We start from the raw sequence: 83291 nt of genomic DNA on the forward strand, positions 1-83291 counted from the left end.
CGCCCCGGCCGACGGGGGCGCGCCGTATGTCGCCCTCGGCGACTCGGGTGCGGCCACCACCGGCGCGCTCGCGCTCGATCTCGGCGCGCCGCCGCAATGCCTGCGCTCCACCGCGAACACGCCGAAGCTGGTGGCCGCGGATCTCGGTATGCGCCTTGATGATCGGACCTGCAGCTCGGCCAAGATCCCGCACCTGACCACGTCGCAGGGCGCCGGTATCGCGCCGCAGTTCGAGGGTCTGGGGCCGAATACCGAACTGGTGACCGTGCATATCGGCGCGAACGACGCCGAGATGACCAGGTACATTCTGACCTGTCATCTGGCGGGGGTGAGGCCCTGCGCCGATCCGGCGTGGGACGGCTCCATCGACGCCATCGCCGCATCGTATTCGGCCGCGCTGCATCGGATTTCGGCACTCGCGCCGAATGCGAGGATCTATGTCGACGGCTGGCCGGCCTATGTGCGCGCGGGTGGCTGCGCCGATCTGGTCGGGCTGCGCCCCGCCGACGCGCTCGTCATCCAGGCCGCCTTCGATTGGCTCAACGCGGTCGTCGCCCGGGAAGCCGCGGCGGCGGGCGCGATCTATATAGACACCCGCCCGGAGTCCATCGGTCACGATATGTGCGCCCCGGCGGGCGCGCGCTGGTTCGAACCGCTGTTGGCGACCCAAACCCTGCTGCCGTATCACCCCACCCTGGAGGGGATGCGAGGTATCGCCGACATCATCGTGCGCGCGATCCGCACGCAGCGGGGTTGAGCGGGGGGATCAGTAGACCGGGCCGGTGTACTTCTCGCCCGGTCCCGCGCCCGGTGCGTCCGGATGCGCCGAGGATTCCCGGAACGCGCGCTGCAGCGATTGCAATCCGTCGCGGATCGGTCCGGCGTGCGGTCCGAGGTACTCGACCGACGCGGTGACCAGACCGGCGAGCGCGGTGATCACCCGGCGGGCCTCGTCCAGATCCAGGTGCGGGCTGGCGGACGGATCGTCCTCGCCCAGGCCCAGCTTCTCGGCGGCCGAACTCATCAGCATGACGGCCGCGCGGCTGATAACCTCGACCGCCGGGATCTCGGCCAGCTCGCGCACGACCTCACCGTCGATGAGAGTCGACTCCTGTTCGTGTACTGACGCCTCGCTCATGCCCTAGATCTTGGCACCGACCGGGTTGCCGCTGGTCGAGGGGGCGGCCGATTCGGTTCTGCGGCGCGGGGCTGTTAGACTCTCCTGCGACGACCGCCCCGGTCCGATTCATGTTGTCAATCTTCATGTATTCGGCCAGGGCATCAAGTGGAGCCCGACTCCCACCGTCAGCCGGTCTTCGAACCAGGCGAACGGTTCCGGTCGCCCATTCTTCACCGGATGGGTATCTGTGTGGGTTCGCCCAGTACAGGTGCGATGCGAGTTGTTTGCGTCGTAGATCGGTCGACTCGGGCCCCGTGTTGGAGAAATACCAACCCGGGGCTTTCGTGTTGAAATTGGGGTTGCAGTTATTGCTTGCGGTCGTTGACGAACCGCTTGACCTAGGAGGCCCCATCAGCACTGAGACTCGCATCAACGATCGCATCCGCGTACCCGAGGTCCGCCTCATCGGACCGGGTGGTGAGCAGGTCGGGATCGTGCGTGTTGAAGATGCACTACGCGTCGCCATGGAGGCCGACCTCGACCTGGTCGAGGTCGCACCGGACGCGCGTCCGCCGGTATGCAAGATCATGGACTACGGCAAGTTCAAGTACGAGACCGCGCAGAAGGCGCGTGAATCTCGGAAGAACCAGGTCCAGACCGTGATCAAGGAGCAGAAGCTCCGCCCGAAGATCGACGACCACGACTACGAGACCAAGAAGCGCAACGTTGTTCGCTTCCTCGAAGCCGGTTCAAAGGTCAAGGTCACGATCATGTTCCGTGGTCGTGAGCAGTCTCGGCCGGAACTCGGTTTCCGGCTGCTGCAGCGGCTGGCCTCCGACGTCGCCGATCTCGGTTTCGTCGAAACTTCGGCCAAGCAGGACGGCCGGAACATGACCATGGTCCTCGCCCCGCACAAGGGCGCGAAGACGCGGGTGAAGGCGCAGAACGAAGCCAGCTCGACACCGCAGCGCAGTACCGCGCCCGCGGCTCCGGCCGAGGCGCCGGCCGCCGAGGCTGAACAAGCTCCGGCTGCCACCCCGCAGCAGTAATAACGACAAGCAACCGGAAGCGCGTTTCGCCGCGCCTCCGGCACGAGACAGATTGAGGAATCCATGCCGAAGATGAAGAAGCACAGCGGCGCCTCGAAGCGATTCAAGGTGTCCGGTGCGGGCAAGCTGCTGCGTCAGCAGGCGAACCGTCGCCACCTGCTCGAGCACAAGCCGTCCACCCGGACTCGTCGTCTGGACGGCACGGAGGTCGTCGCGAAGGCGGACGTCGCTCGCGTCAAGAAGCTGCTCGGTCTCTGACCGCGTAAGCACCTCGCGTTCTCGAACGCCAACTCCCCGACCCACTTCGGGTGCGACCGCAGCGCCCGCCGAATCGATCAAGGACTGACAAGTGGCACGCGTCAAAAGGGCTGTCAACGCTCAGAAGAAGCGCCGTTCCGTACTCGAGGCCTCCAAGGGCTACCGCGGCCAGCGCTCGCGCCTGTACCGCAAGGCCAAGGAGCAGCAGCTCCACTCGCTGACCTACGCCTACCGGGACCGCAAGGCTCGCAAGGGTGACTTCCGCAAGCTGTGGATCGCTCGTATCAACGCCGCCGCGCGTCTGAACGACATCACCTACAACCGCTTCGTCCAGGGCCTCAAGCTCGCGGGCGTCGAGGTGGACCGCAAGATCCTGGCCGAGCTGGCCGTCTCCGACGCCGATGCCTTCGCCGGCCTCGTGGCCGTCGCCAAGGCCGCCCTGCCGGCCGACGTCAACGCCCCGGCCGCCTGAGCTCCGGCTGCGTGACAACACAGCACAATTCGGAACGACCCGTGGAAGCGCTCTCCGAGCGCAATCCACGGGTCGTTTCCGCTGTCAAGCTGCATCGCGCGCCGGTGCGGCGCAAAAGTGGACTGTTCCTGGCCGAGGGCGCGAACTCGGTCGCATCGGCGCTGGACACCGGACGCGTGGAAGAGCTGTTCTTCTCGCTGGAGGCCGCCAAGCGGGAGAATGAACTGGTCGCCGGCGCCGCCGCCATGGGCGTGCGCACCACACTGGTGAGCGCGCGCGCCGCGGAAGCCTTGGGGGAGACCGTGACTCCGCCCGGCCTGGTCGCGGTCTGCCGTCAGGTCGATGTGCCGCTGAGCGAGGTGCTCACCGCCACACCGAGCCTGCTCGCCGTCCCGGTCGGCATGTCCGATCCCGGCAACGCGGGCACGCTGATCCGGGTCGCCGACGCGGTGGGCGCCAATGGTGTGGTGCTGGCCGGTGATTCGGTGGACCCGCACAATGGCAAATGCGTCCGCGCAAGCGCCGGAAGCGTTTTCCACCTGCCCATCGCCCGCGAACGCGACACCGAGACGGTGCTCTCCGCACTGGAGAACGCGGGCATCGCCCTGTTGGCCACCACCGCCAAGGGCGAGGTCGACCTCGACGACGCCGATGCGATCCTGCGCGGCCCCGTCGCCTGGCTCTTCGGCAATGAGGCGCACGGTCTGGACCGCGCCGTCGCCGAACGCGCCACCCACCGTGTCCGAATCCCCATCCACGGTCGCGCCGAAAGCCTGAATCTGGCTGCGGCGGCATCGATCTGCCTGTACGCCAGCGCCCGGGTGCAGCACGCCGCGCGCTGACTCGGCGCTGTCACACCCCCGCGTCATGACGGCGCACCCTCCCCGTGCGGGTGTGCCGTTCGCGTACGGGTATGCGGGTCAATCGGAGTGGATAGCGCGCCCGCGACCGGGTCGGCCCGCCGGGATTCGGTGTGCTGGGATGCTGCCCTTACTCTTACCCGGTGACATCGCCCAGCACTCTGCGGTCCGGTGCGCTCTCCCTGGCATCCAGTGTGGTGATCGGGGTGGCGTCGGCGGGGCCCGCGTACAGCATTACCGCCACCCTCGGTCTGGTGGTCGCCGCCGTCGGCCTGCAATCACCGATCATCGTGCTGCTGGCCTTCGTGCCGATGCTGCTCGTGGCCATCGGGTATCGGGATCTCAATGCGGTGGAACCGGATCCGGGCACCACCTTCGTCTGGGCGACGCGCGCGTTCGGACCGTTCACCGGGTGGATGTCGGGCTGGGCGATCGTGGTGTCGGATCTGCTGGTGATGGCGAGTCTGGCGCAGATCAGTGCGCAGTACACCTTCCATCTGTTCGGTGCGCACGGGATCGGGTCGGATGCGACCAATGTGTGGGTGCTGTTGCTGGGCATTGTCTATCTGGTCGTCATGACCATGATCGCGGTGTACGGGATCGATGTGTCCGCGCGGCTGCAATCCTGGCTGCTGGCGGTCGAATTCGGCATGCTGGTGGTCTTCTCGGTCGTCGCGCTGACCCGCGTGGTCATCGGGAACGCGCCGGAAGGCGCACATCTGCCGGAATGGTCGTGGTTGAACCCCTTCGAGATCGGATCCTTCTCGGACTTCATCACCGCCATGCTGCTCATGGTCTTCATCTACTGGGGCTGGGATTCGGCGGTCGCGGTGAATCAGGAGACCGTCGATCCGCGGCATACCCCCGGCCGCGCGGCGGTGCTCTCGACCATCACCCTCGTGGCGCTGTATCTGCTGGTGACGGTGGCGGGACAGGCTTTCGTCGGGGCGGGCACCGAGGGGCTCGGGCTGGCCAATCCCGATCATGTGGACGATGTGCTGGGTGCGCTCGGCAATGCCGTCTTCGGGGCCGGACCGCTCGGCACCGTGCTGGTGCATCTGCTCTTCCTGATGGTGCTCACCTCGGCGGCGGCCTCCACCCAGACCACGATTCTGCCGACCGCGCGCGCCACCTATTCGATGGCGCTGCATCATGCGCTGCCCGCGGCGTTCGGGCGGATCCATCCGCGTTTCCGGACCCCGGTGTTCTCCACCATCGTGTTCGGCGCGGTGTCGGTGGTGCTGTACGTGGGGCTGAACTTCGCCTCGGGCGGACGGCTCATCGCCGAGGCGGTGACGGCGATCGGCATCTCCATCGGCCTGTATTACGGGCTCACCGGGCTCAGCTGCGCCTGGCTGTATCGCGATCAATTCGCTTCCAGCCCAAGGACTCTGATCATGAAGGGGGTGCTGCCCGCGCTCGGCGGTTTCGCACTGCTGTTCGCGGCGGCGTGGACGGCGGTGACGTCCTGGTTCGGCGCGATCTTCGTGCTGGGGGTGGGCACGTTGCTGATCGGTATTCCGATCTATCTGGTGCTGGCGCGCCGAATGCCGCCGTTCTTCCGCGGTGAGGTGCTGGCGCGGCGACTGCCCGCGCCGACCGAGCGGATTATCGAGGCCGACGCGCCGGAGACGGATGCGCCGGCGCGCGGCTGAACGGGCTCACAAGTCGGGATTGATACAGGTGAGAATCTCCGTGGCCCAGGGAGTTTCGACGGCGTCTGGGCCGACCACCTGCATGGCGGCCATATCGGTGAGCAACATGCCGGTGGCGATGAAGGCCCCGGCTTCGCTCGCCGACGCGCCGGTCAGATCGCGCACCAGTTGGTAGACCTCGCCGAAGCGGGCGCGCATGACCGGGCCGATCGCGGGATCACCGCTGGCCGAGAAGCCGTGCAGCAGTACGCGCGGTAGATCGCGTTCGGTGAGCAGTACCCTGTACGCCGCCCCGAGATCCTCGAGTGCCTCCTCGACGGTGGCGTCGGCGGGGATCTGTTCGGCGGCGGTGCGGAAGAGGTCCTCGATGCGATCGCAGACCAGGCGCAGGGCGGCCAGGAACAGTTGCTGTTTGGTGCCGAAGAGCCGGATCACATACGGCTGCGAGACACCGGCGCGGCGTGCGATCTCATCGGTTTTGGTTGCGGCATAACCGGATTCGGCGAAGGCGGTGACGGCGGCCGCGAGTACCTGCTCGCCGCGCTCGCTCGCGGTCATGCGTGTCCTGGTCATGGCGGTCTGCCTCCTCGATCTCGGACTTCCGGCGTCTTATTGACATGTTATCAGTCAATGCATACTCTCTGGTTATCAGTCGATAACAACTAGGGACCGGACATGACTGAAGTACTCGATAGCCCCGCATCACAGCCGGTTTCCGGCCCGCGCACGCCCCCGCTGTGGGCCGTGCTGGTCGCCGTCGGCATCCCCATGTTCATGGTCACGCTCGACAATCTCGTCGTGACCAATGCGCTGCCGGTCATTCGCACCGAGCTCAACGCCTCGCTCAGCGATCTGCAGTGGTTCATCAACGCCTACACGCTGTCCTTCGCCTCCCTGCTGCTCACCGCCTCCGCGCTGGGCGATCGGCTGGGGCGGCGGCGACTGTTCCTGATCGGCATCGCGGTCTTCACCGCCGCCTCGGCGGCCTGCGCCATGGCCACCGAGCCGTGGATGCTGATCCTGTTCCGGGCGATTCAGGGCTTCGGCGGGGCCGCGGTCATGCCGCTCTCGCTCACCCTGCTCTCGGCTCATGTGCCGGCGAAGATGCGCAGTGCCGCCATCGGGATCTGGGGCGGTATCACCGGGCTCGGCGTGGCGCTCGGCCCGGTGGTCGGCGGCGCGGTGGTGGACGGACTGAGCTGGCAGTGGATCTTCTGGCTCAATGTCCCCATCGGTATTCTCGCGCTCCCGTTCGTGGCTCGCGTGCTGAGTGAATCCTTCGGCGGCGCACGACGTTTGGATGTGCTCGGCCTGCTGCTGTCGGCCGGTGGCGTGCTCGCGGTGGTGTGGGGCGTCATCCACGGCGCGGACGACGGCTGGACCTCGGCCCCCGTGCTGACCGGAATGCTCGGCGGCGCCGCGCTGCTGGCCGGATTCATCGTCTGGGAACTGCGCGTCGCCGAACCCATGCTGCCGCTGCGGCTGTTCCGTTCCCGGGGCTTCAGCGCCATCAATACCGTGAACTTCGCCTTCTCGCTCGGCGTCTTCGGCTCGATCTTCCTGCTGTCGCAGTACTTCCAGGTGGTGCAGGGCTATACGCCGCTGGAGTCGGGTATTCGCACCATGCCGTGGACCATGGCCCCGATGGTGGTGGCCCCGCTCGCCGGTCTGATCGTAGACAAGGTCGGCCCGCGGGTCCTGGTGGTCATCGGTCAGATCTTCCTGGCCTCGGCGCTGGGCTGGATGGCCCTGATCGCCGATGTCGGCACCTCGTACGGATCGTTCGTGCTGCCGTTCATCCTCGGCGGCGTCGGCATGGGCCTGACTTTCGCCCCGGCCTCGACCGTGGTCATGGCCAGCGCCTCGGCCGAGGATCAGGGGATGGCCTCGGGCACCAGCAGCACCGTCCGCGAGGTCGGCGTCGCCATGGGCGTTGCGGTTCTGGCCTCGGTCTTCGCCTCGCACGGCGGTTACGGCACCCCGCAGACCTACGTTGACGGCCTGGCCCCGGCGGTGGCGGTCGGCGCGGCCATCGTGGCGGTGGGGGCGCTCATCGCGACCCTGATCCCCGCCCGCAAGGTGATCGCGGCCGAAACCGCCAGCCGCACCGCCGAATTCGCGCACTGATCGCCCGGCTGTATCGCCGTACGCCATCCCGATTCACCCCCGCCGATCCGTTATCGGCGGGGGTGAACTGGTTCCGGCACCCGATGCCGCGACGGTGCTGATCGAAAGCCGCCGCGTTTCACCGCCGCCGACTACGGCCTCGGCCGCCACCGTGTGGTACGCCCGGCAGCCACCCTCAGCGATCTCGCCGCGCGCGGGCGCGCTCGACCTCGTTGATGTGCTGCTCGGTCCAATTGCGCAGGGCGGCAATGGGTTCGGCGAGACTGTGGCCCAGTTCGGTGAGTTCGTATTCGACCCGCGGGGGAATGGTGGGGTGCACCGTGCGGGTGAGGAAGCCGTCGGTCTCCAGGCTGCGCAGGGTTTGGGTGAGCATTTTCTGGGAGACGCCGCCGATGCGGCGGGACAGGTCCGTGTAGCGCATGGTGCCGTCCTGGCGGAGGGCATCGATGATCAGCACCGTCCATTTGCCCGCGATGTGGTCGAGGACCTGGCGGGTGGGGCATTTGGCGGAATAGACGTCGGCGGGTAGGCCGGAGGATTCGACGAGCGGTGTCACCTGAAGGAGAGTAGCGCACTAATTAGTGCCTACTTCCCGAATGAGCGTCACTCTCCAATAGTTAGTGCCATGAACACGATCTCAGTCGCCCAGGCCATTCGCACCCGCCGCACCGTTCGTCACTACCGCCCGGATCCGGTGGCCGCCGCCGATCTCGACACCCTCCTGGAACTCGCCATGGAGGCTCCGACCAGCTGGAATCTGCAGGACCGCAGCATTGTGGCGATCACCGATCAGGCGGGTCGGGACGGTCTGGCCTGGGCCACCGGTGGGCAGCCGCAACCGCAGGAGGCTCCGGTCATGCTGGTCTTCATCGCGGAAACCCAAGCGTGGCAGGAGGATCGGGCCGATGTCTACGAGTCGGCCCGGAGCAACAACGCCTGGAGCGAGGAGTTCATCACCGGGTTCGCCGCCGCCTCGCAGGAATTCCAGCGCGGCCTGGCCGAACGCGGGCTGCTGCGCGAATACGCGGTGAAGGACGCCATGATCGCCGCGAGCTTCACCATGCTGGCCGCCACCGAACTCGGTTTGGCCACCTCGCCCATGAACGGCTGGGATGAGGACAGGGTGAAGAAGGTCATCGGCATCGAGAATCGACCGGACCTGTGCATCGCCCTGCTCATGTCCATCGGCTATGCCGCCGAGGAGCGCAGGCACCCCGGTCGCCGGAGCGTGGAGCGCACGGTATTCCGCGAGACCTACCCCGCCGCATGACCCTCGAAGGTGGCGCGCACCACGCCGACGCGGTGCGCGCTGCCTGCGGGAAAACCACGTGAACCGGGCTGAGTACAAGGCTTACGATTCGACCAGCAAGAATGGGGGAGGCAATCCGCCCGACCCGTACCAGCCAGGGGAGAGACGAAGCATCGTGGCCGACGATATCGACCGTGCCGAGCAGTCCGCGGCACTGACCGAGGAATCCCTCGCAGCCGCCGCCGAAGCCGCTGAGAAGGCCTTCGCCGCTGCCGCCGATCTGGACGCCCTGGCGAGCGCGAAAACCGAGTACATGGGCGGTAAGTCGCCGATCGCGCTCGCGCAGCGCTCCCTGGGCACGCTGCCCAAGCAGGACAAGGCCGAGGCGGGCAAGCGCGTGAACGTCGCGCGTCAGCGCGTCACCGCCGCCTTCGAGGCGCGCAATGCCGTGCTGCTCGCCGAGCGCGATGCCGCGGTGCTGGTGGCCGAGGCCATCGACGTGACCCTGCCCGCGCGCCGGACCGCGGTCGGTGCGCGCCATCCCATCAACGCGCTGTCCGAGCGGGTCGGCGATGTGTTCGTCGCCATGGGCTGGGAGATCGCCGAGGGTCCCGAGGTCGAGACCGAGCATTTCAATTTCGACGCCCTGAACTTCCTGCCGGATCATCCGGCGCGCACCATGCAGGACACCTTCCATATCGCACCGGAGGGTTCGCGGCAGGTGCTGCGCACGCACACCTCACCGGTTCAGGTGCGCTCCATGCTCTCCCGTGAGCTGCCCATCTATGTGGTGTGCCCGGGTCGCACCTTCCGCACCGATGAGCTCGATGCCACGCACACCCCGGTGTTCTCGCAGGTGGAGGGTCTGGCCATCGACAAGGGCCTGACCATGGCGCACCTGAAGGGCACCCTGGATCATTTCGCGCGGGCGCTGTTCGGTCCGAACACCACCACGCGGATGCGGCCCAGCTTCTTCCCCTTCACCGAGCCCTCGGCCGAGGTCGATGTCTGGTTCGAGGACAAGAAGGGCGGGCCGGGCTGGGTCGAGTGGGGCGGCTGCGGCATGGTCAATCCGAAGGTGTTGATCGCCAGCGGCATCGACCCCGAGGTGTACAGCGGTTTCGCCTTCGGCATGGGTCTGGAGCGGACTTTGCAGTTCCGCAATGGCCTGCCCGATATGCGCGACATCGTCGAGGGTGACGTGCGTTTCACGCTGCCCTTCGGCATCCAAGCCTGATCCGACCCCCGCTGGGCCCCATTCACTAATCGAGGAAGCGAAACGTCAAGTGCGAGTAGCGCAGTCCTGGCTGACGGAAATCCTGCAGCGCACCACCCCCGGGTGGTCGGTGACGCCGGAGGAGCTCGACGCGGGGTTCGTCCGGGTCGGCCTGGAGGTCGAGGAGGTCGATCGGCTCCAGCGGGTGACCGGTGATATCGAGCATCCCCTCGTCGTCGGCCGGGTCGCCGAGATCACCGAGCTGACCGAGTTCAAGAAGCCGATCCGCTTCTGCAAGGTCGACATCGGTCAGCCCGAACTGCAGGAGATCGTCTGCGGCGCACGGAATTTCGCCGTCGGCGATCTCGTGGTCGTGGTGCTGCCCGGTGGTGAGCTGCCCGGCGGTTTCAAGATCGCTTCGCGAAAGACGTACGGGCACACCTCCAATGGCATGATCTGCTCGGTCGCCGAACTCGCGATCGGCAAGGACCACAATGGGATCCTGGTGCTCGAGCCCGGCACCGCCGAACCCGGCGCGGATGCCAATGAGCTGCTCGGACTCGACGATACGGTCATCGAACTGGCCATCACCCCGGACCGCGGCTACGCCTTCTCCGTGCGCGGTCTGGCGCGGGAACTCGCCTGCGGCTTCGACCTGGAGTACCAGGATCCCGCCGTGCGCCTGCTGCCCGACTCCGACGTCGAGGCGTGGCCGGTGCGCCTGGAACCCGAATCCCTGTGCACGCGTTTCGCGGTGCGCCGGGTCACCGGGGTCGATCCGAAGGCCGTGAGCCCGTGGTGGTTGCAGCGCCGACTGCTGCTCTCGGGTGTGCGGCCCATCTCCCCGGCCGTGGACGTCACCAACTACGTGATGCTCGAGCTCGGTCAGCCGCTGCACGCGTTCGACGCCGCCGAGGTGTCGGGCGGCCTGGTGGTGCGGCGCGCGCATAAGGGCGAGACGCTGCGCACCCTCGACGAGGTGGAGCGCACCCTCGACGCGGAAGACGTGGTGATCGCCGATGATTCGGGCGTCATCTCGCTCGCGGGCATCATGGGCGGCGCGAGCACCGAGGTCGGCGAGGAATCCACCGACATCATTCTCGAGGCCGCCACCTGGAATCCGATCGCCGTGGCCCGCACCGCGCGTCGGCACAAGCTGGGCTCGGAGGCGAGCCGTCGCTTCGAGCGCGTTGTCGATCCCGAGCTGAACCTGGCCGCGCTGGATCGTGCCGCCACGCTGCTGGCCGAAATCGCCGGTGGCACAGTCGAATCCGTTCTCACCGATGTGCGCGTCCCGGTTCCGGCCGTCGCGCCCATCGCCATGGATATCGATCTGGCCGATCGCATCGCGGGAGTCCACTACGCGCCGGGCGCTTCCACCCGTCGTCTGCAGCAGGTCGGCTGCCTGGTCGAGGTCGGCGTCAGCGAGGCCGGACACGGTCAGCTGGTGGTCACCCCGCCGACCTGGCGACCCGACCTGACCCAGCCCGCCGATCTGGTCGAGGAGGTGCTGCGCCTGGAGGGTCTGGACAAGATCCCGTCGGTGCTGCCCACCGCTCCGGCCGGTCGCGGCCTGACCGCCGAGCAGAAGCGCCGCCGCGCGATCAGCAAGGCGCTGGCCTTCGAGGGCTGTGTCGAGGTGCCGACGCCGGTTTTCATGGCCCGCGACGTCTTCGACGTCTGGGGTCTGGACGCGGATGATCCGCGCCGCAACACCATGCGCGTGCTGAACCCGCTCGACGCGGACCGCCCGGAACTGGCCTCGACGCTGCTGCCCGGTCTGCTGGAAGTGGCCGCGCGCAATATCTCTCGCGGTGAACGCGATCTCGCCATCTACGGCATCGCCCAGGTGGTGCGCCGCACCGAGCAGACCGGTCCGGTCGGCCCGCTGCCGGTGGATCGCCGCCCGACCGAGGACGAGATCAACGTCCTGCTGCGTTCGCTGCCCGACCAGCCGGTGCACGTGGCCGCCGTGCTGACCGGTAAGCGCGAACCGCGTGGACCGCACGGACCGGGCCGCCCGGTCGAGGCCGCCGATGCCTTCGCCCTGGTCGACGTGGTCGCCGAGACCACCGGCCTGGTCATCGAGCGGCGTGCGACGGCGTACCTGCCGTGGCATCCGGGCCGCTGTGCCGAACTGCTGGTGGACGGCACCGTAGTCGGTCACGCCGGTGAACTGCACCCCGCCGTGCTGGAGCGCTCGGGCCTGCCCCCGCGCACCTGCGCCGTGGTCATCGACCTGGACGCCCTGCCCCTGCGCGAAAACCGTCCCGCCCCAGTGGTTTCCGCCTTCCCGGCGGTTCTACAGGATGTCTCGGTGAGCGTGGACAAGGCCGTTCCGGCGGCTTCGGTGGAGTCCGCATTGCGCACCGGCGCGGGCGAACTCCTCGAAAAGATCTCCCTTTTCGATGTCTACGAAGGCGCGCAGGCCGGTGAGGGCCGCAAATCCCTCACCTACGCATTGCGCTTCCGCGCCACCGATCGCACTCTTACCGAGGACGAGGCCAGCGCGGCCCGCGACTCGGCGGTGGCGGCTGCGGCGAATGCGGTTGGCGCGGTGTTGCGCGGATAGCGTGACTTGACATTCACCGCGAGAGGGTTGAGCGCCGCGTCCACGGCGCACCACCCGGATGGGCAACCCAGCCCGACTGATCAGTCGGATCAGGCACAGGACCCCGGCGACTGCGGCAGCGGCTGATACGAACCATGCCCAGTTGTTCGGGGTTTCCTGCTTCCTCAGCGAGTGTCTCCCCCTTCTCATCACCTCCTCCCCGCCGGGGCAGCGAGGATCAGGCCAAGTCGCCCCCTCGGGATGAAGTGCCATCACCATACTGGCGGGCAGGATTGCTGCGGGTTGCTTTGGCGGGGCGGGTTTTTCAATACCTTGCGGTCGGGTAAGAAGGGTGTATGCGGCATCCGGCGGAGACGATTCTCAATGTGCTGACCTATGTTCCGGGGGATCGGCGGATCTACGCGACACCCGAACAATTCGGGGTGGGGTTCGAGGATCTGTCGCTGCGGGCCGCCGATGGCGAGACCATTAACGCGTGGTTTGTGCGGGCCGTGGGTAAGCCGTTGGGGCACATACTGTTCGCGCACGGCAACGGCGGGAATATCGGGGATCGTTCGCCGGTGCTGGCATTGCTGGCGTCCGCCGGATTCGATGTGCTGATCTTCGACTATCGGGGGTACGGGAGCAGTACCGGGCGGCCCAGTGAGCGGGGGACCTACCTGGATGCGCGAGCGGCGCGGGAGGCGTTGCTCGCGCAATCCGACATCGATCCGAAACGTATTGTGTACCTTGGGAAATCGCTCGGCGGGGGCGTGATGCTGGAGCTGGCGAATGCCTTTCCGCCCGCCGCGCTGATTCTGATGTCGACGTTCACCGGACTGCGGGATGCGGCGAAGGCGGTATATCCGTTTCTGCCGAAGATGTTCGTGCCCAACGCCTATCCGAGTGTGCGGCGGATTCGGGGGCTGACGTGTCCGGTGCTGATCATGCACGGGGATGCCGATGAACTACTGCCGGTGCGAATGGGGCGCGAATTGTTCGCGGCGGCTCCGGAGCCCAAAGAATTGGTGATCTATCCGGGCGGTGCGCATAACGACATCGTGTTGAAACCGGGGTGGGCGAATACCGTGGCGGACTGGGTGGCGAAGGTATTGCCTGCTGCGCGTTAGGGATTACTTGCGTGCGATATTGAGCAGGAATTCGGCATTGCTGCCGGTCTTGCGCAGGCCGTCCAACATCAGGTCCACCGCGCGCTGATCATCGAGTTCGGACAGGGTGCGACGGAGTTTGCCCACCGCGGCGTGTTCGGCGGGGGTGTGCAGCAGATCGTCGCGGCGGGTGCTGGAGCGGGCGATATCGACGGCCGGGAAGATGTGCCGGCTCGCCAGATTCCGATCGAGTTTGAGTTCGGCATTGCCGGTGCCCTTGTACTCCTCGAAGATGATCGTATCGGCGAGCGAACCGGTCTCGACCAGGGCGGTGGCGATAATGGTGAGCGATCCGCCGTCCTCGACATTGCGGGCCGAGCCCAGGAACTTCTTGGGCGGCAGCAGTGCGGCGGCATCCATACCGCCGGACATGGTGCGCCCGGAGGAGGGTCCGGAAGTGTTGTAGGCGCGGGCGAGCCGGGTGAGCGAATCGAGTAGCACCACCACATCGCGTCCCTCCTCGACCAGGCGCTGTGCGCGTTCGATGGCCAGTTCCGCGAGCGCGGTCTGTTCGGCGGGGGAGTGGTCGAAGGTGGCGGCGATGACCTCACCGGGGACACCGCGGGTGAATTCGGTGACCTCCTCCGGGCGCTCGCCGATCAGCACCGACATGAGGTGCGCCTCCGGATGATTGGCGGCTATCCCGTGTGCGATCGCTTGCAGCACAGAGGTTTTGCCTGCCTTGGGCGGTGCGACGATGAGTGCGCGCTGCCCCTTGCCGATCGGCATGATCAGGTCGGTGACCCGGGTGGTGAGCTTGTTCGCCGTGGTCTCGAGCCGCAGCCGTTCGTCGGGATGGATGGGGGTGAGATCGGCGAAACGCGGGCGCTTGTTGGCCACGCCTGCCGGTCGTCCGTTCACCGAATCGACTCGAATGAGCGGAGCGAGCCTGCCGCCCTTGGCATTCGGCTGCGCCAGCCCGGCGATGTCATCACCGCGGCGCAGTCCGTGTTCGCGAATCAGGTTGTTCGGGACGTGGATGTCACCGGGGCCGGGCAGATATCCGCGGTGGCGGAGTACCGCCGTATGGCCGGTGATATCGAGGATTCCCGTTGCGGGAGAAAGTGTTTCGATGACCTCGAGGCCGAGGTCGGGATTGATGGTGGTCATGAGGGTTCTCCTGAAGAAGATATGGTGAACCGAGTTCGGCTATACGACAGCGCAGGAGCTGGATCGACAGCCGTCAGGCTGGATTCGAACTCGGGAGGGAAGAAATCCGGAGGGAGGGACTTACATCGACCTGCATCCTCGGGATTGCGACGTCACCACCGTACGCCCCGTTCGAAATCCGCGCAAGAGCGGGGTTGGAACAGGACCCGTGACCGGGGTCGATGCTCAGGCGGGCAGACCGGTGATGATCGGCAGCAGGTAGGCGCGCGCGAATTCCCGGAGCTGTGCGTCGGTCCGGAGCTCGAGCGCGGCGTGCGGCAGCAGAATCAGCGAATGCACTATGCGGCAGACGATTTCGGCACGTTCAGTGAGATCGCTTGCGGGAGAAAGTAGTTCGCGTTCGACGGCGCGGTCCAGGGCGTGCGCGGTGGCGGCCACCGCCATGGTGAAGATATCCGCACCGTCCACGCTGAGTTTCATGACGACACGTTCGGGCTCGAGCATCAGCATGCGTTCGGCGACCGGGTGTGCGCGCCAGCGGTTCAGCACCGTCACGAACATATCGGTGATGAGGTCCTCGATATTCCCGTGCCGTTCGGGAATGAGCGCCAGTTCGGCCAGGACCAGGGCCACCTCGCGGCTGAAGACCGCGGTCACCAGATTGTCGCGCGAGCCGATCCGGCGGTAGACGGTCACCCGGTCCACGCCCGCCTCGCGCGCGACGTCCTCGATGGTCGTCTTCTTCACCCCGACCCGCTGGAATTGGAGCAGTGCGGCGTCGAGAATCCGGGTGTTGTCATCGGCCGTGGCACGGCTGGACTGGGGTTTCGACGCGGTGGGCACGGTTCAACGCTAGCAAATCGGGGCGATGGTGCAACATTTGACTAAATTTTGTTGCGTGCAACATTGCCATGGAATTTGTTGCACTGTACCTTCGGATCATGGTTGAGCAGGACGGCGCGACGACGCGCCAGTACCGCGGGCAGGCGCACGCCATCGCCGCCCGTGACGTGCACTTCGACTTCGAATCCGTTCCGCTGCACTACATTCCGGGCGAGGTGCTGGCCACCCACATCGTGAATGTCATGCATCTGGTGCTGCCCGAGGGTGAGCGGGCGATGGCGCGGGCGCTCGCCGAGGCCCTGCCGTATATCGACGATGACCGGCTGCGTGAGGAGGTCACCGGCTTCGTCGGCCAGGAATCCACCCATGCCGGCAGCCACGAGGGCGCGCGGAATCATCTGCGCGCCCTCGGCCTGGATGTCGACTCGTATGTGCGGGCCATCGCCTGGCTGGTGGATCGCGTACTGGGTGACCACGGACTGACCGGGCGGGCTCGCGAGGAGTGGCTCAAGGAGCGGCTCGGTCTGTTCGCCGGGATGGAGCACTACACCGCGGTGCTCGGCGAGTGGCTGCTGGAAGCCGAGGTGCTCGAATCCAAGGGTATGCACCCGACCATGCTCGATCTGGTGCGCTGGCATGGGGCCGAGGAGGTCGAGCATCGCAGTGTCGTCTACGACGCGTACATGCACGTCGACGGCGGATACGCTCGCAAGGCCCGCACCGCGCTACTGGCCGCCGCCACCCTGCTCCCGCTGTTCATCGTCTCGACGGGCTACCTGTACCGCAAGGATCCGAGCCCCGACAAAGGCCGCTTCTGGGGCCTGCAATTCATCAATGCCACGCGACGCGGCGTAATCCCCAGCTGGACAGTCTTTTTCAAGGAGATCCCGCGCTACCTCCGCCCCGGCTTCCACCCCTCACAGCTCGGCCCGATGGATACGGCCCTGCGCTACCTCGCCCATTCCCCCGCCGCCCGATCGGCCGACGCATGACCACCGCGAAGCGGGAGTCCGCTCGCCCCGTCGTTCCCGTGCCCTCCGGGCATGCGGCAGTTCTGTCTTCCGGCCGGGCCTTCCCCCCGTCATCCGGGCGGGCCGCCCTTCTTTCATCCTCACGGACCGGCCCCTCGTCATCCCGGTGTGCCGTCGGCCGGGATCCACACACCCCAGCGCCGCTCCTGCGACTGCTCGGCGGCGTGATGGACGCGTACCTGAAAGTATTCGTCAGCGGACCCGCAGCGGCGGTCTTGTCGCGGCCTAACCCCTTGCGGCACAGCGGATTCGACATCGACATGGTGATCGAGAAGCGGGTTCGCGAGGCCGCCGATGTGGTCGGCCTGTCGCTGCGGCGGGCGGGCGGCGGGACGCTGCCGAGCTGGCGGCCGGGTGCGCACGTGGATGTGTTCCTGCCCTCGGGTCTACAGCGGCAGTACTCGCTGTGCGGCGATCCGGCGGATCGGGAGCGGTATCGGATCGCGGTGCGGCGGATTCCGGGCGGCAGCGGCTCGGCGGAGCTGCATGACGCGCTGGAGGTCGGTGATCGACTGCGAATTCGCGGTCCGCGCAATGCCTTCACGCTGGTGGACGCGCCGTCCTATCTGTTCCTGGCCGGTGGTATCGGCATTACGCCCATCCTGCCCATGGTGCGTGCGGCGGGTGCGCGCGGCCAACTCGTGTACACCGGGCGGTCACGGGCGAGTATGCCCTTCCTCGAGGAGATCGGCGCGGCGGGAATCGGGTCTGCGAGAATACTTCCCGACGATGAGTGCGGAGTGCCGGAGGTGGCGGGCATTCTCGCCGCGGCCGAACCCGGTGCGGCCGTGTACGTCTGCGGTCCGCCGCCCATGCTCGCCGCCGCACAGCGGTGTGCGTTCGAGGTGAATCCCACCGGATCACTGCATACGGAGCGGTTCTCGGCGCGACCGGTGGTGGACGGGCGGGAATTCGATCTCACCCTGGCGCGCACCGGAACCACCGTGCGAGTCGGCGCTCAGGAAACCGCGTTGGCGGCGGTCCGCCGCGTCCTGCCCGATGTCTCCTACTCCTGCCGGCAGGGCTTCTGCGGCTCCTGCGAGGTCGGCGTCCTCTCCGGGGCGGTCGATCATCGTGATCGCCGGCTCACCGAATCCGCACGGGCGCAACGCATATCGCTCTGCGTCTCGCGCGCGGCGGGCGATCAGCTCGTGCTCGACCTGTGATCTCGAAGGGAATACAGCGGTCATGACCTCAGTGGTCGAACACACGCCCATCGCCATTGTCGGCGCGGGTTTCGGCGGTATCGGCTTGGCGATCAAGTTGCGGGAGGCCGGATTCGAGGATCTGGTCATTCTGGAGCGCGCGGATGATCTGGGCGGGACCTGGCGGGCCAATACCTATCCGGGCGCGGCCTGCGATGTGCCCTCGCACCTGTACAGCTTCTCGTTCGCGCCGAATCCGCACTGGTCCAGAACCTATGGGCGGCAGCCGGAGATTCTCGAGTATCTGCGCGGGGTGGCCGTCGAGCACGATGTGCTGCGGTACATGCGCTTCGGCGTCGAGCTGTTGGACGCGCGCTGGGATGAGCCGGAATCGCGCTGGCGGATCGAGACGAGCGACGGTCCGCTCACCGCGGACTTCCTCATCTCCGCGACCGGTGTCTTCGCCGAGGCGAAGTATCCGGAGTTGCCGGGCCTGGATACCTTCCAGGGCAAGACATTCCACTCCCTGCACTGGGATCATGAGCACGACCTGACCGGGGAGCGGGTCGCGGTCATCGGAACCGGTGCGTCGGCGGTGCAGTTCGTTCCGGAGATCCAGCCGGTGGTGGACAGGCTACTGCTGTTCCAGCGGTCCGCGCCGTGGATCGTCCCGCGCCTGGACCGCTCGACTTCGGGTCTGGAGCGCTTCGTCCTGGACCGTATTCCGCTGGTGCAACGCGTCATTCGCGGTGGCTTCTACTCCGCGATCGAGGGCTTCGGTCTCATCTCGCTGGTGGATCAGCGCTTCCGGCATCCTTACGAGGCGCTCGCGCGCTGGCAACTGGCGCGCCAGGTGCGCGATCCGGCGTTGCGGGCGAAGCTGCTACCCGACTACGTCATCGGCTGTAAGCGCGCCATCTTCTCCGATGCCTATCTGCCCGCCCTGGAGCAGCCGAACGCCGAGGTGATCACCGAGGCCATCGCGGAGGTGCGGCCGCATTCGATCGTGCTGCGCGATGGCAGCGAGCATGCGGTCGACACCATTATCTTCGGCACCGGATTCAGCTCCATCCCAACGGCTTACGGGCGCTTCATCGGCTCCGATGGCCGCAGCCTCGCCGAGTTGTACGACCGGCAGCCGCAGAGCTATCTCGGGGTGGCGGTCGCCGGATTCCCGAATTTCTTCTGCACCCTCGGCCCCTTCGGCGCGGCCGGGAACCAGTCGGCTATCTTCATGATCGAATCGCAGATCGCCTATATCGTCGACGCGCTGACCATGTTGCGCCGCAACCGAGCTCGCCGAGTCCAGGTGCGCCCGCGCGCGCAGCAGGCCTTCCTCGCCGAGATGGCATATCGCAGCACCACCACCGTCTGGCTCACCGGGGGCTGCCGGAGCTACTACACCACCGCCGACGGACGCAACGCCGGGCTCTATCCGAACTGGAGTTTCGAATATCGCCGTCGCACAGCGAGATTCGACAGCGAGAACTACGAGGTGACGCGATGATGACGCGACTGCTGGGCCTGCTTTCCCCCGCGCGATCCGGGCACCGGGTGGCCGGGCAGACCGTGCTCATCACCGGGGCCGGGCAGGGGATCGGCCATGAGCTGGCGGTGCTGCTGCACGAGCGTGGCGCGCAGGTGGTGCTGGTCGATATCGACGGCCATGCCGTGGCGGCCATCGCGCATCGTCTCGGTGACCGCGCCCTGGCGGTCACGGCCGATGTCACCGATCGAGAAGCCATGCGCCAGGCCGTGATTCGCACCGTCGCACACTTCGGCACCTTGGATGTGGTGGTGGCGAACGCCGGGGTGGTGCCGCGCCCGGCGACGCTGCGCATCATGGACGGCGCCGATTTCGACCGCGTCATCGATATCAATCTCACCGGGGTGTTCAATACCGTGCGACCCGCGCTCGACCAGATCGTCACCGCGCGCGGGCATGTCGTGGTGATCTCCTCGTGCGCGGCGTTCGCGCCGGGTATGGCGGGTGCGCCGTACATGATCAGCAAGGCGGGTGTCGAGCAGCTCGGACGCGCGCTGCGGGTGGAGTTGGCGCCCTTCGGCGCGACCGCGGGCATCGCCTACTTCGGCATCGTGGACACCGATATGACCCGCGCGACGCTGGACCGTGATGAGCTCGGCCGCGATCTGGACGACCTGCTGCCCTGGCCGCTCAATGTGCGGATCACCGCGACCCGCGCCGCCGAGGTGATCGCCGATGGCATCGAGCGCCGTGCGGCGCGCACCATCGCGCCGCTGGGCTGGGAACCGTACGCGCTGCTCCGCGGACTCGTGAATGTGCTGCTCGATAGGGCCTTGGCCGCCGACCCGCGGGTACACGACCTGGTCCGTCGCGCCGAGCAGCGCCGGGTGCGCACCGAGTAGTCCACCGCGGATGGCGAATTCGGACTTACCGTTCGAACCCGCAGGTAAACGGTATTTCGGGCATGTCGCCCGCGCCGCTGCGTAGCCTGGTTCCCATGAGCGATGCCAAGGATCTCGGATCGGAATTGGCGGGGCTGCCGGACGCCGAATTGGCGGCCGTGGTGGTGGCGGCCACCGAGGGGCGGGCGGGGCTGGCCGCATTGCACGCGGTGGCCGAATCGGTGGCGGCCACCGTCGGTCATGCGCCTACTGTGATCGATGTGACTCCGGACACGCAGGACGAGGCGTTCGCACCGCCGCCCGCTGTCCCGGACACATTCGAGCAGGTCGGGGGCGGTCCGGAGGTGGCCGGAGGGCCGGTACCTCCGGCGGGTATCCCGGCCGCGCCGGGCATCGGCGGGTATACCGGCTCCGGCGTCCCTACTTTCGAGTCAGTTCGCGATAAGGTCGAGCAGCGCTACGGCACCGCACAGGGGATGGGCGAGCTCGATCGGCAGACACCCGTGGGTCGTAGCGTCGAGGAACAGTGGGACGCGCGGGGGAAAGCCGCGCGGGAGCGCTTGGAACAGATTCGAAAATCGATGCACGGCAACGATTCCGACTGAACTCGGCGGTCCCTTCTTGATGATGGGTGGAACCCGATGACCGAGCCGCGCGAAATCGCCGAACGGCTGCTCGACCTGCAAGTGGACTTCGTACTCGCCGAGGTGACCGGCGATCGCTTCGCCGAGGTGATCGGCCGCGATGTGGAGGCGGTGATCGGCGTCGCCGACACCATCATCTTCCGAGATGTGGTCGAGATCGATCAGGCCAAGGAAACCGTCGCCACTGTGATCAACCTGATCGGCGGCAGCCCGGTGCTGGGTGAAATGGTCGGCACGCTGGCCAATTCGCTGTACACCGATATCGCCAGCAATAACGACTACACCCTCGGTGACGTGGTGGAGCGTGAGCCGGTGGAGCAGTTGCTGGAGAAGATCTTCGGCCTGCATCAGGCGCAGGAGCGTCTGCTGGAGCGGCTCACCGAGAGCCCGCTCATCGCCACCGTCGCCGCGAAGTTCGTCGACAAGCTGATCGACGATTTCATGGAGAGCAATCGCCAGATGGCGAACAAAATCCCGGGCGTGGGCTCGCTGGTCTCGTTCGGCACCTCCGCCGCCAAACAGGCCCGCAAGGCCGCTGAGAAGGCCACCGGCGACGGTACCTTCCTCGGCGAAATGGCCGGAAAGGGAGCGCAATTCGCGCTCAAGCGGACCAATAACGCGATTCGCGAGATGCTGCGGGACGCGCCCGTGCACGATGCCGCCATGGAGTTCTGGGATCTGCACGCCGGGGAGCCGGTGAGCGGATTGCGCGAATACCTCTCGCAGCAGGATCTGCACGATCTGGCGCTGATCATCTACCGCATCGCGCTCACCACCCGGGAGAAGGAGTACTTCGGGGTCCTGGTCGATCAGGGCGTCGAGGTGTTCTTCGAGAAGTACGGCGATCACACGCTCGCCGCGCTGCTGCCCGAACTCGGACTCTCCGGCGAGGACATCGGCAAGGAGATTCTGCGCTACGGTCCGGCCGTGGTCGCAGCCGCCAAGCGTAATGGGTTGCTGGCCAAGCTGATTCGCGAGCGGCTGGAACCGTTCTTCCTCTCCGACGAGGTCATCGCCGTACTGGCGGAGGCCACCGCATAACAGTTCGGCGGCCGGGTCCGCCCGGCCGCCACCGACACTGGAGGCGCCATGAAACTACCGATCACCGGTGAGCGTCTCACGATGTTGTCGCCCGGTCCCTACGTAATCGTCTTGGGCGCGGGCGTTTTCGAGATCCACATCGAGGGCGAGCTGGTGGTGCACCGCGCCATCGGCTCACCCTCGCACCGCCTGGCGGGCGAACCGCGGCCGGAGGACCTCTCCGCCGCGGTGGACGGTGTGATCGTCTCCGCCACAGTCGAATCCACGGGCGAACTACGCATCGACCTGGACTCGGGCCATCGCATAGTCGTCGAACCCGACCAATATTTCGAAGCCTGGCATGTCACCGATCCGGGCCGCTACCTCGTGGCCTGTATGCCCGGCGGCGAATTGGCCGTCTGGTCCCAGGACGCCTGAGCCGCTTGTCGCACGGCGGCTCCTCGATCAGTTCGGGGAAAGCCATCAGAGCCATGGGCAACAGCAGCACTGCGAACAACACTCCACGCGTATGAGCGATCTAGATGCTCACAGGGCGACAACCGCGGATGGGCACTGCGTCACGCCGCGGTCTCAACTAGCCGAGGAGCGGGTTACGCCTACTACGGCTGTACTCGTTCGACCTTCGTGGTCAGCCACTGCCGGGGGTCGCAGTCGGCGATCAATGCCGCGGAATCGATCAGGGATTTCACTCGCCACAGCAGTATTCCGTGCCCGACGTCCGTTACCGCCATGGCAGGACCGAAGTCCACGCTCTCCCGCCCGCGGTGATCCGGTCCAGAGCACGAGGTGCCACCGCTCGGGGGCTCAGACTTCGGGGTGGCGGGACAGGACGGCCATCGGGAATTTGCGGGGGCTCAGGGCGCGGTAGGTGTCGAAGTTGGGGTAGGCGGCTGCCAGTGTGCGCCAGTGCTTTTCATATTCCTCGTCGTCGGTGACGATGCGGACGTCGACCGGCCAGGTGTCGGGGCCGACCTGGACTCGGGCGGTGGGCTGGGCGGCGAGGTTGTGCCACCAGTTGGGGGTGCCCGGATGGCCGCCGTTGGAGCCGCAGACCAGGATGTCGTCGCCGTCGCGGACGAGCATGAGCATGACGGGGCGGGGTTCGCCGGATTTGCGGCCGGTCACGATGAGTTGGAAGACGGGCTTGCCCTGGAGCTTGTTGCCGCGGGTGCCGCCGGAGCTGGCGTAGACGCGGCTGTTGCGGCGTGCGAAGGCGCGGGCGGCGAAGCCCAGGTAGATGCTGGAGTAGTGGTTGAAGCGGCCGCTCAGGGTGAGTTTGCCGGTGCCGGAGGTCTTGCCTGCCATCTGTTTTCCCATGCTCTGCCCGTTGCGTCGCGGCTCACGTTACATGGTGTCCAGTGAGTGGCCGAGGTGTGGCTCGATCAGTTCACGCAGGGGATGCTCCCGCCGATGGTGGTGGTGACCGGTTTGCCGTTGTCGGGGGTGTCGGAGGTGCTGGTGGCGGCCGACGATTTCGAGGGGGTGGTCGTGGTGGTGGTGGAGGAGGTCGATGCGGCGGCGGGGTCGAGGGTTTCGGGGATCTCGAAATCGGCGCCCAGGACCAGCTTTATCTGGCCGGGGGACAGGGTTGTCGACGCGGCGGGGGTGACGCTGCCGCCGAGCATATCGGCCAGGGACTGTGCGTCGGTGTCGGCGCCCGCGCCGTAGTACAGCACGGTCGAGGTGCCGTCGGAGGAGGTCGCATTGCCGATGGTGCCCTGGGTGAAGCCCTTGTCGCCCAGGGACTTCGACACTTTGGCGGCCATGCCGGGCGTGCCGGTGGCATTCATCACGTCCACGGTCGAGGTGGGTGTGGCGCGCGGGGTGGTGGCCACGGTGGGCTGCTGCACCCCGAACGCGCCGCGCACCTCTTTCTTGATCGCGGCCGGATCGATGATGTTCACGTCCTGACCGTCCACGGTGTCGTAGCGCAGCACCGGCAGCGTCCGGAACTCCACCGCGGGCGAATCCGCGCGCCCGAGCGTGGTGATGAAATCGGTGAGGCTCCAGCCGTCCGAGAGCACCACGTCGCGGTGCGCCACATCCATCAGCGCCTTCATCTTGCCGATATTGGTGATGGTCCCGGAATCCTTGAGCTGCTTGGACACCGAGGTCAGGAACGCCTGCTGCCGATGGGTGCGGTCGAGGTCGCCGTTCTCCAACCCGTGCCGCTGGCGCACGAAGGACAGCGCGTTGGCGGCGTCGAGATGCTGTGGCCCGGCGGGGAATACGGCCCCGGAGAAGTAGCTGTCGTCCACCGCGTGATTGAGGCAGACATCGACCCCGCCGAGCGCGTCGGCCAGATGATAGAACCCGACCAGCGAGACCTCGGCGAAGCGATTGATCGGCACCCCGGTCAGCGATTTGACCGCCTGCACGATCGAGGCGCGCCCGGCCTCGCGGCCCTGGCGCTCGAGCTCGTTCTTATCGGTCATGCCCTGCGCCTTGAGCTTCTCCTCGGCGTAGAACTTCTTGAGGCCGTACGCCTCTTTGATCTTGATGTGGTCATAGCCGGGGATCCCGCTGGCCTGCACGTAGTCGTCCCGCGGAATCGAGAACGCGACGATCTTCTTCAGATCCTTCGGAATATGCACCAGGATCAGCGAATTGGCGTTGTACCCGCCCTCGGAGCCGTCGCCGGCGTGCAGCTGATCGAGAATATCCTTGGGCAGATCATTGCCGTTGAGGTCCTTGCGGGTGTCCAGACCGATGAGCAGGATATTGACGTCCCCGCCGAGCGAGGCCCGGTCCTCATCGGAGATGACCCCGGTCTTGGTGAACCCGTTGTCCAGGCTGGTCTCCCCGTACCAGGCGACCCCGGTGACCCCGATGACGCTTACGGCGAACAGCGACATCAGCCCGCGGCCGAAATAGCGCATCCGATGGCTCTCCCCGGAGCGGCGATGCGAAGTCGGCCCGGCACGCCGGGTACGGCGCGGCTCGGGCGTAGGCGTCTGCGCGGCTCCGTGCGTCCCGCCGGAGCGGTATACGGGCAGCTGCTCGGTGTCGTCGTCGTACATGGCCCTGTCGAGTCTGCCGGAGCCCTCCCGACTTGTCACAACGTGCGGGCTCCGGTCTCAGCCGGGTCTCAGTTTTCGACGATGGCGACGGCGTCGATCTCGACCAGCATTTCCGCGCGCGGCAGGCCGGTGAAGACGGTCGTGCGACTCGGCAGCACACCGCCGACGGTGTACTTGGTCACGAACTCGCCGTAGGCGTCGTTCATGATCGGGAAGTCCTCACGCTTGGTCAGATAGACGCGCAGCATCACCACATCGTCGAAGCTCGCGCCGCTGGCCTCGACAATGGCCTTGACGTTCTCCAGCGTGCGGGTGGTCTGCGCGGCCACATCGCCCGGGTACAGGTACTCGTTGGTGACGGGGTCGACCGGACCCTGTCCGGAGACCTGGACGAACGGGCCCTTGCGCACACCCTGGGAGAAGGTGTGCGCGGGGGCGGGGGCCTTATCGGTGCGGACGGCGATCTTCTCGGTCATGAACGGCCTTTCATTTCTCGGGGGTGGGACTCCAGCCCAGTTCGGTGGAGACGGCATCGGCGGCGGCGCGCACCCGCGGCAGCATGGCGAGCACCTGATCGTGGTCGAGCAGCATGTCCGGCACCGACATGGACAGTGCGGCCACGACCGCGCCGGTGCCATCGCGAATCGGGACGGCCACGCAGTTGATGAAGCTCTCGTGTTCCTCGTGGTCCTCGGCATAGCCTTGGGCGGCAACGAGTTCCAGCTCCGCCAGGTACTGCTCGGGAGTGCGGATGGTGCGGTTGGTGAACGCCTTGTATTCGATGCCCTCGGCCACCCTGCGCCATTGTTCGTGCGGCAGTGCGGAAACCAGCACCTTGCCCACGGCCGTGCAGTGCAGGGCGGCGGGACGGCCTATGCGCGAATACATTCGGACGCTGTGCGTGGCATCGAGTTTGTCGATGTACACCGCCTCACCCGATTCATAGGTGGCCAGGTGCACGGTCTGACCCGTCGCGGCATTGAGCGCGGCGAGGTGCGGTCGTGCGGCGGTGCGCACATCACGCCCCTCCAGGGAGCGATTGGCGAGCTCGAAGAGCTTGGAGCCCAGTCGATATCGATGCTCGGCGTCATGGGTGACGAAGCGTTCGCCCTCCATGGTCTGCAACAGCCGCAGCACGGTGGATTTGTGCACCCCGAGCTGGGTGGCCAACTGGTCCAGGGATTTCGGCTCCTCACCGAGCTGGGTGAGGATGGTGAGGGCGCGCAGCAGGCTCTGGCTCATGAGCCGACATTCTCGGGGATGGACCGCACCGGGCTGTAATTCAATTCCGCCCATTCGGAAACGCTGGCGGCGGAGCGGGATTCGAGGATGTGCAGCGGCGGCAGTTCGGCGACGTCACCGGTGCCGGTGAGCGCGGCGGCGGCGCACAGGTGGCCGAAGCGCAGCAGCTGTTCATGCGGACGGTCCTGGAGCAGGGCGGCGAGATAGCCGCCCGCGAAGGCATCGCCCGCGCCGATCCGCTCGGTGACGGTCAGGCGCAGCGCCGGCACCTCGAGCCGTTCCGAGCCGATATATCCGGTGACAGAATGCTTGTCGTTCTTCACGATCAGATGTTCCGGTTCGGGGAAGAGCGCGCGCAGCTGCGCGGCATGGCCGACGCCGAAGACCTCGAGGGCCTCGTCCGCGCCGAGGAAGACCACATCGCTGCGCCGGATATGGCGGGCCAGTATTTCCGCGGCGGGTTCCGCGCGCCGCTCCCACAGGGCAGGCCGGAAATTCAGGTCGAAGCTGATCAACCGCCGCCCGCGCGGCCGCGCCAGCAATGCCTCGGTGAACGCGGTCGCCGAGGGTGAGAGCGCCGGGGTGATACCGGTGAAATGCACAAGATCGGCGGTGTCCAGGAGTCTTGCCGCGATATCGAGATCGCGCGGACCGAGTGCGCTGGCGGCGGAACCGGTGCGGTAGTACAGCATTCGACTCGCCCCGGCGGGTAGATCATCCGGTCGGGCGGAGCCGCCACCACGTTCCTTGACGTACATACCGGTCGGCCGTGCGGGATCAATGGTGACGGCGGAGGTGTCCACCCCGCGCTCGGCCAGATGCCGCACCAGATAGCGGCCGAAGCCGTCATCGCCGACCCGGGAGATCCAGGCGGTCGGCACCCCGAGCTGTGCGAGCACGGTGGCCACATTGGCCTCGGCGCCACCGGCCCCGCGTTCGAAGGTGGGGGAATCCTCCAGCGGGCCGGGCCGCGCGATGAGTACGGCGAGGCCCTCACCGATGGTGACCGCGCGTCGGGTCGCCTGGATCACACCAATCTCCTTCGAGTGGTTGCGGCTTTCGGCCATGGCATGCAGAATAACCACGGCAAACACAATACGCAACAAGCGTTGCAGATTATGCAATGTCCTTCGGCTATAGTCCGGCCGGATGGAATTCGGAAGGAGCGTCGTGGCCCTCGACAACGATGTCGTCGCAGCACTGCATGACCGGAAGCTGGGAGCGGAGCACAAATCGCTGCCGCCTACCGCCTGGGGACTGACGGTGCGCGAGTATCTGGCCACCGCACCGCATCTGGACCACTTGCAGACCCCGGTGCTGACCGTGGATCGCGCGGCCGTGGATTCGAATCTCGCCGTCATGGCGGAATGGGCCGCCGCGCAGGGGGTTCGGCTCGCACCGCACGGGAAGACCACCATGTCGCCGCAGCTGTGGGGTGAGCAGTCGGCGGCCGGATCGTGGGGGATCACCCTCGCCACGGGATGGCAGGCGCAGGTGGGCCGCTCCTTCGGATTGGACCGCATCATGCTGGCCAACGCCCTGGTCGACCCGGCCGGATTGGCGTGGGCGGCAGATGAACTGGTACGCGACCCCGATTTCGAGCTGTACAGCTGGGCCGACGGCGTCGGCACCGTCCGGGAGATGGAGCGGCACCTGGCGTTCGCACCCGCCGGGGTGCGACTCTCGGTCCTGGTGGAACTCGGTGGGCCGCACGGCCGCACCGGGGCGCGCACGCTGACCGAGGCGCATGAGATCGCCGAGGCAATCCACGCCTCGGATCGGCTGATCCTGGCCGGTGTCGGCGGTTACGAAGGCGCGCTGGCGCACGACCGCACCCCGGAAGGTCTTGCCGCCGTCCGGCATTACCTCGACGAGATGGGCGTCCTGCACCAGGAACTGGCCGCGCAGGGCCGCTACGAAGGTCGTGCGATCATCACCGCCGGTGGCAGCGCCTATCCCGATCTGGTGGTGGAGCGCTTGGCCGGACTGGCCGATGAGCAAGGCGCACACGGTGTTCCGACCACGGTGCTACTGCGCTCGGGCGCGTATGTGATTCACGATGACGGTTTCTACTCCGGCATTTCCCCGCTCACCGCGGGCGGTGCGTCGTTGACCGGCGATGCCCGCCCACTGCGTTCGGCCATGCACGGCTGGGCGCGCTGCGTCTCCCGGCCCGAGCCCGGCCTGGCGCTGCTCGACGCGGGTAAACGGGATCTGCCATTCGATGAGGGGCTGCCGGTCCCGCAACTCGTTGCGGGACCGGCGGTGAAACCGCTGCCCGAGGGCGCGACCGTCACCAAACTCAATGATCAGCACGCCTTCCTGCGCTGGACCGGCGGCGATGCCGAATCGGTTCCGGTGGGCGCGGTGGTGCGACTGGGGCTTTCACATCCCTGCACGGCCTTCGACAAATGGCGGCTGATTCCGGTGATCGATGACGCGGGGGCCGAACGGCCGCGCATCGTCGACTTCCTGCACACCTTCTTCTGAGCGGACTGGCATGGCCGACTTACTGATTCGCGATATCGACATCGTCGACGGCACCGGTGCGGACCGATTCCGGGGCGATGTGCTGGTGGACGGCGGACGGATCGCGGAGATCGCCGCACCCGGCACGCTGACCGAGGCCGATCGGATTATCGACGAGGGTGAGAGCCTCACGCTGGCACCGGGTTTCATCGATATGCACGCGCATTCGGATCTGCATCTGCTCACCGAACCGGGGCATTTCCCCAAGCTGAGCCAGGGCATCACCACCGAGGTCATCGGTCAGGACGGGCTGTCCTACGCGCCCATCGACGAGGCCGCGCTCGCGGTGGTGCGCCGCCAGATCGCGGGCTGGAACGGCAATCCCGGCGACCTCGACTTCTCCTGGCGGACGGTCGCGGAGTATCTGGACCGTCTCGATTCCTCGGGTATCACGCCCAATGCCGCGTACCTGGTGCCGCAGGGCACGCTGCGCCTGATGGTGGTCGGCAGTGACAAGCGCGGTGCCACACCGGCCGAAATCGACCGTATGCGAACACTTCTCGCGCAGGGTCTGGCCGAAGGCGCGGTCGGCATGTCCAGTGGGCTCACCTATACGCCCGGAATGTACGCGGATACCTCCGAACTCGCCGCACTGTGCGAGGTGGTCGCCGACCACGGCGGTTTCTACGCACCGCACACCCGCTCCTACGGTGCGGGCGCGCTCGAGGCATACGCCGAGATGATCGAGCTGTCCCGCCGCACCGGCTGCGCCCTGCACCTGACGCACGCCACCATGAACTTCGGCGTGAACCGCGGCCGCGCACCGGAATTCCTCGCCCTGGTCGACGCGGCGCTGGCCGATGGCTGCGATATCAGCCTCGACACCTACCCGTATCTGCCCGGCAGCACCACGCTGTCGGCGCTGCTGCCCAGTTGGGCCATGTCCGGTGGACCCGATGCCGCGCTCGCGCGCATCGCGGATCTGCCGACCCGGCTGCGCATCGTGGCCGATGTCAATGAGAACGGTTCGGACGGCTGCCACGGCGTCACCGTCGAATGGGAGACCATTCAGATCAGCGGCGTCGCCAACCGCGACCTGGACCGCTATGTCGGCCGGACCGTCTCCGAGATCGCCGCCGATCGCGATATGCCGCCGGTCGAGGTGTTCTTCGATCTGCTGACCCGAGATCAGTTGGCCACCACCATTCTTCAGCACGTCGGCCATGAGGAGAACGTGCGCGCCATCATGCGGCATTCCAGGCATATGGGCGGCAGTGATGCCCTGCTGGTGGGGGAGCGACCGCATCCGCGCGCCTGGGGCACCTTCCCGCGCTACCTCGGCCACTACTCGCGCGAACTCGGCGTACTCGGCCTCGAGGAGTGTGTGCACCACCTCACCGGCCGTCCCGCACAACGACTTCGGCAGCGCGACCGCGGCCTGATCCGCGCGGGCTATGCCGCCGATCTCGTGCTCTTCGATCCGGCCACGGTGGCCGATACCGCCACCTTCGAGCACCCCAAACAGCAGGCGCGCGGTATCCCGTACGTCCTGGTCAATGGCGAATTCGCCATTGACGCGGGCAAACCCACGGGTGTCCGCGCCGGTCGCGCCCTGCGCATGAATTCCGTTCGGAAGGAGACCCGTTGACCTCCGCCATGGATGTCATTCGCGCCGATCGCGTGCTCACCGTGGTGCGCGCCCCCGAGATTCCCGATCCGGCCGCGCTGGCACGGGCCCTGGCCGGATCCGGAATCCGGGCCGTGGAGCTGACTTTCACCACACCCGGGGTGTTGGACGCGCTGCGCAAGGCCTCCGACTCCGGGTACGGGGTGATGGGCGCGGGCACCGTGCTCACCGGTGATCAGGCCGCCGCCGCCATCGACAACGGCGCACGATTCCTGGTCACGCCCGGCATTCGCGAGGGGGTCGCCGAAGTGGCGATCCGGCGCGGAATTCCGGTCGTCATGGGCGCTTTGACGCCGACCGAGGTCATGCGCGCCCTGGATCTGGGCGCGGCCGCGGTCAAGATCTTCCCCGCCCGCGTCTTCGGGCCGGGCTACTTCAAGGACCTGCGGGGCCCGTTCCCCGAGGCGCGGCTGATCCCCTCCGGCGGGGTCAACGCGGGCAATGCCGCCGACTTCCTCGCCCAGGGCGCGGTAGCGGTCACCGCCGGAACCGATGTCGTGTCTCCCGCCGATGTCGCGGCGGGCCGCTGGGCCGAAATCGCCGCGCGCGCGGCATCATTCGTTCGATCTCTGAACTGAGAGGTACACCATGGGCGCCACAGTCGACTGGCTGCGCACCACCACACCAGGACTGCTGGTGCTCTGCGGACTCGCCATCGCGGTCCTGCTGTTCACGATCATTCGCGTCAAACTGGAGCCGTTCATCGCACTGCTGCTGGTGAGCTTGGGCCTGGCCCTGGCGGCCGGGCTGCCGGTGTCCAAGATCGTGGGCACACCGCTCAAAGCCGGTGAGTCACTGCTGGAGACGGGCTTCGGCGGCATCCTCGGGCATATCGCGGTCATCATCGGCCTCGGCACCGTGCTCGGCGCGATTCTGGAACGATCCGGGGGCGCGGATGTGCTCACCGATCGACTGCTGAAGATCTTCGGCGATAAGGGCGCGCCGGTCGCCATGGGCCTGCTCGGCCTGATCTTCGGCATTCCGCTGTTCTTCGATATCGGCATCTTCGTGCTCGCGCCGCTGGTCTACGTGGCGGCCAAGCGCGGTGGCGGATCGCTGGTGCGGTACGTGCTGCCGATGGTCGCCGGTCTGTCCATGACGCACGCGTTCCTGCCGCCGCACCCAGGACCGGTCGCGCTCGGCGGGCTCATGGGAGTGAGCCTGGGCTGGCTGATACTGGTCGGATTCATCTGCGGCGTACCGGGTTTCATTGTCGCGGGCATTGTGTGGGGCAGCTGGATCGGTAAGCGTGTCCTGGTCGAGGTACCCGAGGAATTCCTCGTCGCCGAGGCGAACAAGGAAGCGGACAAGGTCACCGCGGGCAAGAGCGACGGTCCCGGCGCCACCACCGCTGCGGCCGTGCAGCGGCCGCCGTCGGTCGCGCTCATCGGCGGCATTATCGCCATCCCGCTGATCCTGATTCTCGGCGCGACCTTCGGCAGCCAACTGCTGATCGCCAATTCACAGCCCCTGGAGGTGCTGACCTTCCTCGGCACGCCCGCCGTGGCTTTGCTCATCGCCGTATTGATCGCGTTCTACGTGCTCGGCATCCGCCGCGGTTCGACCGTGCAGGAGCTCGGCACGCTGACCTCCGAATCGCTGCGCCCGGTGGGCATGCTGCTGCTGGTCGTCGGTGCGGGCGCGTTCTTCGGAAAGGTCATCTCCGCCACCGGAATCGGTTCCGCACTGGCCGAAACCATGTCCGCCGCAGGGCTTCCCGTCATCGTGCTGGCGTACATCATCAGCTGTGGGCTGCGGATCGCGCAGGGTTCGGCGACGGTCGCCATCGTCACCACGGGCGGCATTGTCGCGCCGCTGGTGGTCGATCACGGGTACTCGCAGTTCTCGCTGGCGCTCATCGCCATGGCCATCGCGGCGGGCTCGATCATTCTGAGCCACGTCAATGACGGCGGATTCTGGATCATCTCGAAGTACTTCAATATGACGGTCAAGCAGACGCTGCAGACCTGGACGGTGCTGGAGACGATTCTCTCGGTGGTCGGTTTCGCGGTCGCCGCGGTGCTGTTCGCCCTGGTCGCCTAGCCTTCCGACCCTTGTGGACAAGGGGCCCGCCGGACCCCGCTGTGAATGAGCTTGCACTGTCGTGCATAATCATCACATGGCGGATACCTCTGGTGGGCCCCTCGTGCGGGTCGCGGTCGCTGGTGCGAGTGGGTACGCGGGCGGTGAAGTCCTGCGTCTGCTGCTGGGGCATCCAGCCTATCGAAGCGGGCGTCTCGAGATCGGGGCGCTGACCGCCGGATCCAATGCCGGAAGCCCGCTGGGCGAACTTCAGCCGCATCTGCTGCCCCTGGCCGACCGGGTGCTCGGACCGACCACCGTGGACGAGCTCGCCGGGCATGACGTGGTGTTCCTGGGCCTGCCGCACGGACAGTCCGCGGCCATTGCCAAGGCGCTGCCCGAATCGACCGTCATCATCGACTGCGGAGCCGACTTCCGGCTCACCGACGGCGCGGCCTGGGAGAAGTACTACGGCACGCCCCACGCGGGCAGCTGGCCGTACGGCCTGCCCGAACTGCCGGGTCAGCGGGACCTGCTGCGCGGGGCGACCCGGATCGCGGTGCCCGGCTGCTATCCGACCGTCTCGAGCCTCGCGCTGGCACCGGCCATCGCCGCGGGGATTATCGAACCGACGGTGAATGTGGTTGCCGTGAGCGGCACCTCGGGCGCGGGCCGCAAACTCGATGTGGGCCTGCTGGGCTCAGAAGTGATGGGCTCGCTGCGCGCGTACAGCATCGCGGGCGCGCACCGGCACACCCCCGAGATCGCGCAGAACCTGAAAGCCGCCGGCGGAGTGGACGTCGCGGTGTCCTTCACCCCCGTGCTGGCTCCGCTGCCGCGCGGCATTCTGGCCACCTGCACGGCCCCGACGCGGGTGGATGCCGCCGCTGCCCGCGCCGTCTACGAAAAAGCCTATGCCGATGAGCCCTTCGTGCACCTGCTGCCCGAAGGCGTACTGCCGCAGACCGGTTCGGTGCTGGGCTCCAATGCGGTCACCCTTCAGGTGGCCGTGGACGCCGACGCCGGATTGCTGATTGTGATCGGCGCGATCGACAACCTTGCCAAAGGCACCGCCGGAGCGGCGGTGCAATCCATGAATCTGGCTCTCGGATTGGACGAGACCGCAGGACTTTCCACCGTAGGAGTGGCACCGTGACGACGAATATCGACGGCAAGCTGGTTCGGACCCAGGGTGTCACCGCACCCCTGGGCTTCCGCGCGGCCGGCATCACCGCGGGGATCAAGGCCAGTGGAAAGCCGGATCTGGCACTGGTTTTCAGTGAGGGGCCGGAGTATTCGGCGGCCGGTGTCTTCACCCGCAACAAGGTCAAGGCCGCGCCGGTGCTGTGGTCGCAGCAGGTGCTGAAGACCGGGCGACTGCGCGCGGTCATCCTCAATTCCGGTGGGGCCAATGCCTGTACGGGTCCGGGCGGATTCCAGGACACGCACGCCACCGCCGAGGAGCTCGCCAAGGCGCTGAGCAACTGGGGCACCGAGACCGGGGCGGGTGAGATCGCGGTCTGCTCAACGGGTTTGATCGGCGACCGGCTGCCCATGGACAAGCTGCTGCCCGCCGTCACCGAGATCGTGCATGAGATGGGCGGCGGGCTCTCGGGCGGGGCCGAGGCCGCGCGGGCCATTATGACCACCGATACGGTGCCGAAAGAGGTTGCGTACCACCACCGGGACAAGTGGAACGTCGGCGGAATGGGCAAGGGTGCGGGCATGCTCGCACCGTCGCTGGCCACCATGCTGATCGTGCTCACCACCGATGCCGTGGCCACCCCGGCGCAGTTGGACGAGGCGCTGCGCAAGGCCACCCGGCTCACCTTCGATCGCCTGGATGTGGACGGTTCCTGCTCCACCAATGACACCGTGCTGCTGCTCGCCAATGGCGCGAGCGGGGTCGCGCCCAGTCAGGGCGAGCTCGACGCCGCCGTCTTCGCGGTCTGCGACGATCTGTCCGAACAGCTCATGGGCGATGCCGAGGGCGTCACCAAGCGGGTGCACATCACCGTGCGCGGGGCGGTCAGCGCGGACGAAGCCCTGATCGGCGCGCGGGCCTTGGCGCGGGACAGCCTGGTCAAGACCGCGTTCTTCGGTTCGGATCCGAACTGGGGGCGGGTGCTCGCCGCAATCGGTATCGCGCCGATCGAGCTGGAGCAGGACCGGGTTTCGGTGTCCTTCAACGGGCATCCGGTGTGCGTGAACGGAATGGGCGCGCCCGGCGCGCGCGAGGTCGATCTCTCCGGTGCGGATATCCAGGTGCTGGTCGATCTCGGCCTGGGCGACGGGGAGGCGACCATTCGCACCACCGATCTCTCGCACGGATACGTCGAAGAGAATTCGGCCTACAGCTCATGAGCTCGGCGCGGGAACAGCTTTCGGCCCTGGACAAGGCGCATGTGCTCGCCGACGCGCTGCCGTGGCTGCAGAAGTTCCGGGACAAGATCGTCGTGGTCAAATACGGCGGCAATGCCATGATCGACGAGGAGCTCAAGCGGGCGTTCGCCGCCGATATGGCATTCCTGCGCACCGTCGGGGTGCATCCGGTGGTGGTGCACGGCGGCGGCCCGCAGATCAGCGCCATGCTGAAAAGGCTCGGTCTGCAAGGGGAATTCCGCGGCGGCTTCCGGGTCACCACCCCCGAGGTGATGGACGTGGTGCGCATGGTGCTGTTCGGGCAGGTCGGCCGCGAGCTGGTCGGACTGATCAATGCGCACGGGCCGTACGCGGTCGGCATCTCCGGTGAGGACGCGCGGCTGTTCACCGCCACCCGGCGCACCGTGACCGTGGACGGCGCGGCCACCGATATCGGCCTGGTCGGCGACGTCACCCAGGTGAATCCCGAGGCGGTGCTGGATCTCATTGCGGCGGGGCGCATTCCGGTGGTCTCCACCATCGCCCCCGACTCGGACGGCGTGGTGCACAACATCAATGCCGATACCGCCGCGGCCGCGCTGGCCCAGGGCATCGGCGCGGAGAAACTCGTCATCCTCACCGATGTCGAAGGTCTGTACACGAATTGGCCGGATCGGTCCTCGCTGACCACGCGCATCGACGGCGATGAACTGGCCAAGTTGCTGCCGAGCCTGGATGCGGGCATGGTCCCCAAGATGGAAGCCTGCCTGCGCGCCGTCGAAGGCGGCGTGCCCACCGCGCACGTGATCGACGGGCGGGTACCGCATTCGGTGCTATTGGAGCTGTTCACCGGCGAGGGCATCGGCACCATGGTGACCCCCGCCGAGAGTTCGAACGGAGTGGAGTCATGAGCACAGCCGACCTGCAGCAACGGTGGAACTCCGCGCTGATGAACAATTACGGCACCCCCAAGGTGGCGCTGGTGCGCGGTGCGGGCGCGGTCGTCTACGACGCCGACGGCAAGCGCTATCTCGACTTCCTCGGCGGTATCGCGGTCAACAGCCTCGGGCACGCGCATCCGGCGATTCTGGCGGCGGTCACCCAGCAGCTGGGCACGCTCGGACACGTCTCCAATCTGTATGCGAGCGAACCGGTGATCGAATTGGCCGAGCGGCTGCTCGCGCACTTCGGGGACGGGCACGGCCGGGCGTTCTTCTGCAACTCCGGGACCGAGGCCAACGAGGCCGCGTTCAAGATGGCGCGGTTGACGGGTAAGACCAAGATCGTCGCGTGTGAAGAGGCGTTCCACGGGCGGACCATGGGCGCGCTGGCTTTGACGGGGCAGCGGTCCAAGCGCACGCCGTTCGAGCCCATGCCCGCGGGCGTCGTCCATGTGCCCTACGGTGATTCGGCCGCGCTGGCCGCCGCCGTCGATGACGACACCGCCGCGGTATTCCTCGAACCCATGATGGGGGAGAGCGGTGTGGTGGTGCCGCCCGCCGACTATCTGGCCCAGGCCCGCGCCATCACCAAAGAGCATGGCGCACTGTTGATTCTGGACGAGGTGCAGACCGGGATCGGGCGCACCGGAGCGTTCTACGCGCATCAGGCGGCGGGGATCGTGCCCGATGTGATCACCCTGGCCAAGGGGCTCGGCGGTGGACTGCCCATCGGCGCGGTGCTCGCGCAGGGGGCGGCCGCGGAGCTGTTGCAGCCGGGTATGCACGGCACCACCTTCGGCGGTAATCCCGTCTGTGCCGCAGCGGCTTTGGCGGTGCTGCGCACCATCGACGAGGAGGGGCTGCTCGCCCACGTCGAGACGGTCGGCAAGATCATCACCGACGGTATCGACGCGCTGGATCATCCCCTGGTCGACCATGTGCGGGGTGCGGGTCTGCTCATCGGCATCCAACTCACGGCCGATGTCTCCGCGCAGGTCGAAGCCGCCGCCCGGGAGACCGGTTATCTGGTGAATCCCGCCAAGCCCAATGTGATCCGGCTGGCTCCGCCGCTGGTGCTCACCGAAACCCAGGCCGACAATTTCCTGTCCGACCTGCCCGGCATTCTCGATGCCGCACAGGCCGGGGCCGAGAAGGAGCACACCAAGTGACCGTTCGACACTTCCTGCGCGATGATGATGTGAGCCCCGCCGAACAGGCCGAAATCCTGTCCATCGCAGCGGATCTCAAGAAGGCACCGCTGTCGCTGCGGCCGCTGGACGGGCCACGCGGGGTGGCGGTCATGTTCGAGAAGAACTCGACCCGCACCCGCTTCTCCTTCGAAATGGGCATCGCCCAGCTCGGCGGCCATGCCGTCGTGGTCGACGGGCGGGACACCCAGCTGGGTCGCGAGGAGACCCTCGCCGATACCGGGCGCGTGCTCTCGCGCTATGTGGACGCCATTGTCTGGCGCACCTTCGGCCAGCAACGTCTGGACGAAATGGCCGGGGCCGCAACCGTTCCCGTGGTTAACGCGCTCTCCAACGAATTCCATCCCTGTCAGGTCCTGGCCGACCTGCAGACCCTGCGGGAGCGCAAGGGCGATCTGACCGGTCGCACCCTCGCCTACCTCGGCGACGGTGCGAACAATATGTCGCACTCGCTGCTGCTGGGCGGGGTGACGGCGGGCCTGAACGTAACCATCGCCGCCCCCGCGGGTTTCGAGCCGCTGGGCTGGATCGTGGATCTGGCCCACAAGCGCGCCGCCGAAACCGGCGCCAAGATCACCCTCACCGATGATCCGCAGGCCGCGGCCGAAGGCGCGGACGCCCTGGTGACCGACACCTGGATGTCCATGGGCCAGGAGGGTGACGGTCGCGACCGCGTCGCCCCCTTCCGTCCCTTCCAGGTCAACGCGGACCTGCTCGCCCGCGCGGCGTCGGATGTGACCGTCCTGCACTGCCTTCCGGCCCACCGCGGTGAGGAGGTCACCGACGAGGTCATCGACGGCCCGCACAGCGCGGTCTGGGACGAGGCCGAGAACCGTCTGCACGCCCAGAAGGCGCTGCTGGTCTGGCTGCTGCGCCAACACGACCGGGGTGCGGCGTGACCAGCGGCGACCGCCGCACTCCCGCAACGGTTTCCGGGAAATCGGGTGCGGCCATAGCCCGCACCCGGGCCGGTCGCCAAGCCAGAATCGTGGCCATCCTCTCCCAGCACGAGGTTCGCAGCCAATCCGAATTGGCCGCCCTGCTCTCCGGTGAGGGCATCGACACCACCCAGGCCACCCTCTCGCGCGACCTCGATGAACTCGGTGCGGTGAAACTCCGCGCCGCCGACGGCGGCGCCGGAGTCTACGTGGTCCCCGAAGACGGCAGCCCCGTCCGAGGGGTCACCGGCGGTACCGAACGCCTCTCGAAACTCCTGGGCGACCTCCTGGTCTCCACCGACGCCAGCGGCAACATAGCGGTCCTGCGCACCCCACCCGGCGCCGCCCACTTCCTCGCCAGCGCCCTCGACCGCGCCGCCCTCCCCGAAATAGTCGGCACCATAGCCGGCGACGACACCATCGCCGTCATAGCCCGCGAACCCGTCACCGGCGCCGAGTTGGCCGCCAAAATAGAACACCTCGCCTGATCGCGCGATGGGCTCGGCCCACCCGATGGGGGGCTGGATCCGACGAGCCGATATCGGCCGTGTTTGTGCGGGCGTCGGTGTGTCGGGGTGCGAAGTTCCAGGGACGGGATTGGTTGCTGGATGGATGACGAATCCGGCGGCATCGAGATCCAGTCGCCTGTCGGTGTGGACGACGACCAGCCGTGGAATGCGCCACGGCGCGAGTAGATCCGCCGCCCAATCGGCGGTCGGTCGATACTCGGCCCCGGCTCGGGACGCGGCGTCGATGGTTGCTTCGACCTGTCGCAGACCGGATTCCAGTCCGTACCACCCGGTCGTCGGAAGCGGTCGCAGCGGTTGCCGAGCGCACAGGTCGAACACCTCGGCCGGATCGGTGACCTGCCACCCGGCGGGCGTGCGCACGGTCGGCCCGGCGCGGTCGGTGTCGGCGAGGATCTGGGAGACCCTCGCCCGCGTGGCATGGATCGCGTCCGCGATCTCGGTCTGGCGCATCGCACCGGGGTTCTCGAGCAGGCACCCGAGAACGGCGGCCGGAACCCGGGCCATCGCGAATATGATTCCCCACCCCCAGTTATGAATGGGATTGCATCATCGTGCATAATCATTTGTAGGACGCCGGGGGAACCGACCTACACGTATCTAATCGAGGAGCACACGGACTATGACCAAGCGCGTCGTACTCGCCTACTCCGGCGGGCTGGACACATCGGTCGCGATCAGCTGGATCGCCAAGGAGACCGGGGCCGAGGTGGTCGCGGTGGCGATCGACCTGGGTCAGGGCGGCGAGGACATGAACGATGTGCGCCAGCGCGCGCTCGACTGCGGTGCGGTCGAGTCGATCGTGGTGGATGCGCGCGATGAGTTCGCCAATGAGTACTGCCTGCCGACCATTCAGTCCAACGCGCTGTACATGGGCCGCTACCCGCTGGTCTCCGCGATCTCCCGGCCGCTGATCGTCAAGCATCTGGTCGAGGCCGCCGAATACCATGGCGCGGATACGGTTTCGCACGGCTGCACCGGCAAGGGCAACGATCAGGTGCGGTTCGAGGTCGGCATCGGCGCGCTCGCCCCCGATCTGAAGGTCATCGCCCCGGTCCGCGACTACGCCTGGACCCGCGAGAAGGCCATCGAGTTCGCGGCCGAGAACAAGCTGCCGATCAACGTCTCCAAGAAGTCCCCTTTCTCCATCGACCAGAACCTGTGGGGCCGCGCGGTCGAGACCGGCTTCCTCGAGGACCTCTGGAACGCCCCGACCAAGGACGTCTACGACTACACCGTCGACCCGACCGTCAACTTCGAGGCCCCCGACGAGCTCATCGTCACCTTCGACAAGGGCATCCCGGTCGCCATCGACGGCCGCCCGGTCAGCATGCTCGAGGCCATCACCGAGCTGAACAAGCGCGCGGGCCGTCAGGGCGTGGGCCGCCTCGATATGGTCGAGGACCGGCTCGTCGGCATCAAGAGCCGCGAGATCTACGAGGCCCCGGGCGCGATCGCCCTCATCACCGCGCACCAGGAGATGGAAGCGGTCACCATCGAGCGCGAGCTGGGCCGCTACAAGCGGCAGGTCGAGCAGCGCTGGGGCGAGCTGGTCTACGACGGCCTGTGGTTCTCCCCGCTCAAGCGCGCGCTGGACGCCTTCGTGCGGGACACCCAGCAGCACGTCTCCGGCGATGTCCGGATGGTGCTGCACGGCGGCAGCGTGGTCGTGAACGGCCGTCGCTCGGACGAATCGCTGTACGACTTCAACCTGGCCACCTACGACGCGGGCGACACCTTCGACCAGTCCCTCGCGAAGGGCTTCGTGCAGATCCACGGCCTGTCGTCCAAGGTCGCGGCGCGTCGGGATCTCAGCAAGAAGTAGTAGCCTGCGACCGGGACTCGACCGGCCCGAGGAGGCGCCCATGCGAACCGATGACGACAGCTGGGACATCACCGAGAGTGTGGGCGCGACCGCCATCGGCGTCGCCGCTATGCGGGCCTACGAGACCCGGCGCGCGGACGCGCTTTTCAGCGACCCGTATGCCGAGAAGCTGGTCGAGGCGGTCGGCTCGGAGAACTGGACCGCCATGCTGCGCGGTACCCGCGAGGATCTGCGCGAGCAGGGCGGCTCCTTCATCCAGGGCGTGATGGGCTACTTCCTGATCGCGCGCACCCTCTACTTCGACAAGTACTTCGCCGATGCGATGGACGTGGGCGTGCGCCAGTTCGTCATCCTGGCCTCGGGCCTGGATGCCCGCGCCTATCGCATGCAATGGCCTTCCGGCAGTGTGGTTTTCGAACTCGATCAGCCGAAAGTGCTGGAGTTCAAGGCGAAAGCGCTCGCGCAGGACACCCCGGCCGCCGATCGTCGCGAGGTGCCGATCGACCTGCGTCAGGACTGGCCGAAAGCCCTGCTGGACAAGGGTTTCGATCCAGCCGAGCCGACCGCCTGGCTCGCCGAGGGCCTGCTCCGCTACCTCCCCGGCGACGCCCAGGACCGACTGCTCGACCATGTCGCCGAACTCAGCGCCCCCGGCAGTCGGATGGCGCTGAATATCGGCCCCGGCGAACGCGCGCTCTCCGACGATTTCCGCAAGCGTCGCGCGGAAGCGCTGGCCAAGAACGGAATCCGCGTCGACCTGGAGCAGCTCTGGTATCCGTGGGAGGGTCGCACCGACCCGCGCACCTGGTTCGCCATGCGCGGCTGGCTGGTTCGCGAGGGCGATCCGGTCGCCCTGCTGCAAGACCGCGGCCGTACCGTTCTCGGGGCGGCACTGCCCGATATGAGCACACACATTCTGATGACCGCGATACGACCGCGAGGAGACGACACGCTATGACCGAGGGCGGCAGCACGAACGAGGGCGCGCTGTGGGGCGGACGATTCGCCTCCGGCCCGGCCGCGGCGATGGCCGCGCTGAGCAAGTCGACCCACTTCGACTGGGTGCTCGCGCCCTACGACATCCGCGCCTCGAAAGCCCATGCGCGCGTGCTGCACAAGGCCGGACTGCTTTCGGCGAGTGATCTCGAGGCCATGCTCACCGGACTCGATCAGCTCGCCGCCGATGTGGCCTCGGGCGCATACGGTCCCGCCGATTCCGACGAGGACGTGCACGGTGCGCTCGAACGCGGTCTGATCGAGCGCGTCGGCACCGAACTCGGCGGTCGCCTGCGCGCCGGTCGTTCCCGTAATGACCAGGTGGCCACCCTGTTCCGGATGTGGCTGCGCGATGGTGTGCGCCGCGTCGCCGCGGGTGTGCTGGATGTGGTCGATGCCCTCGTCGCCCAGGCCGCGGCGCATCCCGATGCCGTCATGCCCGGCAAAACGCATTTGCAGGCCGCGCAGCCGGTGCTGCTCGCGCATCATCTGCTCGCCCACGCGCATCCGCTGCTGCGCGATATCGACCGCCTGCGCGATTGGGACAGGCGCGCCGCCATTTCCCCGTACGGTTCGGGAGCACTCGCGGGTTCCTCGCTGGGCCTGGATCCGGAGGCGATTGCCGCCGACCTGAATTTCGATGCGGCGGCGGCCAATTCGATCGACGCCACCTCCTCGCGCGATTTCGCCGCCGAGGCGGCGTTCGTGCTGGCCATGACCGCGGTCGACCTCTCCCGCATGGCGGAGGAGGTGATCATCTGGAGCACACCGGAATTCGGTTACATCACCCTGGCCGATGCCTGGTCCACCGGCTCCTCGATCATGCCGCAGAAGAAGAACCCGGACGTCTCGGAACTGACGCGCGGCAAGGCCGGTCGCCTGATCGGCAACCTCACCGGCCTGCTCGCCACCCTCAAGGCGCAGCCCCTGGCGTACAACCGCGACCTGCAAGAGGACAAGGAACCGGTCTTCGATTCGGTGGCCCAGCTCGAGCTGCTGCTCCCGGCCATCGCGGGCCTGGTCTCCACTCTGACCTTCCACACCGACCGTATGGCCGAGCTGGCCCCGGCCGGCTTCACGCTCGCTACCGATATCGCCGAATGGCTTGTCCGCCAGGGTGTTCCGTTCCGTGTCGCACACGAGGCGGCCGGCGGCTGCGTGCGCGCCGCCGAGGCCCGCGGCGTCGGCCTGGACGAACTCACCGATGCCGAATTCGCCGCCGTCGACCCGGCCTTGACCCCGCAGGTCCGCGAGGTCCTCACCGTCGCAGGCTCCATCGCCTCCCGCAACGCCCGGGGCGGCACCGCCGGCGTCCAGGTCGCCAAACAGCTCGAAGAGGTCCGCTCGACCGCCGCCGAACAGCGCACCTGGCTGGCTTGAGTAACGCAGACCCGGTGGCCGTCGCGACATGCGACGGTCACCGGGTCGAATCGTGTTATCCGCGACGGTAATTCATATGTTTTGTGGCGGGCACCGAGACGCGGCCGGGATTGCGTACGCCCGGTAGCGGTTGCTGCTTCTTACCCTTGCCGCGGCGTTCACGGCGGGACAGCTGCTGGTCGACCGGGGCTGAATCTTGCGACCGGGGTTCGGCATTCGAGGGCTTGGCAGGCATGAGTCCTCCCGAGGGGATGCGTGACCGACTCACCGGAAGCGGTGGGTCAGTACGGGTATATGTCGCAGTGCGACGGAATTCGGCGTTCAGTGCCGGACGGCGCGCGCGGGCACGCGGAGACTGGAGCTCACGGGTGCGTGGCGCGAAGCGCTCAGAAGTGCGGTGGCATCCACATGCGGACCAGGTTAACCAGACGGCGGCGCATTGTGCATCCCCTTTTCCCGGAGTGTGCTTCCGGTGCGGACCGCCCGGCCCGTTACGCTCCGGCCATGACCTTGCTGCTGCTCGGATTGGCCATTGCCTGCGAAGTGAGCGCCACGGTGTCGCTGAAGATCTCCGACGGGTTCAGCAAGCTGGTTCCGTCGATCATCGTGGTGCTCGGATACGGGGCGGCGTTCTGGTTCCTGTCGCAGGCGCTCAAACGCGGGATGGCGATCGGAGTCGCCTACGGCATCTGGTCCGCGGTGGGCGTGGTGGCGGTCTCGGTGATCGGGGCGCTGTTCCTGGACCAGAAGTTGACCCTGGTGCAGGTGGGCGGGATCGGGCTGGTGATCGCGGGGGTGCTGGCGCTGGAACTGGGTGGGGCGCACTGAGACTGCGCCGCGACCGCGGGGTGGCGACCCGGTCGAGGCCGCCATCTGGAGCTCAATCCTCCACGCGCAGTACGTATCCCGCTTCGGCGAGGGCGTCGATCACTTCGTCGCGATGCACGGGGCCGCGCGTTTCCAGGGTGAGCATGACCTCGACTTCGTCGATGGCGAGCCACGCGCCGGTGCGGGAATGGACCACGTCCAGGACGCTCGCACCACTGCGGCCGAGTTCGGCGAGCAGGCTGCCGAGGCTGCCCGGACGGTCGGAAATGGTCACCCGGGCGGCAAGGTAGCGGCCCGCCGCGCTCAGACCGTGGCCGATGACGCGGGTCAACAGCAGCGGATCGATATTGCCGCCGGAGAGTATGGCGCACACCGGACCTCGCAGGTCCAGCTCGGCGAGCTCACACGCCATGAGCGCGGCCACCGCCGCCGCCCCGGCCGGTTCGACAATCAGTTTGGCGCGTTCCATACAGAGCAGCAGCGCCTTGGACAGGGCGTCCTCATCCACGGTGACAATGCTCGGCGCGCATTCGATGATGTGCCCGAACGGCACCTCGCCCGGCAGTCCGACGGCGATACCGTCGGCCATGGTCGTCATCTGTTCCAGCCGAATGGGTTTACCCGCCTCGATCGACACCGGCCAGGCCGCCGCGCCCTGCGCCTGCACCCCGATCACCCGCACCTGCGGGGCCAATTGCCTTAGCGCACCGGCGATTCCGGCCAGTAGCCCGCCACCGCCTGTGGGCACGATAACGGTGCCGACATCGGGCAACTGCTCCAGGATCTCGAGCGCGATCGTGCCCTGCCCGGCCACGATATCGGGATGGTCGAACGGATGCACCAGCGTTGCCCCGGTCTGCTCCGCGAATTCCCTTGCGGCGGCGAGAGATTCATCGATGGTATCGCCGACCTGATGGACCGTCGCGCCATATGCTCTGGTGGCCACCAACTTCGGCAGCGCCGCGCCCACCGGCATGAACACCGTCGACTCGATACCGAGCGAGGTCGCCGACCACGCCACGCCCTGGGCGTGATTGCCCGCGCTCGCCGCCACCACACCGCGACGCCGTTCGGCCTCGGGCAGATTCGCGATCCGGTTGTACGCGCCGCGCGGCTTGAACGATCCGGTGCGCTGCAGGTTCTCGCATTTGAGCCACACCCCATGTCCGGTGCGTTCGGCCAGTACCCGCGAGGCCACCACCGGGGTCCGGCGAATCACCGGTGCCAGCAGGGTCGCCGCCGCATCTATCCGCGCGATCAGGTCCATGGCGGCCATGCTGCCAGCTGACAGCGGAACTGTCGCGTATCGCTCGGGCCGGCACCGGGAATCGCGCCGCCACGCGTGTGGACCGCGCGTGGTTCGAAAGCCCGGTCCCTGGCCACCGCGCGCGCTATCTTTCTGACGAATCGCGCTGACCTGGGCCGATGCGATCAGAGCGGTGACCAATCCGAGGCGTGAGCAATCAGCGCCGTGAGCGATCAGAGCAGTGAGCAACCAGAGCAGCGAGCGATCAGAGCAGTGAGCAACCAGAGCAGTGGCAGAGGAAACCCGTGTCCAAAGCAGGGCAGCTGCTCGCGACCGCCGCCATCGCCTCCGCGATGAGCCTCACGCCCTGGGCGGCACCCCGACCGCCGCGGCCGCCATCTCCAGCTGCGCGGGCGGCGACTTCCGCTGGACCGCCGCCGACGGCGCGATCACCATGCGGCCCGCCCTGCTGACCTTCACCTCGGTCGGCCGCCTCTGGGACTGCACCGGCCCGGCGAATATCTCCGGCGGCACCTTCACCGGCGTCCACATCGCCTGGTCCGACTGCATGCACCCCGCCGACGGCCCGCTCACGGTCACCATCACCTGGGATAACGGCGAAGTCAGCACCCTGTGGGGCCCGTGGCCGGTCGGCATGTCCCAGCCCACCATCGGCCCCCATGGACGTCATCGACGGCTACGGCAAGGGCAGCCGCGTCCGGGTGGTCGCCACCTACGAAATGACGGAACCCGAGATGGTGATGGGCTGTGTGAACGGCACGGGCGTGAAGACCGGCCCCGGAAAGCTCTCCGCCACCTTGATGTAGGAACACCCGGGGGGCCGCCCGACTTTTCACGGTTGTGACACAGCCGACCGAGAAAGTGAACACGGGAAACATAGCGTGGCGCTATGCCTCCACGCCGACGCTCCGCCCTGCTGGCCACGCTGGTGGTCGACCAACCGGGTCGGCCGCAGATCATTCTCGGTGAATTGCGCCGGGTCATCCTCGATGGCGCGGCCCCGCCCGGCACTGTGATTCCGCTGCGCGAGATCGCGGAACTCTTCGGCGTCAGCCATATTCCGGTCCGCGAGGCGCTCAAAACCCTCATCGGCGAGAACCTGGTCACCCATGAACAGCACGCCGGATACACCGTCGCACAGTTGACCGCCGCCGAACTCCGCGAAATGTACGTGGTGCGACAGACTTTGGAGGAGGCCGCGCTTGCCCTGGCCGCCGTCAACGCCCGCGCCGACGACCGCGCCGCCCTGATCGCCGCGAACACCCTGCTGGAGAAGGCGATTCACGAGGACGATTCGGTGGCTTACCACCGGCATTCGCGCACCTTCCATCTCGCGCTGACCCGGCCCTCGCGCATGTTCCGGCTGGTGCACATGCTGGAGGCCGCCTGGAATGTCACCGAACCCGTCCAGCCCATGGTCCATGTGTCCCAGGGGGACCGGCAACGCCTGCACGGCGATCACAACCTGATGCTGGATGCCTTCCTGAATCGCGATATCGATCGTCTGCTCGCTATCGCGCGGCGACACCACGATCGGCTGGAGCAGGTGATCTCCACGCTGCCAGCCGATATCGGCCTGCTGATGCCCCAGGAAGATATATCGATCCCGCAATGAGCGGGCAATAGAGGTGCAACGGAAGGGCAATAGCCCGTTCCTACTTTGGTCCGACCATTGCTCTCCGGATCGGATGCACCATGACCGATATCGTCACCCCCGCCACCCCGGCGGACTCACCGCCCGTGACGGCCCCAGTCTACGACCCCGCCCTCACCAATGACGACCTGGCCCCCCTGCGCGAACAACGCTGGGGCTCTTACCATATCTTCGCCTTCTGGATGTCGGACGTGCACAGCGTCGGCGGCTATGTCACCGCCGGGAGCCTCTTCGCACTCGGCCTGGCCGGCTGGCAGGTGCTCGCGGCCCTGCTCATCGGCATCACCATCGTGTACTTCCTGTGTAATCTGGTCGCCGCGCCCAGCCAGCGCGCGGGCGTCCCGTATCCGGTCATGTGCCGCAGCGCCTTCGGTGTGCGCGGGGCGAATATCCCGGCGATCATTCGCGGTCTGATAGCGGTCGCCTGGTACGGCATCCAAACGTATCTGGCCTCGGCGGCGCTGATAGTCGTCGCGGTGAAGCTCTTTCCGAGCCTGGCCCCGTACGCGGTGGCCGAGGACTACGGGTTCCTCGGCCTGTCCCTGCTGGGCTGGGGCGCGTACCTGGTGCTGTGGGTGGTGCAGGCCGCGGTGTTCTGGCAGGGCATGGAGTCCATTCGCCGGTTCATCGACTTCTGCGGTCCCGCGGTGTATGTCGTGATGTTCATCCTCTGCGGCTACCTGATCTACAAGGCGGGATGGGGCTCGATCGACCTGCAACTGGGCTCGGTGAAATACCACGGCTGGGATGCCCTGCCGGTGATCCTGGGCGCGATCGCGCTGGTGGTGTCGTACTTCTGCGGCCCGATGCTGAACTTCGGCGACTTCTCCCGCTACGCGAAATCGATGCGGGCGGTCAAGCGCGGCAATCTGCTCGGCCTGCCGGTCAACTTCCTGGCGTTCTCGCTGCTGGTCGTCATCACCGCCTCGCTGACGATTCCGGTGTACGGCGAGCTCATCACCGATCCGGTGGAGACGGTCTCGCGGATCGACTCGACCTTCGCGATCGTGTTGGGCGCGTTGACCTTCACCATTGCCACGGTCGGCATCAATATCGTCGCCAACTTCATCTCCCCGGCCTTCGATTTCTCCCATGTGAGCCCGCAGAAGATCAGCTGGCGGATGGGCGGCATGATCGCGGCGGTCGGCTCCATCATCATCACGCCCTGGAACCTCTACAACAATCCCGATGTCATCCACTACACCCTCGAGGTGCTGGGCGCGTTCATCGGCCCGCTGTTCGGCGTGCTGATCGCCGACTACTACCTGATTCGCGACCGCACCATCAACGTCGACGATCTGTTCACCCTGTCGCCGACCGGAAGCTACTGGTACAGAAAGGGTTTCAACCCGGTCGCGGTGATCGCCACCATTGTCGGCGCGGCCGCGGCGGTCTTCCCGGTGCTGGCCAAGGATGTCACCGGCATGTACACCGCCGCCCAGTACAGCTGGTTCATCGGCTGCGGCCTGGCCCTGGTCATCTACTACGCCCTGGCCAAACGCTCCCGCTTCGCCATGAAGGTCTGACGAAAACCCGTGCGCCCCAGCGATGGTCATCCACCGCTGGGGGATCGGGCTCAGCAGTGGTTGCGCTCGGCGATATCGAGGACCTGAGCCAGCCAGGGGGTGTATCCGGCGGGGACCGCGGACATGGCGGTGCGCAGCTCTTCGATGCTCACCCACATGGTTTCCGCGACCTCGGCCGGATTCGGCTCGGGCACTTCGTCTTCCACCCGGCCCAGCACCACGTGATCGAATTCGTACTCGACGCGACCGGTGGCCGGATCGACGGCCTGGTAGCTGAAGGTGCCGGCCTCGGCCAGCTCGACGGACAGGCCCATCTCCTCGCGCAGCCGTGTGGCCGCGGCGTCCAGGACCGACTGGCCGGGCGCGGGATGTCCGCAGCAGGTGTTCGTCCACAGCAGCGGGAAGCGCGTTTTGACGCCCGCGCGCTGCTGCAGCAGCACCTGCCCGCTGTCGTCGAAGAGCAGTACCGAGAAGGCCCGGTGCAGCTGTCCGGGCGCGGTGTGGGCCGCCGCCACCGGCAGCGATCCGGTCGCGCGACCGTGCTCGTCCACCAGCTCGACGAGCAGGGTTTCGCGATCGGCGGCCGCCGAGGCGTCGGGAGTGTCGAGAGTGCCGGTCACCGGCCCACCTTATCGGCGGCGATCATCAGGTATTGGAAGCTGCCCTCCCCGTAGGAGGTCAGGAAGGGCTCTTCCACGCCGGTGGCCAGCTCGGAGTGGGTGCGCAGCTCCCAGTACGGAATGGTGTCCGGGGTCAGGTCGGTGACCGAGACCGGGACCAGATTATTCGCGGCCATAGCCTTGAAGTATTCGCTGCGCGGATGGATATTGCAGCCGTAGCGCGCGTCGATCCAGCTCACCGAGGCCGAGCGGGCGCCGAACACGTCATTGGAACAGCCGGTGATGCAGACATAGCGCCCGCCGGGCTTCAGCAGCCGGGAGAACTCGGCGAAGAGTTCGTAGAGATCCACGTACATGGTGGTCTCATTGGTCCAGATGCCGCGCATGACGCCGGATTCGAATCCGGTGTCGAGCATGTTCTCGAAGTGGAACCGCACCTTGTCGGCGGCACCGCGATCACGGGCCTGATCATTGGCCAATCCGGCCTGGTATTCGGAGATGGTGACGCCGTCCATCCGGCAGCCGAAGCGCTGATTGGCCATGAAACTGGTGCCGCCGCGCCCGGAGCCGCCGTCCATCAGCCGGTCGTCCGGGCCGATATCGCCGAGATGGTCGAGCAGCAGATCGGCCTGCGCGGTCTCGAGCCGGTGCAATTCCTTCACCAGGCGCTCCTGGCGGGTGTCCTCCGGACCTTCCAGAACCGACAGATCGGGCGCGCCGATGCCGTAGTGATGGTGGTAGAGCCCGTCCACCTCTCCGAGCACGGTATTGACGCGGGCGTCATTGGGATTGTTGTTCCAGTACGCGGCGACCGATTTCTGATACTCGGTGCGCAGGACGTCGGTCTCGGGGTGCAGCGCGGTCATGGCAGCTCGTCCTCTCGCTTGGTGAGTGCAGATGAAGAGTCGAAAAACCTTGGAGCTCAGGGTGTTTCGCTATAGCGGCGGCTGTCGGCGTGCCAGGCGCGATTTCCGCCCATCCAGGCCCAGAGCCCGCCGAGGAAGCGGCGCAGTTAGGGGGAGCCGGTGGCGGCGAGCGCACCCGCCTCGGCCTCGAACCGGTGCACCGGTTCGTCGTGCACTTCGGCGGTGCGTTGCACGGCATCGGCGCGGGAGCACTTCTCCTCGGCCGCCAGCACCGTGGGGAGATTGAATTCCCTTCCGCCGGAGAGGTCTTCACGAGCCATCGAGTAGAGATCGTTCACCATCTGACTGGCCAGCGCCGCGGTGGTGACCACCCGCCGCACCCGCGGATCGGTGTACTCCGCGGCGGGCAGTTCGTAGCCGCCGACCGTGTCCACGGGCGCCATGCACGGCAGGAAGCTGTGCGGTTGGCGATTGAGCAGGTACTCCCACACCGGGGGCATGCGCCCCGCCCCCGCCAGCCCGCCTCCGCGCCGAGTGCGATGAACCAGCCCGCGATCTCGGTGCGCAACCGGGCGACCTGGGTAGGGGAGGCGAACTGTGACAGGTGTTCGAAGGAGGTCCGGAAGGCCCGCAGAATCGGATCGCTCTGCATGGCGGCCTCCACCCGGACCCGGTACCGGATCGGCAGGTGCACCGGATCCATTGCCGCGGCGGCCAGTTCGAGCCGGGGCCCCAGCTCCGCCTCGGCGCTGGAGTGTGAGTCGTCCGGGGCGATATCGCCGGCGTCCTCCTCGCAGTAGTAGTCGTCCACCGACCATTCCGAGACGGCGCATTTGGCCGCGGCCAGCAGCCGGTCCGCATCATCGCAGTCCGGATGCGCGAGCATGATCAACCGCCCGAAAGCCGCCTTGCGGAGTTCATCCAGGCGGCCTTCGTAGAGTCCGATCTCCTTGGCCCAGGCCAGGATTCCAACATTCACCGCCTCGCCGAGTTCCGCATTGTCGCGCACCGGCGGCGGACAGTACAGCGGCGGAATCGCTCGCCCGCGCGCCGGTTCGCGCCGCTCGAAGGGTGCGCCGAAACCGGCGTGCGGATGCGAAAGGTGATGTGCGGCGGTCGAAGGCGAGTCACCGGTCGGCGGCGCCGCATGCGCCTTCGGGGCCGGGGTGGCGTTCCCGGTCGGCGTCTGCTCCACCCGATGCGGTCGCCGCGACGGCGGGGGCGTGCGCCACACCCCGCGCGGTGCGGGGCGAGGCGGCGTCGGCGTCGGCGTCGCCAGGGTGTCGGGCGTGGGCAGATTCACCAGTAGGCTCGCGGACCCCAACCCCATGGGACCGAGTAGCCGTTTGGGCGACAGATGCGTCTCGGCCGCATCGGATTCGCCTAATCGTGGATCATCCAGTGCGCCTTGGCTTTCCGGTGTCTCCGGGAATACCGGCCGGGACGGCGCGTTCGGATCGAAGGATTTCAGCAGGGCGGCGACGGCCGCCGCCACCTCGTGGGTGGCGGGCGGCGCGGCGGCGCGGGACAGCACCGACATGGCCTGCTCCGATCAGTCGGACTGACGGGCGACCAGCACATTGTCGAGAATGCCGAGCGCGTCGGGGACCAGGACGGCGGCCGAGTAATAGCAGCTCACGAGGTACGAGATGATCGACTGATCGTCGATCCCCTTGAACCGCACATTCAGGCTGGGCTCGTACTCGTCCGGAATGCCGGTCTGGTGCAGGCCGATGACGCCCTGATCCTTCTCGCCGGTGCGCATGGCCATGATCGAGGTGGTCTGGGTATCGCTCACCGGGATCTTGCCGCACGGGAAGATCGGCACCCCGCGCCAGGCCGGCACGCGATGGCCGTCCACCTCCACCGGATCCGGGTAGAGGCCGCGCCTGGTGCATTCGCGGCCGAACGCGGCGATCGCCTTCGGATGTGCCAGAAAGAGTTTGGTGCCGCGCCGCATGCTGAGCAGCTCGTCCATATCGTCCGGGGTCGGCGGGCCGGACTCGGTGTAGATGCGCTGCTTGAGATCGCAGTTGTGCAGCAGCCCGAAGTCGGGATTGTTCACCAGGTCGTATTCGCGCCGCTCGTACATGGCCTCGATGGTCAGGCGCAGCTGCTGTTCGATCTGATCCATCGGATCGTTGAACAGATCGGCGACGCGGGTGTGCACCCGCAGCACGCTCTGTCCCAGGCTGAGCTCGTATTCGCGCGGTTGATCGTCGTAGTCGACGAAGGTGCCGTCGAGCAGGGGCTCACCGGAGTGACCGGAGGCGACCACGATCTCGGCCTCGCCGTATTTGTTCTGCGGGGCGGCGGCCTGGCTCGCCACCGCCTCCAAATGCCGTGCCAGCGCGGGGATCTGGTCATTGAGCTGCTCGAGCGCCTGCCGGGTGAGCACCAGCATGGTGGTGGGGGTGACGGTCTTGATGGTGACCGGCCAGATGGCATCGGGATCGACCAGGGTCTCGTCACCGTAGAAGTCGCCGCCCGCGAGCATGCCGAGCTTGGTGGTCTCACCGTATTGGCCGGTGCCCATCTTGCTGAGCTTGCCGTGCACGATGAGCAGCACCTGATCCATCGGGTTGCCGAATTCGGCAACCACGGTGCCCGGGGCCAGATCTCGCTGTTCGAAGCGCTGCGAGACGGTGGAGAGCACCTCTTCGTCGTCGAAGCCGCGCAGCTGCGGCAGCTCCTGGAGTTCGAGGGGGATGACCCGGGCGTGCGGGCCATTGATGATGAACTCCACCTCGCCATTGCCGACGGTGTGGGTCAGACGCCGGTTGACGCGGTACACACCGCCCTTGACCTGGGTCCACGGCAGGCTGCGGGTCAGCCACCGGGAGCTGATGCCCTGCATCTGAGGTTCGGATTTGGTGGTGTGCGCCAGCTGGCTGGCGGCGGCGGTACTGAGGGTCTTGCGCTGGTGGTTGTCGGTCTGGAGGGGCAATTCAATGGTCATGCTGCGGTCCTGACCTCGAAGGGCCACCGCGTGGGCAAGCGGTGGAGTCCACGGCGATAGAGCAGACCCGACCCGGGCCTGCGAAAACTAGCCACTTGAATGAAATGACAAGCGCGACAGTGTGTTCCAGCGATACCGATGGTAGGTCGACGAATCACGTAAGCGCAGCGGAATGCATAAACATGATGTCTGGTGTATTGCTATCGCCGGGGTGTCGCGATTTCGCGGCCTCGCAATCGTGCGTTCGCGGGCGTTTCAGCCGGGTCTTCGACCAGCGTGCTGACCGGCCGGCACCGGCGATGATCTCGGCATTCGCAGCTTCACAAAAATAGCTGAACCGACCGGGCTGTTCGTAGAATTCGCCGCGCCCGGGGGTGTGCTCGCATGGTGCTGGTCACAGCGCCCACGCGATAGGGTGGCTCTATGGCAAGCTCATCTGGACGCGTTGGGGCGGATGACGCAGGTCACGAGCAGATTATGTCTGGGAGCGAAGCCGTGAAATTCAATACGAAGTCCGTTGTGGGGCCGATGCAGCGCCTGATGGCGACCGCCCAGAACGGACTCGAGGTGATCCGGTTCGGGGGACTGGTTCACGAGATCGAATCCTCGCCGTACGAGATCGCCGAGCGGAAGCGCATGTATCGGCTGCGGCACTACTTCCCGGACGCGGAGGGAACCGACCGTCCGGTAGTGGTATTGGTGCCGCCCATCATGGTCACCGCCGAGATCTGGGATGTGAATGCCGCCGACGGGGCGGTCGGCATTCTGCACGCCGCCGGAATCGACTGCTGGGTGGTCGATTTCGGCTCACCCACCACCGAGGAGGGCGGCTGGGACCGCGATCTCGCCGACCATGTGCTGGCGGTCAGCAGCGCCATCGACACGGTCAACGAATTGACCGGCCGCGGTGTGCATCTCATGGGCTATTCGCAGGGCGGCATGTTCGCATATCAGACTGCGGCCTACCGGCTCGGCAGCGGTGTGGAGTCGATCGTCACCTTCGGCAGTCCGGTGGACGCGGTCGCGGGCATCCCGTTCGGCATTCCCTACGGCGTCGCCTCGGGTGCGGCGGAGTTCCTGGCCGACCATGTGCTGAACCGGCTGCCCATCACCGATTCCATGGTGCGCCTGGGCTTCCAGGCCCTGGACCCGGTCAAGACCGCCAAGGCGCGGATCGACTTCCTGCGCCAGCTGCACGATCGCGAGGCCCTGCTGCCCAAGGAGCGCCAGCGCCGCTTCCTCGAGGCGGACGGCTGGCTCGGCTATCCCGGGCCCGCGCTCACCGATCTGCTCCGGCAGTTCATCAAGCACAATCGAATGATGCTGGGCGGCTTCGTCATTCGTGACCAGCCGATTTCGCTGGCCGATCTCAAATGCCCGATCCTGGCCTTCGTCGGCGAGGTCGACGATATCGGCCAGCCCGCCGCCGTCCGCGGTATCGTGCGCGCCGCGCCCAATGCCGAGGTGTACGAAGCCAGCGTGGTGGCAGGGCATTTCGGGCTCGTCTCGGGTTCCACCGCCACCAAGCACACCTGGCCGGTGGTGCGCGACTGGGTGAACTGGCTGAGCAAGCGCGGCGAACTGCCCCCGCAGATCGTGCCCATGAGCCAGGAGGTCGCCCGCAAGGGACCCAGCACCGGACTCACCCGCGCCATGCACGCGGTCGGCAGCCTCGCCGAGGCGGGCGCGGGCCTGAGCAAGACCATCGAAGGGGTCGCCGGTCAAACCCTGCGCGGCACAGTCGAATTGACCGGTGAGGCGGCGCGCGCCCTGCCGCGCCTGACCCGCCTGGGCATGATCCAGCCGCATACCCGAATCTCGCTGGGCCGCTTGCTCTCCGAACAGGCGCGGCGCGGACCGGACCGGGAGGCTTTCCTTTTCGAGGATCGCGTGCACACGCATTTCGCGGTGAATCAGCGCATCGACAATGTGGTGCGCGGACTCATCTCGGTCGGCGTGCGGCCCGCCACCCGGGTCGGCGTGGTCATGGAGACCCGGCCCAGCGCCATGGTCGCCATCGCCGCGCTGTCGCGGCTCGGCGCCGTCGCGGTATTGCTCGCGCCCCGCAGCGAATTGACCAAGGTCGTCGCGCTGACCGGAACCAAACTGCTGATCACCGATCCGGAGAACCTGCCGGACGCGGCCGCCACCGGCACCCGCGTTCTGGTGCTCGGCGGCGGTGAGGCCCGCGGCCTGGACGTCCCCGCCGGATGCGATGTCACCGATCTGGAGAAGATCGATCCCGCCGCGGTCACGCTGCCCGGCTGGTATCAGCCCAATCCGGGCCTCGCCCGGGAACTGGCGTTCATTCTGGTGACCGGCACCGGCGACCGCTTCGATATCAAGTACGTCACCAATCACCGCTGGGCGCTGTCCGCCTTCGGCACCGCCTCGGCCGCGGACCTCGGTCGCCGCGATACCGTGTACTGCCTTGCGCCACTGCATCATTCCTCCGGTCTGCTGGTCAGCCTGGGCGGCGCGGTGGCCGGTGGCAGCCGGATCGCGCTGGCCCGTTCGCTCGATCCGGCGCAGTTCGCGGCCGAGGTGCACCGGTACGGCGTCACCGTGGTCACCTACACCTGGACCATGCTGCGCGACATTCTCGACGCCGACACCTTCCCCAGCGGTCATCCGCATCCGATCCGGTTGTTCATCGGCTCGGGTATGCCCGCGGGTCTGTGGCGGCGCACCCAGGAGCGTTTCGCCCCCGCCCGGGTGCTGGAGTTCTACGCCTCCATCGAGGGAGATGTGGTGCTGGCCAATGTCTCCGGCGCGAAGATCGGCTCCAAGGGCCGCCCGGTGCCGGGCACGGCCAAGGTCGAACTCATCGCCTACGACCCGCTGACCGATGAGATCCAGGTGGAGGATTCGGGTTTCGCGCGCCGCTGCGCCGAGAACGAGGTCGGACTACTCATCGGCACCGCCTCGGACACCGTGGACGTCTCCGCGGGCGGTCTGCGCGGGGTGTTCACCCCCGGCGATGCGTGGATGCCGACGGAGAACCTCTTCCGCCGCGACAGCGATGGCGACTACTGGCTGATGGACCGCCGCGACACCGTGATCCACACTCCGCGCGGGCCGGTCTACACCCAGCCGATCATCGATCTGCTCAACGACATCACCGCGGTGGATATGGAGGTCGCCTACGGTCTGCCCGCCGGTGATCGCACCCTCGCGGTGGCGGCGGTCAGCATTCGCGCGGGACTGCGGTTGTCGCCGAAGGATGTCACCGAGGCGCTGCGCGATCTGGCTCCCGATCAGCGGCCCGATCTGGTCTACGTGGTGGACGAGATTCCGCGCAGCTCCACCTTCCGGCCCTCCACCCGAGCGGTGCAGGCGGCGGGCCGTCCCGCGCCGGGCGATCGAACCTGGTGGTACAACCGGGAATCGGAGTCCTACGAGAACCTCACCGAGGAACTCGCCGAGCGGCTCTTCGCCTGAGCGGCGTTCGGACAGTACGCCCACGACGATCGGCCGGGTCGGGGGTCCGGCCGATCACCGCTGTATCGACGAGTCTAGAGATCGCCGGTCCGGGCCCGCATCCCCGAAATTCTTGGGCTCGGCGGCCGTTGACATTTTTCGCGCGGCGGTAGCATCGGGAAGGTGAATCCCCTTGCCGCACGTGTGATGTCCACTGTTGCCGGTCAACTCGGCAATCCGCACGGCCTGTTGGGCAAGGGCACCGCGCTCATGCTCAATCGGGTCAATCGATTCCTGATCGACGAGGCGGTGGCCGCGGTCGCGCCGACGGCGGGGGAGACGGTCGCCGATATCGGATTCGGCGGCGGTGTGGGCCTGTCGCTGCTGCTCGACCGGGTCGGCCCCACCGGCACCGTGCACGGTGTCGAGATCTCACCGGATATGCTGCACCGCGCCAAGACCACCTTCGCGACCGCCATCGGCGCGGGCCGATTGCAGGTGCTGGCGGGCTCACTCACCGAACTGCCGTTCGCCAGGGCCGGCCTGGACGCGGCGATCACGGTCAACACCATCTACTTCGTGCCCGAATTGGACCGCGTCTGTGCGGAATTCGCCCGCGTGCTCAGCCCGCAGGGCCGGGTCGCGGTCGGCATCGGCGATCCGGACGGCATGGCCAAGATGCCCTTCACCCAATTCGGCTTCCGGCTGCGCCCCGTCGCCGAGGTCATCGCCGCCCTGGAATCGGCCGGTCTGGTGGTGGAGGATCACGTTGTCGACCACAAGCCCATCCCCGGCCACATCCTCGTGGCCCGCCCCAAGAACTGATTCGTTCCGCCGAGCCGAGATACCTGCACCGTGGCTATTTCGTCCACGGGCCGGTGTCAGCAGCCGACCAGGTTCCCCGAACGCGGACCGCGGCGGCCACTCCGGCGCGCCTCGATCGCGGCCTCGCTGAAGGCACTGATGCGCGCGTTCTCCCGCGACTCCCGCCAGATGAGCCGGCCTTGCAACCGCGGTGCGTCCCCGATCGGGAAGTAGGTGATGCGCGGGTGGGCGCGATAGCAGGAACCCTCGTCACCCACCACGAACGCACCCTCGCCGCCGCCGACGAGACTGATGGCCTCCTGCAGGGCGGTCTTGCCGTGCCGGATCATCCGGCCCTCGGGCGTGCGTTCGCCCTGGCACTCCTGCGTTTCCGCCGGACCGCGGTCTGAACGCCGATCGGCCGGTCGCCGCGAAGGTGACCGGCCGATCGGTATTGTCGTGCGTGCCGGTCAGACGGTGAAGGCGGTGATGGCTTCGACGACGCGGTTCAGCTGCTGTTCGGTGAGACCGGGCCAGAGCGGAAGGCGGACAATGGTTCCGGAGAACTCCGCGCTGCGCACGCAGGGGGTGGGGGTGCGGCCCAGTTTCAGGCCCGCCGGGCTGGAGTCCAGCGGGATGTAATGGAACGGGGCCGAAATGCCCTGTGCGCCAAGGTACCTGATCAGGTCGTCACGACGGTCCTCGGTGGGGACGCGCAGGAAGTACAGGTGCGCGGTGTGCTCGCGATCCTCGGGGACCGTCATGAGCTGAACGTCGTTGCGGGCGGCCCACTCCGGGAGCGCGGCCGCGTAGTGATTCCACACCCGATGCCGATTGGCCTGAATGGTGTCGAACTCCGCGAGCTGGGCGTCCAGGACGGCGGCGTTCAATTCGCTCGGCAGATAGCTCGAGCCGATGTCCTGCCAGGAGTACTTGTCCACCGCGCCGCGCAGGAAGCGCGCCCGGTCGGTGCCCTTCTCGCGCACGATCTCCGCACGCGCCATGAGGATCTCATCGGTGAGCAGCAGCGCGCCGCCCTCACCGCAGTGCACGTTCTTGGTGTCGTGGAAGCTCAGCGCACCGACCGTGCCGATGGTGCCCAGCGGCTGTCCGCGCCAGGTGCCGCCGAGACCGTGAGCGGTGTCCTCGATGAGCGCCAGCCCGTGCGCGTCCGCGATCTGCCGCAGCCGTTCCATATCCGCGCCGACGCCGCCGTAGTGGATGATCACCACCGCCTTGGTGCGCGGGGTCACCGCGGCGGCCACCGATTCGGGATCGATATTGCCGGTGGCCAGGTCGATATCGGCGAAAACCACTGTGGCGCCGCGCAATGCCATGGCGGTCGCGGTCGAGGTGAAGGCGAAGCTCGGCACGATCACTTCGTCATCGGGCCCGAGTTCCAGCAGCAGCCCGGCCATTTCGAGCGCATGCGTGCACGAGGTGGTCAGCAGCGCGTACGGCGCGGCGGTGATATCGCGCAGTTTGGCGGTGGCCGCCGCGGTGAACGGGCCGTCGCCGTGGCTGTGATCCGACGACAGCACGGCTTCCACATTCGCCAGCTCACCCTTGGCACGGAACGGACGGCTGAAGATGATGCGATCAGTGCTCACCCGGGTCGATCCCCCTCGCTCCTGCGTTGCTGTACTGGAAATCCTGGTCCGCGTCGGGCGAATGCCGTTGCACCGGTCGCGGTGTCGGCGAATCTACCGTCAAATACAGCGGTTTGCCCACGAGTACGTGCAAGGCCACACCGAGGTACTCGGCGATCAAGCCGAGCGAGAACAGCACCGCGCCCGAACACAGCAGCAGTACCGTCATGAGCGAGGCCCAGCCTTCGGGATCGGTGCCGCTGTTGGTGAGCGCGTGATAGACCACCCACGTCGCCATCCCCACGCCCGCCAGCGCGAGCGTCACCCCGAGCATGCTCACCAGGCGCAGACCGCGAGTTCCGCTGCACAGCACCATCTTCCAGAACAGCGAGAACAGTCGCCGGTAGTTGTACCCGGACTCCTCGCGCCCTTCCGCCCGCAACTGCACCGGCACCTGCGCCACATCGCTCACCACCCAGGTGAGCGCCACATCCAGATACACGCCATTGGAGGCGACCTGCGCCAGCTGCCGCGCGATATCGCCGCGAATCAGCCGATAGCTCTCGAACCGGGTCGAATCCGGGAACGCGAAAATCGTTGCCAGCACGATCTTCGCGCCGCGCGAGGTGATATTGCGCAGGAAGCCGTGCGGGCGGGTGTTGACCGGTTTGGAGTAGACCAGATCGGCGCGCCGGGCCATGGCCGCGTCCAGGAAGTCGGCGATGAACGCCGGATCGTGCTGCCCGTCCTCATCCATGGTGACGGTCCAGTCGCCGGTGGCGGCGGCCATACCGGCGATGGTGGCGGCGTCCTGACCGTAATTGCGGCTCATCCACACCACCCGCACCTGCGGATAGGTCTGCTCCAACTCCTGGAGCACCACATCCGAGCGATCCGGTCCGTGATCATGCACGAGCACGATCTCGTTCACCGTGAACTCCGCGCCCGCGGGTGTGCGCACCGGTCCGCTGAGCTTGTCCAACTCGGCGACGAGCGCGGCGATGGTGTCCTGTCCGCGATAGACGGGGACCACGACGGAGACGGCGTGCACCCGCGTCGGTCCGTTCGGACCGGAGGTGACGCTCGGAGCGGTCTGCGACCGGAGCGGGCGAGACGGAATCGGCATCAGCTGGATCGACTTTCGATGACGGTGCGTGCCGGAACTCCACGGCGAATGACAGAGCCCGAACCGCGCTGAACTCTAACACGGTGCAGGTGGCGGCTTCCGGGGTGCGACATCATCACCGCATCATTCTTGCCGTACAGCTTGCTGCCGCTGAGCGCGACGCCCTGTAGGGTCTGGAACTCGTGGTGGAAAGTGCATTTTCGACGGTGGCGGAGACCGCCGGAACCGGGCCATCGGACAGCTCGGACAAGCGCGAGGTGTACCGCTGGGGAGTCGTCACCGCGATCGGTGTGACCCTCGGCTATGTCGCGGTCCTGCTGGCCAATGCCCGCCACTTCTATACCGACGACAGTGAATCGCAGTACACCGGGCTATGGGTGTTCTTCGGGCGCGCCTTTCGCGACGGCCAATTCCCGTTCCTGATTCCGCAGCAGTGGATGTCGGGCAATTACACCAATGAGGAAGCGGGACTGTTCAACCCGCCGCAGCTGCTGATCGATCTGATCGCGCCCTCGGTGCCGAATCTCGCGGTGTACGCCACCATCGTCAAACTCGTCTTCGCGATCATCGCCGGGCTCGGGGTGTACCGCGTCTGCCTGGCCTACGGCGGTCGCGCGCAGTGGGCGGCGGTCGCGGGTGTGGCCTTCCCGTTCACCGGCTTCTTCCTGTTCTTCGACGAGGCCAGCTGGTTCACCGCCATGAGCGGTACCGCCTGGATGATCCACGCCTGGGCCTCCTCGGTGCGCTATGCCCGCGGTAGGGGTGGCCCGATCCCGGTCTTCGTGTACCTGTACCTGGCCATCTCGGTGCAGTACGTATTCCCGGCGGTCGAGGCCGCCATCATGCTGGTCGCGGTCGCGGTGGGCGAACTGGTGTGGCGCGGGCGCGCCGCCTGGGCCCCGCTGACCCGGCTGACCGCGGCCGCCGCCTGTGCGGGCGCGGCGGGGCTGATCACCTTCCTGCCGAGCATGCTCTCGGCCAAGGTGAGCTGGCGCGGCACCTCGCAGATCAATAACGACCAGTTCCTCACGGTGCCGTGGTCGGAATCGCTGAACGCCAGCCTGCCCAGCACGCTGCCCGCCTTCAATTCCTGGTGGGGGTATGTCCAGCCGCTGCCCATGGTCTATATCGCCTGGTTCCTGATTCCGGCGCTGGCGTTCATCGACTGGCGCGCGGCCAAGGCGTATTGGAAGGAGCTCACCTCGATCGCGATCTTCGCGATGGTGATGCTCATGTGGACCGCCGGGCCCGGCACCATCGGACCGCTGCGCTGGCCCGCGCGCGTGCTGCCCATGCTGGCACTCGGACTGCTGGTGCTGGTGTGCGTACTGCTCGGCCGCTTCGGCACGGTGCGCGATTGGCGCGATCGCGGGATCGCGGCGGGCGTACTGATCCTGCTGCTGTGGGTGCGCACCTTCTCCGCCGATCCGCACCGGGTGCTCTGGCATGTGCTCTCCGCGGTGGTGGTGGGGCTGCTGGTGGCTGGTGTGGTGTGGCTGGGCCGCACCCGGGGCACCGCGGCGGCGGTCGCGCTGACCATCCTCGCCATGTTCCCGATCACCTATTTCCAGGTGCGCAGTGTGCAGCCGACGCCCATGTCCTGGAATCTGCCCGCCAACCGCGAGGAGGCCAAGGCGGCGTTCCCGAAGTTCACCGGCGGCACCACCCTTCAGCTCGGTGATCGCGGCCTGCTGCAACCGGCGGACAAGAGTCTGGACGGTGCGTACGGCTCGCTGGTGTGGGGCAACTACGCCAAGGATCTCGAACTCGACTACGTGAACGGGTATACGCCCAACGGGCACTTCTACTTCGGCGAGATGCTCTGCATGCGCTGGGACGGCAGCACCTGCCCGGACGCGTACCGGCGCATGTTCACCCCCGAGCCGACCACCGGGCGCGTACTCGCCGATCTCATGCTGATCGACCGAATCGTCTTGCAGAAGGCCATGTTCCCCGATGCCGGGACCCAGCCGGCCCCGGACGGCTGGCACTTCGTCGACGTGCCCGGACATCAGAAGTACATCTGGGTGCTCGAGCGCGACAACGGGCCGATCTCCACGGTCAACGGCCGCATCGGCGATGCGACGAATGTCGAGGCCACCTCGCTCTCGGAATCGGGCACCAGCAGTGTGGTGCGGGTGTCGTCGGAGAACGGCGGTCGCATCACCTTCGCCCGCCTGGGCTGGCCCGGCTATCGCGTCACCCTGAACGGGAAGACCATCCCATTCACCACCGTCGCGAAATCCTTTGTCGCCGTGGATATTCCGGCGGGCACCAGGAACGCTGAACTCGATGTCACCTGGCGTCCGCCGGGCTGGAAGATCGGCATCGGCTCCGCCGCGGCGGGGGTCCTCGGTATCGGTGTCCTGCAATGGCTCTACCTGCGCACCCGCCGCCGCGGTGACGAGGGCGGCGAGGGCGGCGACGACGTCACCCCCGTGCCTCCCGACCCGAAACGCGAACTGGTGGAATCGGTTTCGTGACCGCCGAGCAGTCAATGACCCCGCGCGACCCGGCGGCCGCGCAAGCGGTTGCCGCCGTCGCGGATTCGGCAGCGCCGCAACCCGAGACGCCGGGTCCGCTGCTTCGACTGGTGCGGCGGCAGGGGATCGCCTTCGCACTGGTCGGCGGTTTCAACACGCTGCTGGGCATGGTCCTGACCATCGTCTGGCTGACCGTCCTGAACGGCATGGTCTCCGAGGATGTGGCCGCCGCCCTGTCGGTGGCCCTGGCCTACACGGTGAGCGTGTTCATCGCCTTCGGTCTGCACCGCACCCTGGTCTTCCGGGTCCGCGGTCACCTGCTCCGCGACTTCGTGGCCTTCGTCGGCGTCAACTCGGTGGGCATGGTCCTGAATATGGTCCTGCTGCAATTCGCCGTCTCCGTCCTGCATGCCCCCGCCCGACCCGCCGCGGTCGTCGTCATGGGTGTGGTGGCCGTGGCCAGCTTCTTCGGCCACCGCCACATCTCCTTCCGCCGAACCGATTCCCACCCCGCTCCGGCGGACCGGTAGGTTGTCGACCATGTCGGAGGAAACCCTGGACCCCACCCTGCTGAGCCTGCTCGCCTGCCCGCAGGACAAGGGCCCGCTGCAACTGGTCCGCACCGAGACCGGCGACCCGGTCCTCTACAACCCCCGCCTCCGCATCGCCTACCCGATCGACAACGGCATCCCGGTCCTGCTGGCCGACGAGGCCCGCCCGGTGACGGACGAGGAGAACACCGCCTTCCTCACCCAGGTCTGAGGCCCGCCGCCGCGCGGCGGCATCGGTGGTTCGACCGCATCACGGCCGCGAGGTCAGTCGATATCGCCGGTGAGGTAGCGCTGGATATTCGGGCCGACGGCCCGCGCGAGTTCCTCGATGGGCATGGAGGCGATCGGTTCCAGGCGCAGCAGTTTGCGGGTCACCAGCAGCCCGGCCAATTGCGAGGCGGCCAGGACCGAGCGTTTCGTGCCGGTGCCCGGGGGTGAATCCACGCGGGTGCGAACGTCTTTCAGCACCACCTCGAGCAGGAAGGTGCGGGCCAGCGCCGGGTCGTGCGTGGTGAGCAGGCCGCGGAACGCGGCGACCACCGGGACGCCCACCGGGGAATCCCATACCGTGAGGACCGCTCGAATGATGGTCTCGCCCAGCTCTTCCAGTGGAGCGGCGGCGAGCTGCGCCAGCACCGTCTCCGGATCGATGGGGAGTTCCAGTGCGGCGGTGAACAACTCCTGTTTGGTGCCGAAATAGTGGTGCACCAGTGCGGGATCCACGCTCGCGGCGGTGGCGATGGAGCGAATCGAGGCGCGGTCGAAGCCGACCTCGGCGAAGCGCTCGCGGGCCGCGTCCAGGATCGCCTCGCGGGTGCCGGAGCGGCCGGGTCGCCGACCGCTCCGGGCATTGCCCTCGACACTCACGCGGTACGCCGCCGTAGCGTCGCCGCACCCAATCCCAGCGCGACACAGGCGAATCCGGCCACCACCGCCAGATCCCGCCACATCAGCCCGGTGACCCCGGTGTGCGTGGACACCTGTTGCAACGCGTCCACCGCATAGCTGAGCGGGAGCACATTGCTGATGGCCTCCAGCCAGCCGGGCAGCTGGCCGCGCGGAATCAGCAGGCCGCAGAGGAAGAATTGGGGGAGCACGATCACGGGCATGAACTGTACGGCCTGGAACTCGGTGCGGGCGAAGGCGCTGGCCAGCAGGCCCAGCGCCACCCCGAGCGTCGCGTCGACCACGGCGATCAACACCACCAGCAGTGGACTGCCCGCGGCGTTCAGGCCGAGCAGCCAGAACGCCACCACGCACGCGATCACCGCCTGTGCCGCCGCCGCGAGGGAGAACGCGGTGCCGTATCCGCCGAGCAGATCCAGCTTCGACAGCGGGGTGGTCATGAGCCGTTCGAGGGTGCCCGAAACCCGTTCACGCTGCATGGCGATGGCGGTGATCAGGAACATGACCACGAAGGGCAGCACCCCGAGCATGGTGATGCCGACCCGGTCGAAGAGCCGGGGCTGACCGGGGAAGGCCGGATAGTTCTCGTAGACGAAGTACAGCAGCGTCATGAGCAGTGCGGGCACCAGCAGGATCATGGCGACGGTGCGGTGGTCCGCGCGCAATTGGCGCAGAATTCGCACTGTGGTGGCGGCATAGCAGCGCAGCGGCTTCGGCCCGGCCGGGCGTGCGAGGGTGGTGGTCACGACTTCTCTCCCATTCGGATGAGTGCCAGGAAGGCGTTCTCGAGGCTGGATTCGCCGGTGTCGGCGCGCAATTCGGCGGGGCTGAGCTGAGCGAGCAGCTGCCCCTCGCGCATGAGCAGCAGCTGATCGCAGTGCTCGGCCTCATCCATGACGTGGCTGGAGACGATCAGGGTGCGGCCCTGTTTCGCCAGTGCGTGGAATTGCTCCCAAAGATCCGCGCGCAGTACGGGATCCAGGCCCACGGTGGGCTCGTCCAGCACCAGCAGTTCCGGATCGGCGACCAGGGCGCAGGCCAGTGAGACCCGGGTGCGCTGACCACCGGAGAGCTGATTGCCGCGATTCCCGGCGTGCCCGCTCAAGCCGACCGCGGCGATGGCGGATTCGACATCCCCGGCCGAACAGCCGTACAGCGCACCGAAATACGAGACATTGTCGGTGACGGTCAGATCGTCGTAGATGCTCGGCGCCTGGGTCACATACCCGACTCGGCGTCGCAACGCGGGCGAGCCGGCCGCGTCGCCGAGGACCCGCACACTGCCCGCGGCAATGATCTGCGTCCCCACCATGGTGCGCATGAGCGTGGTCTTCCCGCAGCCGGACGGCCCGAGGAGTCCGGTAATGCTGCCTTTCGGCACGGTCAGCGAAATATCTTGCAGGACTTGACGTCCGCCGCGATCCACCCGAAGGTGTTCGATCGCTATGGCGGGCGATGGGCTCGGTGCCGTCACTGATCACCCTCAATTCATCGAGTGTTGAATTCACTACGTGATGAATTGTGCGCCCGAGCCGGCCCATCGCGCAAGACCCCGCCGCGCTCCCCCCAAAGAAAGCGTGTCGCCGCAGGTCGCGGCGAACGCGTGAAGAGGGTTCGGCGGTCGTCAGTGTCCGGAGTGCTGGTGTGCGGGCGGCGGCCCCGCCTGCTGACCGGGCTCGACCACCACGAATTGCCCCATCATTCCCAGGTCCTCATGCCACAGCAGATGGCAGTGGAACATGTACGGCGTATTCGGATCGGCGGGTCCGTCGAAGCGCAGCGCCAGCGTCACCGTCCCGTTCGGAGGTAGGAAGACGGTGTCCTTGGCCCCGCGCAGCGCGGGCGGCGGTGCGTGACCATCCACCTCGACGATCGCGAACTGCACATCGTGCACGTGGAAGTTGTGCGGCATCCCGTCGGCATTGCGCACGGTCCAGGTTTCGGTGCTTCCGCGCGTGACGGTGGCGTCGATCCGGTCCATCGCCATCGACCGATTGTTGATCTGACCGAAGGTCAGCGTGAAGTCCCGCTGGCGCACCGAATCGGTCACCGTGGGCAGTGCCGCCGCGGGCAGTACGGCGGGCAGCGCGGGGGAGGGCCGAAGCGTCTGTGCCGCACGCAATTCCAGCACATCGAAGCGATCATCACCGCCGCTGAACCGCTGCCCGAAGAAGTCCAGGCCCACATCGACCCGATCGCTGCGCAGGGTCACCCGCTCGCCCGGCTGGAAGCGCACCACGATCTCGGCGCGCTCACCGGGCGAAAGCTGAATATTTCCCAGGGTTTCCGGGCGCGCCGGCGCGCCGCCGTCGGTGCCGATCAGGGTGAAGTCGCGATGATCGGAGAATCCGAAATTGTAGATCCTGGCCGTGGAGGCATTGAGCAGTCGCAACCGCACCAGTTCGTCCCCGACGTTCTGGTAGGGCGCGAGCACCCCGTTCACCATGGTGCGGTCCCCGAGCACGCCGATATCGGCGAACAGCCCACGGCCGGTGTCGAATTGCGCGCCCTTGAACTTCACGTCCTGCACTATGACCGGCACATCGTCGATACCGTAGGTGTGCGGCAGGTCCCGGTTCGGCCCGGTCTCGTCATCGAGAATGAACATGCCCGCCAAGCCCCGTCGCACGTGAGATTCGGTGGCCCCGTGCGGATGCGGGTGATACCAGAGCGTCGCCGCCGCCTGATCGATCTTCCATTGCGGTGTCCAGGTATCGCCGGGCCGCACCATCTGATGCGGTCCGCCGTCCATGGCGGCGGGCAGGTGCATGCCGTGCCAATGCACCGTCGAGGCATCGGTCAGCCCGTTGTTCACCCGCACCCGCACCTGCTCACCCCGTCGCGCGCGCAGTGTGGGGCCGAGGTAGTCATCGTTGAACCCCCAGGTGTCGGTGACCTGACCCGGCCGGAATTCCTTTGTGCCCGAGCGCATATCGAGCTGGAACACCCGCGTGCCGTCCGCCTCGACCGTCGAGTCGGCCAGCGGTGGGACGCTCAACTCCTGCCGGAACTCGACCCTGCCCACCGTCGAGACGTCGGCCGCGGCGTAGATCCAGGTCATCCCGCCGCCGACCAGCAGCGCCACCGCCAGGAATACCCCACCGAGAATCAAGAGAATTCGCCGCACCCGCGACCTGCGAACCGCCATGGGTCGACGGTAGGAAATCCGGGTGCCCGCGCGCATCGGGTAGCGCACCCATCTCGCACCCGAACCGACCCCGAGACCAACCCCGAGAAATGTCGATATACCGGCTGGTCGGAATGGTGAATGCCGCTTCGACCCTCTACGCTCTCCCGCGTGACCAGCGACTATCCCAGCGCCACCGAGGATGCCGCCGAGGGTGGCCAGGTACGCGCCTCCACCCTGGAGCTCTTCTTCGACCTCGTCTTCGTCTTCACCATCACCCAGTTGACGCACGCCTTCACCCATCACCCCGGCTGGGAGGCGCTCGCGCAGGTGGCGCTCATGTTCGGCGTCATCTGGTGGATGTACGCCGGATATGTCTGGCTCACCAATGAAGTCGCGCCGAACAGCTCCAACCGGCGCACCTGGCTGCTGGTCGGCATGTTCGGATTCTTCGTGCTGGCCCTGGCCATACCCGGCGCCTTCGGCGGATCGGGGCTGGCCTTCGGCCTGGCCTACATCCTGATCGTCGCGGTGCACGCGGCCATGTTCGCCACCTCCGGCGCGGAGGGCTCCTCGGCGATTCTGCGCATCGCGCCGTTCAACACGCTCTCGGCGGGACTGGTGCTGGCGGGCGGCATTATTCACGGCTGGCCGCGATACCTGCTGTGGGCCTTGGCCTTCGGCGTGCAGATCGCCTCGCCGTACATCATCCACGGCGGTGGTTTCGTGGTGCGGGTCAGCCATTTCGTGGAGCGGCACGGACTGGTGATCATTGTCGCGCTGGGCGAATCCGTGGTGGCCATCGGCACCGGCCTCGCCGGACGGGACATCACCGTTCCGCTGGTCGCCACCGTCGCGCTCGGCCTCACCCTGGTCTACGTGCTGTGGTGGGCGTTCTTCGGCATCGATGACGAACGCGGTGAACACGTGCTGGAATCACTGCCCAGCGCCGACCGCACCCGCGCGGCGGTCACGGCCTACGACTACGCCTTCTACGCACTGCTGGTCGGCATCATTCTCGCCGCGGCGGGCATCAGCATGACCATCGCGCACGGTAACGAACCCGCGAGCACCGCCGCGGCACTGGCACTCTCCGGCGGAGTGGCACTGTATTTCCTGGGGCAGTTCCTCTTCCGATGGGTGCTCGCACTGGCGCGGCCCTGGCTGCGGCTGATCGCCGCGGCGGCGGTGTTCGCGACCGCGCCCATCGGGGTGGTCTGGGTGGCGTGGGGGCAGCTCGCGATTCTGGTGCTGGTCGGGTATGGGTTTGTCATCTTCGACGACATCCTCGCCGTTCGGGACGGGCAGGGCGGCAAGTACCTCGCCCGCACTCATATCGACACCGCCCGGCACCTGCGCCGTCCGCGCGATTAGACCGGGATGACCAAACGCTGACGAATCCGCGCCACGCCGTGTCCGAGCGGGCCGGTGCGAGTTCGTGCGGCCACAATCGACGGCATGACGCGCACACACAGCGACCGGTCGATCGGAAGGGCCTGATATGCGGGTATTGCTCACCGGCGCGGCCGGGTTCATCGGCTCGCACATCCACCGCGCGCTCGCCGCCGCCGGGCACGAGGTGATCGCCGTCGACCTCATGCTGCCCGCCGCACACGGTGTCGACGCCACCCCGCCGCCGGGGGTGCGGCGCCTCGACGTCCGCGATCCCGAGGCCCTCGACGCGGTACTGCGCGGTATCGACGCCGTCTGTCATCAGGCCGCCGTGGTCGGCGCGGGCGTCAGCGCCCAGGACGCCCCGGCCTACGCCGCCCACAACGACCTCGGCACCGCGGTCCTGCTCGCCGCCATGGACCGCGCGCACTGCCGCCACCTGGTGCTCGCGTCGTCGATGGTCGTCTACGGCGAGGGCCGATACCGTGATACCCCAATCGATTTCATTCCCGGCCCGCGCTCGCGCGCGGACCTGGACAGCGGTCTGTTCGACCACCGCGCTCCCACCGGCGAACCCCTCGACTGGACCCCGATCGACGAATCCGCCGCCCTGCGCCCCCGCAGCCTCTACGCGGCAAGCAAAGTGGCGCAGGAGCATTACGCCCTGGCCTGGGCCACCGCGACCGCCTCCACCGTGACCGCGCTGCGCTACCACAATGTCTACGGCGACGATATGCCGAGGGACACACCGTATTCCGGGGTCGCCGCCATCTTCCGCTCCGCCCTGGAAGCAGGCGAATCCCCCCGCGTCTTCGAAGACGGCCGCCAGGCAAGGGATTTCGTCCACGTCCGCGATATCGCCGCCGCCAATGTAGCCGCCCTCACCCACCCCCTGGCCCCCTTCACCCCCCTGAACATCGCCTCCGGCCACCCCGTCACCATCGGCGAGGTGGCCACCATCCTCGCCACCGCCGCCCACGGCAAACCCCCGGTCGTCACCGGCGACTACCGCTCCGGCGACGTCCGCCACATAGTCGCCAGCCCCGAAAAAGCCCACCGCACCCTGGGTTTCACCGCCACCATCACCCCCCAGCAGGGCCTGGCGGAATTCGCCCACGCCCCACTCCGCGCCGCCGCCGGGGTCGGTGCCCCCACCTGGCGCTGACCCCGACAGGAGTTCCCGTCCTGGGATAGGAGCCGTCGCTTTCGGAGGCAATCCCGTCCCGGGACAGGAACCCCCCGTCCCGGAGGGAACCCTCCCGTCCCGGGACAGCAACCCTCCCGTCCCGGGACAGGAATCCTCCCGTCCCGGAGGGAACCCGCCCGTCGTCCCGGCGTGGTTTTGTCCGGGATCCACACCCGCGGCAGCGCGACTACTTCGCGTCCGCCAGCAGCGGCAACCGAACCTGGAATCGCGCCCCGTGCTCCCGGTTCTCCGCGCTGATATCCCCGTGATGCGCCTCGACCAATCCTGCCGCGATAGCCAATCCCATTCCACTGCTGCTACCGAGATCATCCGCGGACGGTGAGCGGGCCGAGGTCCCGCGATAGGCGACCTCGAAAATGCGCGGCAGATCGGTCGGCGCGATCCCGGGTCCGGTGTCCTCCACCCGCGCCCAGGCATACCCGCCGTCGACCCCGGTGGAGATATCGATCCGCCCGCCCGGCGGGGTATGCGCGATGGCATTGGCGACCAGATTGGTCAGCACCCGGCTGAGTGCGTGATCACTGCCCGCCACCAGGATTCGATGCTCCGGCTGCCGCGCGGTGAGGGTCACCCCGGCGCGCCGCGCGGTCGGCTGGTTGGCCGCGAGCACCTCGTCGATGAGTTCGCGCAGATCCACCGGTTCCAGCGTCAGTCGCAAAGCCCCGGAGTTGATCTTCGACATCTCGAACAGGTCGTCCACCATGGTCGAGAGCCGATTCGTCTCCCGCACAATCTGATTCGCGTACCGCTCCACATCCGCGGTCTGCGCGACCACCCCGTCGGCCAGCGCCTCACCCATGGCGCGGATCCCGGCCAGGGGAGTGCGCAGATCATGGCTGACCCATGCCACCAGTTCCCGCCGCGACTTCTCCGCCGCCCGTTCCTGTTCCAGCATCTCGCGCTCCCACACCGTGGTTCGCGCCTGCGCCCGCCCGAGCAGAATCGCCGCGGGCACCGTCACCGCGGTCACCACACCCAGCACCACGGCGAATTTCTCGAACTCGTCGGTGAACATGAGCCCGCTCACCGCAACCACACCGCAGAGGGTCGCGACGGTCGGAATCAATACCAGCACGGCCATACTCGTGGTCATGGCGCGATTGCGCAGACAGCGCATGAGCAGTGCGCCCAGCACCACCACCGGCAGGGATGCGGCCAGCGCGTAACCGATCAGGCCCGGCAGATCAGTCGGCACGGCCATCCTCCTCGGAATCGCTACGGCCCCAGGCGTATCCGCGACCCCACACCGTATCGATGCGATGCGCCGCACCGAGTTTGGCGCGCAATCGCTTGATATGCACGGTCACGGTGGATTGATCACCGAAGCTCCACCCCCACACCTGCGCCAGCAGTTCATCGCGACTGAACACCCGCCGCTGGTTCGACAGCAGGAACACCAGCAGATCGAACTCCCGCGCGGTCAGATCCACCGGCGCGCCGTCCACCGTCACCACGCGCGCGGCCCGCCGTACCTCCACACTCCCGCTGCGCAACACCTGATCCCCGGTGACGGCCGGATTCGCGCGCCGCAACACCGAGGCCACCCGCAGGGCCAACTCCCGCGGACTGAACGGCTTGGTGAGGTAATCATCGGCCCCCGCCTGCAATCCGATCACCCGATCATCCTCATCCCCGAGCGCGGTGAGCAGAATGATCGGCGTCCCCGGATTCGGCCCCGACCGCACCGCCCGCGTCAATTCGATCCCATCCGGCTGCGGCATCATGACATCCAGCACGGCCAGATCAATATCATTGCGCGCCAGCACCTCGGCGGTGGCGGGCCCATCGGCGGTCTCGATCACCTCGAGCCCATCGCGCTCCAGATATCGCCGAACCACCTCGCGGACAACAGGATCGTCATCGGCCACCAGAATGCGCATACGTATCACCAATTCGTCAGAATGACATGAACAAGCACGAACGCCCCCACCGCCTGTACGGCCAGCCACACCCGCGTATGGCGTGCGGGCAGCAACGCGGCAGCGGCCAGCACCCACACATCGAACGGCAGCCAAATCCGCTCCGTCTCAGCCTTACTCAATCCGCTGAGATCGGCCAGCAGCAATGCCGCCACCCCGGCCGCCGCCACCAATGCCACCGGATCGACCGCGGTCCGCCAGCGCCTGAGCCGGTTCGCCCAGGTGGCAGCGGCCTCCGCGAATGCGAACGAGTTCGGCCCGGCGGCGGTGTGCTTCGAGCGCTCGATCCCCGTGGCGGGTGAGCGGGTAGCGGTCGAAACCGGTGCGGACACCGCCGAACCCGCACCCGACGACGGGCCGGACGTGGTACTCGCCGCCTCGACGGTCGCGGGGACCGGCACGAGTGGCTCCGGCCTCGGTGGTTCCGGCGTGGCCGATGAGGGCATCGCTGGTTGATCTCGTCTGCCCCACAGTATTCCGAGACCGAGCTCGCGCACGACACGATGCAGGGCCGCGACGGGCGCGAGTCCCACCGCGCACACCGTCGCCGCGAGATTGGCCCACACCCAATAGGAATACGGCCGATCGCTCGCGATGCCCTGGTAATACCGTTGCACCACAAGGTGATAGCCGTCGAGCCACCAGAATCCCGCCGCCTTGAACGCGGCCACCACCAGCACTGCGCCCACGAGGGCGGGCACGGCGGGCCGCAGCGTGCGCGCCACGAGTACGGCGGCGGCCGGGACCGCCATCAGCACGAGTCCGTAGCTCAGGAATATCGCGTATCCGAAGAGCAGCCCCGCTCCCAATGCGGCGAGCACCCAATTCGCTTGCCGCCGAGTGGCAAGGGCCAGCAGTGCCACCGCCCACGCGGTCACTCCGGCGAACAGTCCATCGGCCGACACCGCGATCCAGATCGCGGCGGGGGCCAGCGCGAGAAACGGCAACACCGCGCGTGCCCGCCGCTCCGCTGTGCTGACGTATTCGGTTCGAGTGCTGGCAGTGACAGTCGCGCCCGGGGTTCCTTCGGCGCCGCGTTCGCCGTCGGACGTCGCGCCGAGCGCGCGGATCGTCACGGGGATCGCCACGGCCGCACTGGTGCCGACGAGAACGCAGAGGGCGGCCGCCCACCCGCCGCCGCCCAGCCCGATGCGGTCGAGCAAGACGAAGGTGAGCAGTGCCCCCGGCGGATGGCCGGACACGTGCGTGGTCCAGGAATCGGGCTGGAAATCGAGTATGCGGCCGGAGAATCCGCGCAGCATCGCGGGGATGTCGTGCACGCCGCCGACCTCGTGCAGATATTCGTCGCCGGTGGTGAGGCGACCGGCGACACCGCGCTGCCAGCCGTCGACCATGGCCAGGGCGAAGGCCCAGGCCACCGCCGACATCCAGGTGAGCAGCAGGGCGCGCCGCCAGGGGAGCCGGCGTGCGAGGTCCGGCCCGTAGCAGATGACCAGTGCGGCGATGCCGATCGCGGGGCCGGTACCCCAGCCGATATGCGGCAGCCAGTTGCCGAAGATCGGCGCGGCTCCCGCGAACAACAGCCCGCGCTCGCGTTCGCTGAGCATTCGCGGGACCACGAAGGCGGTCAGGACGAGCAGCGCTCCGCCCGCCGCGCAGTACAGATCGGCGCGACCGGTGAGGCGGCGTGGGGGAGTCAGGACGGGGGCGTTCCGCACGGCTTCCACCCTAGGCCGCGCAACCCCGCGACTCGCGGTGAAATGAGCGTCGGTCCAGGTCTCGTCATACTTTTGTCATCGATTGGTTCCCCCGGAAATGACCCGTCCGGCCCTACGGTCATAGGGTGACCGAATCCAAGCTGGAACGCGGAGTCACCGTCGTGATCCCGTGCAAGGACGAAGCCGGCGCACTGCCCGGCGTACTCTCGGCAATCCCCCGCGACTATCGGGTGATCGTGGTGGACAACGGTTCCACCGATGCCACCGCCGCCGTCGCCCGACTCGCCGGCGCGACCGTCGTCGCCGAACCCGAGCCCGGCTACGGCAGTGCCGTCCAGGCGGGCGTGCACGCCGCCCGCACCGAGGTGGTGGCGGTGCTGGACGGTGACGGGTCCATGGACCCGCGCGAATTGCCCGCTCTGGTAGCCGAACTCGGCCCCGACGTGGACATGGTGGTGGGCCGTCGCCGCCCGCACCGCGCGGGCGCATGGCCCTGGCATGCGCGGCTGGGCAATCAGATCGTCGCCGCCCGGCTGCGCCGTCGCTACGGCCTGGCCGTCCACGATGTCGCCGCCATGCGCGTGGTGCACCGGGCCCGCCTGCTGGATCTGGGACCGCTGCACCGGCGCTCCGGATATCCGCTCGAATTGCTGGTCGCCGCAGCGCATTCCGGCTGGCGACTGGTCGAGCGCGATATCACCTACCGCCCGCGCACCCACGGTGAGTCCAAGGTTTCCGGTTCGTGGCGCGGTACCGTCCGCGCCGCCAAAGACTTCTGGAGCGTCCGATGAGGCCATTCGCCATCCCCGCCACCCTGCTCGTCATCGCCAAAGCCCCCATCGCGGGCTTCGCCAAAACCCGTCTGACACCGCCGTTCTCGCCGCGTCAAGCGGCCGGGCTCGCCGCCGCGGCCCTGCTGGACACGCTGACCGCCGTGCGCGCCAGCGGTATTCAACACCTCATGGTCGCCTGGACCGGTGCTCTCGCCGAGGCGGAACAGGCCGACGCCCTCGCCGCCGCGCTGCGCGATTTCACCGTGGTTCCCCAGCGCGGCGACACCTTCGGTGAACGCCTGGCCAACGCGCACGCCGACGCCGCCCACTTCGGCCTGCCGGTGCTGCAGATCGGCATGGATACCCCGCAGGCGGGCCCCGAACTCCTGGCCCGCTCCGCCACCCACCTCACCATGAGCGAGGACGCGGTCCTGGGCCCCGCCGCCGACGGCGGTTGGTGGGCACTGGGTTTGACCGATCCCCGCCCCGCCCGCCTCCTCACCGAGGTTCCCATGTCCACCTCCCACACCGGCGACCTCACCCGAGAAGCCGTGCGCCGCTGCGGATACCGTGTCCACCGCCTCCCCATCCTCACCGACGTGGACACCTACGACGATGCGGTCACCGTCGCCGCCCACTCCCACGGCCGCTTCGCCACCACCTTCGAAACCCTCACCGCGGCCACCCCGGCGCTGCTGTAATCGCATGCCCACCGAACCGAGCACCCCCGAAAACGCTTCCGGCGCATCGGACGCGAAGGGGAAGAGCGCGCAATCATCTCGCGGCCGGATATCGGAGGTGGGTGGACGGCCCGCCCCGTCGGCACCGTCCGCCCCCGACGAGCCCTTCCGCGCGGACGCCCGATCCGGCGAAGCGGCCCGGCGCACGCGATCGGACACCTCCGCGGCCGAGGTGAGCGCTCCCGTACCGGCAGGGCGTTCGGCCGAGCTCGCGGCGGCGCATTCGAATGAAGGTACGCCCGCGTCCCATCCGGATCACCATGCGGCCGAATCGCGTTCAGGTGATGATGCCCGGGGTAAGGCCTCGGGTCAACGGGCGACCGCGGCGCGGACGAGACCCGCGCTGTCCTCGTCCCTGCTGCTGCCCGAGACCATCGCCACGCGGATTTCGACGGCGCGGGGTCCGGCGGTGGCGGCGCGGGTGGGGATCGCGCTGGGCGTCAGCATTACCGTCTGTTTCCTGACCGGGCTGATCAGCCATTGGATTCAGCATCCGCCAACGTGGTTCTACTGGCCCGCGCATCCGGTGTGGCTGTATCGGGTCACGCAGGGCACGCATGTGATTTCCGGTGTGATCGCCATTCCGCTGCTGCTGGTCAAACTGTGGGCGGTGTACCCGAAGTTGTTCGCCCGGCCGCTGATCGGCAATCCGGTGCGCATGCTGGAGCGCGGTTCCATTGCGCTGCTGGTGGGTTCGGTGATCTTCCAGTTGGTCACGGGTCTGTTCAACACGGCCCAGTTCTATCCGTGGAAGTTCTTCTTCACCACCACGCATTACGCCATGGCGTATGTGGCGGTGGGCGCGCTCGCCATACATCTGGCGGTGAAGCTCCCCATTGTCCGAACGGCGTTGCGCCGTCCGATGGCCGTACCGGCGAAATCCGAAGCAGCGCAACAGGACACGTCACCGCGGGAGGTCCGCACACAGGGCATCTCGCGGCGGACCGTCCTGGGGACGGCCGGTATCGCCGCGATCGTCGCGGGCTTGGCGGTGGCGGGGCAGACGGTCCCGTTCCTGCGCCGGGTGTCGGTGCTCTCGCCCCGCAGTGGTGAAGGCCCGCAGGGTGTTCCGATCAACCGTTCCGCCGTCGACGCCGGGGTGGGGGAGCTGGCGCGGAACCCCGGCTACCGGTTGCGGGTCAGCGCGGGTGGAAACCAGCGCGAGTTCAGCCGCGCGGACCTGGCCGCGCTACCGCAGACCGAGTCCACCCTCCCCATCGCGTGCGTCGAAGGATGGAGCGCGGGCGCCCGCTGGACCGGCGTGCGCCTGCGTGACCTGCTGACCGCCGTAGGCGAATTCCACGGTGGCGATGTGCGTTTCGAATCGCTGGAGTCCGGCGGCCTCTACCGCACCTCGGTGCTGCCCGGCCGCCATGCCGTAGACGCTTCGACCCTGGTGGCGCTGCGGCTCAATGGCGAGGATCTCACCGTGGATCACGGCTACCCGTGTCGCCTGATCGCCCCCAACCGCCCCGGTGTCCTGCAAACCAAATGGCTTTCGACCATCGAGGTGCTGTCATGACGGTGATCCGCGTACTGCTGATCGCGCTGGGACTGTGGCTCGGCTGGTACGGCCTCAGCCTGCTGCTGGATATGAACCCGGCCGACCTGCGCTCGGCGGCGCTCTGGTTCGCGGGGGGAATCCTGCTGCACGACGGCGTATTCGCCCCGGCCGCGGCGACTCTCGGTGTGGCCGCCCGCCGAATGCTCCCGGCGTCCTGGTGGGCGCCGGTCGCCTGCGGCGCGGTGTGCACCGTGACCCTGTCCCTCATCGCGGTGCCGGTAATCGGCCGGGCCGGAGCACTGCCCGGCAATCCGACCATCCTGGACCGCGATTACATACTGGGACTGGCTATTTCGCTGGCGGTGGTGTGGCTGCTGGTCGCGGTCGCCCTGCTGCGCGGCCATACCAGCCGCCCGAAAGTCGGCTGACCGTCAATTCCGTTCCGGCGCAGCGCAACCGTCCGGTCCGCACGCCTGGGCATCCTCGGACCCGGCCAGTGTCACCAACTTCGGTGCGTGATCACTCCAGGCCTGTTCGAGCGCCCGCGCGAACACCTCCGGCGGCTGCGCACCGGAAACCCCGTACTTGCGGTCGATCACGAAGAACGGCACACCCCGCGCCCCGAGCGCGGCGGCCTCGGCCTCATCGGCCCGCACCGCCTCGGCATAGGCCTCGGGGTCCTCGAGTACCGCGCGTACCGCGGTCTCGTCGAATCCGGCCCCGACCGCGACCTGAACCAACCGCTCGGCATCGCCGAACAGCGGCGCTTCCTCCGCGAAATTGGCGGCGTACAGCGCGTCCAACAGCGCCTCCTGCCGTCCCTGCTCCAGCGCGAAGTGCAGCAGTCGATGCATATCGAAGCTATTGCCGAAGTCTCGCCCGGAGATCTGATAGGTCAGCCCGGCCGCCTCGGCCTGCGCCCCGATCCCGCGCTCATTGGCCGCGGCCTGCGCCTCACTGATGCCGTACTTCTCCGCGATATGCGGCACCACCGCATCGCTGTGATCGCGCGGCAGCGTCGGATCCAACTCGAAGGATTTGTGCACCACCCGCACGGCGTCGCGGTGCGGGAACGCTTCGAGGGCCTCCTCGAACCGCCGCTTGCCCAGATAGCAGAACGGGCAGTTGATATCGGTCCAGATCTCGACCTGTACGGCCATCACACCTCACTCGATAGCGGAAACTCGCAGGCCGGAGACCCGGCCATCGCACTGTTGCAACCGGCGGCGACCGCGGATGATTCCACGGTGACCCGGCTCACGCCGCGCGGCCCGAACGGATTAACGGTGCGTTAGCGGGCGGCTGTGCGACCGACCGTATACGCCACTCCGTGCGCGTCTGCTGCCATCGCGTGCCAATCTCGTTCCGGCCGTTCGATTCCGGTGCTGAACACGCGTTACGCTGGCGCGGCTCAATCCGGGGCGACGTTCGTTGCCCCGGTCGAAAACCGCACCGCCAGAAGGATTTCGCATGCGTTTTGGGGGAAACCGACCCGCCCTGATCGGCCGGTCCACCGCGCTGGTCAAGCGCTCCGCACTGCCCGCCCTGTTCGCCGCCGTACTGGGCGCGGCCGCCTTCACCTCGGCCCCGGCCACCGCCGCGCCGGTGCTGATGGAGGCCGCCTGCCCGGCCAGTCAGTACGAGAACGCCGCGGGCAATTGCGTCCAGCGCCCGACCCAGTCCGATACCGCGCCCGAGGGTGCGACCGCGCGCTGCGGCGACGGCACCTACAGCTTCAGCCAGACCCGCCGCGGCACCTGCTCGCACCACGGCGGCGTCTCGCAGTGGCTGTAATCGGCTGACCGGTTCGCCGTCCCGATTCGGGGCCCGGGACGGCGTTCGGGAACAATGAGCTGTCGTGGATGCCGAACAACTGGCCGTCGAACCCCTGCTCGCCGCGCGACGACTGCTCGGCGCGACCCTGTGGTCCGGACCGGTCGGCATGCGAATTGTCGAGGTCGAGGCGTACGGGGGCGACCCCACCGGACCCTGGCATGATCCCGCCGCGCACGCCGGCCGCGGCCGCACCCCGCGCAATGCCGTCATGTTCGGCCCGCCCGGCGTGCTCTACGTCTACTTCAGCTACGGCATGCACACCTGCGTGAATGTGGTGACCGGACCCGACGGCACCGCCAGCGCCGTCCTGATCCGCGCGGGCGAGATCATCGCGGGCGAGCAGCAGGCCCGCGCCCGCCGCCCCGCCGCGCGCACCGATACCGCACTGGCCCAAGGTCCGGGCAATGTCGGAAGCGCCCTCGGAATCACCCTGAGCGACTACGGAATCGGCCTCTTCGACCCGAAATCCCCGATCCGACTCGAACTCGGACCCGAAATCACCGATCCCGCAGCGATTTCCGCCGGACCCCGGGTGGGGGTGAGCCTGGCCGCCGACCGCCCCTGGCGACTCTGGCTCACCGATTCCCCCGCGGTCTCGGCCTACCGCCGCAGCCCGCGCGCCCCGCGCCCGGACCGCCCGGCTCGAGCGCCCGAGTCCGGCGGTCGATCCGGCAAACCCAAGCGCGCGCCGGTCTACCGTGGATGGGGAACACAGCCGTACTAGGGGGTCCGTCCATGTTCGAGCGTTTCACCGATCGCGCCCGCCGAGTCGTCGTCCTCGCCCAGGACGAGGGCAAACTGCTCAACCACAACTACATCGGCACCGAACATCTGCTGCTCGGACTGCTGCGCGAGGGCGAGGGGGTGGCAGCGCGCGTGCTCACCGACCTCGCCGTGGATCTGAAGGAGGTCCGCGACCGCGTCGAGACGACCATCGGCCGGGGCGAACACGCGCCCACCGGCCATATCCCCTTCACGCCGCGGGCCAAACAGGTCCTGCAAATCTCGCTTCAGCAGGCAATCCAGCTGGGGCACCGCGAGATCGGCGATGAACACCTGCTGCTCGGACTCATCATCGAGGGCCGTGGCGTGGCCGCGCAGGTGCTGAACAATATGGATGTGCACCCCGATGCGGTGCGTGTGCGGGTCCTCGAATTACATGCTCCCGCAGCGGATTCCATGACGATTCGGCCGCCCCGCGCCGTATCTGCCATGGAACAGCGCATCGCCGCGCTGGAGGGCCGCGTCACCGAGCTGGAAAAGCGGCTCGGTGACGCCTCCGGCGAATCCTGATCACACCGCCGAAACAGCCCCGTACACCTGGATATACAGCTCCCGCAGTGTCGCCGCGGTCACCTCGGTGCCGGTGCGATCCATATACCCCTGCACATGCCGGGCGAATTCGATCTGCCGGCGGCGCGACATCTCGATCCCGTACTCCTGCTCCAGCAGATACGCGATACCGCCCTTGCCGGACTGCGAATTGACCCGGATCACCGCATCGTAGGAGCGGCCCACATCGGCCGGATCGATCGGCAGATACGGTACCCGCCAAGGGATTTCACTCTCCGGCAGCCCCGATCGCTCGGCCCGGGCCCGATGCTCGGCGAACCCCTTCTTGATGGCGTCCTGATGCGTGCCGGAGAACGCGGTGTACACCAGATCGCCCGCATAGGGATGCCGATCGTGAATCGGCAATCGGGTGCAGTACACCACGGTCCTGCGCACCGCGTCGATATCGGAGTAGTCGACCATCGGATTCACGCCCTGCGCATGCAGATTCAGCGCCAGCACCGCCAGATCCACATTGCCGGTGCGCTCACCATTGCCGAAGACGCAGCCCTCCACGCGCTGCGCCCCCGCCAAGACCGCCAGCTCGGCGCAGGCGATACCGGTGCCGCGGTCGTTATGCGGATGCACCGACAGGATGACGCTGTCCCGCCGGGCCAGATTCCGATGCATGTACTCGATCTGATCGGCGTACACATTCGGCGTCGCCACCTCGACCGTGGCGGGCAGATTCAAGATCACCGGCCGCTCCGGCCGCGCATCCCACAGCGCGGTGATCCGATCGCAGATGTCCAGCACGAAATCAGGTTCGGTCAGCATGAACACCTCGGGCGAGAACTGGAACCGCACATTGGGCAGATCCCCTGCCAACTCCAGAATGTCGCGTGCGCCCGCCATGATCAGCTCGGCGACGTCGGCGCGGGACGCACCCAGCACCACTTCCCGCCAGGTCGGGGCGGTGGCGCAATACATGTGCAGCACAACATCATTGGTGAGTCCACGGATCGACTCCACGGTCCGCTCGATCAAATCCCGTCGCGCCGGGGTGAATACGACGATCGACACGTCCTCGGGAGCGAGGCTCTCGGTGCCGATCAGCCGCACGAAGTCGAAGTCGGCCTGGGAGGCGCTGGGGTACCCGACCTCGATCTCCTTGTAGCCCATGGCCACCAGCATCTCGAAGAACCGGCGCTTGCGATCGGGATCCATCGGCTCGGTCAGGGCCTGATTGCCGTCCCGCAGATCCACCGGCACCCACAGCGGGGCCTCGGTCATCCGGTTGGACGGCCACTGGCGCTCGGTCAGCGGTACCGAAACCCGTTCGTACACATCGTGATACCGATGCGAGGGCATGGCGGAGGGCTGCTGACGATTCCAGTTCTGGGAAGAAAACACGGTTTGTCGTTCTTTCGCGTCGGAGGCAGACCGGCGCAGCACTTCAACCCGCGGGCGGGGTGCCGGCCGATCAAACCCCGCTGCGGCGAAGAAGCAGAAGCAGCGCACCCCGTGTCATGTGGCTTAGACTATAGGGAACTCACTCCTCAGACAAGTAGAGAGGTAAAACGGATATGTCCCAGGTCCAGCGGCACCCGCTAGCCGCGCAAGCCGCGGAGGTGCTCCTCGAACGGCTGCGCGCGGGGGAGTGGGAGCTGGGCCACCGGCTGCCCGGCGAAACCACCCTGGCCGCCCAGCTCGGCGTCGGCCGCTCCACCCTGCGCGAGGCCATTCGCGAACTCGCGGGCAAGGGCGTCCTCGAAAGTCGGCAGGGCGCGGGCGTTTTCGTCACCGCCCTGGAGGTGGCCGAGGACTGGAACGCGGTGCTGCGCCGCTCCGATATCGCCGCCGTCATCGAGGCCCGCACCGCCATCGAGGCCGAGGCCGCCGCCCTCGCCGCCGACCGCCGCACCCCCGCCGACCTGCGAAACATCCTGCGCGCCCTCACCGCTCGCGCCGAGGCCGGTGATTCGGTGGAGGCCCTGGTCGACGCCGATACCGCCTTCCACCGGACCGTCATCGTCGCCGCGCACAATGACATCCTGCTGGAGATGTTCAATGCCTTCGTCCCGCGCCTGCGCCGCGCCATGGTGGAGATGCTGCGTATCAAGCCCATTGCGCATCCGGCCGCCGACCAGCACGCGCACGAGGACCTCTATGTAGCAATCCGCGCCCGCAAGCCGGAGGCGGCCACGACCGCCAGCCGCGTCCACCTGACCGCTCTCAAGGTCGCCCTCAGCTAGCGAATCAGCCGCTGAGCAGGCATAACACATTCTCCGAAATTTTCTTCGCCGACGCCGATGAGTTTCCGAACCGGGCCCCGTCTGTACCAATGACCGAGTTCAACCCCGAACTCGCAAGCCCCAGAAGGACACTCGACATGACCGCCATCACCGCCTCCGCCCGAACCGTCTCCGCCACCGCTTCCGCCACCCCCGGCAAGACCCGCAACCGGGTGCTGTGGACCCTGCAGATCCTGTTCGGCCTCTTCTTCATCCTCGCCTCGGGCCTGCCGAAGCTGGTCGGCCAGCACGACGCGGTCGAGGCATTCCGCACCATCGGCTGGGGCGAATGGTTCCGCTACTTCACCGGCGTGGTGGAGGTCTCCGGCGGTATCGGCCTGCTGGTTCCCCGCCTGAGCGGTCCGGCCGCCGCGGGCCTGTCCATCACCACCGTGCTGGCCTCGCTGACCCAGATCTTCCTGCTCGACGCCCCGGCCCTGGCGCCCTTCCCGCTGATCCTGGCGGTCATGTTCGCCTGGATCGCCTACGAGCGCCGTGCCTCCTTCTCGACCTTCACGAACCTGATCAAGCACTGACCTTCGTGAATATCGCTTCGACGCCTGATCCGTCTCCGAGCACACTCGGAGGCGGATCAGCGGCGTGCGGATGAGAGCGGCGACGCCCTCATCCGTTTCTCGCGTTCGCAGGCGGGGCTTGCTCGCGAGGTGAGAACGAAGCGAACCCCTCGGCCCCGGCCCGCTCGACACGCTGTCGAGGGGCCGGGGCCGACCTACTGGTCAACGGGCATTCCGGGTGCGGAAAGATAGGTGAGCGTGAACGGCGACATCATTGATGAACTGACTTGGCGCGGATTGATCGCGCAGTCCACCGATCTGGACGCCTTGCGTGCGGAGCTGGCCAAGGGGCCGATCACCCTCTATGCCGGATTCGACCCCACCGCGGCGAGCCTGCACGCCGGGCACCTGGTTCCGCTGTTGGCGCTCAAGCGCTTTCAGCGCGCGGGCAATCGCCCGGTGGTGCTCGCGGGCGGCGCCACCGGTCTGATCGGCGACCCCCGGGACGTGGGCGAGCGCACCATGAACTCCACCGACACCGTGGCCGAATGGGCCGGGCGCATCCGCTCCCAGCTGGAGCGCTTCGTCGATATCGACGATTCGCCCACCGGTGCGATCATCGCCAACAATATGGATTGGACCGGCCCGCTGAGCGCGGTCTCCTTCCTGCGCGATACCGGCAAGCACTTCTCGGTGAACGTCATGCTGGCCCGGGATACGGTCAAGCGCCGCCTGGAGGGCGAGGGCATGTCCTACACCGAGTTCTCCTACATGCTGTTGCAGGCCAACGACTTCCTGCAGCTGCGCCGCAATCACGGCTGCACCCTGCAGGTCGGCGGCTCGGATCAGTGGGGCAACATCATCGCCGGCGTGGAGCTCAACCGTCGCGTCGACGGCGAGCATGTGCACGCCCTCACCGTTCCCCTGGTGACCTCCGCCGACGGCAAGAAGTTCGGCAAGTCCACCGGTGGCGGCAGCCTCTGGCTCGATCCCGAGATGACCAGCCCGTACGCCTGGTACCAGTACTTCGTGAACACCGCCGACGCGGATGTGGTCCGCTACCTGCGCTGGTTCACCTTCCTGTCCCGCGAGGAGCTCGACGAGCTGGAGACCGCGACCGCCGAGCGCCCGCACGCCCGCGAGGCGCAGCGCCGCCTGGCCGCCGAGATGACCACGCTCGTGCACGGTGAGGAGAACACCCGCTCGGTGCAGCTCGCGAGCCAGGCGCTGTTCGGTCGCGGTGAACTCCGCGATTTGAACGAGCCGACCCTCGCCGCCGCGCTCACCGAGGCCGCGGTCGAAGGCAAGGTCGCCGAGGCCACCGCGAAATCGACGATTGTCGACCTGCTGGTGTCCAGCGGACTCTCCGAAAGTCGCGCCGCGGCCCGCCGCGCTGTCAATGAGGGTGGCGCATCGGTGAACAACGAACGCGTCGCAGATCTGGAGTGGACTCCCTCGGAATCGGACTATCTGCACGGACGCTGGCTGGTGCTGCGCCGCGGTAAGAAGAATTTCGCGGGCGTCCGCAAAGCCGATTGATCTTGTTTCTCATGACCTGGGTCACAAATAGGTGACCCGGGTCGGGGAACGGCCCGTCGCGGCCCCTTGCGACCTGCGACGACACGCCCGTGACCAGGCGATTTGACGTTCCGTTTCCCGCCACGTAACTTATTCCAGGTCAGAGCGACACGGACACCGACCGGATGCCAAACGCCCAGCTCAGAAGCTGGAAACGGGATTCGGACAACGAGGTCGTACGAGGAGCGCCTGACAGCCCGCAGAACGATCAAGATACCCGAGCTTGACTCGATGGATCTCGGCCGTTAGGCTGGAAAAGTTGCCTCAGAGACTATCCGGGACAAAGAGCCCGAGAAGTTCTGTGCGCGCCTG

The 83291-nt window shown here is 67.4% G+C and carries 78 protein-coding genes and 3 pseudogenes; 52 read left to right on the top strand and 29 right to left on the bottom strand.

From position 1 onward, the window contains the following. Nucleotides 1–757: SGNH/GDSL hydrolase family protein (locus NA10_RS21905; RefSeq protein WP_067570925.1), on the top strand; the 757-nt coding region annotated here is incomplete at its 5' end. Between the two features lie 9 nt (nt 758–766). On the opposite strand, the gene NA10_RS21910 is transcribed toward NA10_RS21905, so the two are convergent. Then, nucleotides 767–1138: a DUF1844 domain-containing protein gene (locus NA10_RS21910; RefSeq protein ID WP_067570927.1), complete on the bottom strand. Its 372-nt coding sequence runs from the start codon at nt 1136–1138 to the stop codon at nt 767–769. A 341-nt stretch (nt 1139–1479) separates the two neighbouring features. On the opposite strand from NA10_RS21910, the gene infC reads away from it, so the two are divergent. The 5 genes from infC (at nt 1480) to NA10_RS21935 (ending at nt 5414) form a co-directional block, all read left to right on the top strand. Then, on the top strand, nt 1480–2169 hold the full coding sequence (gene infC, locus NA10_RS21915; RefSeq protein WP_067571040.1) for a translation initiation factor IF-3: 690 nt from the start codon (nt 1480–1482) through the stop codon (nt 2167–2169). A gap of 63 nt (nt 2170–2232) precedes the next feature. Then, entirely contained in the window at nt 2233–2427 is a 195-nt protein-coding gene (gene rpmI, locus NA10_RS21920) for a 50S ribosomal protein L35 (RefSeq protein WP_067570929.1), read from the top strand. Between the two features lie 91 nt (nt 2428–2518). After that, complete coding sequence (gene rplT, locus NA10_RS21925) at nt 2519–2899, top strand: 50S ribosomal protein L20 (protein ID WP_067570932.1); 381 nt, start codon at nt 2519–2521, stop codon at nt 2897–2899. A 41-nt stretch (nt 2900–2940) separates the two neighbouring features. Further along, nucleotides 2941–3741, top strand: a complete 801-nt coding sequence (locus NA10_RS21930) for a TrmH family RNA methyltransferase (protein WP_067570934.1) — start codon at nt 2941–2943, stop codon at nt 3739–3741. A 161-nt stretch (nt 3742–3902) separates the two neighbouring features. Further along, nucleotides 3903–5414, top strand: coding sequence for an APC family permease (locus tag NA10_RS21935; RefSeq protein ID WP_067570936.1), 1512 nt, complete (start codon nt 3903–3905; stop codon nt 5412–5414). A gap of 6 nt (nt 5415–5420) precedes the next feature. Here NA10_RS21935 and NA10_RS21940 read toward each other — a convergent pair whose 3' ends face one another. Next, nucleotides 5421–5987, bottom strand: a complete 567-nt coding sequence (locus tag NA10_RS21940) for a TetR/AcrR family transcriptional regulator (RefSeq protein ID WP_067570938.1) — start codon at nt 5985–5987, stop codon at nt 5421–5423. A 102-nt stretch (nt 5988–6089) separates the two neighbouring features. On the opposite strand from NA10_RS21940, the gene NA10_RS21945 reads away from it, so the two are divergent. After that, nucleotides 6090–7541 (top strand): DHA2 family efflux MFS transporter permease subunit, encoded by a 1452-nt coding sequence (locus NA10_RS21945; protein ID WP_067570940.1) that lies wholly within the window; start codon nt 6090–6092, stop codon nt 7539–7541. Nucleotides 7542–7716: 175 nt separating this feature from the next. Here NA10_RS21945 and NA10_RS21950 read toward each other — a convergent pair whose 3' ends face one another. Further along, nucleotides 7717–8097, bottom strand: coding sequence for a winged helix-turn-helix transcriptional regulator (locus NA10_RS21950; protein WP_067570942.1), 381 nt, complete (start codon nt 8095–8097; stop codon nt 7717–7719). A 69-nt stretch (nt 8098–8166) separates the two neighbouring features. Between NA10_RS21950 and NA10_RS21955 the strand changes: the two genes are divergently transcribed. The 4 genes from NA10_RS21955 (at nt 8167) to NA10_RS21970 (ending at nt 13687) form a co-directional block, all read left to right on the top strand. Then, the gene (locus NA10_RS21955; RefSeq protein ID WP_067570944.1) at nt 8167–8811 is read left to right on the top strand and encodes a nitroreductase family protein; all 645 of its coding nucleotides are present in this window, start codon (nt 8167–8169) and stop codon (nt 8809–8811) included. A gap of 154 nt (nt 8812–8965) precedes the next feature. Next, entirely contained in the window at nt 8966–10027 is a 1062-nt protein-coding gene (pheS, locus tag NA10_RS21960) for a phenylalanine--tRNA ligase subunit alpha (protein ID WP_067570946.1), read from the top strand. Between the two features lie 49 nt (nt 10028–10076). Beyond that, entirely contained in the window at nt 10077–12578 is a 2502-nt protein-coding gene (gene pheT, locus NA10_RS21965; RefSeq protein ID WP_067570948.1) for a phenylalanine--tRNA ligase subunit beta, read from the top strand. A 335-nt stretch (nt 12579–12913) separates the two neighbouring features. Further along, the gene (locus NA10_RS21970; protein ID WP_067570950.1) at nt 12914–13687 is read left to right on the top strand and encodes an alpha/beta hydrolase; all 774 of its coding nucleotides are present in this window, start codon (nt 12914–12916) and stop codon (nt 13685–13687) included. A gap of 3 nt (nt 13688–13690) precedes the next feature. Here the strand turns inward: NA10_RS21970 and rho are convergent, their stop codons facing one another. Both rho and NA10_RS21980 read right to left on the bottom strand, forming a co-directional pair. Further along, nucleotides 13691–14836, bottom strand: a complete 1146-nt coding sequence (gene rho, locus NA10_RS21975) for a transcription termination factor Rho (RefSeq protein ID WP_067570953.1) — start codon at nt 14834–14836, stop codon at nt 13691–13693. 225 nt (nt 14837–15061) lie between these two features. Further along, nucleotides 15062–15679, bottom strand: coding sequence for a TetR/AcrR family transcriptional regulator (locus tag NA10_RS21980; RefSeq protein ID WP_067570955.1), 618 nt, complete (start codon nt 15677–15679; stop codon nt 15062–15064). Between the two features lie 98 nt (nt 15680–15777). Between NA10_RS21980 and NA10_RS21985 the strand changes: the two genes are divergently transcribed. The 7 genes from NA10_RS21985 to NA10_RS22015 all read left to right on the top strand — a co-directional run bounded on the left by NA10_RS21985 (nt 15778) and on the right by NA10_RS22015 (nt 22345). Then, nucleotides 15778–16671 carry a metal-dependent hydrolase gene (locus NA10_RS21985; RefSeq protein ID WP_067571042.1) on the top strand — a complete coding sequence of 298 codons (894 nt, stop codon included), beginning with the start codon at nt 15778–15780 and terminating at the stop codon, nt 16669–16671. Nucleotides 16672–16877: 206 nt separating this feature from the next. After that, nucleotides 16878–17876, top strand: a complete 999-nt coding sequence (locus NA10_RS21990; RefSeq protein WP_157556671.1) for a PDR/VanB family oxidoreductase — start codon at nt 16878–16880, stop codon at nt 17874–17876. Between the two features lie 22 nt (nt 17877–17898). After that, a complete protein-coding gene (locus NA10_RS21995; RefSeq protein ID WP_067570957.1) occupies nt 17899–19362 on the top strand; it encodes a flavin-containing monooxygenase in 1464 nt (487 codons plus the stop codon). Beyond that, complete coding sequence (locus tag NA10_RS22000; protein WP_067570959.1) at nt 19359–20243, top strand: SDR family oxidoreductase; 885 nt, start codon at nt 19359–19361, stop codon at nt 20241–20243. Before NA10_RS21995 ends, NA10_RS22000 begins: the two co-directional genes overlap by 4 nt. Nucleotides 20244–20338: 95 nt before the next feature. After that, the gene (locus NA10_RS37985) at nt 20339–20848 is read left to right on the top strand and encodes a PspA/IM30 family protein (RefSeq protein WP_067571046.1); all 510 of its coding nucleotides are present in this window, start codon (nt 20339–20341) and stop codon (nt 20846–20848) included. Nucleotides 20849–20884: 36 nt separating this feature from the next. After that, nucleotides 20885–21928 carry a hypothetical protein gene (locus tag NA10_RS22010; protein ID WP_067570961.1) on the top strand — a complete coding sequence of 348 codons (1044 nt, stop codon included), beginning with the start codon at nt 20885–20887 and terminating at the stop codon, nt 21926–21928. Between the two features lie 48 nt (nt 21929–21976). Beyond that, a complete protein-coding gene (locus NA10_RS22015; protein ID WP_067570963.1) occupies nt 21977–22345 on the top strand; it encodes a DUF6188 family protein in 369 nt (122 codons plus the stop codon). Nucleotides 22346–22527: 182 nt separating this feature from the next. Here NA10_RS22015 and NA10_RS39210 read toward each other — a convergent pair whose 3' ends face one another. The 6 genes from NA10_RS39210 to NA10_RS22040 all read right to left on the bottom strand — a co-directional run bounded on the left by NA10_RS39210 (nt 22528) and on the right by NA10_RS22040 (nt 27275). After that, a complete protein-coding gene (locus NA10_RS39210) occupies nt 22528–22659 on the bottom strand; it encodes a hypothetical protein (RefSeq protein WP_281180224.1) in 132 nt (43 codons plus the stop codon). Nucleotides 22660–22732: 73 nt separating this feature from the next. Next, the gene (locus NA10_RS22020; RefSeq protein ID WP_169812623.1) at nt 22733–23233 is read right to left on the bottom strand and encodes a nitroreductase/quinone reductase family protein; all 501 of its coding nucleotides are present in this window, start codon (nt 23231–23233) and stop codon (nt 22733–22735) included. A 77-nt stretch (nt 23234–23310) separates the two neighbouring features. Beyond that, a complete protein-coding gene (locus tag NA10_RS22025) occupies nt 23311–24948 on the bottom strand; it encodes an LCP family protein (protein WP_084515116.1) in 1638 nt (545 codons plus the stop codon). Between the two features lie 68 nt (nt 24949–25016). Beyond that, nucleotides 25017–25424, bottom strand: a complete 408-nt coding sequence (locus NA10_RS22030; RefSeq protein ID WP_067570967.1) for a RidA family protein — start codon at nt 25422–25424, stop codon at nt 25017–25019. Nucleotides 25425–25434: 10 nt separating this feature from the next. Then, entirely contained in the window at nt 25435–26190 is a 756-nt protein-coding gene (locus NA10_RS22035; protein ID WP_067570969.1) for an IclR family transcriptional regulator, read from the bottom strand. Further along, complete coding sequence (locus NA10_RS22040) at nt 26187–27275, bottom strand: sugar kinase (RefSeq protein WP_245677642.1); 1089 nt, start codon at nt 27273–27275, stop codon at nt 26187–26189. The genes NA10_RS22035 and NA10_RS22040 overlap by 4 nt, the downstream gene beginning before the upstream one ends. A gap of 64 nt (nt 27276–27339) precedes the next feature. Here NA10_RS22040 and NA10_RS22045 point away from each other — a divergent pair, with 64 nt between their 5' ends. The 14 genes from NA10_RS22045 to NA10_RS22115 all read left to right on the top strand — a co-directional run bounded on the left by NA10_RS22045 (nt 27340) and on the right by NA10_RS22115 (nt 43372). Then, the gene (locus NA10_RS22045) at nt 27340–28680 is read left to right on the top strand and encodes a type III PLP-dependent enzyme domain-containing protein (RefSeq protein ID WP_067570971.1); all 1341 of its coding nucleotides are present in this window, start codon (nt 27340–27342) and stop codon (nt 28678–28680) included. 10 nt (nt 28681–28690) lie between these two features. After that, nucleotides 28691–30307, top strand: a complete 1617-nt coding sequence (locus NA10_RS22050) for an N-acyl-D-amino-acid deacylase family protein (RefSeq protein WP_067570973.1) — start codon at nt 28691–28693, stop codon at nt 30305–30307. Between the two features lie 8 nt (nt 30308–30315). Then, nucleotides 30316–30924 (top strand): bifunctional 4-hydroxy-2-oxoglutarate aldolase/2-dehydro-3-deoxy-phosphogluconate aldolase, encoded by a 609-nt coding sequence (locus NA10_RS22055; protein WP_067570975.1) that lies wholly within the window; start codon nt 30316–30318, stop codon nt 30922–30924. 10 nt (nt 30925–30934) lie between these two features. Beyond that, complete coding sequence (locus tag NA10_RS22060) at nt 30935–32389, top strand: GntP family permease (protein WP_067570977.1); 1455 nt, start codon at nt 30935–30937, stop codon at nt 32387–32389. 76 nt (nt 32390–32465) lie between these two features. Continuing rightward, nucleotides 32466–33524, top strand: coding sequence for an N-acetyl-gamma-glutamyl-phosphate reductase (gene argC / locus NA10_RS22065; RefSeq protein ID WP_067571052.1), 1059 nt, complete (start codon nt 32466–32468; stop codon nt 33522–33524). Then, nucleotides 33521–34732, top strand: a complete 1212-nt coding sequence (gene argJ / locus NA10_RS22070; RefSeq protein ID WP_157556672.1) for a bifunctional glutamate N-acetyltransferase/amino-acid acetyltransferase ArgJ — start codon at nt 33521–33523, stop codon at nt 34730–34732. The genes argC and argJ overlap by 4 nt, the downstream gene beginning before the upstream one ends. Next, nucleotides 34729–35640, top strand: coding sequence for an acetylglutamate kinase (argB, locus tag NA10_RS22075; RefSeq protein ID WP_067570981.1), 912 nt, complete (start codon nt 34729–34731; stop codon nt 35638–35640). The genes argJ and argB overlap by 4 nt, the downstream gene beginning before the upstream one ends. Then, nucleotides 35637–36839, top strand: coding sequence for an acetylornithine transaminase (locus tag NA10_RS22080; protein WP_067570983.1), 1203 nt, complete (start codon nt 35637–35639; stop codon nt 36837–36839). The genes argB and NA10_RS22080 overlap by 4 nt, the downstream gene beginning before the upstream one ends. Then, nucleotides 36836–37777, top strand: coding sequence for an ornithine carbamoyltransferase (gene argF / locus NA10_RS22085; protein WP_067570985.1), 942 nt, complete (start codon nt 36836–36838; stop codon nt 37775–37777). Before NA10_RS22080 ends, argF begins: the two co-directional genes overlap by 4 nt. Then, nucleotides 37774–38304: an arginine repressor gene (locus NA10_RS22090; RefSeq protein ID WP_067570986.1), complete on the top strand. Its 531-nt coding sequence runs from the start codon at nt 37774–37776 to the stop codon at nt 38302–38304. The genes argF and NA10_RS22090 overlap by 4 nt, the downstream gene beginning before the upstream one ends. A 661-nt stretch (nt 38305–38965) precedes the next feature. Then, nucleotides 38966–40168, top strand: a complete 1203-nt coding sequence (locus tag NA10_RS22100) for an argininosuccinate synthase (RefSeq protein WP_067570990.1) — start codon at nt 38966–38968, stop codon at nt 40166–40168. Between the two features lie 40 nt (nt 40169–40208). Next, the gene (locus tag NA10_RS22105; RefSeq protein ID WP_067570992.1) at nt 40209–41126 is read left to right on the top strand and encodes an SAM-dependent methyltransferase; all 918 of its coding nucleotides are present in this window, start codon (nt 40209–40211) and stop codon (nt 41124–41126) included. Next, nucleotides 41123–42544, top strand: a complete 1422-nt coding sequence (gene argH, locus NA10_RS22110) for an argininosuccinate lyase (RefSeq protein WP_067570993.1) — start codon at nt 41123–41125, stop codon at nt 42542–42544. The genes NA10_RS22105 and argH overlap by 4 nt, the downstream gene beginning before the upstream one ends. Nucleotides 42545–43048: 504 nt before the next feature. Then, nucleotides 43049–43372: a DMT family transporter gene (locus NA10_RS22115; RefSeq protein WP_067570995.1), complete on the top strand. Its 324-nt coding sequence runs from the start codon at nt 43049–43051 to the stop codon at nt 43370–43372. A 52-nt stretch (nt 43373–43424) separates the two neighbouring features. Here NA10_RS22115 and ilvA read toward each other — a convergent pair whose 3' ends face one another. Together ilvA and NA10_RS22125 are read right to left on the bottom strand one after the other, a co-directional pair. Then, entirely contained in the window at nt 43425–44648 is a 1224-nt protein-coding gene (ilvA, locus tag NA10_RS22120; protein ID WP_373862401.1) for a threonine ammonia-lyase, read from the bottom strand. A gap of 330 nt (nt 44649–44978) precedes the next feature. Next, nucleotides 44979–45188, bottom strand: a complete 210-nt coding sequence (locus NA10_RS22125) for a hypothetical protein (protein WP_157556673.1) — start codon at nt 45186–45188, stop codon at nt 44979–44981. 110 nt (nt 45189–45298) lie between these two features. Here NA10_RS22125 and NA10_RS36975 point away from each other — a divergent pair, with 110 nt between their 5' ends. From NA10_RS36975 to NA10_RS22135, 3 genes are all read left to right on the top strand, one after another. Further along, the gene (locus NA10_RS36975) at nt 45299–45445 is read left to right on the top strand and encodes a hypothetical protein (RefSeq protein WP_157556674.1); all 147 of its coding nucleotides are present in this window, start codon (nt 45299–45301) and stop codon (nt 45443–45445) included. An 83-nt stretch (nt 45446–45528) separates the two neighbouring features. Then, complete coding sequence (locus NA10_RS22130) at nt 45529–46254, top strand: GntR family transcriptional regulator (RefSeq protein WP_067570999.1); 726 nt, start codon at nt 45529–45531, stop codon at nt 46252–46254. Between the two features lie 80 nt (nt 46255–46334). Beyond that, complete coding sequence (locus tag NA10_RS22135) at nt 46335–47819, top strand: NCS1 family nucleobase:cation symporter-1 (protein WP_067571001.1); 1485 nt, start codon at nt 46335–46337, stop codon at nt 47817–47819. Between the two features lie 50 nt (nt 47820–47869). On the opposite strand, the gene idi is transcribed toward NA10_RS22135, so the two are convergent. The 4 genes and pseudogenes from idi to NA10_RS22155 form a co-directional block, all read right to left on the bottom strand. Then, entirely contained in the window at nt 47870–48439 is a 570-nt protein-coding gene (gene idi / locus NA10_RS22140; protein ID WP_245677643.1) for an isopentenyl-diphosphate Delta-isomerase, read from the bottom strand. After that, complete coding sequence (locus NA10_RS22145) at nt 48436–49305, bottom strand: geranyl diphosphate 2-C-methyltransferase (RefSeq protein ID WP_067571004.1); 870 nt, start codon at nt 49303–49305, stop codon at nt 48436–48438. Before NA10_RS22145 ends, idi begins: the two co-directional genes overlap by 4 nt. Nucleotides 49306–49451: 146 nt before the next feature. Next, nucleotides 49452–50845: pseudogene (locus NA10_RS22150) on the bottom strand (family 2 encapsulin nanocompartment cargo protein terpene cyclase). Between the two features lie 12 nt (nt 50846–50857). Continuing rightward, a complete protein-coding gene (locus NA10_RS22155) occupies nt 50858–52264 on the bottom strand; it encodes a family 2B encapsulin nanocompartment shell protein (RefSeq protein ID WP_067571006.1) in 1407 nt (468 codons plus the stop codon). 477 nt (nt 52265–52741) lie between these two features. Here NA10_RS22155 and NA10_RS22160 point away from each other — a divergent pair, with 477 nt between their 5' ends. Both NA10_RS22160 and NA10_RS22165 read left to right on the top strand, forming a co-directional pair. After that, the gene (locus NA10_RS22160) at nt 52742–55705 is read left to right on the top strand and encodes an AMP-binding protein (RefSeq protein ID WP_067571008.1); all 2964 of its coding nucleotides are present in this window, start codon (nt 52742–52744) and stop codon (nt 55703–55705) included. A gap of 162 nt (nt 55706–55867) precedes the next feature. Then, complete coding sequence (locus NA10_RS22165; protein WP_245677646.1) at nt 55868–56509, top strand: methyltransferase domain-containing protein; 642 nt, start codon at nt 55868–55870, stop codon at nt 56507–56509. A 56-nt stretch (nt 56510–56565) separates the two neighbouring features. On the opposite strand, the gene NA10_RS22170 is transcribed toward NA10_RS22165, so the two are convergent. From NA10_RS22170 to NA10_RS22180, 3 genes are all read right to left on the bottom strand, one after another. Continuing rightward, the gene (locus NA10_RS22170; RefSeq protein WP_067571013.1) at nt 56566–56838 is read right to left on the bottom strand and encodes a hypothetical protein; all 273 of its coding nucleotides are present in this window, start codon (nt 56836–56838) and stop codon (nt 56566–56568) included. Nucleotides 56839–56958: 120 nt separating this feature from the next. Beyond that, entirely contained in the window at nt 56959–58098 is a 1140-nt protein-coding gene (gene rffA, locus NA10_RS22175) for a dTDP-4-amino-4,6-dideoxygalactose transaminase (protein ID WP_067571015.1), read from the bottom strand. Beyond that, entirely contained in the window at nt 58088–59128 is a 1041-nt protein-coding gene (locus tag NA10_RS22180; RefSeq protein WP_084515124.1) for a glycosyltransferase, read from the bottom strand. Before NA10_RS22180 ends, rffA begins: the two co-directional genes overlap by 11 nt. A 332-nt stretch (nt 59129–59460) precedes the next feature. Between NA10_RS22180 and NA10_RS22185 the strand changes: the two genes are divergently transcribed. From NA10_RS22185 to NA10_RS22195, 3 genes are read left to right on the top strand one after another with little or no spacing between them, the layout of a single operon-like run. Continuing rightward, the gene (locus NA10_RS22185) at nt 59461–61686 is read left to right on the top strand and encodes a hypothetical protein (protein WP_067571058.1); all 2226 of its coding nucleotides are present in this window, start codon (nt 59461–59463) and stop codon (nt 61684–61686) included. Next, entirely contained in the window at nt 61683–62216 is a 534-nt protein-coding gene (locus NA10_RS22190; protein ID WP_245677647.1) for a GtrA family protein, read from the top strand. The genes NA10_RS22185 and NA10_RS22190 overlap by 4 nt, the downstream gene beginning before the upstream one ends. Before the next feature lie 10 nt (nt 62217–62226). Then, complete coding sequence (locus NA10_RS22195; protein WP_067571061.1) at nt 62227–62448, top strand: Trm112 family protein; 222 nt, start codon at nt 62227–62229, stop codon at nt 62446–62448. Nucleotides 62449–62501: 53 nt separating this feature from the next. On the opposite strand, the gene NA10_RS22200 is transcribed toward NA10_RS22195, so the two are convergent. The 4 genes from NA10_RS22200 to NA10_RS22215 all read right to left on the bottom strand — a co-directional run bounded on the left by NA10_RS22200 (nt 62502) and on the right by NA10_RS22215 (nt 66291). Beyond that, on the bottom strand, nt 62502–63104 hold the full coding sequence (locus NA10_RS22200) for a TetR/AcrR family transcriptional regulator (RefSeq protein ID WP_067571019.1): 603 nt from the start codon (nt 63102–63104) through the stop codon (nt 62502–62504). After that, complete coding sequence (locus NA10_RS22205; protein ID WP_084515117.1) at nt 63101–63889, bottom strand: ABC transporter permease; 789 nt, start codon at nt 63887–63889, stop codon at nt 63101–63103. The genes NA10_RS22200 and NA10_RS22205 overlap by 4 nt, the downstream gene beginning before the upstream one ends. Next, nucleotides 63886–64617, bottom strand: a complete 732-nt coding sequence (locus NA10_RS22210; RefSeq protein ID WP_067571021.1) for an ABC transporter ATP-binding protein — start codon at nt 64615–64617, stop codon at nt 63886–63888. The genes NA10_RS22205 and NA10_RS22210 overlap by 4 nt, the downstream gene beginning before the upstream one ends. Before the next feature lie 150 nt (nt 64618–64767). Continuing rightward, nucleotides 64768–66291, bottom strand: a complete 1524-nt coding sequence (locus tag NA10_RS22215; RefSeq protein WP_067571065.1) for a multicopper oxidase family protein — start codon at nt 66289–66291, stop codon at nt 64768–64770. A 150-nt stretch (nt 66292–66441) separates the two neighbouring features. On the opposite strand from NA10_RS22215, the gene NA10_RS22220 reads away from it, so the two are divergent. Next, nucleotides 66442–67644: a low temperature requirement protein A gene (locus NA10_RS22220; protein WP_067571023.1), complete on the top strand. Its 1203-nt coding sequence runs from the start codon at nt 66442–66444 to the stop codon at nt 67642–67644. A gap of 127 nt (nt 67645–67771) precedes the next feature. Beyond that, nucleotides 67772–68827, top strand: a complete 1056-nt coding sequence (locus tag NA10_RS22225; RefSeq protein ID WP_067571025.1) for an NAD-dependent epimerase/dehydratase family protein — start codon at nt 67772–67774, stop codon at nt 68825–68827. Between the two features lie 208 nt (nt 68828–69035). Here the strand turns inward: NA10_RS22225 and NA10_RS22230 are convergent, their stop codons facing one another. From NA10_RS22230 to NA10_RS22240, 3 genes are read right to left on the bottom strand one after another with little or no spacing between them, the layout of a single operon-like run. Then, entirely contained in the window at nt 69036–70070 is a 1035-nt protein-coding gene (locus NA10_RS22230; RefSeq protein WP_373862402.1) for a sensor histidine kinase, read from the bottom strand. Continuing rightward, nucleotides 70054–70749 carry a response regulator transcription factor gene (locus tag NA10_RS22235; RefSeq protein ID WP_067571027.1) on the bottom strand — a complete coding sequence of 232 codons (696 nt, stop codon included), beginning with the start codon at nt 70747–70749 and terminating at the stop codon, nt 70054–70056. Before NA10_RS22235 ends, NA10_RS22230 begins: the two co-directional genes overlap by 17 nt. A gap of 5 nt (nt 70750–70754) precedes the next feature. Continuing rightward, nucleotides 70755–72467 (bottom strand): hypothetical protein, encoded by a 1713-nt coding sequence (locus NA10_RS22240; protein WP_218021561.1) that lies wholly within the window; start codon nt 72465–72467, stop codon nt 70755–70757. A gap of 125 nt (nt 72468–72592) precedes the next feature. Here NA10_RS22240 and NA10_RS22245 point away from each other — a divergent pair, with 125 nt between their 5' ends. The 4 genes from NA10_RS22245 to NA10_RS22260 all read left to right on the top strand — a co-directional run bounded on the left by NA10_RS22245 (nt 72593) and on the right by NA10_RS22260 (nt 75912). Next, the gene (locus tag NA10_RS22245) at nt 72593–73258 is read left to right on the top strand and encodes a glycosyltransferase family 2 protein (RefSeq protein ID WP_245677648.1); all 666 of its coding nucleotides are present in this window, start codon (nt 72593–72595) and stop codon (nt 73256–73258) included. Then, nucleotides 73255–73941 (top strand): TIGR04282 family arsenosugar biosynthesis glycosyltransferase, encoded by a 687-nt coding sequence (locus tag NA10_RS22250; protein WP_067571029.1) that lies wholly within the window; start codon nt 73255–73257, stop codon nt 73939–73941. Before NA10_RS22245 ends, NA10_RS22250 begins: the two co-directional genes overlap by 4 nt. A 400-nt stretch (nt 73942–74341) precedes the next feature. Beyond that, nucleotides 74342–75502, top strand: coding sequence for a molybdopterin-dependent oxidoreductase (locus tag NA10_RS22255; RefSeq protein WP_067571072.1), 1161 nt, complete (start codon nt 74342–74344; stop codon nt 75500–75502). Continuing rightward, nucleotides 75499–75912: a hypothetical protein gene (locus NA10_RS22260; RefSeq protein WP_067571031.1), complete on the top strand. Its 414-nt coding sequence runs from the start codon at nt 75499–75501 to the stop codon at nt 75910–75912. Before NA10_RS22255 ends, NA10_RS22260 begins: the two co-directional genes overlap by 4 nt. Before the next feature lie 3 nt (nt 75913–75915). On the opposite strand, the gene NA10_RS22265 is transcribed toward NA10_RS22260, so the two are convergent. Continuing rightward, nucleotides 75916–76644 (bottom strand): DsbA family oxidoreductase, encoded by a 729-nt coding sequence (locus tag NA10_RS22265; protein ID WP_067571034.1) that lies wholly within the window; start codon nt 76642–76644, stop codon nt 75916–75918. 310 nt (nt 76645–76954) lie between these two features. On the opposite strand from NA10_RS22265, the gene NA10_RS37630 reads away from it, so the two are divergent. The 3 genes and pseudogenes from NA10_RS37630 to NA10_RS22280 all read left to right on the top strand — a co-directional run. Further along, nucleotides 76955–77278 carry a DUF3761 domain-containing protein gene (locus NA10_RS37630; RefSeq protein ID WP_084515120.1) on the top strand — a complete coding sequence of 108 codons (324 nt, stop codon included), beginning with the start codon at nt 76955–76957 and terminating at the stop codon, nt 77276–77278. A gap of 64 nt (nt 77279–77342) precedes the next feature. Further along, nucleotides 77343–78044, top strand: a complete 702-nt coding sequence (locus NA10_RS22275) for a DNA-3-methyladenine glycosylase (protein ID WP_084515121.1) — start codon at nt 77343–77345, stop codon at nt 78042–78044. A gap of 11 nt (nt 78045–78055) precedes the next feature. After that, nucleotides 78056–78478: pseudogene (locus tag NA10_RS22280) on the top strand (Clp protease N-terminal domain-containing protein); the annotation flags it as partial. A 156-nt stretch (nt 78479–78634) separates the two neighbouring features. On the opposite strand, the pseudogene NA10_RS22285 reads toward NA10_RS22280, so the two are convergent. Continuing rightward, nucleotides 78635–79963: pseudogene (locus NA10_RS22285) on the bottom strand (2-isopropylmalate synthase); the annotation flags it as partial. A gap of 215 nt (nt 79964–80178) precedes the next feature. On the opposite strand from NA10_RS22285, the gene NA10_RS22290 reads away from it, so the two are divergent. The 3 genes from NA10_RS22290 to tyrS all read left to right on the top strand — a co-directional run bounded on the left by NA10_RS22290 (nt 80179) and on the right by tyrS (nt 82940). Then, on the top strand, nt 80179–80847 hold the full coding sequence (locus NA10_RS22290) for a FadR/GntR family transcriptional regulator (protein WP_067571038.1): 669 nt from the start codon (nt 80179–80181) through the stop codon (nt 80845–80847). 137 nt (nt 80848–80984) lie between these two features. After that, entirely contained in the window at nt 80985–81422 is a 438-nt protein-coding gene (locus NA10_RS22295; RefSeq protein WP_067571076.1) for a DoxX family protein, read from the top strand. Between the two features lie 237 nt (nt 81423–81659). Beyond that, nucleotides 81660–82940 carry a tyrosine--tRNA ligase gene (tyrS, locus tag NA10_RS22300; protein WP_067571078.1) on the top strand — a complete coding sequence of 427 codons (1281 nt, stop codon included), beginning with the start codon at nt 81660–81662 and terminating at the stop codon, nt 82938–82940. Nucleotides 82941–83291: the final 351 nt, after the last annotated feature.

The sequence above is a fragment of the Nocardia acidivorans NBRC 108247 genome (assembly GCF_001625085.1).
In the GTDB taxonomy this organism is placed as follows: domain Bacteria; phylum Actinomycetota; class Actinomycetes; order Mycobacteriales; family Mycobacteriaceae; genus Nocardia; species Nocardia acidivorans.

Coding starts and splice junctions, on each gene's coding strand:
- NA10_RS21910 (WP_067570927.1), bottom strand. CDS start 1,138: ATGAGCGAGGCGTCAGTACACGAACAGGAGTCGACTCTCATCGACGGT.
- rpmI (WP_067570929.1), top strand. CDS start 2,233: ATGCCGAAGATGAAGAAGCACAGCGGCGCCTCGAAGCGATTCAAGGTG.
- NA10_RS21940 (WP_067570938.1), bottom strand. CDS start 5,987: ATGACCAGGACACGCATGACCGCGAGCGAGCGCGGCGAGCAGGTACTC.
- NA10_RS21945 (WP_067570940.1), top strand. CDS start 6,090: ATGACTGAAGTACTCGATAGCCCCGCATCACAGCCGGTTTCCGGCCCG.
- NA10_RS21955 (WP_067570944.1), top strand. CDS start 8,167: ATGAACACGATCTCAGTCGCCCAGGCCATTCGCACCCGCCGCACCGTT.
- NA10_RS21970 (WP_067570950.1), top strand. CDS start 12,914: ATGCGGCATCCGGCGGAGACGATTCTCAATGTGCTGACCTATGTTCCG.
- rho (WP_067570953.1), bottom strand. CDS start 14,836: ATGACCACCATCAATCCCGACCTCGGCCTCGAGGTCATCGAAACACTT.
- NA10_RS21985 (WP_067571042.1), top strand. CDS start 15,778: ATGGTTGAGCAGGACGGCGCGACGACGCGCCAGTACCGCGGGCAGGCG.
- NA10_RS21990 (WP_157556671.1), top strand. CDS start 16,878: ATGGACGCGTACCTGAAAGTATTCGTCAGCGGACCCGCAGCGGCGGTC.
- NA10_RS21995 (WP_067570957.1), top strand. CDS start 17,899: ATGACCTCAGTGGTCGAACACACGCCCATCGCCATTGTCGGCGCGGGT.
- NA10_RS22000 (WP_067570959.1), top strand. CDS start 19,359: ATGATGACGCGACTGCTGGGCCTGCTTTCCCCCGCGCGATCCGGGCAC.
- NA10_RS37985 (WP_067571046.1), top strand. CDS start 20,339: ATGAGCGATGCCAAGGATCTCGGATCGGAATTGGCGGGGCTGCCGGAC.
- NA10_RS22010 (WP_067570961.1), top strand. CDS start 20,885: ATGACCGAGCCGCGCGAAATCGCCGAACGGCTGCTCGACCTGCAAGTG.
- NA10_RS22015 (WP_067570963.1), top strand. CDS start 21,977: ATGAAACTACCGATCACCGGTGAGCGTCTCACGATGTTGTCGCCCGGT.
- NA10_RS39210 (WP_281180224.1), bottom strand. CDS start 22,659: ATGGCGGTAACGGACGTCGGGCACGGAATACTGCTGTGGCGAGTGAAA.
- NA10_RS22020 (WP_169812623.1), bottom strand. CDS start 23,233: ATGGCAGGCAAGACCTCCGGCACCGGCAAACTCACCCTGAGCGGCCGC.
- NA10_RS22025 (WP_084515116.1), bottom strand. CDS start 24,948: ATGTACGACGACGACACCGAGCAGCTGCCCGTATACCGCTCCGGCGGG.
- NA10_RS22030 (WP_067570967.1), bottom strand. CDS start 25,424: ATGACCGAGAAGATCGCCGTCCGCACCGATAAGGCCCCCGCCCCCGCG.
- NA10_RS22035 (WP_067570969.1), bottom strand. CDS start 26,190: ATGAGCCAGAGCCTGCTGCGCGCCCTCACCATCCTCACCCAGCTCGGT.
- NA10_RS22045 (WP_067570971.1), top strand. CDS start 27,340: ATGGAATTCGGAAGGAGCGTCGTGGCCCTCGACAACGATGTCGTCGCA.
- NA10_RS22050 (WP_067570973.1), top strand. CDS start 28,691: ATGGCCGACTTACTGATTCGCGATATCGACATCGTCGACGGCACCGGT.
- NA10_RS22055 (WP_067570975.1), top strand. CDS start 30,316: ATGGATGTCATTCGCGCCGATCGCGTGCTCACCGTGGTGCGCGCCCCC.
- NA10_RS22060 (WP_067570977.1), top strand. CDS start 30,935: ATGGGCGCCACAGTCGACTGGCTGCGCACCACCACACCAGGACTGCTG.
- argC (WP_067571052.1), top strand. CDS start 32,466: ATGGCGGATACCTCTGGTGGGCCCCTCGTGCGGGTCGCGGTCGCTGGT.
- argB (WP_067570981.1), top strand. CDS start 34,729: ATGAGCTCGGCGCGGGAACAGCTTTCGGCCCTGGACAAGGCGCATGTG.
- NA10_RS22080 (WP_067570983.1), top strand. CDS start 35,637: ATGAGCACAGCCGACCTGCAGCAACGGTGGAACTCCGCGCTGATGAAC.
- NA10_RS22100 (WP_067570990.1), top strand. CDS start 38,966: ATGACCAAGCGCGTCGTACTCGCCTACTCCGGCGGGCTGGACACATCG.
- NA10_RS22105 (WP_067570992.1), top strand. CDS start 40,209: ATGCGAACCGATGACGACAGCTGGGACATCACCGAGAGTGTGGGCGCG.
- argH (WP_067570993.1), top strand. CDS start 41,123: ATGACCGAGGGCGGCAGCACGAACGAGGGCGCGCTGTGGGGCGGACGA.
- NA10_RS22115 (WP_067570995.1), top strand. CDS start 43,049: ATGACCTTGCTGCTGCTCGGATTGGCCATTGCCTGCGAAGTGAGCGCC.
- ilvA (WP_373862401.1), bottom strand. CDS start 44,648: ATGGCCGCCATGGACCTGATCGCGCGGATAGATGCGGCGGCGACCCTG.
- NA10_RS22125 (WP_157556673.1), bottom strand. CDS start 45,188: ATGCAGTCGGACCAGGCGATGTGGACGCCGGTGAAGGTGCCGCCGGAG.
- NA10_RS36975 (WP_157556674.1), top strand. CDS start 45,299: ATGGACGTCATCGACGGCTACGGCAAGGGCAGCCGCGTCCGGGTGGTC.
- NA10_RS22130 (WP_067570999.1), top strand. CDS start 45,529: ATGCCTCCACGCCGACGCTCCGCCCTGCTGGCCACGCTGGTGGTCGAC.
- NA10_RS22135 (WP_067571001.1), top strand. CDS start 46,335: ATGACCGATATCGTCACCCCCGCCACCCCGGCGGACTCACCGCCCGTG.
- NA10_RS22145 (WP_067571004.1), bottom strand. CDS start 49,305: ATGACCGCGCTGCACCCCGAGACCGACGTCCTGCGCACCGAGTATCAG.
- NA10_RS22155 (WP_067571006.1), bottom strand. CDS start 52,264: ATGACCATTGAATTGCCCCTCCAGACCGACAACCACCAGCGCAAGACC.
- NA10_RS22160 (WP_067571008.1), top strand. CDS start 52,742: ATGTCTGGGAGCGAAGCCGTGAAATTCAATACGAAGTCCGTTGTGGGG.
- NA10_RS22170 (WP_067571013.1), bottom strand. CDS start 56,838: ATGATCCGGCACGGCAAGACCGCCCTGCAGGAGGCCATCAGTCTCGTC.
- NA10_RS22195 (WP_067571061.1), top strand. CDS start 62,227: ATGTCGGAGGAAACCCTGGACCCCACCCTGCTGAGCCTGCTCGCCTGC.
- NA10_RS22215 (WP_067571065.1), bottom strand. CDS start 66,291: ATGGCGGTTCGCAGGTCGCGGGTGCGGCGAATTCTCTTGATTCTCGGT.
- NA10_RS22225 (WP_067571025.1), top strand. CDS start 67,772: ATGCGGGTATTGCTCACCGGCGCGGCCGGGTTCATCGGCTCGCACATC.
- NA10_RS22230 (WP_373862402.1), bottom strand. CDS start 70,070: ATGGCCGTGCCGACTGATCTGCCGGGCCTGATCGGTTACGCGCTGGCC.
- NA10_RS22235 (WP_067571027.1), bottom strand. CDS start 70,749: ATGCGCATTCTGGTGGCCGATGACGATCCTGTTGTCCGCGAGGTGGTT.
- NA10_RS22250 (WP_067571029.1), top strand. CDS start 73,255: ATGAGGCCATTCGCCATCCCCGCCACCCTGCTCGTCATCGCCAAAGCC.
- NA10_RS22260 (WP_067571031.1), top strand. CDS start 75,499: ATGACGGTGATCCGCGTACTGCTGATCGCGCTGGGACTGTGGCTCGGC.
- NA10_RS22265 (WP_067571034.1), bottom strand. CDS start 76,644: ATGGCCGTACAGGTCGAGATCTGGACCGATATCAACTGCCCGTTCTGC.
- NA10_RS37630 (WP_084515120.1), top strand. CDS start 76,955: ATGCGTTTTGGGGGAAACCGACCCGCCCTGATCGGCCGGTCCACCGCG.
- NA10_RS22290 (WP_067571038.1), top strand. CDS start 80,179: ATGTCCCAGGTCCAGCGGCACCCGCTAGCCGCGCAAGCCGCGGAGGTG.
- NA10_RS22295 (WP_067571076.1), top strand. CDS start 80,985: ATGACCGCCATCACCGCCTCCGCCCGAACCGTCTCCGCCACCGCTTCC.